The 115,343-nt window shown below is 71.3% G+C and carries 76 protein-coding genes and 5 pseudogenes (1 of these 81 cut by a window edge); 49 read left to right on the plus strand and 32 right to left on the minus strand.

Annotation, left to right across the window (positions count from 1 at the left end):
- Window positions 1-34, minus strand: partial view of a nuclear transport factor 2 family protein gene (locus ACQHII_RS44410; protein WP_427924601.1) — the 5' portion only. 326 nt of this gene lie to the left of the window's left edge; 34 of the gene's 360 nt are visible here — the first part of the coding sequence; it begins with the start codon at window positions 32-34; the stop codon falls past the left edge of the window.
- A gap of 174 nt (window positions 35-208) precedes the next feature.
- Between ACQHII_RS44410 and ACQHII_RS44415 the strand changes: the two genes are divergently transcribed.
- The 3 genes from ACQHII_RS44415 (at window position 209) to ACQHII_RS44425 (ending at window position 3,203) form a co-directional block, all read left to right on the plus strand.
- The gene (locus ACQHII_RS44415; protein ID WP_427924602.1) at window positions 209-742 is read left to right on the plus strand and encodes a winged helix-turn-helix transcriptional regulator; all 534 of its coding nucleotides are present in this window, start codon (window positions 209-211) and stop codon (window positions 740-742) included.
- A gap of 153 nt (window positions 743-895) precedes the next feature.
- A complete protein-coding gene (locus ACQHII_RS44420; RefSeq protein ID WP_427924603.1) occupies window positions 896-1,834 on the plus strand; it encodes an SCO0930 family lipoprotein in 939 nt (312 codons plus the stop codon).
- A 115-nt stretch (window positions 1,835-1,949) separates the two neighbouring features.
- Entirely contained in the window at window positions 1,950-3,203 is a 1,254-nt protein-coding gene (locus ACQHII_RS44425; protein ID WP_427924604.1) for a cytochrome P450, read from the plus strand.
- 27 nt (window positions 3,204-3,230) lie between these two features.
- On the opposite strand, the gene ACQHII_RS44430 is transcribed toward ACQHII_RS44425, so the two are convergent.
- Window positions 3,231-3,761 carry a sigma-70 family RNA polymerase sigma factor gene (locus ACQHII_RS44430; RefSeq protein ID WP_427924605.1) on the minus strand — a complete coding sequence of 177 codons (531 nt, stop codon included), beginning with the start codon at window positions 3,759-3,761 and terminating at the stop codon, window positions 3,231-3,233.
- Window positions 3,762-3,956: 195 nt separating this feature from the next.
- Here ACQHII_RS44430 and ACQHII_RS44435 point away from each other — a divergent pair, with 195 nt between their 5' ends.
- Window positions 3,957-4,694 (plus strand): hypothetical protein, encoded by a 738-nt coding sequence (locus tag ACQHII_RS44435; RefSeq protein ID WP_427924606.1) that lies wholly within the window; start codon window positions 3,957-3,959, stop codon window positions 4,692-4,694.
- 1,350 nt (window positions 4,695-6,044) lie between these two features.
- On the opposite strand, the gene ACQHII_RS44440 is transcribed toward ACQHII_RS44435, so the two are convergent.
- Complete coding sequence (locus tag ACQHII_RS44440; RefSeq protein WP_427924607.1) at window positions 6,045-7,607, minus strand: putative T7SS-secreted protein; 1,563 nt, start codon at window positions 7,605-7,607, stop codon at window positions 6,045-6,047.
- A gap of 516 nt (window positions 7,608-8,123) precedes the next feature.
- On the opposite strand from ACQHII_RS44440, the gene ACQHII_RS44445 reads away from it, so the two are divergent.
- Window positions 8,124-8,303 (plus strand): hypothetical protein, encoded by a 180-nt coding sequence (locus ACQHII_RS44445; RefSeq protein ID WP_427924608.1) that lies wholly within the window; start codon window positions 8,124-8,126, stop codon window positions 8,301-8,303.
- Between the two features lie 243 nt (window positions 8,304-8,546).
- On the opposite strand, the gene ACQHII_RS44450 is transcribed toward ACQHII_RS44445, so the two are convergent.
- Together ACQHII_RS44450 and ACQHII_RS44455 are read right to left on the minus strand one after the other, a co-directional pair.
- Window positions 8,547-9,287, minus strand: coding sequence for an SDR family oxidoreductase (locus ACQHII_RS44450; protein WP_427924609.1), 741 nt, complete (start codon window positions 9,285-9,287; stop codon window positions 8,547-8,549).
- Window positions 9,288-9,912: 625 nt separating this feature from the next.
- Window positions 9,913-10,524 carry a COG4315 family predicted lipoprotein gene (locus ACQHII_RS44455; protein ID WP_427924610.1) on the minus strand — a complete coding sequence of 204 codons (612 nt, stop codon included), beginning with the start codon at window positions 10,522-10,524 and terminating at the stop codon, window positions 9,913-9,915.
- A gap of 253 nt (window positions 10,525-10,777) precedes the next feature.
- Here ACQHII_RS44455 and ACQHII_RS44460 point away from each other — a divergent pair, with 253 nt between their 5' ends.
- Complete coding sequence (locus tag ACQHII_RS44460) at window positions 10,778-11,071, plus strand: hypothetical protein (RefSeq protein ID WP_427924611.1); 294 nt, start codon at window positions 10,778-10,780, stop codon at window positions 11,069-11,071.
- Entirely contained in the window at window positions 11,068-11,745 is a 678-nt protein-coding gene (locus ACQHII_RS44465) for a hypothetical protein (RefSeq protein WP_427924612.1), read from the plus strand. Before ACQHII_RS44460 ends, ACQHII_RS44465 begins: the two co-directional genes overlap by 4 nt.
- Window positions 11,746-11,830: 85 nt before the next feature.
- Here the strand turns inward: ACQHII_RS44465 and ACQHII_RS44470 are convergent, their stop codons facing one another.
- Both ACQHII_RS44470 and ACQHII_RS44475 read right to left on the minus strand, forming a co-directional pair.
- Window positions 11,831-16,237, minus strand: a complete 4,407-nt coding sequence (locus ACQHII_RS44470; RefSeq protein ID WP_427924613.1) for an FtsK/SpoIIIE domain-containing protein — start codon at window positions 16,235-16,237, stop codon at window positions 11,831-11,833.
- A 104-nt stretch (window positions 16,238-16,341) separates the two neighbouring features.
- Window positions 16,342-16,635 (minus strand): WXG100 family type VII secretion target, encoded by a 294-nt coding sequence (locus ACQHII_RS44475; protein WP_355908990.1) that lies wholly within the window; start codon window positions 16,633-16,635, stop codon window positions 16,342-16,344.
- Window positions 16,636-16,837: 202 nt separating this feature from the next.
- Between ACQHII_RS44475 and ACQHII_RS44480 the strand changes: the two genes are divergently transcribed.
- Both ACQHII_RS44480 and ACQHII_RS44485 read left to right on the plus strand, forming a co-directional pair.
- A complete protein-coding gene (locus ACQHII_RS44480) occupies window positions 16,838-18,280 on the plus strand; it encodes a hypothetical protein (protein WP_427924614.1) in 1,443 nt (480 codons plus the stop codon).
- A gap of 717 nt (window positions 18,281-18,997) precedes the next feature.
- Window positions 18,998-22,600, plus strand: coding sequence for an AAA family ATPase (locus ACQHII_RS44485; RefSeq protein WP_427924615.1), 3,603 nt, complete (start codon window positions 18,998-19,000; stop codon window positions 22,598-22,600).
- 17 nt (window positions 22,601-22,617) lie between these two features.
- Here the strand turns inward: ACQHII_RS44485 and ACQHII_RS44490 are convergent, their stop codons facing one another.
- On the minus strand, window positions 22,618-24,111 hold the full coding sequence (locus ACQHII_RS44490) for a ricin-type beta-trefoil lectin domain protein (RefSeq protein WP_427924616.1): 1,494 nt from the start codon (window positions 24,109-24,111) through the stop codon (window positions 22,618-22,620).
- A gap of 169 nt (window positions 24,112-24,280) precedes the next feature.
- The gene (locus tag ACQHII_RS44495) at window positions 24,281-24,913 is read right to left on the minus strand and encodes a response regulator transcription factor (RefSeq protein WP_427924617.1); all 633 of its coding nucleotides are present in this window, start codon (window positions 24,911-24,913) and stop codon (window positions 24,281-24,283) included.
- Window positions 24,914-25,163: 250 nt separating this feature from the next.
- Here ACQHII_RS44495 and eccCa point away from each other — a divergent pair, with 250 nt between their 5' ends.
- The 14 genes and pseudogenes from eccCa to ACQHII_RS44565 all read left to right on the plus strand — a co-directional run bounded on the left by eccCa (window position 25,164) and on the right by ACQHII_RS44565 (window position 57,692).
- Window positions 25,164-29,195, plus strand: a complete 4,032-nt coding sequence (eccCa, locus tag ACQHII_RS44500) for a type VII secretion protein EccCa (protein ID WP_427924618.1) — start codon at window positions 25,164-25,166, stop codon at window positions 29,193-29,195.
- Window positions 29,192-30,589 (plus strand): type VII secretion integral membrane protein EccD, encoded by a 1,398-nt coding sequence (gene eccD / locus ACQHII_RS44505; RefSeq protein ID WP_427924619.1) that lies wholly within the window; start codon window positions 29,192-29,194, stop codon window positions 30,587-30,589. The genes eccCa and eccD overlap by 4 nt, the downstream gene beginning before the upstream one ends.
- 11 nt (window positions 30,590-30,600) lie before the next feature.
- Window positions 30,601-31,941: a type VII secretion protein EccB gene (eccB, locus tag ACQHII_RS44510; protein WP_427924620.1), complete on the plus strand. Its 1,341-nt coding sequence runs from the start codon at window positions 30,601-30,603 to the stop codon at window positions 31,939-31,941.
- Between the two features lie 5 nt (window positions 31,942-31,946).
- Window positions 31,947-34,529, plus strand: a complete 2,583-nt coding sequence (locus tag ACQHII_RS44515; protein ID WP_427924621.1) for a hypothetical protein — start codon at window positions 31,947-31,949, stop codon at window positions 34,527-34,529.
- Entirely contained in the window at window positions 34,526-37,702 is a 3,177-nt protein-coding gene (locus ACQHII_RS44520) for a right-handed parallel beta-helix repeat-containing protein (RefSeq protein ID WP_427924622.1), read from the plus strand. The genes ACQHII_RS44515 and ACQHII_RS44520 overlap by 4 nt, the downstream gene beginning before the upstream one ends.
- 153 nt (window positions 37,703-37,855) lie before the next feature.
- Entirely contained in the window at window positions 37,856-38,185 is a 330-nt protein-coding gene (locus ACQHII_RS44525) for a WXG100 family type VII secretion target (RefSeq protein WP_427924623.1), read from the plus strand.
- Between the two features lie 36 nt (window positions 38,186-38,221).
- Window positions 38,222-38,512 (plus strand): WXG100 family type VII secretion target, encoded by a 291-nt coding sequence (locus ACQHII_RS44530; RefSeq protein WP_427924624.1) that lies wholly within the window; start codon window positions 38,222-38,224, stop codon window positions 38,510-38,512.
- Window position 38,513: 1 nt separating this feature from the next.
- Window positions 38,514-39,167, plus strand: a complete 654-nt coding sequence (locus tag ACQHII_RS44535; protein ID WP_427924625.1) for a hypothetical protein — start codon at window positions 38,514-38,516, stop codon at window positions 39,165-39,167.
- Between the two features lie 48 nt (window positions 39,168-39,215).
- Window positions 39,216-41,429, plus strand: coding sequence for a WXG100 family type VII secretion target (locus ACQHII_RS44540; protein WP_427924626.1), 2,214 nt, complete (start codon window positions 39,216-39,218; stop codon window positions 41,427-41,429).
- A 47-nt stretch (window positions 41,430-41,476) separates the two neighbouring features.
- Window positions 41,477-41,908, plus strand: coding sequence for a YbaB/EbfC family nucleoid-associated protein (locus tag ACQHII_RS44545; protein ID WP_427924627.1), 432 nt, complete (start codon window positions 41,477-41,479; stop codon window positions 41,906-41,908).
- Window positions 41,901-42,272, plus strand: a complete 372-nt coding sequence (locus tag ACQHII_RS44550) for a WXG100 family type VII secretion target (protein ID WP_427924628.1) — start codon at window positions 41,901-41,903, stop codon at window positions 42,270-42,272. The genes ACQHII_RS44545 and ACQHII_RS44550 overlap by 8 nt, the downstream gene beginning before the upstream one ends.
- A 22-nt stretch (window positions 42,273-42,294) precedes the next feature.
- Window positions 42,295-56,613, plus strand: a complete 14,319-nt coding sequence (locus ACQHII_RS44555) for a hypothetical protein (RefSeq protein ID WP_427924629.1) — start codon at window positions 42,295-42,297, stop codon at window positions 56,611-56,613.
- Between the two features lie 174 nt (window positions 56,614-56,787).
- A pseudogene (locus ACQHII_RS44560) lies at window positions 56,788-57,354 on the plus strand (IS5/IS1182 family transposase); the annotation flags it as partial.
- Window positions 57,351-57,692: a hypothetical protein gene (locus ACQHII_RS44565; RefSeq protein WP_427924630.1), complete on the plus strand. Its 342-nt coding sequence runs from the start codon at window positions 57,351-57,353 to the stop codon at window positions 57,690-57,692. The pseudogene ACQHII_RS44560 and the gene ACQHII_RS44565, both read left to right, overlap by 4 nt.
- Before the next feature lie 93 nt (window positions 57,693-57,785).
- On the opposite strand, the pseudogene ACQHII_RS44570 reads toward ACQHII_RS44565, so the two are convergent.
- A pseudogene (locus ACQHII_RS44570) lies at window positions 57,786-58,728 on the minus strand (DUF5655 domain-containing protein).
- Between the two features lie 500 nt (window positions 58,729-59,228).
- Between ACQHII_RS44570 and ACQHII_RS44575 the strand changes: the two are divergent.
- From ACQHII_RS44575 to ACQHII_RS44585, 3 genes and pseudogenes are all read left to right on the plus strand, one after another.
- On the plus strand, window positions 59,229-59,744 hold the full coding sequence (locus tag ACQHII_RS44575; RefSeq protein ID WP_427924631.1) for a DUF2231 domain-containing protein: 516 nt from the start codon (window positions 59,229-59,231) through the stop codon (window positions 59,742-59,744).
- A gap of 148 nt (window positions 59,745-59,892) precedes the next feature.
- Window positions 59,893-59,988 (plus strand): annotated as a pseudogene (locus tag ACQHII_RS44580) (hypothetical protein); the annotation flags it as partial.
- Window positions 59,989-60,027: 39 nt separating this feature from the next.
- The gene (locus tag ACQHII_RS44585) at window positions 60,028-60,198 is read left to right on the plus strand and encodes a hypothetical protein (RefSeq protein WP_427924632.1); all 171 of its coding nucleotides are present in this window, start codon (window positions 60,028-60,030) and stop codon (window positions 60,196-60,198) included.
- A 494-nt stretch (window positions 60,199-60,692) separates the two neighbouring features.
- Here the strand turns inward: ACQHII_RS44585 and adhE are convergent, their stop codons facing one another.
- Window positions 60,693-63,470, minus strand: coding sequence for a bifunctional acetaldehyde-CoA/alcohol dehydrogenase (gene adhE / locus ACQHII_RS44590; protein ID WP_427924633.1), 2,778 nt, complete (start codon window positions 63,468-63,470; stop codon window positions 60,693-60,695).
- Between the two features lie 406 nt (window positions 63,471-63,876).
- Here adhE and gap point away from each other — a divergent pair.
- Window positions 63,877-64,905: pseudogene (gene gap / locus ACQHII_RS44595) on the plus strand (type I glyceraldehyde-3-phosphate dehydrogenase).
- Between the two features lie 131 nt (window positions 64,906-65,036).
- Entirely contained in the window at window positions 65,037-66,551 is a 1,515-nt protein-coding gene (locus tag ACQHII_RS44600; RefSeq protein ID WP_427924634.1) for a pyridoxal phosphate-dependent decarboxylase family protein, read from the plus strand.
- A 71-nt stretch (window positions 66,552-66,622) separates the two neighbouring features.
- On the opposite strand, the gene ACQHII_RS44605 is transcribed toward ACQHII_RS44600, so the two are convergent.
- The 3 genes and pseudogenes from ACQHII_RS44605 to ACQHII_RS44615 all read right to left on the minus strand — a co-directional run.
- Window positions 66,623-66,751, minus strand: a complete 129-nt coding sequence (locus tag ACQHII_RS44605; RefSeq protein WP_427924635.1) for a hypothetical protein — start codon at window positions 66,749-66,751, stop codon at window positions 66,623-66,625.
- Between the two features lie 111 nt (window positions 66,752-66,862).
- Window positions 66,863-69,193, minus strand: a complete 2,331-nt coding sequence (locus ACQHII_RS44610; protein WP_427924636.1) for a heavy metal translocating P-type ATPase — start codon at window positions 69,191-69,193, stop codon at window positions 66,863-66,865.
- 354 nt (window positions 69,194-69,547) lie between these two features.
- Window positions 69,548-70,648: pseudogene (locus tag ACQHII_RS44615) on the minus strand (ABC transporter ATP-binding protein); the annotation flags it as partial.
- 1,152 nt (window positions 70,649-71,800) lie between these two features.
- On the opposite strand from ACQHII_RS44615, the gene ACQHII_RS44620 reads away from it, so the two are divergent.
- Entirely contained in the window at window positions 71,801-72,244 is a 444-nt protein-coding gene (locus tag ACQHII_RS44620) for a nitroreductase/quinone reductase family protein (protein WP_427924637.1), read from the plus strand.
- Window positions 72,245-72,366: 122 nt separating this feature from the next.
- Here ACQHII_RS44620 and ACQHII_RS44625 read toward each other — a convergent pair whose 3' ends face one another.
- The 5 genes from ACQHII_RS44625 to ACQHII_RS44645 form a co-directional block, all read right to left on the minus strand.
- Entirely contained in the window at window positions 72,367-73,419 is a 1,053-nt protein-coding gene (locus ACQHII_RS44625) for a class I fructose-bisphosphate aldolase (protein WP_427924638.1), read from the minus strand.
- Window positions 73,420-73,663: 244 nt separating this feature from the next.
- Window positions 73,664-73,870, minus strand: a complete 207-nt coding sequence (locus ACQHII_RS44630; RefSeq protein WP_427924639.1) for a hypothetical protein — start codon at window positions 73,868-73,870, stop codon at window positions 73,664-73,666.
- Window positions 73,871-73,953: 83 nt separating this feature from the next.
- Window positions 73,954-74,850 carry a D-alanyl-D-alanine carboxypeptidase family protein gene (locus tag ACQHII_RS44635; RefSeq protein ID WP_427924640.1) on the minus strand — a complete coding sequence of 299 codons (897 nt, stop codon included), beginning with the start codon at window positions 74,848-74,850 and terminating at the stop codon, window positions 73,954-73,956.
- A 423-nt stretch (window positions 74,851-75,273) separates the two neighbouring features.
- Window positions 75,274-75,972, minus strand: a complete 699-nt coding sequence (locus ACQHII_RS44640; RefSeq protein WP_427924641.1) for an ATP-binding cassette domain-containing protein — start codon at window positions 75,970-75,972, stop codon at window positions 75,274-75,276.
- A 2-nt stretch (window positions 75,973-75,974) separates the two neighbouring features.
- Entirely contained in the window at window positions 75,975-76,436 is a 462-nt protein-coding gene (locus ACQHII_RS44645; protein ID WP_427924642.1) for an ABC transporter permease, read from the minus strand.
- A 384-nt stretch (window positions 76,437-76,820) separates the two neighbouring features.
- Here ACQHII_RS44645 and ACQHII_RS44650 point away from each other — a divergent pair, with 384 nt between their 5' ends.
- Genes ACQHII_RS44650 through ACQHII_RS44690 form a run of 9 tightly spaced genes read left to right on the plus strand, consistent with a single transcriptional unit; the run spans window position 76,821 to window position 85,135 of the window.
- Complete coding sequence (locus tag ACQHII_RS44650; RefSeq protein ID WP_427924643.1) at window positions 76,821-77,126, plus strand: MSMEG_0570 family nitrogen starvation response protein; 306 nt, start codon at window positions 76,821-76,823, stop codon at window positions 77,124-77,126.
- Window positions 77,123-78,439, plus strand: coding sequence for an MSMEG_0569 family flavin-dependent oxidoreductase (locus ACQHII_RS44655; RefSeq protein WP_427924644.1), 1,317 nt, complete (start codon window positions 77,123-77,125; stop codon window positions 78,437-78,439). The genes ACQHII_RS44650 and ACQHII_RS44655 overlap by 4 nt, the downstream gene beginning before the upstream one ends.
- Window positions 78,440-78,455: 16 nt before the next feature.
- Window positions 78,456-79,271, plus strand: coding sequence for an amidohydrolase family protein (locus tag ACQHII_RS44660; RefSeq protein WP_427924645.1), 816 nt, complete (start codon window positions 78,456-78,458; stop codon window positions 79,269-79,271).
- A gap of 39 nt (window positions 79,272-79,310) precedes the next feature.
- Window positions 79,311-79,832: an MSMEG_0572/Sll0783 family nitrogen starvation response protein gene (locus tag ACQHII_RS44665; protein WP_019067911.1), complete on the plus strand. Its 522-nt coding sequence runs from the start codon at window positions 79,311-79,313 to the stop codon at window positions 79,830-79,832.
- A gap of 10 nt (window positions 79,833-79,842) precedes the next feature.
- A complete protein-coding gene (locus ACQHII_RS44670; RefSeq protein ID WP_427924646.1) occupies window positions 79,843-80,943 on the plus strand; it encodes an MSMEG_0568 family radical SAM protein in 1,101 nt (366 codons plus the stop codon).
- A 4-nt stretch (window positions 80,944-80,947) separates the two neighbouring features.
- On the plus strand, window positions 80,948-82,381 hold the full coding sequence (locus ACQHII_RS44675) for an MSMEG_0567/sll0787 family protein (RefSeq protein WP_427924647.1): 1,434 nt from the start codon (window positions 80,948-80,950) through the stop codon (window positions 82,379-82,381).
- The gene (locus ACQHII_RS44680; RefSeq protein ID WP_427924648.1) at window positions 82,378-83,229 is read left to right on the plus strand and encodes a carbon-nitrogen hydrolase family protein; all 852 of its coding nucleotides are present in this window, start codon (window positions 82,378-82,380) and stop codon (window positions 83,227-83,229) included. Before ACQHII_RS44675 ends, ACQHII_RS44680 begins: the two co-directional genes overlap by 4 nt.
- Window positions 83,226-84,062, plus strand: a complete 837-nt coding sequence (locus tag ACQHII_RS44685; protein ID WP_427924649.1) for a carbon-nitrogen hydrolase family protein — start codon at window positions 83,226-83,228, stop codon at window positions 84,060-84,062. Before ACQHII_RS44680 ends, ACQHII_RS44685 begins: the two co-directional genes overlap by 4 nt.
- A complete protein-coding gene (locus ACQHII_RS44690; protein WP_427924650.1) occupies window positions 84,059-85,135 on the plus strand; it encodes an MSMEG_0565 family glycosyltransferase in 1,077 nt (358 codons plus the stop codon). Before ACQHII_RS44685 ends, ACQHII_RS44690 begins: the two co-directional genes overlap by 4 nt.
- Window positions 85,136-85,144: 9 nt before the next feature.
- Here ACQHII_RS44690 and ACQHII_RS44695 read toward each other — a convergent pair whose 3' ends face one another.
- Genes ACQHII_RS44695 through ACQHII_RS44705 form a run of 3 tightly spaced genes read right to left on the minus strand, consistent with a single transcriptional unit; the run spans window position 85,145 to window position 86,983 of the window.
- Complete coding sequence (locus ACQHII_RS44695) at window positions 85,145-85,963, minus strand: thioesterase family protein (protein ID WP_427924651.1); 819 nt, start codon at window positions 85,961-85,963, stop codon at window positions 85,145-85,147.
- Window positions 85,960-86,286, minus strand: a complete 327-nt coding sequence (locus ACQHII_RS44700; RefSeq protein WP_427924652.1) for a branched-chain amino acid transporter permease — start codon at window positions 86,284-86,286, stop codon at window positions 85,960-85,962. Before ACQHII_RS44700 ends, ACQHII_RS44695 begins: the two co-directional genes overlap by 4 nt.
- Window positions 86,279-86,983 (minus strand): AzlC family ABC transporter permease, encoded by a 705-nt coding sequence (locus ACQHII_RS44705; protein WP_427924653.1) that lies wholly within the window; start codon window positions 86,981-86,983, stop codon window positions 86,279-86,281. The genes ACQHII_RS44700 and ACQHII_RS44705 overlap by 8 nt, the downstream gene beginning before the upstream one ends.
- A gap of 80 nt (window positions 86,984-87,063) precedes the next feature.
- Here ACQHII_RS44705 and ACQHII_RS44710 point away from each other — a divergent pair, with 80 nt between their 5' ends.
- From ACQHII_RS44710 to ACQHII_RS44730, 5 genes are all read left to right on the plus strand, one after another.
- Window positions 87,064-87,504 carry an Lrp/AsnC family transcriptional regulator gene (locus ACQHII_RS44710; protein ID WP_427924654.1) on the plus strand — a complete coding sequence of 147 codons (441 nt, stop codon included), beginning with the start codon at window positions 87,064-87,066 and terminating at the stop codon, window positions 87,502-87,504.
- A 164-nt stretch (window positions 87,505-87,668) separates the two neighbouring features.
- Window positions 87,669-89,150 (plus strand): hypothetical protein, encoded by a 1,482-nt coding sequence (locus ACQHII_RS44715; protein WP_427924655.1) that lies wholly within the window; start codon window positions 87,669-87,671, stop codon window positions 89,148-89,150.
- Window positions 89,147-90,100 (plus strand): lysylphosphatidylglycerol synthase transmembrane domain-containing protein, encoded by a 954-nt coding sequence (locus ACQHII_RS44720; protein WP_427924656.1) that lies wholly within the window; start codon window positions 89,147-89,149, stop codon window positions 90,098-90,100. Before ACQHII_RS44715 ends, ACQHII_RS44720 begins: the two co-directional genes overlap by 4 nt.
- A gap of 74 nt (window positions 90,101-90,174) precedes the next feature.
- Entirely contained in the window at window positions 90,175-91,029 is an 855-nt protein-coding gene (gene prcB, locus ACQHII_RS44725) for a proteasome subunit beta (protein ID WP_427924657.1), read from the plus strand.
- Between the two features lie 14 nt (window positions 91,030-91,043).
- A complete protein-coding gene (locus tag ACQHII_RS44730; RefSeq protein ID WP_427924658.1) occupies window positions 91,044-93,155 on the plus strand; it encodes a glycoside hydrolase family 36 protein in 2,112 nt (703 codons plus the stop codon).
- Window positions 93,156-93,330: 175 nt separating this feature from the next.
- Here the strand turns inward: ACQHII_RS44730 and ACQHII_RS44735 are convergent, their stop codons facing one another.
- Genes ACQHII_RS44735 through ACQHII_RS44745 form a run of 3 tightly spaced genes read right to left on the minus strand, consistent with a single transcriptional unit; the run spans window position 93,331 to window position 95,326 of the window.
- Window positions 93,331-94,050 carry a phosphatase PAP2 family protein gene (locus tag ACQHII_RS44735; protein WP_427924659.1) on the minus strand — a complete coding sequence of 240 codons (720 nt, stop codon included), beginning with the start codon at window positions 94,048-94,050 and terminating at the stop codon, window positions 93,331-93,333.
- Window positions 94,047-94,649, minus strand: coding sequence for a phosphatase PAP2 family protein (locus ACQHII_RS44740; protein ID WP_427925543.1), 603 nt, complete (start codon window positions 94,647-94,649; stop codon window positions 94,047-94,049). Before ACQHII_RS44740 ends, ACQHII_RS44735 begins: the two co-directional genes overlap by 4 nt.
- Window positions 94,649-95,326 (minus strand): DedA family protein, encoded by a 678-nt coding sequence (locus ACQHII_RS44745; RefSeq protein WP_427924660.1) that lies wholly within the window; start codon window positions 95,324-95,326, stop codon window positions 94,649-94,651. Before ACQHII_RS44745 ends, ACQHII_RS44740 begins: the two co-directional genes overlap by 1 nt.
- A gap of 219 nt (window positions 95,327-95,545) precedes the next feature.
- Between ACQHII_RS44745 and efeU the strand changes: the two genes are divergently transcribed.
- The 3 genes from efeU to ACQHII_RS44760 all read left to right on the plus strand — a co-directional run bounded on the left by efeU (window position 95,546) and on the right by ACQHII_RS44760 (window position 100,198).
- Window positions 95,546-97,579 carry an iron uptake transporter permease EfeU gene (gene efeU, locus ACQHII_RS44750; RefSeq protein ID WP_427924661.1) on the plus strand — a complete coding sequence of 678 codons (2,034 nt, stop codon included), beginning with the start codon at window positions 95,546-95,548 and terminating at the stop codon, window positions 97,577-97,579.
- A gap of 50 nt (window positions 97,580-97,629) precedes the next feature.
- Entirely contained in the window at window positions 97,630-98,901 is a 1,272-nt protein-coding gene (gene efeB / locus ACQHII_RS44755; protein WP_427924662.1) for an iron uptake transporter deferrochelatase/peroxidase subunit, read from the plus strand.
- A 133-nt stretch (window positions 98,902-99,034) separates the two neighbouring features.
- Window positions 99,035-100,198 carry a HoxN/HupN/NixA family nickel/cobalt transporter gene (locus ACQHII_RS44760; protein ID WP_427924663.1) on the plus strand — a complete coding sequence of 388 codons (1,164 nt, stop codon included), beginning with the start codon at window positions 99,035-99,037 and terminating at the stop codon, window positions 100,196-100,198.
- A 4-nt stretch (window positions 100,199-100,202) separates the two neighbouring features.
- Here the strand turns inward: ACQHII_RS44760 and ACQHII_RS44765 are convergent, their stop codons facing one another.
- The 4 genes from ACQHII_RS44765 to ACQHII_RS44780 all read right to left on the minus strand — a co-directional run bounded on the left by ACQHII_RS44765 (window position 100,203) and on the right by ACQHII_RS44780 (window position 104,559).
- On the minus strand, window positions 100,203-101,162 hold the full coding sequence (locus tag ACQHII_RS44765) for a hypothetical protein (protein ID WP_427924664.1): 960 nt from the start codon (window positions 101,160-101,162) through the stop codon (window positions 100,203-100,205).
- Between the two features lie 10 nt (window positions 101,163-101,172).
- Window positions 101,173-102,645, minus strand: coding sequence for an APC family permease (locus tag ACQHII_RS44770; RefSeq protein WP_427924665.1), 1,473 nt, complete (start codon window positions 102,643-102,645; stop codon window positions 101,173-101,175).
- Between the two features lie 223 nt (window positions 102,646-102,868).
- Window positions 102,869-104,272 carry a Si-specific NAD(P)(+) transhydrogenase gene (gene sthA, locus ACQHII_RS44775; protein WP_427924666.1) on the minus strand — a complete coding sequence of 468 codons (1,404 nt, stop codon included), beginning with the start codon at window positions 104,270-104,272 and terminating at the stop codon, window positions 102,869-102,871.
- 89 nt (window positions 104,273-104,361) lie between these two features.
- Window positions 104,362-104,559, minus strand: coding sequence for a hypothetical protein (locus tag ACQHII_RS44780; protein WP_427924667.1), 198 nt, complete (start codon window positions 104,557-104,559; stop codon window positions 104,362-104,364).
- Between the two features lie 156 nt (window positions 104,560-104,715).
- On the opposite strand from ACQHII_RS44780, the gene ACQHII_RS44785 reads away from it, so the two are divergent.
- The 3 genes from ACQHII_RS44785 (at window position 104,716) to ACQHII_RS44795 (ending at window position 108,632) form a co-directional block, all read left to right on the plus strand.
- Window positions 104,716-106,551 carry a glycoside hydrolase family 15 protein gene (locus ACQHII_RS44785; protein ID WP_427924668.1) on the plus strand — a complete coding sequence of 612 codons (1,836 nt, stop codon included), beginning with the start codon at window positions 104,716-104,718 and terminating at the stop codon, window positions 106,549-106,551.
- Between the two features lie 135 nt (window positions 106,552-106,686).
- Window positions 106,687-108,174, plus strand: a complete 1,488-nt coding sequence (locus ACQHII_RS44790) for an esterase (RefSeq protein WP_427924669.1) — start codon at window positions 106,687-106,689, stop codon at window positions 108,172-108,174.
- Window positions 108,175-108,242: 68 nt separating this feature from the next.
- On the plus strand, window positions 108,243-108,632 hold the full coding sequence (locus tag ACQHII_RS44795; protein WP_427924670.1) for a hypothetical protein: 390 nt from the start codon (window positions 108,243-108,245) through the stop codon (window positions 108,630-108,632).
- A gap of 3 nt (window positions 108,633-108,635) precedes the next feature.
- On the opposite strand, the gene ACQHII_RS44800 is transcribed toward ACQHII_RS44795, so the two are convergent.
- From ACQHII_RS44800 to ACQHII_RS44810, 3 genes are all read right to left on the minus strand, one after another.
- Complete coding sequence (locus ACQHII_RS44800) at window positions 108,636-111,362, minus strand: SpoIIE family protein phosphatase (RefSeq protein WP_427924671.1); 2,727 nt, start codon at window positions 111,360-111,362, stop codon at window positions 108,636-108,638.
- Window positions 111,363-111,438: 76 nt separating this feature from the next.
- Window positions 111,439-113,982: a SpoIIE family protein phosphatase gene (locus ACQHII_RS44805; RefSeq protein ID WP_427924672.1), complete on the minus strand. Its 2,544-nt coding sequence runs from the start codon at window positions 113,980-113,982 to the stop codon at window positions 111,439-111,441.
- 242 nt (window positions 113,983-114,224) lie between these two features.
- A complete protein-coding gene (locus ACQHII_RS44810; protein WP_427924673.1) occupies window positions 114,225-115,181 on the minus strand; it encodes an N-acetylmuramoyl-L-alanine amidase in 957 nt (318 codons plus the stop codon).
- Window positions 115,182-115,343: the final 162 nt, after the last annotated feature.

The raw sequence follows: 115,343 nt of genomic DNA on the forward strand, positions 1-115,343 counted from the left end.
CGGCGACGTCGACAGGGTCGTGGTGATCGGTCATGTCTGCCTCGCAGGTGCGTTGGATGGTGGCAGTCCGGGCGGGGCCCGCTCCCGGTGCGGCCGCAGGACGGCCATGTACGGGCGGTCCCGCCGACCGGGGCCCGATGGACACCGCCGGTGACTGCTAAAATAGAAGCAAGTGGCTTCGACTTTAGCAGTAACTCCGGAGGGTGCCATGCCGAGCAGGATCCGACTGGAGGACCGCGCGTGTCCGCTGTCGACCACGGCGCAGCACGTCGGCGAGTGGTGGACGCTGCTGATCCTCCACGACGCCTTCGACGGCTATACACGCTTCGACCAGTTCCAGCAGAGCCTGGGCATTTCCACCAGCATGCTCACCGCCCGCCTGAAGACCCTGGTCGCCGACGGCCTGCTGGAACGCCGGCCCTACCAGGCGAACCCGGTCCGCCACGAGTACGTCCTCACCGAACGGGGACATTCCCTGCGCCCCGTGATCGTCGCTCTGGCCGCCTGGGGCAACCGGCACCTCGACCCGTCGGACCGCTCCATGATCCTGGTCGACGCCGAGACCGGCCAGGAGGCCGAACCCGTCCTTGTCGACGCCCGTACCGGAAAGCGCCTCGACGACAGCGACGCCTACGTGTTCACCGCCGGACCGGCCGCCGGCGAGGCGATGCGGACCCGCTACGACGAACTGGACCGGCAGCGGCGATCACGAAGCGCCGGACCCGAGACGGGCGCGAGGTAATCGCACCGCCCCCCACCCTGGCCCGGCCCGGCCTCCGAGCCGGACCTCCTCACCGCCGAGCCCCCGGTACGTCGAACGCATCGCCATGGCTGCGCCGTGTGTATAGCGATTGCTGTCACGTCAGATGTGGCAGTACCGAGCGTGAGGACTGTCGTGACAAGGCTTGAACGAGGGTTGCGGATCGCGGCGGGGGCAGTTGCACTGTCCTTCCTTCTGTCCGCGTGCGGTTCTGCGGAGGGAACCCAGCCGAGCAAGACACAGCAGGTCAGCCTGATCCCGACCAGCCCGACCGGCGATCCCTCTTTGAACGTTCCGCAAGGGAACGTCAAGGCAGCCACTCCTACGAGTGTGTCCGTGCGGGTCGACGACGAACTCAAGTCCGTGGTGGTCGACGGGAGCGGCAAGACCGTCTACGTCTTCGACAAGGACCAGGCGACTCCGGGCAGGTCGAACTGCGTCGCGGAATGCGCCAAGACGATGCAGCCCGTTCCTGCCGACGCCGCCACCTCGGGCAAAGGCGTCGATGAGGACCTCCTGGGGTCGATCACCCGGGTGGACGGATCGAAGCAGCTGACGCTGGCGGGGAAGCCGCTCTACACCTACGCGAAGGACCAACCGGGCGACACCAAGGGGCAGGGCTACCAGAAGGCGTGGTACGCCGCGGCCGCGGACGGCGCCAGGGCAGGTGCCGGCAGGCCGGCTCTGGGCGTCCTCGACAGCCCGAAGCTCGGCAAGGTCCTCCAGGACAAGAACGGCCGCACGCTCTACCTCTTCACCAAGGACACCCCCTGGCCGATGACCACGGCCTGCGACGCCAAGTGCCTTAAGAAGTGGACACCGAGCGCCCCGGTCACCGCCGCTGACGCCGAGGCCGCCGGACTCAGCCCGAAGATCCTCTTCACCTTCACCACACCGGGCGGAACCGCGCAGGAATCGTTCAACTGCTGGCCCGCCTACACCTTCAACGGGGACAAGGAGCCCGGCGACACGAACGGCCAGGGCGTCAACGGAGTCTGGTTCGCGATCAAGGCCGACATCCCCAAGAGCGACCGGGGCAAGACAGTTCCCGCAGCCGGACGGAGCCAGTACTGACCTCCGGCACCAGCAGAGCCACACGGCCCGGAAGCCCGGTCTTCTGGGCCCGCATTTCATTCCAGCCGATTCCACCGGTGACGAAAGTCGCCGCCCAGAAGGGCAGGACCACGACATGACCTCGGCCGCCGGCCACGCTGACGCAGACCCGCAGGACTACCCCTTCGAGGGCGCCAGCGCCCTCGAACCGCCCGCCCAGTGGGCCGGGTTACGCGAGAAGTGCCCTGTGACATGGGTACGCACACCCGGCGGTGACGAGACCGCGCTGCTGACCCGCTACGAAGACGTCCGCAAGCTGTTCGCCGACCGCAGATTCCGCAGGAACCTGGCCGCGGAGGACACCGCCCGGCTGGGCGATGCCGAGGACGGCGGACTGTTCTACAACCCAGATTCCGGCGGAGAGGGGATATCGGACGCCGACTACGACCGCAACGACCGATCCGAGCACACCCGCTGGCGTGCCGTCCTCACCCGGGCCCTGACCGGGCGGCGGCTCGACGAACTGCGCCCCCGCATCGCCGCGAAGGCCGACGAGCTCATCGACGCCATGACCGCGCGCCCGGGACCCGCCGATCTGATCAGTGCCCTCGCGAGGCCACTGCCCCTGTGGGTGATCTGCGAGGCCCTCGCCATCCCGCACCAGGACCACGACCGGATTCTGCGTTGGTCGACGGTCCTGCTCAGCCTCACCCGCCACACGCAGAGCGAGATGGACCAGGCCGGAGGCGATTTCTACGAGTACATGATCGCGCACATCGAGAACCGGCGTGCCGCCCCGGGCGACGACGTCATCAGCGAACTCACCGCGATCGTCGACGCGGACGACGGACGCTTCAACGAGCCCGAACTCGCGAGCGCGGGAATCGGGTTGCTCGTCGCCGGCCACGAGACCACCTCCCAGATGATCGGCAAGATGACCGCGATGCTGCTCGCCGACCGCGAGCGCTGGCGGGAACTGCTGGCCGACCCCGGGCTCGTCCCCACCGCGGTGGAGGAAGCACTGCGCTTCGACGCCAACCACGGCTTCGCACTGCCCCGCTATCTCTCCGCCGACATGGAGTTCGGCGGCACCACCCTCACCCGCGGCTGCACCGTCATGGCCGAGATCGCCGCGGCCAACCGCGACGGGACCGTCTTCCCGCACCCGGACCGGATGGACCTGCGGCGCGCCCCCAACCCCCATCTCACCTTCGGATACGGTCCCCAGATCTGCGTGGGCCGTGAATTCGCCCGCAACGAACTGAGGACCGTTCTCACCACCCTGCTCAGGAGACTTCCGACGCTCGAACTCGCGGTACCGGCCGAGCAGTTGAAGCGCCGGTCGGGGATCCTGGTCGGCGGTCTTGAGGAGCTGCCCGTCCGCTGGTGACGGCCCGGGCCACCGGCATGAGCCGTATCAGGACCGGTAGCCCGCGTGCATCCTGCGCAGACCGCGCAGCGCGTAGTGATGGCGTGACTTCACGGTGCCCGCCGGAATGCCCAGGAGGTGCGACACCTCGTCCGCCGTACGCCCGTAGATGTAGATGAGGACGAGCGCCTCCCGGTGTTCCGGGGACAGGTCGCGCAGGAGAGAGGCCACGTCGAGGGAGAGCAGGAGGGAGTCGGTCTCGTCGCGCAGTGCCGTATCGGGAATGTCGCGCGTGAGGGCTTCCCGGCGGGCGTAGGCACTGCGCATCCGGTCGATGATCAGGTTCCTGGTCACCTTGAGCAGCCACCCCCGGACGGATCCCTCCTGGTTGAGCAGGCGGTCGGCATGGTGCCAGGCCTTGATGAACGCCTCCTGGACGACGTCCTCGGCAAGGTGATGGTCCGTCAGCATGGTCCGTGCGTAGGCGAAGAGCGCGGAATTGTGCTCTCTTACCAGGTCGTCCAACGCGCGTGATACTGAAGAGGGCGCTGTTTCGTCGGTGGCCACAAGCGGCGTCATCGTGCGAACTTCCTGCTTCCGTGCAGTACCGGCGGTCCGTTCCGCGAGGGCGAGGCCCACTGGCCCCGGACCCGTCCGGCTCTCGGTCAAGGAGCGGCGAGAGTAGACAGCCACCAGTGCCGAAAGAGTGCCGAAGGAACCGGAGTGCACATCGCTCCCCGGCGGTCGCATGTCGACGGGACGGTCTGCCGCTGTATGCGAAGGAGGTCTCGTGCCACGTGTCTGGCCTATGCAGGCGAGATCGACCCGGAGACGGTGACCGCGTCCTTCACGCAACTCGCCAAGTACCCCAGCGGTCCGGCGCGCGCACTGCTCACCGCGCTGCGCAGCATCTTCCGGGCCCTGAAGCAGGAGCGGCTGATCTTCCGCAACCCCACCGCGGGGCTGCGACTGCCCGCCGGGACACACCTGCCGCTGCCGCTGTCCAGCGACCGGCTGGCCGGCGCCCTCGACCGGCTCGACGGCCCCGCCGCCCGCCTCATCGTCGGGCTGGTCGCCATCCACGCCGTGCGCGCCGTGGAGGTCGCCCGGCTCGGGCTGACCGACGCCGACCTCGCGCACAGGACCCTCAAGGTGCGACGGGGCGAGCACATCCGCACCGTCTACCTCGACGAGCTGAGCACCGGCCTGGTGGCCGACTGGCTGCGCGAACGCCGACGGCGCTGGCCACAGGCCACCAACCCTCATCTGCTCATCACGTCCCAGACCTACCGCCACCCGGCATCCCCGCCGATCAGCTACTGCGCGCGCAGGACCGCCTTCGACCAGATCGGGCTGCTGCCCCGCCAGGTCTGGGCCGACCGCATCCTCTACGAGGCCCAGGAGACCGCCGACCCGGTGCACCTCGTCCGGCTCTTCGGCATCCACCCGGGCGTCGCGGTGAAGTACGTGCAGACCGCGCACCCGGACAAAGCCCTGCCACGCATCCGCTGACCGGCGATATCGCCCCCGTCGCCTGCTCACGGTGGAACATCTTCGGCCATGTCCTCGACCTGGTCCCTGCCCAAACCGATGCTCGCCACCCCCACGCCCGACCCCGTGCTCTACCCGGAACACGCGGCTCAACCCAAATGAGACGGCTACCGGGCGCTCCTGGGACGGTGGCCCGGCGACCGAATCCTGATCCGTTCCCGCCGAGACCGGAACCTGACGGCGCCTTTCCCGAGATCGTCGCCGCAGCCGACTCCAGTACGCCGGACGCACCACCGTCCTGAACCTGACGCTCCGCCAGTCCCTGGCCGACGAACTCCAGCCGGGCGGGGCCGCGCACCCATGGACGGGGTGAACGTTCAGTGCAGGCTGGGGGCGCGGGAGCAGCTCGCCGTACGGCTGGTCGAGCCGATTATTGTCGGGGAGGTCGCGGTTGACGTGTCGCTGGACGCCGCCGGCCGGTGGCGCCACCCTGTACGGCTGGAGCCTGTCAGAAGCGATCTGACTCCCGGTAATGTGCCGCTGTTCAGGCAGAACCCTCACCTCGGTCTACTCCCTGTCGGACGCTCTTCAGCGCGCGAAAGGGACGCCCTGCACGGGCTGGGCGGCAGGGACCAGGTATGGCCCGTGTCGCACCGGCCACGCTCTCCGCGACCTTCACCGCCTCCGTCACAGGGGCTGCTGCATACGCGGCATTGGCCCCGGCGAGTTCTGGACCCGTCGCACCCGCCTGATGGCTCGACCTGGCCTGCGGCGCAGGCGGGCTGATCGGCAGGTGCCTCAGGTAGCGGGCAAGGTCACGGAAGCCGCGCGGCGGGATCGGGAGACCAGCGGGCAGCTGGACTCCCCCGTGGCCGATCCGAGGCCGTATGCGACGGACCCGGAGGATCTTGCAGAGCAGTGGGCCGCACGGCACACGGAATGGCGGCGCGTCGCCTCCCTGATCGGCGTCCACGGCCGGCCCCTACGACCCCGGACAGGACGTCCAGGGCAGCGAGTGCGAGCGGGAACGCGACGAACGGCACACCAGGGCCGTCGCACGGCACACCGCGAGGCAGCAGAAACGCCAGGACGCACACGACGAACTATGGACCGAGGTCTGGCTGGCCGCCGATCCCAGCCGCTGGCTGCGTGCCATCGCCTCCCGCACCGGACTGCGCCCCGAATAGCTACTCGCCCAACTCGCCGACCATGTACGACTCAACGACAACGGCACCATCGTGGTCGACCCGTTCACTCCTGGGGATGCGCGCGGTTCGGAGCACTGACCAGCCACGCGCGTGGGGAGCGATAGAAGAGAAGTACGCGGTGCCATCAGAGATAGTGGCGCGGGTGAGGTTCGGAATCCGGAGATCAACTCCCCTCGACCTCTCCCCGACCCTCCCCACTTGCAGGCTCTGCGCCGCCCTGGGGTTGCGGCTGTGGCGGTTGCAACGGCTGGCCCGGCGGTCGTAGGGAACTCCGCGGCGGCCGGGGCGGCGGTGCCTGATCCGGCTGCGGATGCGGCTGCTGCAAGTGAAACAGCGGTTTTTCCTGGCTGAGGAAGAATTTTGGTTCGCCGTTGCCCAGAGCATCCTTCCGTATTTGCTCCACTGCCTCTTCCGGCGTTATCTGCTTTTCCTTCGCAATCTTCTGTACAAGTGCCTCGAAATCCGCCAGTGCTTTAGCCCGCGACTCGGCCGCTATCTGCGCGATCTCCTCAGCCGATCCCTCGGTGAAATTCGAGCCCGAAGAAGACGAGGTTTCGGTGTCTTGTGGTTTGGGGCCTCGGGTGGTGGTGCCGGGTGGGTTGCCGTTTTTGATGGGGATGCCGGGTGGTTTGCCTTTGCCTTTGCCTTTGCCGCGTCCGCCTCCCAGGACGCCGCCGATCGCTCCGCCGGCGCCGGCGCCGAAGATGGCCGCGGGGTCGAAGCCGTCCCCGCTGATGGCCTGGTTCGCCGCCTCGTCGGCCGCGGACTCGGTGAAGTCCCCGCCGGCCTTCTTGAACACGTCGCCGACCGAGTTGCCGAGCGGGCTGCCGACGGTTTTGGTGGAGCCGATCGTGGATTTGATGTTCTTGATCGATCCGGTGGTGTTCTTCGTGATGTTCGGCAGGAACCTGCTCGCCCCGCCACCGATGCCCTTCAGGAGGGATCCGCCGGGGACGAGGCTGACCAGTCCCAGGACGAACTCGCCGAGGTCGAAGTTGCCCGAGGCGATCGCGCTGATCTGCTGGATCGCGAACAGGCCGCCGGCCAGCAGGCCCCCGACCACGGGGGAGATGAGGGCGACGATCCCGACCAGGACACCGAGGAGGATCTTGAAGAACGGGAAGTCCTTGAAGAAGTCGCCGATCTTCTGGAAGACGTTCCGCTCCGGAATCGCCTCACGGGCCGCCCGGTCCAGGACGTCCTCGCACTGGCGCTGCGCGCTCTCCCGCATCTGCCGCGCCTGCTCCGCCAACCCCTTCGCCGCACTCAGCGCCGACTTGCCCGCGTCGATCTCGTTCTGCTGACGCGTGGCCGCCGCGCGTTCGTCGTCGGTCGGGGTGTCGGAGAGTTTCGTGGGGGTCTGGTTCGCCTGCGGGGCGGCATTGTTGGCCTGGTCGACCGCCCTGTCGAAGGTCTCCTGCGCCTCCCGGAGCCGGGGCGCGTAGTCCGTGTACGCCTGCGCCGCATCGTGATAGGAGGTCGCGGTCTTCCGCAGCTTGTCCGGGAGATCGTCCCCGATCTTCTTGTTCAGCGCGTCGATCGCTTCACCACGGCCACGCGAGATGTCACCATCCCGCTTCAGGACGTTGAGCGCCTTCTCCGCCGCGTCCCCGACATCGCGGTACCGGGTGATCAGCCCCTGCATCAGATCCGGATCGCCAGGCGTGGGGTCGCTGTCCATCCCGACCACTTCGAAGTCCTGCTGACTCGCATGCCGCCGCGCCATACCGATCCCCTCCCCTGAGACGTTGAGTCGCGTGCCCGTACGACGTCTTCGTTCCGGGCCCGGACGGCAAGCAAGGCCGCCTCGACACCCCGCGCCACCCGTTACACGAAACGGAACGACCGCAGAGTTCACCATCAGCCCGAGCATCTGGAGGGCACTCCGGCGCGTTGAGAAGGACGTTCAGGACAGCGAGCGGGAGCAGGAACGCGACGAACCACGCACCGAGGTCTGGCTACCCGCCGACCCCAGCCGTCCACTACGCCGGTGGGGCCTTCAAGCGGGGCGTGGCGCCTGGCGCAGTAGAAGGCACTGCGGGCTTGGTGGCCGCCCCCAGAGCCCGCGTACAAACGGTTGGGGTCGACGGCAAGGAGCGCCCCGTCAGGCTCGGAGTCTGGATCATGAATCAGAAGGGCCGCCGCGCAGGGCTCACCGTCGAGACACTCGCTGTGCTTGCCGGGCTCTGCCTCGACTGGGCGGTGTGAAGGGGGGCGGGGGGTGATGTGGAGTGCGGAGGATGTGGCGCGGGCTTCAGTCCATCGGCAGGGCACGGGACTGAGCGCGGCGCAGGTCGCGGACAAGAGCACGGAAGCCGCGCGACGAGAACAGGAGACCAGCAAACGGCTGGACTCCTCCGCGGCCCGCCTCAGGGCCATGCGCGACGAACGCGCCGGCGTATGGCGTACGGCGCGCTGGTGATCGGAATCGGCCGCCACGTGCGCGAACGGCACCCTTCCTGCTGACAGGGGTCCTGGCATGTCTGTGCCATTTTGGCTGCGAGCGACGCCGGTTTACGGGTGCGTCTGGGTGAGAGTGAGTGCGCGGATCGCTTTTTGGGCGCAACGACTGTATGCCGGCGGGCAGTTGGACGGTCGCGAGTGTTGACGCGGACTGTGGCGGTGGCCTCCGCGAGGGGCTTCGGTGGGGTGGGTGGGGTGGTTGTTATCCCTGGATGGTCGGGCGGACGTTGATCTCGCCGATCTCGACGTCGTGAGGCTGTTCGATGGCGAAGGCTACGGCGCGCGCGATGGCGGCTGGGGGGATGCCGATGGCGTTCATGTGCGTACGGATCTCGTTTTTCATGTGGGGGTCTGTCATGGAGTCGGCGAGGTCGGTGATGACGTATCCGGGTGAGATGGCTGTGGTGCGCACGACGCCGTCGGTGGATTCTTTGCGGAGACCTTCGTGGACTGCGCGTACGGCGTTCTTGGTCGCTCCGTAGACGGCCATTGCGGGGGCTGCGACCATGCCGGCGGTGGAGGCGATGGTGACCAGATGTCCCGAGCCTTGCTTGCGGAAGACGGGCAGGGCGGCGGCGACTCCGTTGAGCATGCCGCGCAGGTGGACGTCGATCATGGCCGACCAGCCGTCGGTGTCGAGGTCGGCCAGGCGGCTGAGGGGGGCGATGCCGGCGTTGTTCACCAGAACATCGATCCGGCCGTACTGGTCGATGGTGGTGGAGACCAGGCGTTGCAGGTCCTCGGGCTTGGTGACGTCGACGACGCAGGCGACAGCGCGGCCTCCCTCGTGTCGGATGTCCTGCGCTATCGCGTCGATCCGTTCACCGCGGCGCGCTGCGAGGACGACTGCGGCGTCGCGTTGTGCGAGCAGGCGGGCCGTGGCTTCGCCGATGCCGCTGCTCGCTCCGGTGATTGCGACGACCTTGTCGTGAAGAGAAAGCACTGCTGCCTCCGAGCTCGTCGACCACGTGGCCGTTCAGATTGCCCCAGACCCAGACCACGGGGGTCTTGAGCTGGTTGTGCTCCACGACGATCAGGTTGCGGTAATCCCGCCGGGTGAAGAAGGTCTTCACCTCGTCCTTCCGTCCCCGGTTCACGTGCAACGGGTAGAACTGGCGGAACCGTTCGCCGCTCCTGTGGCAGACCACGTCCGCCACGGTGACCCGTCCCCGGTTCGAGCCGCGCACCACGGGCGTCTGCCCACGCGGCGCCCACGTGTGACCCTTCGACGGACTCAGCTCCCTGTTCCGCCTCGTCCTCGAAGCAGATGAAGGCATCCCGGGCCGCCGCAGTGGCTCTACCGTCTCCCCCCACCTCACTCCGCCACCGCCCGGCACCGGCGTCGCCCCGCTCCAGTGCCCGCCTCGCCAGCACCTGCGCAGCCCAGCCGTGCCGCCGCACCCCCTGCACCGTGTCCTCCACCCCGAACCAGCGGATGACCAGCGCCACCCGGATCCGCACCAGCGTCCAGCCCTGCTCCTCGTCCCGGCCGTGCGCCAAAGCGCCCCGCTCCACCTGCCACTGCCACACGGAACGCAAAGCCACTGCGCCCACTCACGCGGTGAACGTCATCCCTTGCCGGTGACCTTCTCGCCCTTGGGGCCGACGGCGAACCACTTCCCGTCCACGCCCTGGCCGTTGAGGTCGCCGGGCTTGCTGTCGCCCGAGTAGCGGTAGATCGGCCGGCCGCCGACCGTGATCTGGATCTGCCCGTCGTCGCGGCGGATGGCGCCGACCTCTTTCGGGTCCACGCCGGCCATGTAGACCTTGCCGCCCTCCTCGACCGTGACCGGCGGCCACTTGCCGATGCAGGCGCCGGTGCAGGCCGATTTCGAGGAGGTCGCCGAGTCGTCGTCGAAGCGGTACAGCGCGGCCTGGTTGATGTTGATCAGGTGCTGTGCAGGCAGTTGGTCGCTGGTGACGGCGGAGAGCTGGACCCATCGGGGCGGGGCCTCCTGGACGGCGACGCCGACGACGGTTCCGCCGTTGCCGTGCAGGCCGGCCTGCGCTGCCGTGGAGTCGACGACCTGCAGTGCCGCGTTGCCGGCGGTCGCGGCCGGTGTCGATGCGGCGCCGTCGGTCGTGGCCGCGGTCGGCGTGGAGGATGCCGGGCTGGAGGATGCCGGCTGTGATGTGTCGCCGATCTGGATGGTCTTTCCGCAGCCCGACAGTGCGGTCACGCAGCACAGCGCGAGCGCGGGAACGACGACAGCGCGCCGGAGCACTCTGCTGCGCGTTGTGTGAGGGGGCATCGGGCCGGTGGAGAACGTCATGCCTGAAACACGAGACAGCCCCGGCCCGGAGTTCAGCGAGACGCTGACTTTCGCCCGCCGCTCCCGGAAGCGGCGCGTCGGTGAACGATCCGGGACCGCGGCCCCGTGTTTCCGATGGATGTGGACCTGTTCTCGCCGACCCTGAACAACGAGGAAGTGCATGGCATCACAAATAGTCATCCCCGGCGATGAGTTGGAGGAGGCCCGCTCGACGCTGGGTTTCGTCCACGACTTCATCGACATCGGTCATCACACGTTCGACTTCGACGCGATGTTCGGGCGGGAGCTGTCCCGGGGCTCCGCCCAGAACTTCGAGAACAAGTGGGAGGACGGGAAGAATCAGCTGAAGAAGCAGGTCAAGGATGTCCAGGACGCGATCGGGAACGTCCTGGACTCGTTCGCCAAGACCGACCAGGACGCGGTGGCGAACCTCGATGACGGGAGCGGCGGATGACACCTGCCCTCAGTTTCCAGGACGGCCACGACGGCCACGACGGCGACGCGGGCGGCACCGAGCCGCGGACCGCACCCGCGCGCGGCTTCCTGCTGGACATCCCCGACCGGTGGCAGCAGGCCGACCTCACCGGCGCCGCCATGGCCGAGGTGCGGGCGCGTGCGCTGGCCGCCGCTGCCACGCCGGGCGAACAGGCCCGTATCAACGACATGTTCCGCCAGGGCAGGGAACTGGCCCGGTCGGCCCGCCGTCACGGCGCGCTGCTGGCCGTGGGCACGGCGGACATGTATGCCGACGGGCTCTTCCTCGCGTACGGCATGGTGTTCGCGGTGAGCATGCCGGTCGGGCAGGAGCTGACGCTGCCCGTGCTGTCCACCCAGCTCGGTACCTCCACGGACGGTGCGGTGCCCGCGGACCGACTCGTCACGACGGCGCAGGTACCCCATGTGGGCACCGTCGCCCGGGTCACGGGGACGGAAACCGCCCGGATCACGGCCGACGTCGACGTGAAGCTGCTGGTCATGCACACGATGATGCCGGTGCCGGGCAGCACGCAGGAGTTCCTCGTGGTCACTCTGGCGAGTCCCAACCTGCCGTTGAAGAACGAGGTCTACGACCTGTTCGACGCCATCTCCGGCACCTTCCGCTTCGTGGAGGAGAGCGTCGCCGCCTGACAGGTGCAGGTGCGAGTGGAGGCGCCCCCCGGCCCGGGGGCGCCTCCACTCACATCAGGCGGCCGGACTCAGCCTCAGCAGCCCGTTACATGCCGGGCTCGGTCTCGGCGAAGGGCACCTGCACTCCCCGCAGGGTTCCGTCGCCCAGGTGCAGCAGCCCGCGCCCTGGTTGAGGGGCCGCGCCGACCAGTCCCCGGGTCAGCCTGACCCCGATGAGCTCGCCGTCGGCCAGCCCCTGGGGGGAGAGGAGCATGCCGCAGCGGTTGCGTTTCATCTGGCCCATCCAGCCGGCGAGGCTCAACGCCAGCGACTCGGCGTTGCCGGCGGCGAGCACGCCCCATCCCGCGCCGGCGCCGCCGCGCGCGAGGAGCGCGAGGTCGGAGTCGATCTCGGAGCCCATGAAGAGTTCCGCGTCGTCGAGGACGACGACTCCGTGCTCCTCGCCGATCTGGCCGAGTGTGCGCCGGAAGTCGTCCGAGGACACCTCGGCGTCCGTGATCACGTCCGCCACGCCCGCCCAGCCCTTCAAGGCCCGCAGCGGCGAGCGGCGGGGCGCGAGCACGAGGAGCCCGGTGCCGGCGGCGAGGAGGGACAGCGACGCGGTCAGCAGGGCGGTGCTGCGGCCGGTGCGCGGAGGCCCGCCGATGATGAACGAGGGGACGTCGGCCAGGTCGGGTCCGAGCGAGGTGAGGGTGTCGCCGCCCACAGCTATCAGCGGTCGCATCGGCCCGCCCGGTGTGTGCAGGGTGATGGCGTCGTCGTAGGAGATCCGGTCGGGGACGAGGTCCAGGCGCAGGGGGCGCCGGTGTGCGGGAACCTGCTCCTCCCGGACGGTGAGTTCGTCGCCGAGGTCGGTGAGGGCCTGTGCCTGTGCGGTGCCGGACAGGTCCTCGGCCAGGACGGCGATCTGTACGGAGCTGAGGTCCTGGACACGGATGCCGCGCCCGGGGGCGGGCGCGGTCGGGGCGGACTTGGTGGGGATGCCGACGCTGGAGTAGTCCTGGCGGTCGTTGAGCCGCAGCACGACCTTGTCCTCGGTGGTGCTGGAGAAGCGGCTTCCGCCCAGGACCCGGTCCCCCGCGAGGACGACGTGGATACCGGCGCCCGCCCCGTCGCGCAGCAGTCGTAGCAGCCGCTCCATATAGCTGCCGTTGTCGTAGGTGCCGAACTCCCGCTCGAAGACCTCGAAGCGGTCGACCATCAGGACGATGTGCGCGAGCCGTTCACCGGGTGCCTGGGCGGCGCGCAGTTCGGTCAGGTCGGCGGTGCCGCGGGTGCCCAAAATGCTTTGGCGGGCGGTGAGTTCGGAGTTCAGGCGGTCCAGGAGGCGGCCGAGGCGTTCGGTCTGGCCCCGGTCGACCACCACACCGCAGTGCGGGAGTGCGGCCAGGGCGTTGAGGGCGCCGTTGCCGCAGTCGATGCCGTACAGGTGCACGTCGTCGGCGCCATGGGCCTGTGCCAGGGCCGCGGCCAGGGTGCGCAGGGTCTGGGAGCGGCCGCTGCGGGGCGAGCCCACGATGTGCAGATGGCCCGCCCGGTCCACGTCGAACGTCAGGGCGGTGCGCGCCTGTTGGGCCGGGAGGTCCACCAGGCCGTACGTGACGGAGGGCAGCGCCGGCGCGCGGTCGGCGATGGTTTGGGGCGGGGGCGGTGGGGTCCAGGTCAGGGTGTCGGGCAGGGGCGGGAGCCAGGGGCTGGGCTGGCGTGGGGTGCCGTGGAGTTCGGCCGCGCGGGCGATGGCTGCGGCCAGGACGGCGAGGTCGGTGACGGCCTCGGTCTGGTTGGCCCCGGAGCCGCGCCGGGTGGTCGCGGGCAGGGGGCCGCCGAGGGTGTGCCAGGAGATCGGTGCCGCGCTCACCGCGACCGGGGTGTCGGCCGCCGCCTGTCCGCCGGGGCGCCGGCCGCCGACCCGGCCCGACTGGAACGGCAGCAGGGCCGAGGGGCCCAGACGGGCGTACGCGCGGCCGGGGTTGGCCGGTGAGATGTCGCCGGAGTCGGGGGCGTCGATGATGTCCCGGCTCTCGGAGGTGTCGGTGGTGCGCAGCGCGATCCGCAGGTTGGTGTTGGCGCGGATGTCCGGGGTGACGGCGCCGCCAGGGCGCTGGGTGGCGAGCACCATGTGGATGCCGAGGGAGCGGCCGCGCTGGGCGATGTTGACCAACCCGGTGATGAAGTCGGGCAGTTCGCGGACCATGGAGGCGAACTCGTCTACGACCAGGACGAGCCGGGGCAGCGGCGGCAGTACGTCACCGCCGCGCGAGCGCTTGTCGAGGTAGTCCACGACGTCCTTGGCGCCCGCCTGCGCCAACTGGGTTTCCCGGCGCCGGAGTTCGGCGCCGAGCGAGACGAGCGCGCGCTCCACCTCCGCCGTGTCGAGGTCCGTGACCAGGCCGACGGTATGAGGGAGTTCGGCGCATTCCGCGAACGCGCTGCCGCCCTTGTAGTCGACGAGGACGAACGTCATCTCGTCCGGCCGGTTGACCACCGCGAGGGTCGCCACGAGGGTCTGGAGCAGCTCCGACTTGCCGCTGCCGGTGGTGCCGGCGATGAGCGCGTGCGGGCCGTCCTGGACGAGGTCGACGGCGAAGTCCCCGTCGTAGCCGGTGCCGAGCACGGCCCGGGTGCTGCGGCCTCCGAGTGACCAGCCGGCCACGATCGCGTCCGGGGTCGGGGGTTCGATGCCCAGCAGGTCCAGCAGCCGTACGGAGGCGGGCAGTGCACTCTCGTCGTTGTCGCCGACGCCGCGCAGCGGGGCCAGCGCCCGCGCGAAGTGCTCGTACCAGAAGGGATCGGGTGAGTCGGCGCGCACGCCGTCCAGTTGCCCGCCGCCGTCCGTCCGCAGCCGGAGCGAGCGCGTGCCGGGGGTCAGGACGACGACGGCGCCGCACTCCTCCGGCAGCAACTGCTCCTCGCGGTCGACGCACAGCGTGTACACGCCGACGGACGGACCGTCCCGCAGCAGCGAGATGACCCCGGGGAGGGAGCGGGCGCGGCGAGCCTGTTCCAGTACGACGAGGATGTCGGGGTGGCCGGTCACCCCGCCGCGGGTCAGCTCCGGACCGGCCGCGATACGCGAGGCGACCAGCTGGCCGATTTCACCGACGCGGCGCGCCAGGGACTCCGCGGTGCTGCCGACGAGGGCGTACGCGTCCTCGCCCTGTGCCTGGGCGTGCGGCAGCCAGCGGGTCCAGGACCAGTCCCGCTCGCCGTCCGGACCGGCCAGGACAACGATCCGCAGGTCTCCCGGACTGTGCAGGGCGGCGGCCTGGGCCGTCACCCAGCTCGCCATCGAGGTCGCGTCCGGGCCGGCGAAGCCCGCGACCCCGGAGCGGCGCAGCGAGACGGAGACCGGCACCTGGTTCAGCCGCGGCACGGTGGTGCGCCGGTGCTCGTCCTGGGTGGGGTCGTCCACGGTCAGGGACGACGGCAGGTCGGTGGTGCCGACGCGGACGGACAGGAAGTCGGGGTCCTTCCAACGGCGTTCCCACAGCCGTTCGGAGGGCTGGGCCGCCATCTGGAGGAGGGCCGCCGGGTCGGGCAGGGAGAGGCGGAGGTTGTGCTGTTCGCCGAGGACGGCCGCGTTGATGTCGGCCTTCAGACGGCTCAGCGTCTCCTCGTACTCCTTCATCTGCTGCACGTATTTGACCATCGCCTGCTTGCGTCCGCTGAACTGGCTGGCCAGCGCGGCGATCGGGGAGAGCAGCGCGATGAAGACGAACGACCACCGATGGGTGACCAGGATGGCCACCGCGGCGCTGCCCGCCGGGAGCAGCAGGATCGGCAGCAGCGGGATCGGCCGCTTCTCCGGCTTGCTCGGCGGTGCGGGCAGCCGGAACTTCGCGCCCGCCGCCGGTGGCAGGAAGCGCGGCGGCCGGTTGAACTCCAGCCCCATCCCGTCGGGCGCCACGGTCAGCGGCGCCCTGCGCGTGGACGGGACGGTCAGCTCCAACAGGTGTGCCCCGACCTCCAGCTGACTGCCCGCCTGCCACGGCGAGGAGTCCGGCACCGGCTTGCCGTCCAGCAACACGCCCTCCCGCGCGGTCAGTTCCGCACTCCCGTCGACCCGGACCCTCACCCGGGCCGCCCGGGGCGGCGCGTCGCCGACGAGCGGGATCGGGCACTCGGGTGAGCCGCCAATGTCGTAGTCGCCCGGCACCAGACGGAACACGGTGCCCGCCCCCGGTCCCGACACCACACGGACCTCGGTCCGTCCCTCGGGAACCGGCCCGCCGGGCACGGGAGCACCCAGGCCCAGGTCCATGCCGTCGCGGATGCCCGCCTCCTGGATGGTGGCGGCGGGATCCGCCAGGGCCGGGCCGAGATAGAGCGCCGGTTCGGCGCCCACCGTCCCCTCCGCCGGCCACGTCGACGCGGCGCCGACCGACCGTGCCAGCTCCGCGGCAAACCGGCCCACCGGCACGGACGGTCCGGTCTCGACTGCGACGGTGGTCGACACCCCGTCGTCCTGCGGTTCTCGAACACTGACGGTCAATCGCACTGCTCGTCGTCTTCTCTCTGTGGAAGGGGTGGTGGGGCGCACAACCGCCAGCGGCCGTACAGGGCCCGGGCGGGACGGCGCGCCGGCCGGGGCCGGGGTCAGTTCAGGTTGTTCCCGAGCGAGCTGTCCGTCTGGTCGAACGCGTCACCGACCGACTTCACGTAGTTCCCGATGCCCTGGAGCGAGTCGTTGACCTGCTGGAAGCCCTTGGCGAACTCGTCGAAGAACGGCGAGAACTTCTGCTGGGCCGCCGGCGTGCTGTACCCGTTGGACAGCAGGCTCTGGATCTTGTTCCTGACCTCGGAGAGCTTGTCCGTGAGCTGCGAGAAGTCGTTCAGCAGGGCCTGCGACGTGCTGGCCGTCTCATCGGAGTTGACGTTGAAATTGGGCATGACAGTGCTCCTTGTGCGTGTGGGTATTGAGCCGCCGCGCCACGATCCGTGGGTTTCCGACAGGCATCGATGACTACACGGGGCCGGCCGCCCGGAAGGTTCACCCGCCGGCGGGAGAACGTGCACCGGTTCGTCGAACCTTTCCGGCGGGCTGCCCCGTGTAGTCGGCACACGCCAACGCCGCAGAACCTAGGTGGACCCCATGAGCAACAGCCCCGGATCCAGGCCCGGGAGCGGTGCACGACCGGCCGCGGTGCGCCGCCCGCACCACGCCCTCATCGCACTGCTGATCGCGTGTCTCACCGGCCTCGGTATGACCACCGCCGCGGTGGCCGCCGACGGAGACCTGGTCAAGGTGTTCGTCGTACAGGACCCCGCGCAGACCGGCGGCACCCCGGTCACACTCGGCGAGATCGCGCAAGCCACCCTCGGCGACGAGACCCGGGCCGGTGACATCTTCACCCTCAACCGCGGCCTCGCACAGAAGGACGGCGACAGCCTGAACAGCCCCGACGAGACTCTGCATCCGGGCTGGATCCTGCGGCTGCCCCAAGACGCCTCGGGCCCCGACGTACAACTCGCCAAAGACACCTCGGCCGGACAGACCACCGGCTCCGGAGACCAAGGCCAGGGCACGGCCGCGCCGGCAGGCAGCGGCTCGCCCACCGCACAGACCGCGGTGTTCGCCATCCCGCTGGCCTCCGCCATCGCGGTGGCCAGCGCGTTCCTCCTCGCCCTGGTGACAGCCGCCATCGTGAGCCGACGCGGCCTCACGTCCTGGGCCGCCGCCGTCGGCCGCACGGTGCGCCGACTCGGCGATCCGGCCCGCCGCCGACGCCGACTCGCCGTCCGGCGCTCCACCGGCCTCCGCTTCGCGACCGACGCCGACTCCGTACGACGGGCCTACGACACCCTCGCCGACTTCGCGGCCACCCCCCTGCGGGACGCCGTACCCGTCCACGCCCTGCGGGTGGACGACACCGGCGTACTGGTGTGGCTCGACACGACGCAGGCCCCCGACCCCACCTGGACCAACATCGACGGCCCGCGCTGGCAGCGCCCCGCCTCCGCCGCCGGCTGGCTGAACCGGCCCGAGGCCACCACACCGGCCGACCCGGGCGAAGCCCTCCTCGTCCGGGTCGGCACCGACGAGGACGACTGCCCGGTCTTCGTCGACCTCAGCCGCCTCGACGGCGTCCTCAGCGTCACCGGAAACGCCGCAGTGGCCCGCGACGTCGTGCAGAACCTGCTGGCCGAGGTCGCCCGCAACCGGCCCCAGACCCCCGTGACCGTACTGACCGGGGCAGACGGCTCACCACTGCCCGCCGTACCACCGGGCCTCAACCACCTCACCCGCGTCGAACCATCCACCGCGAGGGCAGACACGGCAAGGACGGACACGGCGACACCGGGCGCCGTACGCTCCCCCGCACACCGGCACCCCGTAGCCGGCCTGGTCGTGGTCGCCGGCACCCCCGGGCCGCGGGAGACCGCCGAACTGGAGGCTCTCTGCGGACCACGGGGCGCGGGATGGACGGGATTCGTGTACGGGGACGCCGCCAACGCCCACTGGCAATGGCACGCCGACGACGAAGGCTGCGTGACGGTTCCCGTTCTGCCGCTCCGCCTGACCGTGCCCGCCTGACGCGAGTACACGGCGGTCCGCCACAACAAGGTCGGGAGCCCACGCCGCGATGGCAGACCCCACAACATGCCAGTCCGTCAAAAAACGAGTGTGAGCAACGCCGGTCGGTGGCTGGAGGGCAACCATTCCTTCCTCAGCCATATGCCTTTCCGGTTCGATATCCGACAGCCGTCCTTTCGCGTCGCGCTGTGAACTCTGCGGTCCTTCCGTTTCGTGTAACGGGTGGTGCGGGGTGTCGAGGCGGCCTTGCTTGCCGTCCGGGCCCGGAACGGAGACGTCGTACGGGCAAGCGACTCAACGTCTCAGGGGAGGGAATCGGTATGGCGCGGCGGCATGCGAGTCAGCAGGATTTAGAGGTGGTGGGGATGGACAGTGAGCCCACCCCGGGGGATCCGGATCTGATGCAGGGTCTGATCACGCGGTATCGCGACGCCAGGGATGATCTCCCGGACAAGCTGCGCAAGACCGCGACCGCCTACCACGATGCGGCGCAGGTGTACACGGACTGCGCCTCGCGGCTTCGCGAAGAACAGGAGACTTTCGGCAAAGCGGTGGACCAGGCCGACAGCAGTCCGGGAAACCAAGTTGGTGTCGGCGCCCCGTCGCGGGCCGGGATGTCAGGGACGCAGGTCCTTCCGGCGGTGTCGTGGCATCGCCCCCTGACATGCGACGGAGCTCCGCCGAAGCCAAGGGGACCGCGCTGTAGATTGACGGATCATGCTCAACGTTAGGGTCCTGGGATCCATCGGCGCGGACATCGATGGTGCGCCGGTCAACCTGGGAGGTCCCCGGCAGCGAGCTGTGCTTGCCCTCCTGCTGGCCGAACGCGGCCGTGTGGTGTCCGTCGACGGACTCATCGACCGCTTGTGGCGGGGGCGGCCCCCGGAGAAGGCGGCGGCCTCCCTGCATGTCTACGTGTCGAATCTCCGTCGTGTGCTCGAACCCAGCCGGACGCCCCGCACCCCGGCCGGTGTCCTGGTCAGCGCCCCGCCCGGGTACGCCCTGCGGCTGCCCGAGGACGCGGTCGACGCCTGGCGGTTCGAGGCGGTGGTACGGCGGGCGCGTACGGCACCGCAGCCCGAGGCCCGGCGCCTGTTGGAGGAGGCCCTCGGGTGGTGGCACGGAGCGGCCTACGGCGAGTGGGCGGACGAGGAGTGGGCGACGGCCGAAGCCGCCCGGCTGGGTGAACTCCACCTGACCGCAAGGGAGATGGCGATCGCGGCGGCCCTGGCCACGGGGGCCGCGCGGGAGGCGGTGCCGGCGGCCGAGGCGCTCGTACGGGAGCATCCACTGCGGGAGGAGGGCTGGCGGCTGCTGGCCCTCGGGCTGTGGGTCAGTGGACGCCGCCCCGACGCGGTGGCCGAGTTGCGGCGGGCGGCCGGCGTGATGGCCGACGAACTCGGCCTGGGCTTCGGCGACGCCCTGGCCGAGGTGGAGGCGGCCGTGCTCGCGGGGCGGACGGAGTTCCTGCGCGCGGCGGTACCGGTGGAGTCCGCGGTGCCGGAGGCCTTGGAATCGGTTGCGGGGCCCGGGACTTGGGCATCGGAGGCGGGACAGCGTGTGCCGCTCGGGGTCCCCCGGGACACCGTGGGCGTCGTCCTGCCGGACGACGACATGTTCGTGGGCCGGGACGACGAACTGCGGGCCTTGGACGAGGTGGCGCGCGACGCCCGGCGGGGCGGCGGCCTGGTCCTGGTGACCGGGGAGGCCGGGGCCGGCAAGTCGGCGCTGCTCGGCCGGTACCAGCGGCGGTTGCGGGAACAGGGCTGGACCGTGGTGGTCGGACGCTGCCCCGAGTTCGACGGCGCCCCGTCCGCCTGGGCCTGGGTGGAAGCGCTCGGCGCGCTCGCCCGCCGGATCCCTCCCACCGACCCGGACGCGCTCGGCGCCCTGCTCCATGAGGCCGGCTACGGGGCAGCGGGAGAGAGCGGAGACGGGACCCGCGAGAGTGTGGCGGCGGGATTCCCGGGGCGGGGCGACAGAGCGTCCGTCGGGCGGTTCCGGCTGCACCGGGCGTTCAGCACCTGGCTGCGCGAGGCCGCCGCGGACGCGCCTCTCGCCGTGGTCGTGGACGATCTGCATCGGGCGGACGGTGAGACGCTGGCCCTGCTGGAAAGGGCCGCCGAACTGGTCGGATCGCCGGTGCTGGTGATCGCCGCCTACCACCCGGTCGACGCGGGGGACCGGCTGACGAAGACGCTCGCCGAACTCGCACACCGCTCTCCGTACCGGCTGGCGCTCGGCGGACTGCCGTTACCCGATGTGGACGCGCTGGTCAGGGCGGTGTGCGGAAAGCACGTCGACGCGGCGACCGTGAGCGCGCTCGCCGACCGGACCGGCGGCAACCCCTTCTACGTCCGGGAGAGCGCGCGACTGCTCGCCGGCGAGGGTGCCCTGGTGGCGGTCTCCGAGGTCCCGCAGGGTGTGCGCGACGTGCTGCGGCGTCGGCTGCGGCAGCTGCCCGAGGGAGCGCTGGCCGTCCTCCAACTGGCCTCCGTGGTGGGCCGCGAGATCGAGATCTGTGTGCTCGTCGAGGCCGCGGACCCCGTCCGGCACGACGAGCACGCCGTACTCGACGCCGTCGAGGCGGGCGTGATGGCCGGACTGCTGACCGAACCGGCGCCCGGTGTGGTCCGGTTCGCGCACGTGCTGGTCCGCGACACCCTCTACACCGATCTCGTCGGCGTGCGCCGGGCCCGTCTGCACGCCCGGCTCGCGGAGGTGCTGCGAAGGCACCGTCCGGACGACCTGGCCGCCCTCGCGCACCACTTCGCCCGGGCCGCGAGCCCGCAGACCGCGTCGCTCGCCGTCGCATACTCGCTGGGCGCCGCCGACCAGGCCGAGCGGCGCTACGCCCATGACACCGCGGTCCAACTGCTCACGCAGGCCATCGACTCCTTCGCCCTGATCCCCGCCGGCGCGGACGGTGCCATGCCGAACGGCCGCGCCGGACGGCTGGTCGCGCTGCTCGGCCGCCTGCTGCGGGCCGAGATACGGGCCGGGGCGATCGTGGCCGCACGGCACACCCGGCAGCGCGCCCTGGAGGCGGCCGAAGGCGTCGGACACGACGAACTGGTCGCGGGGGCGCTCGGTGTGTGGGGCGGGCCGGGGTCGGCCCTGAACGGGCCGCAGGGACTCGCCGACCCGGCGGCGGTCGACACGTTCGTCGACGTGCTGACGGCCCGCGCCGACCTGGACCCGGCAGTCCTCGGCATCCTGCCGCAGGCCCCCGCTGACGACCGGTGCGGGCACGCGGCAAGGGGCGCATCCGGCGTACGACTCGACGCCGTAAGTACCGAAGGCGGAACCAAGGCCACCGGGTCGCAGCCCGCGGACGGCGGCGTGGAGTCGGTGGGCGGGGAGGACGCGCTCGGCGAGGGACGGGCGGAGCGGGGTTCGGAGGTCGATCGCCGGCTGGTCGTGGCCCGGGCCGTCGGGGATCCGTTGCTGCTCTCCTGCGCGCTGACGGCGGCATCCGTCATGAAGCCGGAGGCGTTCCCGGACCGCCGCGCGTCACTGGCGTCGGAGTTGCGCGTCCTCGGATACGCGCACGACCTGCCCACCAACAGCTGGGTGCGCGAGCACACCGGTGCCATGGCGGCCGGGGCCCGCAACGACGTCGCGCGGGTCCGCCGGCACACGGGGGACGGGCGGGCGATCGCGGGACGGCACCGACTGGTGGAGGCGGAGGCGATCAACCTGTTGACCCTCGCCATGCTGGCCCACGTCGAGGGCCGCTTCGCCGAGTCCGAGGCCGGCTACGCGGAGGTACGGGAGCGGTTGCGCTACCACGGTTCGCCGTTCGGCGACTTCGTGTACGCCGTGGGGCTGACCACCGTACGGCTCGGCCGGGGCCGCCCGGCGGAGGCCGAGCCGCTGCTGCGGACCCTCCTGCCCGGATCCGGGCCCGTCGCCGAACTCGCCCTCGGCGTCGTCCTCGCCCGGCAGGGCGAGCGCGAGCGGGCCCACCTGCTCGGCCGGCGCACTTCGACCGTCGTCCCCGTCGTCCCGGACCACCTGTACGGCATCGCCCTGTCCCTCCGGGCCGAACTGGCCTTCCTGCTGGGGGACATGACCACCGCGCTGGAACTGATCCCGCTCCTGCTGCCGCTGCGCACCCAGCTGGCCGGCGCCGCCAGTGTCTCCTTCGCCACCCGCCCGTTCGCCCACTCGCTGGGCGAGTTGCACCGGCTTCTGGGCGACGAGGACGAGGCGCTACGGCAGTTCGCCTGCGCCGAGGACGTGGCGCGGAGCTGGGGTTCACGGCACCTGGTGGAGGCGGCGCGGGCCGCCTCGCTGGAGCGGCCCGCGCGGAAGTGATGTGACGGCGGCCGGGATCAGCCCAGGTGCCACTTCTGGTTGGACGTCCCGCCGCAGCTCCACAGCTGGAGCCGGGTACCGTCGGCCGTACCCTGGTCCTTGGCGTCCACGCACTTGCCGATCACGGTGTTGACCAGGTCGTGGGAGCTGTTGAGGTTGAAGCGCTGGGCCCAGCCGCCGTTGCAGGTCGCCAGCTGGATGGCCGCGCCGTCGGACTTCGAGGCGTTCGCGATGTCCAGGCACAGGCCCATGGACCGCACACTGCCGTCGGACTTGAAGACCCACTTCTGCCAGGCCTTGCCGGCACATCCCCACAGCCGCAGGGGGGAGCCGTCCACACCGGCATGGGCACTCACCTCGATGCACTTCGAGGAGCCGTAACCGACGATCTCGTCACCGGCCACGGCGGCAGCGGCGGGCTTCGGTGTCGAGGCCTTCGTCGTCGTGCCGCCGGTGCCGGCACCGCTGCCGGTGTCAGTGCCGGCGGCCTGGGCCGCCTTGGTGCCGGACGCCTTGCCGGGGTGGGCGGCATCCGCCACCGGGGACGAACTTCCCTCGGTGTGCGGGCCCTTGTCCGTGTCGGCCTTCGACCCCTTCGTACGGTGGGTCGGCCGGCCGCTGCCCGACGGGGAACCGGTCGGTCCCTCCGAAGCACCCGCCGTGAGTTGGGGGACGACGCCGTCGCCGACGGTCGCCGCCTGCGGACCGGAGTCGTCGTGGCCCGGCATGGCGATGAACGCGGCGCTGCCGATACCGAGAACCAGCAGGGCACAACCGGCGACCGCGACCCCGACGACCCGCGCGCTCCGCTCCGGCCGCGTGTCCCCGGCGCCCGCCTCGCGCTGCCCGCCGGGGTCACCCGGCCCCGTCGTCCGCGGGCGGAACAGAGAGCCCGGCGCGGTCGACACTTCCTGGGTACCGGGCTCGGCCGGAGCGGCGGCAGCCGACGCGGCCGTGGGACCGACCGACCGTGCCGTCCGGGGGCGGAACAGTCCGCCGGATGCGGCGGGTTCGGGTGCGGTGGGGGACGCCGGGGCGGGTGTCGGGCTGTCTGGCTGTGCTGCCTCTGGGCGGAACAGTCCGCCCGGCGTGGCGGGCTCGGCCGCACGGGTGGACGCCGGAGCGTGTGCGGGCGTGGGGTCAGCCGACCGTGCTGCCCGGGGGCGGAACAGCCCGCCGGACGCGGCGGGTTCGGGTGCGGTGGGGGACGCCGGGGCGGGTGCCGGCGTGGGGTCGGCCGACCGCCTCGCCCTGGGCCGGAACAACGGGCCCGGCGCGGAGGAAGTCCCGTCCGTACTCGGCGCGGGGCCGGCAGCCGTCGCGGGCGCAGGTGTGCCGTCGGGAGTGGTCTCGCCGTCCGGGGCGGAGCCGTCCTCGGAGGGGAGCGCGGCTTCCTCCGCCGACGCGTTTCCCGACTCGGACGTCGGCTCGGTCTCCCGCAGCCACGGCAGCGGCCGTTCCCAGAGGGCCGGCTCCTCCGGTGTCTCCGGCTGCCCCGTTGTGTGTTCCATCGTCTGCCTGCCTGTCTGCGTACTCGATGTTCCCCGGCGGGCGACTCTAGGGTCGCCGGTCGCGGGTACCCGCCGGGAGAAGCCGGGTTCTGCCCCGCAGGACCGGAAACTCTTCCCCTGCGGGCCGGGGGGCCGGGATGTTCGGTTCGCCCCGCACGAGCGCTGCCGACTACAGCGTCCCCGAGCGCAGCGCGTAGGCGACCGCGTGCGTGCGGTTGCGGAGGCCGAGGCGGTTCATCATGACGCTGACGATGCTCTTGATGGTGCGCTCGGAGTAGTTCAGCTTCTGGGCGATCTCCGTTGTCTCCAGCCCCTCGGCCAGTAGCCGCAGCACATCGACCTCGCGGGTCTCCAGACCGGACGCGGTCAGCCCCAGCGGCCCCAGCACGTCGCGCTGGACCGCCTTGATGTGGTCGATGAGCTGCCCCTGCACCGGCAGCGGCAGGGCCGCTCCGCCTTGGGCCACCGCGCGCACGGACTCCACGACCTTGTCGTACGTGGTGTCCTGACGCCACATCACACCGCGCAGGCCGTACCGGACCGCCCGCAGCAGGTGGGCTTCGCCGATGTGGCCGGTGATCAGCACGAGCCCCATGCCGGGACGGGTGGAGCGCTCGGTCACCGACTCCATGAGCAGCATGGTGTCCTCGGTGACGTCCGGCGTGATCAAGAGGGCCACGTCCGCGTGCCGGTGTTCCTCCTGTGGCAGTACCGTCAGATCCGGATACCTGCGCAGGCACCAGACGGCCCCCTCACCGGTGATCGGGTCACTGGCAAGGACTGCGATCGAGATCGTCCCCAACGTTTCTGCTTTCCTTCCGGGTGCGGATCATCGCCCTGGAAGGGCGGGCGACGATCGTCACCGGTCGGCCTTAAGGCCGACTTGGCGTGTACTTGGCGAAGCTGCCCCTGCGGCCAGGCTTCGCTGCCCGCGAGGGCGGACATCGGCCCGTACGACGCGGGTGCGGGCGGCCCTCTGCCTAATCTCCACGCGCGGATCCAGTCGCGGATCCCGTTGTGGGAACACCGGAAGAAGCAGAGAAGAGGGCACGTTGAGCACCGTCGTCGCCAAGCGCTCGCCGCGTGCCGAAGGCCCCCCGATGCCGGAGGGCCAGGTGGAACTCGCCGAGCCCCCGGTGCTGGGCGAACCGGCCACCGCCGACTTCGGCTCGGTGATGACGTACCTGCCGATGGGCCTGGGCGCAGGGGCCATGGCGCTGATGTTCTCGGTCGGCAGCGGTGGTACGTCCATGTACATGATGACCGGCATGATGGGCGTCGCCATGATCAGCATGACGCTGACCCAGATCGGCAGGCCCGGCGCGGAACGGCGCCGCCGGATGCGCGCCGAACGCCGGGACTACCTGCGCTACCTCGCCCAGAAGCGGGTTCAGGCCCGGCGGGCCGCCGACGACCAGCGGGCCGCACTGCTCTGGGACAACCCCGAGGCGTCCGACCTGTGGGCACTCGCGACCGGCACCCGGCTGTGGGAACGCAGGCCCGGACACGAGGACTTCGGCCGGGTCCGCATCGGTCTCGCGACCCGCCGCGCCGCGCTGGAGTTCCTGCCGCCGCAGACCAAGCCGGTGGAGGACCTGGAACCGCTGTGCGCGATCTCGCTGCGCCGGTTCACCAAGGCCCACCAGACCGTGCCCCTGCTGCCGGTGCCCGTCTCGCTCCAGCGCTTCACCAGCGTCGAGTTCACCGGCGGGACCGAGGAGGCGGTGGCTCTGGCCCGCGCGGTGCTCGGCCAGTTGGCGGTCTTCCACTCTCCTGACGAACTGCGGATCGCGGTGCTGGGCGACGAGGCCGCGCGCGCGGACTGGGACTGGCTCAAGTGGCTGCCGCACAACGCCCACCCGACCGAGGAGGACACGGCCGGAGCGGTGCGGCTGGCCGCGGGCGACCACGACGAACTCCTCGATCTGCTCGGACCCGATGTCCGCGACCGCCCCGACCACGATGTCACCTCCTCGCCCAGCGTCGCCGAACCGTTCACGGTGATCGTCTCCCAGGGCGTACAACTCCCCGCTAGCTCAAGGCTGTTGGGCGCCGGGATACGCGGGGTGGTGCTTCTCGACCTCACCGGTGCGATGACCGGCGGACCCAAGGTGCTGCGGCTCACGGTCCGCGACGGCCAGGTCGGGTTCCCCAGCGGCAGCGAGGACGTCGGCGGCCGGGCCGACCGGCTCGGTCCCGTCGAGGCCGAGCAACTGGCCCGTGCCCTCGCCCCGATGCGCACCGGCGGCGGTGTCGACCTGGTCGACCGGCCCCTGGAGTCCGACTTCGACCTGGCCACCATGCTCGGCATCCGTGACGTACACGCCTTCGACGTCGCGGCCAAGTGGCGACCGCGGCTCGCCCAGGACGCCCGCCTCAAGGTGCCGATCGGGGTCACCGAGGACGGCGAGATCGTCGAACTGGACCTGAAGGAGTCCGCTCAGGGCGGTATGGGTCCGCACGGACTGCTGATCGGCGCCACCGGCTCGGGCAAGAGCGAACTGCTGCGCACCCTCGTCACGGGCCTGGCCGCCACCCACTCCTCCGAGATCCTGAACCTCGTCCTGGTGGACTTCAAGGGGGGCGCCACCTTCCTCAACATGGAGCGGCTCCCGCACACCTCCGCCGTCATCACCAACCTCGCCGACGAACTTCCCCTCGTCGACCGCATGCGGGACTCCATCAACGGCGAGATGATCCGCCGTCAGGAACTGCTGCGGGAAGCCGGATACGCCTCGCTCTTCGAGTACGAGAAGGCGCGCGCCGCCGGGGCGAGCACGCTGGCCCCGCTGCCCTCGCTCCTGGTCATCGTCGACGAGTTCTCCGAACTCCTCGCCAGCAAGCCGGAGTTCGTGGAGCTGTTCGTCTCCATCGGGCGGCTCGGACGCAGCCTGGGTGTGCATCTGCTGCTGGCCTCACAGCGGTTGGACGAGTCCCGTATCCACCGGGTCGAGGGCCACCTGTCGTACCGGCTCGCCCTGCGCACCTTCTCCTCGATGGAGTCGCGCAGCGTCATCGGCACCTCCAGCGCCTACGAACTGCCGTCCGCCCCCGGCAACGGCTACCTCAAGGTCGACACCACCAACCTGGTCCGGTTCAAGGCCGCCTACGTCTCCGGAGCGGCGCCCGTGCCCGCCGGCCCCGAGGAGTCGGCGCACCGGACGGGCACGGCCCGTGAGGTGACCGCGTTCGCACTGGAGCGGCACGGTGTGCCGGCCGCGGACCGTGAGGCGGAGGAGGCCGCCCGGCTGGTCTCGCTCGCCGAGGAGGCCCTGCGCGACCAGGGCGCCGGCGCGGGACCCGAGGAGGACGGCGGTGAGGGCGGCGAGGACAGCCTGCTGGAGGTCTTCGTCGGGCGGCTGGAGGACAGTGGCCCGCCCGCCCGGCAGGTCTGGCTCTCCCCGCTGTCCGAGTCGCCCGGCCTGGACCAGTTGCTGCCCGGCATCGTGCCCGACCCGGACCGGGGCATGGGCGCCGCCGACCGCCGCGTCCAGGGCGCGCTGCGCGTCCCGTTGGGCATGGTGGACCGTCCGTTCGAGCAGCTGCGCGAACTGCTGATCGCCGATCTGTCGGGCGCCGACGGCCACCTCGGTCTGGTGGGCGCGCCGCAGACCGGCAAGTCCACCCTGCTGCGCACCCTGATGCTGTCGCTGGCCCTGACCCACACGCCCGCCGAAGTCCAGTTCTACTGCCTCGACTTCGGCGGCGGCGGTCTGGTCTCCACCGCCGGACTGCCGCACGTCGGCTCGGTGGCCACCCGGCTGGAACGCGACCGGGTCCTGCGTACCGTCGAGGAACTCACCCAACTCCTGGAACAGCGCGAGCAGTTGTTCACCTCCCGGGGCCTGGAGTCGATGGCCGCCTACCGGGCGCTGCGCGCGGACGGCGCGATCGACGACCCCTTCGGTGACGTGTTCCTGGTGGTCGACGGCTGGGCCACGCTCCGCCAGGACTACGAGGACCTGGAGCAGCGGATCATGGAACTCGCCGCGCGCGGCCTGTCGTTCGGGCTGCACGTGGTCGCCTCCGCGGTGCGCTGGTCCGAAGTACGGCCCCGGCTGCGGGACTTGCTCGGCACCAAGCTCGAACTGCGGCTCGGTGACTCGATGGAGTCGGAGGTCGGCTCCCGTGCGGCGGCCGGTGTCCCGCACCGGCCGGGACGCGGTCTGACCAGCTCCGGACACCACTTCCTGTCCGCGCTGCCCCGGCTCGACAGCTCCTCGCGCACCGACGACCTGACGGCCGCCACCAAGGCGGCGGTCGCAGAGATCGATACCTTCTGGACCGGCCCCCGGGCCCCCGGCGTGCGCCTGCTGCCGACCAGGCTCGACGCCCGCCGCCTGCCCGCCCCGGCCGACACCCGCGACCTGAAGTTCTGCGTGGGCTGGGACGAGCAGCGGCTCGCCCCCGTCTGGCACGACTTCGGCGCCACTCCGCACCTGCTGGTCTTCGGCGACGGCGAGACCGGCAAGACCAACGCGCTGCGGCTGGCCATCCGCGCCATCACCGCCCGCTACCGGCCCGAGGAGGCCAGGATCCTGCTGGCCGACCCCGGGCGCGGACTGCTCAAGGACGTGCCCGAGGAGTACCGGGTCGGATACGTCGTCGACAACGACGCGCTCGGCAAGCTCGCCGACAGTGCCGCCGTGTCCGTCGCCAAACGACAGCCCGGCCCGGACGTCTCCCCGGAGCAGCTGGAGAAGCGGGACTGGTGGACCGGTCCGCTGCTGTTCGTCCTCGTCGACGACTATGACCTCTTCTCCGGCGCGCCCGGCACCCCCTCACCGATGATGCCGTTGGTGCCGCTGCTCGCGCAGGGCGCCCACATCGGACTGCACATGGTCGTCGCCCGGTCCACCTCCGGCGCCATGCGGTCCGTCATGGACCCGCTGATCCGGCGGATGTGGGAGCTGGGCAACCCCGCGCTGCTGTTCTCCTACCCCAAGGAGGAGGGCAAGTTCATCGGCGAGGCCAAGCCCCGCACCCTGCCCGCGGGCCGCGCCCAGCTCGTCACCCGCCGCACCGTCCAGCTCGTCCAGACCGGCCTGGTGTCGGCGGCCCCCCTCCCCACAGGAGCACGATGACCACCGCCGTACCCCTGCCCGCCCGGATCGCCGAGGTCTGCCGCCTCACCGTGGAGGCACCGGACGGCAGGGCCGACCTCGCCGTCCCCGTCACCACCCCGGTCTCCGCCCTTCTGCCGCTGCTGCTGCGCCACACCGCCACGGGCCCCGACACCCGGGGCACCCCCTGGACACTGCAACGGCTCGGCGAGGACCCCCTCGACCCCGAGGCCACCCCCGAGAGCGCCGGGCTGCGCGACGGCGACGTCCTGCACCTGCGTCCGGCCGACGCGGCACTGCCCGCGCTGCACTTCGACGACGTCTCCGACGGCGTCGCCCACACCGTCGGCGCCGGACCCGGCCGCTGGCGCCCCGAACTCACCCGGAACCTCGGCCTCGCCCTGTCCTGCCTGGCCCTGGCCGCGCTCGCCGCCGCGCTGCTCGGTGCGGGGCCCGGCCCGCTCACCGCGGTGACCGCCGGGGCGATCGCGCTGGTGCTGGCCGCGGGCTGCGCGAGCGCCGCCCGGATGCACGCGGACCCGGGAGCCGTGCTGGTCGCCGGCGTCGGCGCGTTCGGCTTCGCCGCCCTGGCCGGGACGACCCTGCGCGAAGGCCCGTCCGGCGGATTCGCCCCCGGCACGACAGGAGTCCTCGTGGCCGCCGGGTGCGTGGTCGCCCTGGCCGGCGGACTGCTCGCACTGGGTGCCCTGCCCCTGGTCGTACCCGGCACCGTCCTGCTCACGGCGCTCGCCGCCGCGCTCGGGGCGGGCCTCGCCGAGACCGCCGGTCTGCACGGTGTCCAGGCCGCCTCGGTGGTCGCGGTGGGCCTGTTCGTCCTCGGCCATCTCGCCCCCCGGCTGGCCCTGCGGACCGCCCGACTGCGCGTGCCCCAGCTCCCGCACGACGCCGAGGAACTCCAGCTCGACATCGAGCCCGAGCCCGGCGAACGGGTGGCCGGCCGGGTCTCCGTCGCCACCGCCTGCCTCGACACGATCGGCATCGCCTCCGCGCTGGTGTGGGCGGTCGCCCTCTGGCTGCTCGCCGACCGTGAGGCCGGCTGGGCCGGCTGGCTCCTTCCCCTCTGCCTCAGCCTGGCCGTCCTGCTCCGCGCACGCGGCACCAACGGCACCCTCCAGCGGGTCCCGGCCGTGCTGGCCGGCGCCTACGGCCTGGGACTCGTCCTCATCGTCCGGGTCGCGCCCACCGGCCCGGCCGGCCGGGCCGCCGTCCTCGCGGCACTGCTGGCCGCCGCACTGCTGCTGCTCGTCGGAGCCTGGCGGCTCCCGCGGGCCCGACTGCTGCCCGTGTGGGGGCATCTCGGCGACCTGCTGGAGATCGTCACGGCGGTCGCCCTGCTGCCACTGCTGCTCCAAGTCCTGCACGCGTACGCCTACTTCCGCGGCCTCGCGGGCTAGGAGCGGCACCCATGCAGACACGACGCGATCATGTGCAGGCCTACCAGTTCGCCATGGGGCGCCTCGCCTCCGCCCTCGTCAGCGGCGACCCCGGCCGGGGCGACAGCCCCACCCGGCGGTCCGCGCTCGGCTCGGTCTTCGGCGTGGGCCTGGTGGTACTTCTGTGCGCCGGATACGGGGTGTACGGCCTGATCTCGCCCGTCGCGAAGGACGACTGGCGCAAGGAAGGGACGATCGTCCTGGAGGAGGACACCGGCAACCGCTACGTCTACGCCAACGGTGAGCTGCGCCCCGTCCGCAACTACGCCTCCGCGCTGCTCATCGCCGGGGCGAGGACCGCGCCCGAGACGGTGTCCGCCAAGTCCCTGGCCGGGGTCCCGCACGGCACCCCCGTCGGCATCCAGGGCGCGCCGGACACCGTGCCGGCCGTCTCCGCGCTGGCGACCGGGGCATGGGCGCGCTGCCTGCCGGCGCAGGGTGCGTACGGCACCGGGACCGAGGGAGCCAAGGGGACAAAGGAGAAGGACTCCTCCGACAAGGGCCAGAGCCTCGTCTTCGGAAGCTCCGCCGCCGCGCTCGCCGCGCTGCCCGCCGATCGCCAGGTGCTGCTCGACGGGCCCGGGAACACCCGGTACGTGCTGCTGGGCGGCGTCAAGTACCCGGTCCCCGGCGCCCCGACGCTGATCGCCCTCGGCCTGGACGACCAGACGGCCCTCTCCGCGACCGCCGACTGGCTCGCCGCCGTCCCCACCGGCACCGCCCTCGCCGCGCCCGTGCTGTCCGGCGCCGGGAAGACGGCCGCCGAGGTCGCCGGCCGGAGCACCGAGGTCGGCCAGGTCTTCCGCACCACCACGGGCGGCACCGAGCACTACTACGTGATGCGGTCCGACGGGCTCGCTCTCGTCAACGCCACCGAATACGCCCTGCTCGCCGCCCGCCCAGGTGCCCCGGCGGCACGCGAGGTCGGACAGGCGGACATCGCCGTCGCCCCGGCATCGGCGGAGCACGCCACGACCGGCCGGGTGCCGGACCTGACCGGCGTCCACTCGCTGGACGGCGGCACCGTCTGCATGACGGAACTCGCCGACGGCCGGGCCCGGATCACCGTCGCCACCCCCGGCACCGGCGGAGTCGTCCTGCCGGCCGACGGCGGTGTGCTGGCCGTCCCGGACGCCGGGCGGACCGAGTATCTGATCACCGAGCAGGGTCTGAAGTACCGGATCGCCGACGCCGACGCCGCGCGAGCCCTCGGATTCGGCGAGACCAAGAGCCGGCTCACGCTGCCGGCGGGCGTCCTCGCCCTCGTCCCCGACGGTCCGGTACTCAGCCGCGCCGCCGCCGCGAAGGGCTGAACCCGATGGCCCGGCTCCGCCTTCGCTCGACACCCGTGGGCGACGCCCTGCTCATCCATCCCAAGGGCCGGTACGACGACCGGGCCGCCGCGTTCGCCGCCGGGATCGCCGAGGACCCGCTCCACACCCTCGTCGTGGTGGACCTGCCGGCCGACGCCCTCGCCACGGAGTGGGAGGCGGTGGCCCGGCTGCTGTCGGGCGCCCGGTACGGCAGCCCGCGCCTGGTCTTCGGCCGGGGCAGCGGCGACGACATCCGTACCGCCTGCCGGCTCCTCGCCGAACGGCTCGAACGCGAGGTGCTCGCCCCGGACGGCGACCTCGTCCCGACCCTCACCGGCGGACTGTTCGTACCGGGCGACGACGGCGCGGCCTGGCTGCGGTTCCGGCCGGGCCGCGACCCCGAGCCGGCGGCACAGCGCTACCCCAAACCGCACTGGGAGTTCTCCGCGCCGACCCGCACCGGACCCGTCGGCGCCCACACCGTCGCCCAACCGGTGCCGGCGGGTGTGTGGCTGCGCCGCACCGACCACGACCCACTGGCCGCCCACCACCAGCGCGCGGTCGAGGCCGCCCCCACCGACCCGCACCACTTCCTGCTCGTCCTCGGCAGCCCCGGCACCCCACCGCTCTCCCTCGACGACGTGACCCGTTTCTGGAACACCGTGCTCCCCGGCGTCCGCCCCGCAGTACGTTTCGTCCTCCACGGCAGCCTCGACACCCCCGCCGGCCACGCACCGGCCCAGAGCCTCGCCGACACCCTGAACCACCCGGTCACCCTGTACGACGCCCTGCCCTACGCCGAGCCCGACCGCCGGCCCCTCCCGGCCGAGTCCACCTACCTGCCCTCCGGCTCCGTCACACCGGGCGTGGCGCCGTCGCCAGGACCAGTCCCCGACGATCCGGCCACCCCCGGCGGCGGTGCGCCCACCGCCGTACCCTCCCCGCCGCCCATCCGCACGGAGTCCGGCGCCGGCACGCCCGCTGCCGACAGCGGGGCCTCCACGACGGCGTCGCGGAACCCCTCGACACCGGACACCGTGACCCCGGTGCAGGAGGAAACAGGCGCGACGGATCCCCCCGAGGCGCTCACCACCCCCGACGACCTCGACGCCACGGACCTCTCGGAGGCGCTCACCGTCCGCAACGACGGCGCCAGTCCGCCCCCTGACGCAGAGCCCACCATTAGCGGCGCGGCAGATCTCGAAGAAGCCCCCACGATCCGAAACGACCGGCGCACCCCGCGCAACAAGACCCCGGACCCGACACCGGCACCGGTCGCGGCGTCGGACCAGGCACCCGACTCCGCCCCGCCACCTGCACTTTCGCCCTCCCCGGCACCGGCGACCGACCCTGCACGCATGCCCGACCCGGCATCCGAGCCTCCGGTGACACCTCACCCTGTCTCTACCTCGACCTCGGCCCCGACCTCAGTTCCGGCTGAGGCCCCGGTCCCTGCCTCGACTTCGGCCCCGCCTTCGATCCCACAGCCCGACTCCACCCCCGCACCGGCCCCTGCACCGGCCCCTGCACCGGCCCCTGCACCGGCCCCTGCACCGGCCCCTGCACCCACCCCTTCTCCCGCCCCCGCACAGCGCCTCGCCCCGCCCGTCGCTCCCCGGTTCCGGCTGGAGTCCGGTGCGCCCGAGCCGGAGATCTCGGAGGTCGGGGACGTCGGCGCCCCTGTGGCGGTGGATCCCCAGGTAGCGACCGCGGGGACCGGCCCGGAGCCCGGCACCACGTCCGTCGCCGGTGGTGCGGTCGGCGGGCCAGGGGTTCGGGTGCAGCCCGTGCCCCGGGCCGCGGCCTGCGCGCTGCCGCCGGAGCGGGGGATCGCGCAGGAGCGGGAGTGGCTGCGCCGGACGCTCAGCGAGCAGTACAACGCCGTGGCCGGTTCCGTCTCGCGGGTGATGTCCGAGTCACCGGGCCTGCGCGGCGGATCCCGGACGGAGGTGGCGGACGCGCTGACCGAACTGGTCGCCGTACGCCTGTACTTGTCCGGCGACAGCCGCCGGGCCGACGCGGTCGTGCGCGAGGCGACGGCCGGACCGCACGTGCCGCTGGCGCGCTGTGTGACGGCGGGACTGCGCCGGCTGCCTTCCTACCGGGGGCCTGCCCTGCTGCGTACCCGCCTCGGCGAGGCGGAGCGGGCCTGGTACCGCGAGGGCAGGCTGGCCACCGAGTGGGCGTTCTGCCATGCCCGTACGTTGTTGCACCCGGGCCCGTCCGGCAGCGGCGCGACCGACGTGTTGATCTGGTCGATGACCGCGCGGCGGACCAGTTCGCTGGACCCGGCCGTCCCCGACCGGGTGCTGTTCCTGCCCGGCACCGCCTTCAAGGTGCTGCGCACCGAGGGCTCCGTCGTGCTGATGAGAGAGCTGTCGCCGTCGGAGACCGCACACGGCGGCCGGAACGGCCAGGGCGGTCGGCGCGACGTACCGGCGAAGCTCGACGAGATCGCCGTCAAGGGACTGGAGAAGATTCTGGACGCCCTGGAGCGCACCGGCACCGATGCCGCGGCCGAGAGCGCCGACCCGCCCGGACTGATCGTGACCCCCCGTGCGGTCCGCACAGAAGGAGCCAAGCCGTGAGCAGGCAGGTCTTGCCGGTCTCCCCGGACCGACCGGGCGCCCACCGTACGATCGCCCAGGCGCTGGCCGAGGCCGCGGAGGGGGCGCTGATCACGGTCGCCCCCGGCCGGTACGAGGAGTCGCTGGTGATCGTCCGGCCCGTGACCCTGGCCGCGGAGGGCGGCGCCGGGACCGTACAGGTGCACGCGTCCGCCGGGAGCACGGTGGTCGTCGACGCGGAGGCGGTCCAGTTGTCCGGGCTCGTCCTGTCGGGCGCCGACCGCGACGCCCCGGTCCTCGACCTGCGGCGCGGGCAGTCGGCGCTGGAGGGGTGCCGGATCGAGGGCGAGGCGTGGACGGCGGTACTGGCCTGGCACGAGGGCACCCTGGCCGCCCGTGGCTGCCGGGTCACCAACCCGCACGGCGCGGGGGTGGTGGTCACCTCGCGCGGCGACAACGTACTGGCCGACACCGAGGTCACCGAGGCCGGATCCTCGGCGGTCGTGGTCGCCGAGCACGGCCGTCTCGACGTACGGGACTGCCGTCTCGACCGCCCCCGGGGCAACGGCGTCTGCGTCAACGGCAACGCCTCGGCGACCGTCGAGGACACCCTGATCACCGGCAGCGGCAAGCCCGCCGTGGCCGTCGAGCAGGAGGCGCGCGCCGCCCTGCTCCGGGTCACCGTGACGGGCAGCACCGCACTGGACGCGTATCTGACCGGCCGGGGCGAGACCACGCTCACCGACTGCGCGTTCTCCGGTTCGGGCGGGCAGTCCGTGCACATCGCCGACGGCGCCGCACCGCACCTGCGCGGCTGCGCGGTCACCGGCGCGGCCCGCAGCGGTATCCAGGTCACCGGGGGTGCCCGGCCGCGGCTGGAGGACTGCGCGATCACCGGCACTCCGGTGGGGCTGCATGTCACCGGTGCGGCGACCACCGTCACCGCCACCGGGCTCGTCGTCCGGGACGCCTGGACCACCGCCGTGCAGGCCGCCGACTCCGGTACCGCCGAACTCGAACGGCTCACCGTCACCGGCTCCTCGGGCGCCGGGGTGCGGGCCGAGGGCGGCGCCCGGGTGGCTCTGCGCGACGCCGAGATCGCGATGAGCGGCGGAGACCTGAGCAAGGGTCAGGGGACGGGCCTGGGGCTGGCCGGGTCCGCGAGCGTGTTCGTGTCCGGCTCCGTACTGCGCGAGTGCGGTGCGGTGGTCGGCGAGGACGCGGAACTGACCGCTCACGACTGCGAGTTCACCGGTTCGCCGGGAGACGCCGTGCGGGTCCTCGCGGGTGGTTCGTTCACCGCCGTCGGGTGCCGGATGACCGGCGCGCGCGGCCGTGGCGTCAACACCCACGCCGACGCCCGCACCGACCTCAGCAACTGCGCCGTCCAGGACAACAGCGGCGATCCTCCGGCCGACCGGGCAGGCGACGGGTTCGGCGGGGAAGGGGAGAGCTTCGGCGAGGACGAGGGACTCGGCGGTGACACGCCCGCGGGAGGGGACTCGGGTGGTTCCCGGGACCCGGACCCCGAGGCCGGCGGCGACATCGCCCGTTCGGGGACCGGGCCGCTGGCCGAACTGGAGGCGCTGGTCGGCCTGGAGAGCGTCAAACTGGAGGTCACCGGGCTCATCAACCTCAACAAGGTGACCAAGCGGCGCACCGAGATGGGCCTGCCGATGCCGCCGATGAGCCGCCACCTCGTCTTCGCGGGACCGCCCGGTACCGGCAAGACGACCGTGGCCCGGCTGTACGGGGCGGTGCTCGCCGAACTCGGCATCCTCAGCCAGGGCCACATCGTCGAGGTGGCCCGCGCCGACCTGGTCGCCCAGATCATCGGCGGCACCGCCATCAAGACCGCGGAGGTCGTCAACCGCGCGCTGGGCGGGGTGCTCTTCATCGACGAGGCCTACACCCTGACGAACCAGTCCCGGGGCACGGGGCCGGACTTCGGGCAGGAGGCCGTCGAGACGCTGATGAAGATGATGGAGGACCACCGCGACGAGATCGTCGTCATCGCGGCCGGCTACTCCGAGCACATGGACCGGTTCCTCGCCTCCAACCCCGGTATGGCGTCCCGCTTCGCCCGCACGGTCGAGTTCCCCAACTACTCCCCGGAGGAACTGGTCACGATCGTCCGGGGCCTGTGCGCCAAGCACTACTACGAGCTGTCCGACGACACCGTGGACGCGCTCTCCCGCTACTTCGAGACCGTCCCCAAGGGACCCACCTTCGGCAACGGCCGGGTCGCCCGCCAGGTCTTCGAGTCGATGATCGGCGCCCAGGCGTCGCGGCTGGCCATCCAACCGCCGGGCCACGACAGCGAGTTGAGTCTGCTCACCGCCGCCGACGTCACCCCGGCTCCCCAGGCGCCGACACCCCCACCGTCAGCTGCGCCCGTGGCCGGCCCCGTCCCACCGCCGGCCACCCCGGCCCCCGAGACACCCGTGCCGCCCCCTGCCCCCCGCCACTTGGCCGCCCTCAGCGGTCTCGGCCCCGTCACCGACGCACTGCTCGCCCGGCTGGACACCCTCGTCAAGCTCGGGCAGGGCACCGCGGGGCTCGCGGACGTCGTCCTGGAGGGCGCGCGGGGCAGCGGACGACGGGCCGTGGCCGCCGCGTACGGCAGGGACCTGGCGGAACTCGGCATCCTCCCGTCCGGCGCGCTCACCCGGGTGTCGCTCGCGGAGGTCCCGGCCCGGTGGGCCAAGCAGCCGCGCGCGTTCCTCGCCGACGCTTTCCGCCACGCAGCAGGCGGCCTCCTGCTGCTGGAGGCCGACCCCGCCTTCGTGTCCCGCCCGGACGCCGAACAGGACGCGGTCGTCGACGCGTTGGCCGCGGAGACGGCGGCGCGGGATCCCCACGGCGTGGTCCTGGTCCTCTCGGGCAGCGCCCCGCGCCTGAGAGAACTGCTGCGCACCCGAACCGACCTGGCCGGGGTGTTCGCCGACTACTTGCCGCTGCCCGCCTGGAGCGGCGCGGGTCTCGCCGAACTGACCCGGCGGCGGCTCACGACACTGGGCTTCGAGATGCCCGACGACGTACTCGCGGCGCTCGCCGCACAGGACCCGGCCGACGGCGCGTACGGCGCACACCGGTTGGCGGACCGGATCGCCGCCCGCGCGGGCGCCCCCGCGCTGGTCCTCGGCGACCTGGCGGGTGAACTCCCGCTGGAGGACGCGCTGGTGGTGGGCTGACGGGCCGCAGGGACAGAAAAACACGGTCGGCGGGGCAGCGCCCCCGGCTTCCGGCCCACGACGGGTACCACCCCGGGTCACCATCACCAACAGCGACCGCGATGAACCAGCCGCGGAACGACCGCGGCGAACCAGCTACGAGAGGAGACGGTCATGGCCGACCTCACATCCGTATCCACCGAGGGCATGCTGAGCGCCCAGGGCAGCTTCCAGACCGCCCTGGACGACGTCAACAGCACGTACGCCCAGATGCAGAGCCAGATCGACGAGCTGCGCCGCCACTGGAGCGGTGACGCCGCCACCACGTTCCAGGGCGCGATGGACACCTGGCTCTCCGACTTCGGCACCGTGAAGCAGCAGTTGGACCTGATGCTGCAGAAGCTCCAGGCGAACACCGGGAGTTACCACACCACGCACCAGAACACCTCGGACGCGGCGACCCAGTTGCACAAGAGCATGTCCAACCCGCTGCCCGGTTTCTGACGCCCCCCACCACCGCACACAGACGAGGAGCGAACCATGCCTACGTATACCGCCAACATGAAGCAGATCGAGTACGTGGTCGGTGAGATGGCCGCGATCAGCAGGAAGATCCAGGCGGCGCTGGCCGACCTGGACGACAGCGCCAAGGTGCACCTGAGCGAGTGGACCAGCGACGCCCGCAGCACCTACGACGTCGCCAAGGCGAAGTGGGACGCGGCCGCCGCCGACATGGTGACCCAGGCCCAGAACGCGACCAACTCCCTCGGCTACATCAACGAGTCGTACTACGCCGGCGAGCGGCGAGGCGTGAGCCTCTGGGACCAGTGACATGGCGAAGACGGACGCCGACAGCGGCAGCAACGACCCGAACGTCAACAACAACGACTACGGCAGCGGCAACGACGACAGCACCGGCTCCAGCGGGGATCACCAGTACCACGGCGGCACGGACGTTCTGCACGTCCCGGGGATCCTCGACGACCGGTACAACTTCGTACCCCCGCCGGTGCCCGGTGGCAACGGGCACAACGGGACCTCGATCAGCACACCGTCGATGGACCTGCTGGCCTCCAACGTCGACCTGCTGATCCAGCCGGTGCGCGACGCCGCCACCAAGCTGAACGACGTCGCGATCGCGCCGGGCGCCTTCTACCACGCCAACGTCATGCGGACGAAGGTCAACGGGGCGAACGCCGACGGCGGTCTCAAGAAGAGCTATGCCGACGCCCTCTCGGCCCTGGTCACCGGTCTGACGGACCTGCGCGACGGCGTGCGGTCGCTGAGCAAGCACTACACCACGACCGAGGAAGCCAACAAAATGTCGGCCCACGACCTCAGCGACGCCTTCACGACCACCTCCGGAGACTTCAACCGGATGATGACGTCCAACGGCGGCACCGGCACCACCTCCAACACCGGTACCGGCAACACCGGTACGGGCAACTCGAACGGCAACACCGACACGAACACCACGACCACCTAGGCACGGGTTCGTCGGACAACGCATCGGTGGCTCCACGGGAGGGCGACAGTGCCGGACTACAACAGCGGTGGCTTCCATCAGGGTGAAGACGGGGCGATCTTCGGCAATCCCGACGGCACCAACTCCGGAAGTGTCACGGACTACGAGAACTGGGACTGGAAGCAGATCAAGGCGGCCGTCTACGGCATGTCCTCCGGGGTCGGGACCGCGGCGAACCTGGCCCATGCCCGGTCCATCGCCAACCCGCAGTCACTGATGGACGCGGCCAATGCCTTCCTCGACATCCAGCGCATCCTGGAGGCCGTCACGAAGAGCCTGCTCGACCAGGCCAAGGCGCTCGCGGGCGACCACGGTCCCTGGGGCGGCAGCGCGGCCGACGCCTTCCTCACGATGATGACCAACTTCTCCCGCCAGGTGAAGGCCAACGCCGATGTCCTGGCCGGGGGTTCGACCGGTGACCACTCCATCCCCCATCAGCTCGCCAACAACGCGATCTCCTTCCAGAGCGCGCAGAACAAGCTCGCGGAGATCGACGTCTGGTACGCCCACCAGGCTGTCCTGATGGGCGTGACCCCGATGTCCGACGGACTGATCCCGATCAGTCACAAGCCCGAACTCGTGGCGATGATGACTGAGGACATGCGCGCCGTCCTCAAGAACCTGGCGCACTCCTACCAGGTGACGTCCGACGCGGTCGTGAACCCCACTCCGGTGACCTCGCCGACGAACAATCCGGACGGCTCGGGGAACGACGGCGACGGCGACGGTCCGGACCTGCGCACCGCGGACCTCGACGGGTCGGGCGCCGGGACCGGCGACACCGGAAGCCTGTCGGACCTGTCCGGCTACCCCGACACCGGCCTGGAGGGCGGAACCGCCACGGGCGACGGCATCGGCGACGTCGGAGACCTCGCGGGCCTGAACGCGTCCGCGGACCCGGCCGCCTACCCCGGTGACCTGTCCGGCCTCGACGACACCGGCCTTGACCCGTCCGGCCTCGACGGCACGGGACTGGGTGACCTCGGTCTCGACGGTCTCGACCCCGCGGGCATCGACACCGCGCTGAACCCCGTCTCCTTCCCCGACCTCGCAGCGCTGGGCGGTCTCGGCAGTCTGGCGGGCCTCGGCGGCAGCGGCCTGGGATCCGAGGGGGAGAGTTCCCTCGGCGGCCTGTCCAGCGCGGACCCGGCCGCCTTCGGTGACACCGGGCTCGGCGACGGCATCGCGGACGGTCTCACCGACGGGCTGGGCAGCGGTCTCACCGACGGACTGTCCACCGGCTCGCCCGCGCAGCTCGCGACGTCCTCCGGGATGCCGTACATGCCCGGGATGGGCGGTACGGGGGCCGGTGGTGCCGGGCTGACGTCCGAGCCGACGGACGCCTCGGGGCTGCTCGACGCGAGCGCTGATCCCTGGGAGGGCGAGGAGACCCCCGGCGGCGACGAGGTCGGCTCGGAGCTGGGCGCGGCGGCCGGCGGGGAGGGTCTGAGCGCGTCCGGGATGCCGTACATGCCGGGCATGGGTGGCGTGGGTGCTTCCAATGCGGGCCGGGACGGCACGAACGAACGGACCGATGCCTCCGGGCTGCTCGACCCGAGCACCGAGCCCTGGGCGAGCGACGACGAGACCGACGACGAGGCAGGCTCGCTCACCGGAGCCCCGCCCGGAGTGCCCTTCCTGCCGGGATTCGGTACGACCGGGCCCGGGACCGGCGCCGGGACGGGCCGCGCGAACGCCCGGGCCGACGAACGCACGCAGGAGGCGGCGCCGGCGGAAGAAGGCTCGGCGGAGCAGAGCGAGGCCACCGCCGAGGCACCGGTCGCGATCGGATCCGACGGGCTTCCGCTGCCCGCCGCCGTCCCGGACGCCGACAGTGCCGTAGCCCCGCAGCCGTCGGCCGATGACGGCGAGGAGGACTTCTCCGCGTGGGAGCCCGGAGCCGGCGCGGGCGCTTTCGTGCCGCTGCTGTGGGCAGTGGGCGGAGATCGCGAGCGGGAACCGGAGCACGCGGCGGGCGAGTCCGGTGAGCCGCGCAGTACGTGGCAGCCGGACCGCACCGGCGACGGGCCGGTGGCCGGAGTGAGCACCGGTGCCCTGGGTGTTGCGTTCTGCGGCGACGGTGGCCCCGAACCGGAGGAGCCCGAGGAAGAGGTCGAGGAGGAACCGGAGGAGGAGCCGGCCCCCCGGGGGATCGCCGACCTGCTGGTCCAGCCGGAGAGCACCTGGGGTGCCGTCCCCGGGGACTCCGCCGCCGCCCTCTGACCTGACCTCCCGCCCGCCGAACACCGCCTGAACGGAGACGAGTTCACATGCCCGGTCCGTACGACCAGCAGATCGAGGACCTGCTGGAGCAGTACCGCCGCCAGCGCGACGAGGCCGCCGAGACCCGGCGCCGGATCAACGAGACGACGTCGACCGTGACCGCCCCCCGGCAGACGGTGAAGATCACCGTGAGTGCCCAGGGGGAGGTCACGGCCGTCGAGTTCCCCACCGGTGCCTACCGACGCATGGCGCCCAAGGAGCTGGCCGACGTACTGCTCACCACGCTCCGGCAGGCCAGGGCCGAGGCGCTGGAGGGTGTCGCCGGAGTGCTCGCCGGTCGGTTGCCGCCCGGGGTGACCGTGCCCGACCTGCTCCAGGGCCGGGTCGACGCGGCCGCCGTCCTGCCCGAGGACCCGGCCATGCCCGACTCCGTACGCGACTACGTGGACCACGGCTTCAAGGGAGACTCCGATGACTGACGGCACCTTCTCCGTCGACACCGAACAGCTTGAACAGGCCGCACCGCAGATGCAGGAGCTGGCCGGGCGGATCAGGTCCATCGCCACGAAGCTCGAAGGCCGCCTGGAGTCCCTCGGCGCGTGCTGGGGCGACGACGAGAGCGGACGGCAGTTCCTGGAGCAGTACGCCGAGCCCAAGCAGCAGCTCAGCGCCGGCATCACCGGCGCGGGCAACGTGCTCGACAGCACGGTCGATGGCATCCGGACGATGGCCAAGGGGTTCGCGCAGACCGAGGAACAGAACGTGGAGACCCTCCGCGCCGTCACACCCGCCGCCGACTCCGTGACGACGAGCGGCTCGTCGTCGCACCACAGCCGGCGCTGAGTCCCCGCGGATGAGCGTCGAGATGCCCCCCGAGCTGGCCTGGGTCGCCCGGCTGGCGGTCGGGCAGGCCTGGCCGAAGGGCAACGAGGACCACCTGCATACCCTCGGCCAGGCGTGGAACGATGCCGCGCAGGAGCTCAAGGGCATCAGCGGGGAGCTCGGCGCGTCCGGCAACGGAGTCCTGGCGAGCGTGGGCGGGGAGGTCGCGGACCAGTTCCAGGCCTTCGTCACGCAACTGGAGTCCAGCCTGCCGGAGATGGCGGAGTCCGCGAACCAGCTGGGCAAGCTCGGCAAGAACACCGCCGTCCAGGTCGAGTACTCCAAGTACATGATCCTCGGCCAGCTCATCCTGCTGGCCGCGCAGATCGCCGAGTGGATCTTCTTCGCGCCCGAGGTCATCCCGCTCGCCATCACGGCGGCACGCGTCGCGGTGAAGATGATCCTGCGTCGGCTGCTCATCTCGATCGCGACCGGTGTCGCCCTCAACGTCGGCCTCGACGTCGCCGTCCAGACCATCCAGTTCCTCAAGGGCGACCGCACCGAGTGGTCCACCCAGAACACCCTCTCCGCCGTGGTGTCGGGTGCGATCGGCGGGGCCGTTGGCGGCGTCTTCTTCGGCGTGGGGGGCGTCTTGGCGCCCAAGTTCGCGCACTCGCTGTTCGGCAAGGGCATCCTCGGCGCGGCCACCGGCATCGGCACCGCCGGGATCATGTACGGCATCTACCACAGTGGGGAGGACGAGTTCGGCTCGTCCATCAGCGCGGGTGTGCTGGGGGCGCTGGGCGGCGGCGGAAAGCGACGGTTCGGCGGCAAGGGCGACACGGTGAATGTGGACCCCGTCCACGTGAACGTGCCGGAGGCGCTCACATTCGAGCTGCCCGGAGTGGTGCCGGCCGACAAGACGGAACTGCCCGGCACGGACACCTTCAAGGAACCGACGGACAGCACGACGACGGCCGGCACGAACGGGACCGGGCACACGAACGCTTCGGCTGCCACGACCAGACCGGCGGCCGATGCCGCCGAGACGGAGCACGGCGCCTCCCGCACCGGGAACGCGGGGTCCGTGCACGGGACGTCCCACGCCGCGTCCACTCCGGTCACCGCCGAACACGAGAACGGACTGCCCGGATTCACGACCACCGTCACCACCGCGTCGAGCACAACGGCGAGTACGACGACGTCCTCCGCCGGCTCCTCGTCCGCCACCCGCGCGGGGGCGCCCGCCACCACGCCGACCCGCGTCACGACGGGCGGCGGCAGCACGACCGGAACAGGAACCGGAACCACGGCCGCGAACGTGAGCCGCCCCACGACCACCAGCGGCTCAGGTACCACCACTGCCACCGGCTCCGCGCGTCCGTCCACGGTGAGCACGGGCACGGCGAGCACGGGCACGGCGAGCACGGGCACGGTGAACCCGAGCACCGACCGTGGCACCGGCTCCACCGGCCCGGCGTCGCCCGTCCGCGCGGAGTCCGGCACCCCGTCGGCCGCCGGAACGCGTACGCAGGCCGCCGGACCGGAAACCGCCGGGCCGACGGAGTCCACCGCCACCGTGAGCACGACGCAGCCCGAGGTCAAGGCCGGTGCCGGTGCCACCGCGCACGAGACCGCCGCCGTATCGCAGCCGGAGACCGCGGCAGCCGCCGGCCGGCCCCGCCAAGAGGCCGCCGCGCCGGTCCCGGACCCCACTCCACCCCCCGGTGGGCGCCCCGACGGATCGGCCTCGCCCCCTCGTATGAAGCTCGACCGCACGCCCCGCATCGTCGTCCGGTCCACCTTCGAGGCACGGCGGTTCCTGTACCGGGGCGAGCCGGTCACCGACCTCACGGTCAAGGTCGCCTTCCGGAACGGTGGGGGAGGGCACGACACGGACGCCGTCTGGGCCAAGGTGACGGCCGGGGTCGAGGAGTACTTCAACGCGCCGCGGTACCACCTGCCCGGACCGGACCACACTCCCGGCACCGGTGACCGGCTGCACGTCACCGCGGTCCGCGCGAAGCCCGGCGAAGAGGCGCACCTGACGGTCGATCTCGTCGACGGCGACGGGGTCATGGACCAGCGGAGATGGCGGACGGACGCACAACCCATCGAATACGCCCACGAGTTGGGCCACCAGACGCTCAACCTGCGGGACGAGTACCGTGACCAGGCTGTTCCGCACCGCCCCGATGTCAAGGGCGGTCTGATGGGCAACTTCCACGCCGACTCGCCCGACGGGCTGCGCAGGGGTGGTCTGGGCGACCGTCATCTCCAGCTGAGCGCCGCCGTCGTCGGTGACCTCCATCTCGAGAACCTGGGACTCGCGCACGACGCCGAGTGGGAGCAGGCGCGCGTCGCGGCGACGGCCCACAAACGCAGCCACACCTGGGTCGACCCGGTCTCCGAACCGTCGCGCTACAAGACGTCGGACGGTTCCGCGCAGGACATGCCGCCGGTCGTGGCCCCGCGCACCACGACCTCGGAAGATCTCGCCAGGGCGATGGACGCGGCGATCAGGGGCCGGCGGCAGTACGTCTTCGACGACAAGTCGGACTCGGACTCGGAGTCGGACTCGGACTCGGACTCGGATTGGAGCGACGCGGAAAGTGACACGCCGGCCAGGCGCGTCCCCACCGCTGTGCCGGGACCGTCCCGTTGGACGGCTCCGGCTCCCGCCCATGCCATGGCGCAGCACCACGGCGGGACGGAAACCGAGGGACAGGCCCAGGACCGCCCCGGGTCGCCCGAGACCGAGGAGCGGACAGGGCACACTGATGCTGGCGAACACCAGCCGGTCGCGGATGAAGAGGCGGTGCCCCCTCCGACGGTCCCTGTGCTGGAGTCGCTGCCGCCCGGGCCCTTCGAGGCGCACACACTGTGGGCGGACGACGGCTTCGGCCTCTTCGGTGTGGTCGTCCAAGAGCACCGGTCCGCAGGCACGATCATTACGACCCCGCTGGCGTACTCCCACGAAAGCGAGGCGGGACGTCTCCAGGCGGAGGACGAGTTCGGCTGGCCGAGGTGGAATTACCGGAACCAGGCGTACGACGCCATGCGGGCCGCGGCCGAGCACCGGCTTCACCTGATCACCGAGCGGGCGAAGGAGATCGTCCGTACGGAGGGGGTGGACGATCGGGAACGAGAGCGTGCCGTACGTCTGTTGAAGACCGAGGAGTCCCTGAAGGACGGCCATTGGCGTCCCGAGTACCGCAGCGAGTTCCTGCGCGTGCAGATGCTCATGGGGGAGAGCGACTTCCTGAGCGATTTGCCGCAGGAGCTGGTGGTGAACGAGCGTTGGGGGGAACAGACCCCGGCCGACCCGGACGTCGCGACGACGTATGCCCTGGTCTCGCCGGACAACCCGACGGGACCGATCGGCGGTTCGCTGCGCGGACCCGACGGCGTGTCGGCGCGGTTCCACGCCTGGCTGAATGAGAACGGCGGCGACAGCGACTGGCTGGCGCTCTGGGCCGTGCAGCAGTCGGCCGGCTCCAACACCGTTGAGGCGCTGCGCTTCAAGGTGATGATGAGCCACTTCCGTCCGGCGCAGCATTCCGGAGGCTTCTACATGTCCCGCCTCGACGGCCCGGGGGTGAGGCACGACAATGCCCCGTACGAGGATCACCGGGATGCCGTGCCGGTGCTGAACTACGCCCCGGGATACGTGCGGAGCATTGTGGCCCAGCACGTCTTCACCCACGAGATCCTGACCCGGGTGAAGATGCCGAACGTGGACCCGGAGAGGGGCGTCGTCCAACTCCTGCGCCTGGACTCGCGATCTGTGGTAAACGAAGCCAACGGTGATCGCACCCCGGACACTGGCGCCCGGATCGATCTGCGGCGCGCCCCCGCGGATTCGTACAGCCTGATGAAACCGTACAAGGACCAGCACGAGACCGAGGCGCTCGGGTTGGGGCCGTTCTGGGTCACCTCGCAGGAGATTCCGCTGCACCAGGTCTTCGGAACGTACCTGCAGAGCAGGGCGCCGATCGAGGGGGAACGCGATCACCCCCTCTTCCACTACGAGAGCGAGAACGAGTTCCTCGCGATGTCCGACGGCGTGGAGACCGTCTTCCACGGAACGGACACGCCCCCCGTGCTGCAGGTGGCGCGGGAGGCGTCCGATCCGCACCCCGACGAGGTGTTCCCCCGTGCCCCTGTGGCCAACGTGACCGACCGGGCGACCATCACGCCGGAGACCGGTCAACAGGCGCATTCCGGTTCGGAGTCGGCCGGTGGCTCGGGGCACGGGGACTCGGGGGTGGTGTCCCCGGACGTGGCCCGGTCGCAGTACGGGATGCCGGAGAAGAACTTCGGCAAGTTCAGGAAGCTGGCGCGGGACCAAAATCTCGTGATCGACGTCCGGCCGACCAACACGGCCGCCCCGGACTGGCTCGACCAGCAGAAGCTGCCGAAGCCCAAGGAGATCAAGGCGAAGTCCGTCAACGACCTGGACGTGCTGCTCGGCGCCAAGGGCGAACACCGCGGTCTGATCGGCTACTTCAAGCCGGTCCTGCCCGAACGCGGGAACCACGACGACAGGACCTGGGAACAGCTCGAAAGGCGGTTCAGGCAGCGCGCCGAGGAGTTCGAGGTTCTGGCGCCGGTGATGGCCGATCTCCAGGACGAGGGCCGGTTCAAGGTCGAGGACGGCCTGGTGTACGGCCGGGTCGGTGCGGACAACTGGACCGAGATCACCGGCGACCACGACGTGTTCGACATCAGCACACCAGGCGGTACCCGGCTGAAGGGGGAACGGTACGACACGGTCGTCAACACCATGATGGCCAGCGACATGGCCGTCATGCACGGCGCGCACATGGACTGGGAGCCGACGACGCCCTTCAGCAAGGGCATCTTCAGCAAGATCGTGGAGTCCCACCAGGAGGGCGGCGAACCTCTCCTGCGCTTCCGGCCGGACCTCAACGACGCCGAACTCGTCCACGCCCCGGCAGAGTTCCGCTTCAAGGGCCTGGAACCGGCGCAGCACGACGAGCCCACCTCCCGGAACGACGGCTCGCCTCTCCCGCCCACCGACATTGCCCCTCCTCGTGTGGATTCCTCCTTCCCGCCCGCCGAAGAATCCACCACGGGACAGGGCGAGCCCCCTCGGGCGCCCAGGCGCGCGGAATCCGTCACGGCCCTCGCCGAGCCGCCGCTCGTCCGCGCCGACTCGCCGGTCACGCACGCGTCGCCGAGCCCTCATGTCGAGCACCCGGTTCTTCCCACGTCGGAGTCCGGGACGACGGCCGGTGCGCGACTCGGCGAGCCCGAGGCGCTGCCCGGGACACCGCCCGTGCTGGATCCCCTCGCGGAACCCCTGGAAAAGCCCCTTGTCGAGCCCCTTTCGGAGCCACCCGCGAAGCCTCTCGTGGAACCTCTCGCAAAGCCTCCGGCGGAGCCGGTCAAGGCCGCCGAGCCGGAGCCGACGGCCGTGGAGCCGGAGGGCGACCCCTTGCCGCCGCCTCCGCCCGGCGACGACCCGCACCGGGCCGGTGACCCCGAGACCACGGACCACCCCGCGCCGCCGCCCGCGCCGCCCGGCCTGCTGGGCGGCCGTCACCAGCAGTCGCTGGCCGGTATCCGGATCACCGACGCCCCTGGCCCGGACGACCTGCGCGAGCAGGTATTGGCGACCCTGCCCGCCGCGCACCGCACCGACCGTCAGGTCGTGCAGACTCTCGACGCGGAGTTCGACCCCGCCGACTTCCGCACCTGGCACGAGCAGATGGTCAACGGCGGCCGGCGCTTCCAGCTCCGGGTGGCCGGCGACGTGCACGACGTGGTGCTCACGGCCCGGCCCGGCCCCTGGCGACTGCGCGCGGACCAGGCACCGGCCGAGGAGAAGGAGGGCAAGAGCTTCGACCGGTCCGCCGAGGCCAAGCGCGCGGCCGAGCCGAAGAAGACCGCGCTCACCACCTCGCAGGCGGGCCTCGACCTGGCCCCGACCGTGATCCTCCCGGACGGTTCGCGGGGCGACCGGCTGGGTCTGATCACCCCTTCCGTCAAGGCGGGCGGCAGCACGCACGCGACCGACACCTCGTTGAACGCGGGCGCCGAGACGGGCACGAAGATCTCGCTCACCGGCCCCACCGACACCTACGTCTCCCCGTTCCGCTACGAGTCGACCGTCACCGGCCCCGACGGCCGCCCGCTCCCGCGCCCCGCCGGTGCCCCCCTCACCGCGGACGTGACCGCGGAGATCACCCGCCCGGACCCGGCCCCCGCGGACGGCCGCGCCAACGACTGGAACGGCTGGGACAGCGACCGCCCCGACCGCGCGGAGGGCCGGCCGCTCGACATCACCGGGCTGGCCGCGCTGCACGAGGACGTCTTCCGCAACCTGCCCCGCGAGGCCCGCCCCGGCGGCACCGCGCACAACGACATCCTGGAGTTCCTGTCCCCGAAGAACGTCGTCGACGGTTTCGAGCACGCCGCCGGCTGGGGGCTGACCTCCAAACGGCTCGACCTCAGCGACGGCGGCCACGCCTGGCTCCGGCTCACCCTGGAGCCCGGGACGTCGGCACGCGAGGGCACGGTCGCCGACAAGGACACCGTCACCGGCAAGGAGACCGGCGAGCACGCCACGGGCCGCACCGACACCTCCGGCTGGGGCCTCGGCCTGAACGGCGGCGGCGCGCGGAGGTTGTGGCAGAGCGGCACGACGAAGGAGTCGTCCTGGCTGACGGTCACCGGCGGCTACTCCTACGCCTACAGCCAGGCCCATCAGGAGAAGGGCAAGCAGACCTTCTCGCTGGAGCGGAGCCTGGAGCACAAGGGCACCGGCGACCTGGTCAGCACGGCCGTACGGTTCCGGCTCGAAGTACTGCGCGAGCGGCTGTCCCCGGGCACGGACGGTCTGCACGCGGTCCGCGCGGAACCCGACGCCGCGCCCGCCCGGGACGAGGAGAACGCGCCCGCCCCACGCACCGGCACGGTCATCCGCGTCAGCCACCAGCCGTCCGCCGCCGCCGACGGCGGCCACACTCCCGCCCCGGCCGCCGACAGCCTGCGCCGACCCCTGATCGCCGCGCGCACCGCCTTCGTCGACGTCCCCGGAGCCCGGCAGCTGGAGCGGCACATCACCGAGCGGCTGCACGAGCTGGCGCCCGGCACCCTGCCGCCGCCCGAGGGCGCGGCGGCCGGACGGGTCACTCGGCAGGCCATGGAGAACCAGCGTCTGCTGCGCGAGCGCCTCTCCCGGTCCGGGCTGCGCGCCGACGGCGGACGGCTCCTCGACGGCACCTTCCGGATCACCCTGGACACCTCCCACCTGCCGGGGCTGCCCGGTCGTACGTACGAGGTGGTCGTCCGGGCCGACATCGGGGCCGGGCACCACGACGGGGCGGCGGCGGGCACCGCGAAGGACACGGTGGCCCGAGGGCACGCCACCGACAAGGCGGTGACCCGGGGCGGCAAGCACACCCTGGGGGTCAGCGGCAATCTGCGCAGGGCACTGAACCCGCCGGACACGGTACGGGCGTTCGGGAACGCCGGTGTCGACGTCTCCTACGGCCCTTCGCGGCAGACCGTCGCCTCGGGGGAGACGCAGGCCAAGCGGACGTTCCAGCACAAGGGACCGGCGGACGCGTTCAGTTACCCGGTGACGTACCGGGTGCTGGTCGCCCCGCACAGGGAGGGAAACCCGCCGGGCACCCTGCCGGCCGAACGCCCTGCCGACGGCAGGGGAGCGGACACCGTACGCGAGGTGGTCCTCGGGGCCGACGACCGGCTGCGGGTCGAGGTACGGCAGGCGGAGCGGTCGGACTCCGCACCCCGGTATCTGCGGCCCGCCCGGCTGCCGCAGTCGCACGCCGTCACACGGGTCGCCGACGAGGCCGGCTTCCAGCGGCAGGCGCGGGCCGCGCTGGAGGCGGCGTACCGGTCCCGGGAGCCCGACGTAGAACCACCGCGGGTCCCCGAACTCGACGAGGCCGTGACGGCACTGGCCGGCCGCGCGCAGCTGCCCGGTCTGGTGTCCGCCTCGCACGCCGGCTGGGCCAACACGCTCGACCGGCACGTCGACGACGGCCGGGCCCCCGACACCGTGGGCCTGTCGGTGCGCACCCGCCTGATCGACCTGCACTACGAGGAGACGCTGTCCGGAGACAGCACCCTCGACCTGGAGCTGAAGGCGAGCGGAGCCACCACCCTCGCCGACCAGACGTCGTCGTCCGTCAAGGGCAGCCTCGGACCGGACTTCGGGCTGTTCCCCGAGACCGCGGCCGGCGCGCTCACCACCTCGTTCCAGATGCGCGGCGGCGGCAAGGGCAAGGCCGGCGGCCAGTGGGACGCCGTGGACACCCTCAAGCAGCAGACCGCCACCACCCGCAAGGTCAGCCACACCGGCACCTGGCACGTCTACCGGGCCACGGCCGAGGTGAGCGTCGCCGGCCGCCTCACCGAGGCATCCGGTGCCTCCCACGTGGGCCGCCCGATCCGTCAGCAACACGACATCCACGTCCTCCTCTCCGACGAGGACGTGACCCGTCTGCAGAACGAGGCCCTCACCGACCCGGCCGCCCTGCCCCCGGAACGCCGTGCCACCCTGCTGGACCAGGGCATCTCGGGCGGTGCTCTGGTGGAGCTGCCCGGCACCGACTCCATCCTCCAGGAGATCGACCGGCAGCTGCGCGGACCGGAGGCCGGTACCGTCCCGGTCTCCTCCCTCCCCTTCGCCGACACCTACTCACCGGACACCCTCGCCGCCCGCTACGACGAACTCGTCGGCCCCGGCATCCTGGACCGGCACGTCGAGGTGACACGCGCCGGACACGTCGTCACCGAGGTGCTGGTGCGCGGGATCACCGACGGCTGGCGCGACGACGGCTCCCGCTCGGACCGCCCCCTCACCCGTGACGTCACCGTTGCCCACACCGTCAAGGGAAAGGCCGGCGCCAAGGGCACGCTCGGTGCCGAGGGCAATCTCCGGGCCTCCGTACGCCCTCCGGCGGTGCCCCACCTCAACTCGGTCTCCATCACCCCCGCCGGCGGACTCGAAGGCGGCCGGGGCAGCAGCGCCGAGTCCGGCGTGACCACCACCGTCGGCCACAAGACGTCCGGCTACGGCGACACCAACGCCCGCTTCACCGCCGGCCTGAGCTACGAGGTCACGGTCACCCGGCGCACCGAGACCGGCCGCTTCGTACACCTGCCGGAGGAGCCGCAGACCATCGGTACCTACGCCGCGACCGCCTGGGTGCCCGAGTCCCTCACCGAGAGCGCGACCGCCGCGCCCCACCCGCACCTGCCCGGCGACGACGTCCCCCGCCCCGCACCCTCCGCCGAGCACCCGTTCGACATCGAGCTCGGTCGGGTGCCCGGACCGGGTCCGGCCGAGCGCATCGGCTGGCACAACGCCCTGCGCGAGGCGCACGACCTGGTCGGCTTCGACAACGCCAAGTCCCTGCACGACACCGCCGTCCAGGTCCAGGCGACCCCACGCCCGTGGGGCGACGGACTGCTCGGACATCTGGGCTCCTACTACTCGTGGGCCCTCTCCCGGGGGGCGGGCCTGACCCGCTGGGCGGCGCGCTCCACTCTGCCCACGCACCTGACCGGCACGGTCTCCCGCTTCCTGGACACCTTCACGGCCGACCCCCGACTGGGACACGAGCACGACCTGAGCAAGGAGCAACGCCTCACGCTGGAGGAGCAGTTCGCGATCCGCCAGGTGTTCTCCGGACAGTCGCTGCCGGCCCTGTTCCACCAGCTCGACACGCCGGCCGGCGAGTACCGGGTGCCGGGGACCTCGGTCGCCCTGTCGATGGAGGCCATCGGGCCCCCGCGGGAGGTGGGCCGCCGCGAAGCGGCCGACGACGAACTCTCCGTCGCCGTCAAGGGCGAGTCCGCCACCGCCGCCACCGACACGTTCAACTGGTCCCTCTCCCCGCTCGACTTCGCGGTGCTCACCGAGGACCCGGTGGGCAGCATCCCTCTCTCCACCGGGCGCATGACCCGGGACGAGACCTTCGACGCCACCCGCCCCGTCACCCGTACGCCCGGCACACCGAGCAGACCCACCCCCAACTCGGCGCTGCCGCACGGCATTCCGGCCACGGAACCCGGCAACGCCAAGGTCACCGGTGCGGCCTCGCTGATGCGCCAGCCCGTCAGGTTCACCGTCCGCGGCCACGACGACAACGGCCCCTACGGCACCCCCCGCACCGTCACCGGCCACATCTTCCACTGGACCGCTCCCAAGGGCCCGGCCGCTTCGTCGGCTTCGGGTTTGGCGATTGCGTTCGCTTCGGGTTCGACTGGTCGTCCGGCCGCTTCGTCGGCTTCCGGTTCGGCGATTGCGTTCGCTTCGGGCTCCACTCGCCGTCCGGCGGCCGCGTCGGCTTCCGTTGACCCGTCGTCCCTCGGGCTGTCCCGCCGCCTCACGGCGTCTTCCCTCGCCGGCTCTCCGCACCGGCCTGCCGTTCCGTCCTCTCTCGGGCCGTCCCGCCGCCTCACCGCCCCCTCCTCCGGGGCCGCGCACAGCTCCGTGGCCCCGTCGCCCCTCGACACGCCTCGCCGCGCACCCGCCGCCGCTCCTCCGTCACGCCTCTCCCCAACCGGCTCCCACCCCGCCGACACCAGCTCGCCCGAGTTCGCGCCCCGCGCGCCGCGCGCCGAAGCCGTGGCAACTGCCCCGGAACCCGTACACCCCGAGCCCCGGGCTCCCGCACCCGTCTCCATCCCCGCCCACGCCGCCGCCCCTGCACACACCCGCGACATCGCCTTCCCCGCCGAGGACGTCACCGCGCCCACCCCTACCGAGACCGCCCACATCGACACGCTCGCGGCCGAGGTGGCGCAGGACGCGGTACGGCGCGCGGAGAGCGGGCTCGGGCTGCCGGCCGTCCTGGTCACCGGGCACGGCACCGCGTCCGTGTCCGGTCTGCCCCACTTCGGCAGGGCGGTCCAGGTCGGCGCCGAACGTGCCGATGGCGTCCGCGCGCTCTTCGCGCGGCGCCTCGACGCCCATCTCCGGGACCTGGGCTCCCCGTTGACGTCGGACGCGTTCACGATCACGGCCGAGTCCCGCGGCCCGGACCTACCGCACGGCACGGACCCGGCCCAGGACACTCCGGAGGCCCGCCGCCGCGCGGTCATCACGGTCACCCACCCGTCGGGTACGGACCACGCGTCACCCGTCGCCGGTGAACATCCCAGGCTCCACGCCACCGGCTCCCCGGCTCCTTCCCACGAAGCACACGAGGCGCCCCAAGCCGCCGCATCCCCCTCGGACGACCGCCCGCCCCTGCGGCCCGAACAGTGGCGCTCCCGGCGTGAGCAGGCCGCCTGGGCCGTACTGCGGACCGAGCGGTACGACCCCGCGCGCGACCCGCTCGCGGACCGCCCCGGAGCCGGACTGCTGGGCGGACGGGACGTCGTGGTCCGTGCCGCCGTCGCCCGGATCCAGGCGGCGGACGGCCGCTGGATCCGTAACCTCTCCCTGCATCTCCCGGTGCGCTTCGGCGACGGATTCGGACCCGGTGACCTGGCCGCCTACCGCGAGCGACTCCAGTCGTTGTTGGACATGCACGTGAACGACGGGCGCCGACTGCCCGGCTCGGGCGACCAGTTGCACATCGACGTGGACCTTGAGCACCGGCCGGACCACCCGGAGGCCGTGGAGATCAGCCGGGGCGACGCGCCGCAGCGCGCCTGGGACCAGTTCACGTTCCCGCTGGGCAACCACGAGGGTGTGCGGGACGACGCCCGCGCACTCCACGAACTGCTGCACTACAGCGGTCTGCCCGACCGCTACCACGACGTCACGACGCTCTTCCGCCGCCTCGAGGAGCAGTCCGACCGGAGTGGCCTCATGGCGGACATCGACAGCATCGACGTACCCGACACCTACCTTCAGGCGATCGCCGAGGTCACCGAATCCGGTCCCGTCCTGCGCGACCTGCCCTACACCGGGGAGGACGGGAAGCCGGCCGTCGCCCCACCGGGGCTGAGCGGAGACGCCGCGCGCGAGATCCTGCTCGCGGTGGATCCGGACCCGGCGGCCCCGGCCCGGCCGCCCGCCGCCGCGCCGTTCGCCGGCCGCTCCCACGCGGAGGTCGCCGAGCTGGCCCGCCAAGTCTTCGACGAGGGAACCGAGTTGACCGGCGGCGGCCGGAACTGGCGGGGCATCGGGCGGCCCGAGTTCGACCCCACCCAGTACCACGTCCGCCACGACGACGGGGAACGCGCCCAGCACGGCATGCCCTGGGACGAGGGCGCCTATGTCGTCCTGGCCCGGGCCGGCCGTGACCACATCACCCTGGAGACCCCGCACGGGGAAGTCCGGCTGACGAGTGTCGAGGACTTTGTCGCCTTGCTGGTGCACGACCCGAAGCGCCCGCCGGACGCCGACATCGTGCTGGCCGTGAGCGGCCTTCCACAGGACGCCTTCGGCCTGCCGGAGGCGGTGTTCGCCGACACGGGGAAGCGGGTCTGGTCGCCGTCGGGCGGGGAGCTCGAACTGACCCGGGTCCGAGGGGAGGCGATGGTGGAGCGGATCGAGCTGTCCGGTCGCGACCCGCATTGGGCTCCGACCGCCTCGACGGCGGGTCCCGACCACTTCGCACACCTGCGGGCGCAGCGCCTGGCCACCAACGAGTACAGGGTCTGGGCCTCCGGGGAGGAGTCCGTGCTCTTCCACCGACTGCCCGCCACCGAGCTGAAGGCCGACCCCGCCACCTCCTCGGCCGCCCCCCTGTACCTGCCCACCCAGGAACTCGGCGTGGTGCCCGTCGGGGACTTCCCCGTGATCCATGTGTCGCAGGACCACACGCTGGCCATCGACGCCGGTGGGCTCAGCCAGCACGCGTACGCCACCGAGCAGGCCGTCGACCAGGCCAACGCCAAACTGGCCGCCGCCGGCAGCAAGGTGCGGCTGAAGGCCGACCCTGAGATCGCCCTCACCTTCATGCAGGCCGACACCCTGCCCACTCCGCCGCTGCTCCAGGTCACCCCGCAGTTCCTGACCCGCTCGGGCCGCTCCGAGGAGGAGACCTGCCGGGACTTCGCACAGATGGTGTCCGGCGAGCTCGGGGCCTCGCACGTGGTGTTCCGGACGCCGGGACGGGTCTCGACCGGCCGGATCAGCGCCCTGGACACGGCCGAGGTCACCGGCACGCACCACCTCGCCGAGTCCCTGGCCGAGGTCGCCGACGGGAAGATCGCCCCGGCCACCACCGGCCCGTCCTGGGCGGCGGCCCGGATCGCCCGGGACGACCGGGGCGTCGGCGGTCAGGGCGGCGCGCCGATGCCCGGCCGGGAGTACGGCAGCGCGCTCAGTTACGAGCACGTGGACGACCCGCGCCGCGACGCCGTGACGCGGGCGGCGCGACAGAGCGGGATCAACGAGGGAGCCTGGGCCGAGGTCGGCGAGGGCTACCTGGTCCAGTCGATCAACGCGGCCGACGACAACGGAAAGCCGACCCTTGCGGTCAACTACGCCAAGCCCACGGCGAGCAACGGCTCGCACTTCGGTTACCACTTCGCGAGCGTCGTCCTGGCCAGCGAGGACGGCCAGTCCCAGCTCACCCTGGAGAACCACGCCCGGGTCGGCAGGAACAAGACGGAGATGAGTGCCGCGGTCGAGAGGAACCTGCGCAGCTCCGCGCCCCGACTGCGCGCGCTGGCCACCCGACTGCACGAGCAGGCGCGCTTCGCGGAACGGGTGGGCGCCGACCCGGCACGCCAGAAGGCCCTCAAGTCCAAGGCCCAGCTCGCCGATCTGCTGGTCACCGCGAGGGAGGCCCGCGACCGGGGCGCGTCCGCCGAGGAGCAGGACCACACGTTCCAGCGGGCCGCCAGGGCCATGCCGAACGCCGCCTCCATGATCGACGGCAAGCACCAGTGGTACTTCCGCTCATACAGCAGGCGCCCCGGGGAGTCGATGCACGAGTCCCACGCGGAACTGCTGTCCGACGACCATGTCTCGGCCGAGGCGAACCCGCTCACCCTGGTCGTCCTTCACGGCCACGCCGTGTCCGCGCCCGAGTTCCGCTACATCCCGTTCGACACGCCCGGCACCATGGCGGACAGCGCGCGCAGCAGGCTTGACTACCTGGCCGAGCACGTCGTCCGCACCGGTCTCTGGAACCTGGCCCACGGCCTGCGTCTGCCGACCGTCCGGCTGGCCGGCCAGGGCGACGGCGGCAGGCCGGATCTCCAACGCGACCTCACCATGGCCACCCGGATCCGCGAAGAACTGCGCACCCGGATCGCCGCCCTCCTCCACGAACGCGGCGCGACCACGACCGCCGACGCCTTCACGATCCACATCGCCGCCGATCTCCGCCGCGACGACCGTGGAACCCATGGCCCCCGGGTCAGCTTCGAGGTGGATCACTGGCGCAACCTCTAGGACGACGACCCCGCCCCTGGGGATCAGCGGCGCGGGCGACGGAGACGGGGACAGGCACGGGCCTGAATACCAGGCCGGACGCCTCGTTCTGTTCCAGGAAAAGGTGATGCGACCGGGAGTCACTCGTTCGACGCAACGGGACACCGCTGCGTCCTCTCCCGGAAAGCGTCCTGCGGTCGTACCTTCGCTCAACTCGCGGTCGGGTTCGGCGTCGACCTGGTCGCCGCCCACCGCTACGTCACCGAGGCCGTGAACGTCCTGGCCGTCCTCGTTCCCACCCTGCAGCAGGCCATGGCCGTTGCCGTATGCGAGGCGTTCGTGATCCTGGACGCAAGCCTGCTGCCCGTCGACCGCATCGCGGCCGACGACCCCTTCTGCTCCGGCAAGCACCGCAAACACCGCATGAACGTCCAAGCACTCACCGACCTGTTCGGGAAGCTCATCCGGGCTCCACCGGCCCTGGCGGGCGCGGTCCACGACATCAGGCAGCTCGCTCCCACGGCCTGCTCGACACCTTCAACACCGGAGCTCTCCGCCGGGAAGAAGGCCGTCTACCGCGCCCACGCGAAGATCCGCACACTCGGCGAACAGGTCATGGCCACCTCAACTCCTGGCGCCTGCTGCGGAAGCTGCGCTCCAGCACCTACCCGCATCACCGACCTCGTCACGGCCGTCCGCACCCTGGAGCCGACCGCGCAACCTGAGGAGGAAGCCTCACCGCCTCGTATACTCCTGGCGTGATTGATACGCCGAGCCTTTTCCACGTTTCGTCCGTGCTCAATCGGCAGTCGATCGCCCGGCATGGCCTGGATTGGGCCCGGATGAGCGCCGCACGGGGAATCGCCGGCAGCCGCCACCCCGAGGTGGAGGGGATCTTCGTCTGCCGGGGCGAGGAGGAAGCAGCGTTCTTCCTTCAGATCAACAACACCGGCGGGCCGGTTGATCTCTGGTCCGTGGACGGCGTCGATGAAGGGTTGCTCCGCGACAACGGCAACGGATTCGCCTACCTGCCCGGCCGCATACCGGCCGCGCGAGTCCGCCTCCTGCGGTCGGACGTTCCTCCGGAGCTTGGTTTTTGACTTCGCGCGGCGGCACGGCTGGGGGCAGACCCACGCGGAGTCTGGATGCGAGCCCGGCGAAGGCGTGGTTGCAGCGCAGGTGCGCTAACCTCCTCAGCCGCCTGGCGGCTGCGCGTCAGCTGCCGTCGCGTGCCGATGTGTCGTCGCCAAGTCGGCTGCCGAGGAGATGCGCACTTCCAAGTCACCCGTCCCGAGGTGGCCGATGCCGCGCATGTCACGAGAGAAGTTCTCCTCCAACTCGACCGTGTCCGCGTCGATTCGGGGGTGGACCAGGATGACCTCCTGCTTCGGGCGGAAGATCAGCGGGGCGAGGTTCAGCATGCGCCGGCAGGCGATGCAGTGCGGGAGCGGAGCCACTTCGACCTCACCCCAGGCGTGAGAGCTTTAACCAACTCGCCGTACAGGTCTTTCAGAGAGTCGGGAACGATGTCCGGTGCCGTCGGCGTCGACGGCTTCCTGCCTCCGTCGTCATCGGCCTCGGCCCTCTCCCGTCGCTCGCGTCGAGTCGGAGCGGGACGGGGAGTGCCCGGTGCGGATTCGACGAGCAGCAGTCCCAACAACCCACCCTCGAAGCTGCGGTAGCGAACCAGGCCGATGCGTTCGTGCGGACGCTTTACGGCGAACCGGTCGTGGTGCGAGACGTCGGCCGCCGTGCGCAGACCATCGGCAGGTTCCGCCAGTCGATCGACTCGGCAGCCTCGGTGCCCAGCTTCTCCGTGACCAGCGCCTCGAACTCGTGATGCGCCGAGTCCAGCCGCGCCATGTAGGAAACCGACTGGGACAGAACGCCGACGTCGGCCCCCTTCTTGAACTCGATCACGACCGGGATGTTGTTCTCGTCGGACCCCCAGCGTGTCGATGCGCCCCCGGTGTCACGGTCCGGTCGGGTACTCCGATGCCAGCAACCGGATGCCCAGCAGCAGCTCCATGCCCGCCTTTACCGACGCTGCAGTTCCACCTCCAGCGCTACCGTCGAGCCCCGAAGCTCGACGTCCCGGCCATCGGCGTCCCGCCGGAACAGCATCAGTTCGCTCACCAGCGTCCCCCTCTCACGATCGGCGCAAAAGGAGCAATCGGAACGCGTGCGCGGGGGTATTCCAGCCGGGGAGGAGTCATCTGTCTCGCTGCTGAATGCGGTGAGGGTCCGTCGGTCCGGCAGATCGCCGACACCGTAGGGATGAAAGGCACGTTGTGGTCGCGCATCGCCTCGAAAACCTTGAAGGGGAACGCGAGGCCCTGGTGCGCGACGGACCAGGCCGACGCATTCGCGAGCCAATGCTCTGAGAGGACGGTTCCGCTGGGGGCTCGATGCTGGGCCGGACATCTTCCGCTCAGCTTCCACCACGGCGTTCGCCCGCTGCTACCGGCTCGGCACCCCCGTACCGCAGCCGGGCCCATACCGAGACCGCCCGCCCCTGGGAGCCACGGGGGCAGCGATTCGGATGAAGCTCAGAGGTGACTGAGAAGTCCCTGTGAAAAAGTGCTGAGGCCCCGGAGCGCCCACCTTCCGGCCAACCCTCAATGGAGAAAGTCCCCATGAGCCTCACTGTCATCAATGGACTACCCGCACATGTCCTCTTCGTGCACTTCGTCATCGTGCTCGTACCCCTGAGCGCCCTGGCACTCGTAGTGTGCGCGGCATGGCCCGCAGGTGCCCGGCGGCTCGGCCTGCTGCTGCCGATCCTCGCGCTCGTCACGTTGGCCAGCGTTCCGGTGGCCACACATGCGGGGGAGTGGCTGGAACAGCACGTCGGCAGCGACCCGTTGGTGCGCAAGCACGCCGAACTCGGTGACGGTCTGCTCCCGTGGGCTCTCGGACTCTTCGTGATCTCGGTCGTCGTCTGGTGGACGACCCGCCGCTCATCACCGGCCAAGGAAGGCGTGCCGAGTGCTTCATGGGCGCCCTCGGTACTGATTCGGGGCGTGGTCGTGACCCTGTCCATCGCTGTCGCGGTCGGCGCCACTGTGGACTTGTACCGGATCGGCGACTCGGGCGCCAAGGCCGCCTGGCAAGACAACTACTCCAAGACGGTCACGCAGAACGGCGGCTGACGGGACGCGCCGGCGTGAGGACCCGGTTCCTCCGCACGCACGGTATCGACACCGCAAACCGACCTGGTAGTCCGATCAGCCGCGGTGTGCACCAACGCCGAACTGCCCGGGAGGGCCACGGCCGAGGCGAAAGGGGATCGACTCACGGATCAAGCTCATGACCACCGTGGACGAGCAGCGGTCCGAGGTCGGCGGGACAGTCCTTACGGTTCACGCCAAAGGCGCCCCCGAAGCGGTGCTCCCCAGGTGTACCCACCTCCAACATTCCGGCAGCGCACCTCCGTTGACGAACGACGACCGCGCTGTCGTGACCTGGGCCATGGACGACTACGCGGAGGCCGGGCTGCGCGTCCTGGCCGTCGCCGTCTGTCAACTGCCCACCGGGGCACCGGTCCCGGCAGTACGGGAGGAGGTCGAACGCGTGGACTGTGCCTGCTCGGCCCGGTCGCCGTGAGCGATCCTCCGCGACCCCGGGTCGCAGCCGCGACCGCCCGTGCCCATCAGGCCGGCATCGGCGACGACAAGCCGCGCATCGTCAACCACCGAACTCGACCGGCTCCCCGAACGAGAACTGGATCAACTCCTGGTGTGCTGCGGGCGAAGTGCCCTTCGCCCGCAGCACACCAGAAGCCAAACTCCGCATCGCCGACGCGTTGCGTGCCCGAGGTCGGTCATCGCCATGACCGGGGGCGGCGTCAACGACGCCCCCGTGCTGCGCAGGGAGCCGTCTGCCGGTATCTGATTCCAGTCGTCACGAGATCTCGAACGGACTGACCGGTCCTTGTGGCGGAGGTCCCCCCTCGGCGATGCCACAAGGACCGGGAGGGACATTTCGCAGTCGCCCCTCGGGTGGGAGGATTCGGCGAGCAGTCCTTGCGGGAGTGTGGACTGTTCCTCCCTGTCCCTCTCTTAGGGTCGTCGTAAGCAGGTCGCTTCGTCAGAGGCCGTTCAGCCTTGAGTCAGAGCCCGTTGGTCCCGAGCAAGGCACAAGACCTTTGGATCGGCCTCGGGTTGGACGCGGAGATCTTCACCGTGTGCTCGACGCTGCCAGCGGTCCGGGCGTTCGCCCTCGTCGCCGTAGTAGGCGGCCCGCATGAGGTGCTGCATGTCGTCGAGCATGGGCATCCTCGGGTTGGCGGGTGCGCACTGGTCCTCGTAGGCGTTCAGCGCCTGCTGGGGCAGTGCCTCCAGGAACGCGTGCTCGTCGACATCGAGGGCCTTGAAGGTCGGTTCGATGCCGACCGCGGTGCGGAGGTGTTCCACCGCCGCGGCCAGCGACTCGACGCCCTCGGCCGGGGTGGCGGCGGGCAGGCCGATGGTGCGGGCGATGTCCTGGAAGCGTTGCGGGGCGCGGTAGTTCTCGTACTTGGGCCAGCCGGTGAGCTTGGTGGGGACGGTGCCGTTGTAGCGGATGACGTGGGGCAGCAGGACGGCGTTGGTGCGGCCGTGTGCGAGGTGGAAGGTGGCACCGAGGGTGTGGGACATGGCGTGGACGATGCCGAGGAAGGCGTTGCCGAAGGCCATGCCGGCGATCGTGCCGGCGTTGTGCATCTTCTCCTGTGCGTCGGGTCGGGCGGTGCGGTCGTTGACCGCGGCTTCGATGTTGTCGAAGATCAGCCGGATCGCTTGGAGAGCGAGGCCGTCGGTGAAGTCGTTGGCGTAGACGGAGACGTACGCCTCGATGGCGTGGGTGAGGGCGTCGAAGCCGCTGTCGGCGGCCAGGGCCGGGGGCAGTTCGGTGGTCAGGAGGGGGTCGACGATGGCGACGCTGGGGGTGAGGGCGTAGTCGGCCAGCGGGTACTTCTTGCCGGTCGCAGGGTCGGAGATGACGGCGAAGGGGGTGACCTCGGCGCCGGTGCCCGACGTGGTGGGGATGCACACCAGCCGGGCGAGTTTGCCGAGGACGGGGAAGCGGAAGGCGCGCTTGCGGATGTCGGAGAACTTGTGGCGCATGTCGGCGAAGTCGATGTCCTTGCCCTCGGCCTGCTGCTCGTAGAGCAGCCACATCACCTTGGCCGCGTCCATGGGGGAGCCGCCGCCCAGGGCGATGATGGTGTCGGGGCGGAAGTCGCCCATGAGGCGGGCCCCGCGGCGGACGGAGTCGATGCTCGGCTCGGGTTCGACGTTGTCGATGACCTGGATGGTGACCGGTTCCCGGCGGCGGCGCAGCACGTGCTCGATCCGGTCGACGAAGCCGAGGCGGGTCATGGTCGCATCGGTGACGACGGTGACGCGGTGGACGTCCGGCATGGAGGCGAGGTAGCGGATGGACTGCGGCTCGAAGTAGATCTTCGGCGGGACCTTGAACCACTGGAGGTTGTTGCGGCGCGTCGAGACGCGTTTGACGTTGAGCAGCTGGGCGGCGGAGACGTTGTTGGACACCGAGGTGCTGCCCCAGGAGCCGCAGCCCAGGGTGAGCGAGGGCAGCAGGCTGTTGTAGATGCCGCCGATGGCGCCCTGCGAGGACGGCGCGTTGACGATGACGCGGACGGTCTTCATGCGCTTGCCGAACTCCTCCGCCAGCGCGGCGTCCTCGGTGTGGATGACGGAGCTGTGGCCCTGTCCGTGGAAGGCGACCATGTCGGCGGCCAGGTCGAAGCCCTGCCGCTCGGAGCCGGCGCGCAGTACGGCGAGGACGGGGCAGAGCTTCTCGCGGGTCAGCGGTTCGTCGGGTCCGACCCGGCCGGTCTCGACGAGGATGAGCGAGGTTTCGGCGGGCACGGTGAAGCCGGCCTGCTCGGCGATCCACGCCGGGCTCTGTCCGACGGCCGCCGCGTTGATCTTGGGTTCGCATCCGGCCCCCGCCTTCTGATCCAAGGGGAAGAGGAACCTCTCCAGCTTCGTCTTCTCCTCGGCGTTCGCCAGATGGGCGTGCAGGGTGGCGAACTCGGTCAGGGCGGCGTCGTAGATCTCGTCGTCGAGGATGACGGCCTGCTCGGAGGCGCAGATCATGCCGTTGTCGAACGACTTGGACAGCACCAGGTCGTTGACGGCCCGGCGCAGCTTGGCGCTCCTGTGGACGTAGGCGGGAACGTTGCCGGCGCCCACCCCAAGGGCGGGCTTTCCGGCCGAGTAGGCAGCCTTGACCATGGCGTTGCCGCCGGTCGCGAGGATCAGGGAGACGCCCGGGTGACGCATGAGCGTGCCGGTGGCCTCGACGGACGGTGTCTCGATCCACTGGACGCAGTGCTCGGGCGCGCCGGCGGCGACGGCCGCGTCGCGCACCACGCGGGCGGCCTCCGCGCTACAGCGCTGGGCGGAGGGGTGGAAGGCGAACACGACCGGGTTACGGGTCTTGAGCGCCATCAGCGCCTTGAAGATCGTGGTGGAGGTCGGATTGGTGACCGGTGTGATCGCGCACATCACGCCGACCGGTTCGGCCACCTCGATCATGTCGTCGATGTCGTCGCGGGCGATGACACCCACGGTCTTCATCGTGCCCATGCTGTGCGTGACGTGCTCGCAGGCGAACATGTTCTTGGCGGCCTTGTCCTCGAAGACCCCCCGCCCGGTCTCCTCGACCGCGAGGCGGGCCAGCGCGGTGTGCTGGTCCAGGGCGGCGACCGACGCCTTGTTCACGATGTGGTCGACCTGCTCCTGGTCGAGGCTCTCGTAGTCGGCAAGTGCCTTGAGCCCGTTCCTCACCAGCCGGTCCACGGCGATGGCGGTGCTCGACGGCGCCTCGGCGGGGACAGCGGTCGCGGTGCGGTCGTCGTGGCGGGTCATGGAAGGAGTGCCTCCAGCGTCGAGAGATGACGCCGCACGGCCGGCGGCGCGGGGTGGAGGCGGCACCGCGGGGGATCGGTACCGCCTCCACCAGCAGCGTCCCTCCGCGAAAACCTGTGGTTCCAGGTCCCGTTGGTCCCGTCGAGGGGCTGACCGGCCCCGTGCCTTCGGGCCGGGAGACCTCTCTGACACCGGATGCCGGTCGCCGGGGAAGGAAATGTGCCCGCAGACGGCGGAGAGTGGGTTGGACAGGGACTGTCCGGGAAGCCGGCCCAACTCCACGGGCGGACTGGGTCGAACGTCCCTCATCCGGTCCCCGTGCGGCCCAAGCCCATCTCCCTCTCCTGCCAGCAGGCTGGTGGCACACCTGGGACATCGCCGGGCATCCATCGGGAGGGCGAGGGACATGACCGTGCGCGTGGGCATCAACGGCTTCGGCCGGATCGGACGCAACTACCTGCGCTGCGTGCTGGAGCGCGCCGAAACGGCGGCGGGCACGCCGGTCGACGTGGTGGCGGTCAACGACATCGCCTCACCGGCGGCACTGGCCCACCTGCTCACCTAGGACTCCACCTACGGCCGCCTCGGCCGCACCGTCGAGCACGACGAGACCTCGTTCACCGTCGACGGCCACCGCATCGCCGTGAGCGCCGAACGCGACCCGGCCGCGCTTGCCTGGAGCGACCTCGGCGTGGACGTCGTCATCGAGTCCACCGGCCGCTTCCGCACCCGCGAACAGGCCGGCCTGCACCTGAGGGCGGGCGCCCGCAAGGTGCTGCTGTCCGTGCCCGGCAAGGACGTCGACGCCACGATCGTGATGGGCGTCAACGAGGGCACCTACGATCCGGACAGCCATCACGTCGTCTCCAACGCCTCGTGCACCACCAACTGCGTGGCACCCATGGTGAAGGTGCTCGACGAGCACTTCGGCATCGTCAAGGGCGTGATGACCACCATCCACGGCTACACCAACGACCAGGTCGTCCTGGACGGCCCGCACAAGGACCCGCGGCGCGGCCGCAGCGCCGCCGTCAACATCATCCCCACCAGCACCGGGGCCGCCCGTGCCGTCGGCCTGGTCCTGCCCGAACTCGCCGGCACCCTGGACGGCATCGCCGTACGGGTGCCCGTCGAGGACGGCTCGCTGACGGACCTGAGCCTGATCCTCGACCGTCCCGTGACGGCCGAGGAGGTCAACGCCGCGTTCCGGGAGGCCGCCGACGGACCTCTGAAGGGCGTGCTGCGGGTGTCCGACGCCCCGATCGTCTCCCGGGACGTCGTCGGCGATCCCGCCTCCTGCGTCCTGGACGCCCCGCTGACCCAGGCACACGGCGAACTGGTCAAGGTCTTCGGCTGGTACGACAACGAATGGGGTTACACCAACCGCCTGCTGGACCTCACCGAGTACGTCGCCGCCACGCTCCCGCGACTCTGACGGGCGAAGACTCGGGCGCGACGGCGGGGCCGTGAACGGTTCGCTCCTGGAGATCGTTACCGCCTTTCCGATGGGTCGTTGAGAGCTTGGCCGTCCGGCCGAGTCAGCCCTCAGGGAAGGTAGCGCCCCCGGTGTTGTCGCAGTTCGAGCCCTCCTTGTCGTCCCCCGGACTCCGGTCGGAGACCGGCGCCGACACCGCCCCGCTGTCCGTGCACCCGAAGGTGTTCCGGGACGAACTGGCAAGGGCGGCCGAGTGGGTGGCGGACTACCTCGAGCAGCTGCCGGAGCAGCCGGTCACGCGGCCCATGCCGGAGGCGCACAGAAGAGCCCTGGCCGCCGGTTCACTGCCCGACGACGGCCAGGACCTGGCCGGACTGCTGGACTTCGTGAGGGAGTCCGTCGCTCCCTACCCGACCGGGAACGGGCATCCGGCGTTCTTCGCCTGGATCAACTCGCCTCCGTCCCAGCCCGGGGTGATCGCGGAGCTGCTGGCCTGCGCTGTCAACGCCACCTGCGGGATGGGCGAGCACGCCCTGATGGACCTCGAACGCGGGGTGGTACGCGACCTGGCCGTGTTGGCGGGCCTTTCGGCCACCGCCGGCGGGGTGTTGACCAGCGGTGGATCGATGGCGAACCTGCTGTGCCTGGCCACCGCCCGGCAGTGGTTCCTGCAACGGCTCGGGGCCACCGACGGGCTGGCGTACGACCAGGCCCACGCACGCCTCGTCGCCTACCACAGCGACCAGGCACACATGTCGGTGGCGAAGGCCGCCGCCGTCATCGGGCTGCCCGCCTGGCGACTGCGCTCCGTGCCCACCACCTACGACCGCCGCATGGACCTGGCCGCGCTGCGCGCCGCCGTCGACCGCGACCGCGCGGCCGGGCTGCTCCCGTTCTGCGTGGTCTCCAACCTGGGCACCACCGCGAGCGGCGCCATCGACACCCCCGCGCCCATCACCGACCTGTGCCGGGAGCACGGCATGTGGCACCACGCCGACGGCGCGTGGGGCGGGCTCGGCGCGCTCCTGCCCGAACTGGCCGCCGCCTACCAGGGCATCGCCGAGCTGGACTCCCTCACCATCGACCCGCACAAGGCCCTGTCCGTTCCCGTCGGCTGCGGCGCCGCCCTGGTCACCGATCCCGAGGCGCTGCGCGCAGCCTTCGCCTTCCGCGCGTCCTACCTCGACGGCGACCAGGAATGGCCCTGGCTGTCCGAGTACACGATCGAACTCACCCGCCCCGGCACCCGCGCCCTCACACTCTGGGCCACCCTCCGCCACCTGGGCCGCTCCGGGGTCACCGCTCTCCTCACGCACTACCAGGACCTCGCCCGCCATCTCCGGAACCGCATCCATGCCCACCCCGAGCTCCAGCTGTGCACCAGCGGCCCCCTGCCGGTGGTCTGCTTCCGGCTCGCCACCCCCGAGGACGGCACCGCCTCCGCCTTCCACGCCGCGGTCGCCACCAGGCTCCAACAACGCGGCCATGCCTACCTCGCCACCGTCGAACACCGGGGTGAGACCGTCCTCCGCGCGTGCATCTGCAACCACCTCACCACCACGGCCGACCTCGACACCCTCCTCCGGGAAGTCCTCATCGCCGCAGAGGAGCTCGGTCCACTCGTGCCCGGCCGCACGGCGCGGTAGACGGTTCGAGCCGGCCGAGCACCGTCGCGGGCACGGCGTGTACCTGTTGCCCCCGGGGAACCGGCACCGCGTCACGTCCCAGCGCCGGTGCTCAGACGGCGGCGCAGGACCACGGCTGCGATGCCGATGAGCGCCGCCGCGAAGAGCGAGAGGACGACGAGGTCCCTCAGGATCCCGGTCAGGTCGCCGTTCTTGGACAAGAGAGTCCATCCCGATCCTTGTCCTGCCCTCGGGCCCGCGACAGGGACCGCACGGCCGGTGCACGGCAGACCGGCCCAGTCCGTCGCCCGGGGCCGGGTGCCCACGACGGCTCACGGGGCCAAGGAGAAGTAGTTCTCCTCCTCCTGCGTGAAGTGCAGGCGCAGCACGGTGTGCAGCCCGTAGAGGCAGGCGCGCAGGTCGCCCAGCTGTGCCGGTGTCGGTCCACCGTCGGCGGCGAGGTCGAGGTGGGTGGCGATGCGGCGGGCGAGCCGTTCGATCTCGGCATGGGCGCGGCTCATCGTGGCGGTCGCCTCGGGGCCGCCGAGCGGGGGCGCGAGCGCGGGGTAGAGCTGGTGTTCCTCGGCGTACTCGTGCGGCAGCAGCCGTTCGGTGAGCAGCCGGTGCACCTGGCGGACCGCTGTGAGCGCCTCGGGCCCGGTGCCGTCGGAGAGGCGGTCGGCGGCGTCGCGCACGGCTTCGACGACGTCCCGCAGGTCGTCGTGCTCGGCGGCGAAGCGGTGGATGAGCGCCTCGGTGGCCGGTTCGAGGACCGGCCGCGCCGCCCGGTCGACGCGCAGGGCGCGCAGCGCGTTGAGGATGACCGCGACGTCGATGCCTTCTTGGAGCAGCGCGCCCACGGCCGGCGGCAGCAGGCCGAAGGCGGCTGCCACCATGGCGGCGAGGGACATCAGCATGCCGGAGAGCGCGCTCTGCACGGCGATGCGCCGGGCACGCACCGCGATGGCGGCGACATCGGCCAGACGGTCCACCCGATCAGTGGTCAGGACGATGTCGGCGGCCTCCGAGGAGGCAGTGGAGCCGCGCGCGCCCATGGCCACCCCGACGTCGGCGGCGGCGAGCGCCGGGGCGTCGTTCACGCCGTCGCCCACCATCACGGTGACCGCACGAGCGCGCTCCGCCCGTACGGCGGCCACCTTGTCGGCGGGCGCCAGTTCGGCCCGCACGTCGTCCAGACCGAGGACGGCCGCGATCTCGTGGGCGGGTTCGGCGCGGTCCCCGGTGAGCATCACGATCCGGTCGATGCCGGCCGCCCGCAGTCGGCGCAGGGTACGAGGCGCGTCGTGGCGCAGCGGATCCCGCAGCAGGACGGCGCCCGCCAGGGTGCCGTCGACGGTGAGCCAGGCGACGGCCGCCCCGTCCAGCAGGGCACGGTTGTCGACCGAGCGTGCCCAGGGCGGCTTCTTGACGGCGGCGTCGAGACGACCGACGGTCATCCGCTGTCCCTCCACGACGCCGGAGACACCCCGGCCTGCCTCCTCGGACACGTCCCGGGGCACGGCGGTCACCAGCCCGCGCTCGCGGGCGGCCTCGACGAGTGTGTGCGCCAGGACGTGCGGGGAGTACTGGTCGAGCGAGGCGGCCAGCCGCAGCACCTCCGCCGGTCGCCGGCCCGGCGCGGCGACCACGTCGAGGACGCGCGGACGGCCACCGGTGAGGGTGCCGGTCTTGTCGAGCAGCAGGGTGCGGGCCCGACCCAGGTTCTCCAGCGCGCCGCCGTCGCGGATCACCACGCCCAGCCGGGAGGCCCGGGACAGGCCGGACACGATGGCCACGGGCGCCGCCAGCAGCAGCGGGCACGGCGTGGCCACGACCAGAACGGCCACCGCCCGTACGGCGGAACCGCTGAACAGCCAGGCCAGCCCGGCCGCGGTGAGGGCCAGCGGCAGGAACCAGGCCGCGATGCGGTCGGCCAGCCGAACCACGGGAGCGGACTCCGCTCCGGCCTGCCGGGCCAGCCGCACGATCTGCGCGTAGGCGCTGTCCTGCTCGGTCGCCGTGGCCCGCACTTCGAAGGCGCCGCCGGCGTTGACCACCCCGCTGCGCACCGGCTCGCCCGGCGCCCTCTCGACCGTCCGGGACTCTCCGGTGAGCACGGACTCGTCGAGCACGGCGGTCGCTCCCACCACGCGCCCGTCGACGGGGACGACCTCCCCTGGCCCGACGACGAGCAGGTCCTCGACACGCACCTCGGCCGACGGCACCGTGAGCACCTCGCCGCCGGTGCGGCGCCGGGCGGTGCGTGGCGCGTGTTCCAGCAGGGCGCGCAGATCGTGGGAGGCCCGGCGCTGCGCCCTGGCCTCCAGCGTGCGGCCGGTGGCGAGCATCAGCGCGATCAAGGCACCGGCCAGATACTCGCCGACCGCCAGGGTGCCGCCCAGTGCCAGCACGGCGATCAGGTCCACTCCCGCGGCACCGCGTCGCAGCGCTTCCAGCACCCAGCCCACGGCGGGTACGACGGCCGCGACGGTGCCCAGGCCCCAGCACAGCTGGGCGGAGCCGGACGCACCCATGAGCCAGAAGACGCCACCGACCGTCACGGCGGCGGCCGTCACGGCCAGGAGAACCGGCTCCAGCGCGGGCGGCAGGAGCAGTGCCGCGAAGGGGCGGAGCCGCGGTTTCGTGGGAATCAGGCGCTTCATCGAAGCCTCACTCGACAGGTCCGGGTGCTTCGGTGCCCTTCTTGCCGGGTGTCGAGACCGACGACGACAGGGCCGTTCACGGCGCACCTCCGATGCCGACGTGCCCCGAGGGGACCGCTCGGGCGCGCGCGTTCCCCCACGCCGGTTCTTCCAGGGTCGTTGCCGAACGACCACCGACGCGAGGGCCGGACGGTCCCAACCCAGGGGTCCGTCCGGCCCTTCGGTGGCTCGGCCGAAGCATCTGTCCGCGGGCTATGCGGCCGGGTGATCGGTGACCACGTCCTGTGGGCTCGGTGCCTCCGCCGAGTCCGTCCGTTCGGCGGCGCCCGCGTCCGCCCGGACCGATTCCGTGTCCGTGGCAATGCGCCGGCCGGTCATGGCCGAGAAGCAGTGCACGGCGTCGTCGCGCACCGCGACGCGGAGCTGGGCTCCCTTGCTCTGGGTGGGGCGTCCGGGAAGCCGGACGACGACCGGGACGAGGTCCTGGCCGAGCTTCGCCGTCGCGTGGAGGTAGGCGACGGCTCCGGTGTCCTCGACCGCGTCGATCACCAGATCCAGTCCCGGCGTCCCCAGGTCGTCGGAGGGGAGCACCCGGAGATGTTCGGGCCGGACGCCGAGCGTGATCCCGGTGCCGCCCTCGGCGGAGGCGGCGTTCAGCGTGGCGCGGGTCAACGGCACGGCCAGGCCGCCCAGTTGAGCCCCGTCCACGGTGAGCGGCACCGTGAAGAGGTTCATCGAGGGAGAGCCGATGAAGCCGGCGACGAACGTGTTGGCGGGGCGCGCGAAGACCTCCTTGGGCGTGCCCACCTGCTGCAGCACGCCGTCCTTCATGACGGCGAGGCGGTCACCCATGGTCATGGCCTCGACCTGGTCGTGGGTGACGTACACGGTGGTGGTGCCCAGACGGCGTTGCAGGACGGCGATCTGGGTGCGGGTCTGCACGCGCAGCTTGGCATCCAGATTCGACAGCGGTTCGTCCATCAGGAACACCTGGGGTTCACGGACGATGGCACGCCCCATCGCGACCCGCTGCCGCTGCCCACCGGAGAGGGACTTGGGCTTGCGGTCGAGGTACTCCTCCAGGTCCAGGATGGCCGCGGCCTCCTCAACCCGCTGCCTGACATGGGGTTTGGGCATGTGCGCGATCTTCAGGGCGAAGCCCATGTTGGCCGCCGTCGTCATGTGCGGGTACAGCGCGTAGTTCTGGAACACCATCGCGATGTCGCGGTCCTTGGGCGGCAGATGGGTCACATCCCGGTCGCCGATACGGATCGAACCGGCGTCGACCTCCTCAAGTCCGGCGAGCATGCGCAGGCTGGTCGACTTGCCGCAGCCGGAGGGTCCCACCAGGACCATGAACTCGCCGTCGGCTATCTCCAGATCCAGTCCGCTGACGGCCGGACGGTCCATGCCCGCGAAGCACCGGGTCGCGTTGTCGAACGTGACGGACGCCATGATCTCCTCCTCCTGGAAACGGTCTCCCCAGACCCACCCTGGAACGGGAGTCGGCGCGATGGCAGGACCCGGACGACCCCTCTCCTGAGCCGGTCGGCCCCTCGGGGACCACCGAGTGCCGCACATGGCCGGGGCTGACGGGCCGGGAAGAGGGGGACACGTTTCCGGTTTCTGATGAGGCCCGCTCGCCCCACGGGCCAGGTGAACCTGTCTGGGCCGCCGGTGCCGGCCACGGCGGCCGCCCTGTAGACAGGAGCCCGCAGGAACGGCCGCAACATGCGGCTCGGATGGCCGCAGACCCGGGCGGCGAGCGGCGGAGGACCTCTTGCCCATGGCCGTCCGGGACGCTCTGGTGTCGTGCGCCACTTCGGCCGCGAGTGTGAGTTGGTAGCCGTCCTGCGAACGACGCGGAAGGACGGGAGGCCGCCTGTCCGCGAATACTCAGGCCCTCCCACCCCACGGACCTCTTGGGAAGGTGCCCGTACGGCTGATGCGGTCGTACCGCCAACGCCAGGGGGCGCAGGGAGACACGCTCGACCTGCGTGAGGTTGCGCAGGCGCAGTCCGGGGACACGGAGCACTCACACAGAGATGAGGATGGTCCGTCACCAAGAACAACGTCCCGGATCTGTCCCACCGCCGCCCTCGACTCCGCGACCGGAGCGGCATCCACGAGCCGCTCAGCGTGACCGTTCCCCCTTTTTGGACCCGCAAGTGACTCTGCATTCGGGGTCGGCGATCAGGCTGTGAGTTGGTGAGCGAGTCGGATGAGTCGGCTGCTCCGAGCGCGCTGGGACTGGTCGGTTCAGTGGGCGTCGAGCCGGATGACATTGATCGCGGTGGCGGAGTAGCCGTGCTGGAGGCCGGTCTTGGGCAGGCTGCGATACCGAGCCCGGTGCAGGTCGGTAATGGCGAGGGCCTGACTGATCGTGTCCTCGCCCCGGCCAGGAGGGGGTGTTGGCCTACCGGGAGTGGGGCTGTTCGGTCAACGGGACAGAGGCGGCCACCGTAGAACCTGCACCGGCATCGCACCGTCCCGGTTCTGTCCGACATCCAGGCACGGCGGAGCGCCCGAGACCTACGGTGGACGACGTGGCCCGACGTCAGACAAGTCTGCGCCCTTTGTGCGGACTGAAACGGTGGATCTACCGGGGTGACGGGGCCGACGCGGTCGCCCGTCTGCGCAACGCTTTCTGGCGGTGGCACTACGGCACGGCGCGCCGAGGACCACGGAGTCGCTCTCATCGTCCGCGGCAGGGCCAGGGGCAGGATGATCGCTTTCCCGGTGGTCCCCGTGGCCGATGAGGGAAAGTGGTACGTGGTGTCGATGTTGGGCACTCACGCCAATTGGGTACGCAACGGGCACGCCTCGGGCGGCGAGGCCGTCATCCGGCACGGACGGGATCACGGCGTCACCCTCCGGGAGGTCCCGGCCTCGTCCCGCGCCCGGATCCTGCGCGCCTACCTCAACGCGGCTCCCGGCGCCCGGCCGCACACACCCGTCGACCGGACCGTGCCGCTGGAGGACTTCGAGCGGATCGCACCCGACTACCCGGGCTTCCATGTCATCGGCCTGCCCGCGCCGGAAACGGCGTGAGGACGCGCCCGGCGAACTCCCCATGCTCGATTCGGACTGTGGGTCGGTCGGCTCTTCGACATGATCGTCCTTCGGCCGTCTCGTGGACCGACGGCCGCGTGAGGTGTCCGGATGCGCTTCGGTCAGGCGATGGTGATGCTGTCGTCGAGGTAGACGTCCTGGACGGCGTGGAGGAGCTGGATGCCTTCGGTGGTGGGCCGTTGGAAGGCTTTGCGGCCGGTGATGAGGCCGGTGCCGCCGGCCCGTTTGTTGATCACCGCGGTGCGGACGGCCTGGGCGAGGTCGCCCTTGCCGGTCGAGGAGCCGCCGCTGTTGATGAGTCCGGCGCGGCCCATGTAGCAGTTGGCGACCTGCCAGCGGGTGAGGTCGATGGGGTGGTCGGTGGTGAGCCTGTCGTACACGAGCGGGTCGGTTTTGCCGAAGTCCAGTGCGCGGAAGCCGCCGTTGTTCTCGGCCTGCTTCTGCTTGACGATGTCGGCCTCGATGGTCACGCCGAGGTGGTTGGCCTGGCCGGTGAGGTCGGCCGAGAGCGCGTAGTCCACGCCGACGTGCCGGAACGCCCGGTTGCGCAGGTAGCACCACAGCACGGTGAACATGCCCAGCTCGTGGGCGCGGGCGAAGACCTCGCTGGTTTCGCGCAGTTGGCGGTCGGACTGTTCGGAGCCGAAGTAGACGGTGGCGCCGACGCCGGCCGCGCCGAGGTCGAAGCACTGCTGGACGCTGCCGAACATGACCTGGTCGTAGTGGTTGGGGTAGGTCAGCAGCTCGTTGTGGTTGAGCTTCACGATGAACGGGATGCGGTGCGCGTAGGTCCGAGATACGGCTCCGAGCGCGCCGAGTGTGCTGGCGACGGCGTTGCAGCCGCCGTCCAGGGCGAGTTCGACGATGTTCTTGGGGTCGAGGTAGCGGGGGTTGGCGGCGAACGCGGAGGCCGCGGAGTGCTCGATGCCCTGGTCGACCGGCAGGATCGACACGTACCCGGTGCCGGCGAGTCGGCCGTGGTCGAAGAGGGACTGGAGGTTGCGCAGGACGCGGGGCGAGCGGTCGGTCGAGGCCACGACACGGTCGACGAAGTCACCTCCCGGCAGCACCAGGTCTTCCCTGGGAATGCCCTGGGCGGTGTGGGTTAGCAGGTCCTTGGCGTCGTCGCCCAGCAGGGCTTGGATGTCGGTCATCGTTCCGCCTCTCCTGTCACCCGGGCACAGCGGGGTTCGTCCGGTCGCCGCGGGTTCACTCTCCACCGTGCCGCGCGGGGTGATCCCTCGGCAGGGTCCGCCCGGCCTCTCCCGGAGGGCGAACGCCCTCTTGACGACCCCTACGCGGACGGCGGGACGCCGATGGTCCGTGGGGAAGCCCGGGAGATCTCGTCGCGAGACATCTGTCAGTGACGTAGGTCCAGGCACGCCACCATCAGTTCCCTCAGCCGTTCCTTCTTTTCGAGCAGGCGGCATCCTTCGGCGCGCCAGTGGCGGCGGGTCCGAGGATGCCGCGGGGCGGCTCGCGGTGTTTCCAGTCCTCTCGGGCCAGTGCCGTGCACGCGTCCTCGACGACAGGCATCATCACGGTCGGCAGGTGGAGAGCCGCCTCCACGCCGACGGTGCGCCGGGCCTGGGCAAGGATCAGCACAGCGGCCTCCCGCCTGCGTGCGATCGGCCGCACCGGCTTGACCGCGAAAAGGTGAGGACGACGCCTGATCGAGGCAACCAGGCTCAGGCGAAGTAGGCCCTCTCGTTCACATGGAACATGTAGTCGTACCAGTGCTCCTCGATGTAGGTGTACCGCGTCGGGTCGTAGCCCCACAGCGCGTGCAAGGCGTCCGCGATCACGTCCTGGTTCGCGCGGACGTAGTTGAGGACCGCGTCGGAGACAGGCGCGTACGACCAGTGCCAGCGCTCCTCGCTGATGGCGGGAGTGGCTGTGGCCGACTCGGCCGTGTACGTCTGGAGGAAGCCGTGATGTGCGGCATTGGCGCGCAGCCAGGTGTAGTTGGCGGCCTCGGGGCCGTTGTCCGTCCAGTCCTGGGGTGTGGTGTCGAAGAAGTCCGCGTCGGAGCCCAGGTGGTGGCGCGAGACACCGGGCGCGGTGGAGGTGCGGAGGATCTCGATCTGACGTTCCTCGGAAGTCAGCGCGGCCCACACCTCGCGGTGCGACTCCTTGTCGGGGTCCCACTGGGGATCGGTGCCGAGCTGAGTGGGATATTCGGCGCGGACCTCGGGGGTGACGATGCCGAACGTGCCGGCTCCGCCCGAACCGGTGCGCAGGAACTCGTACTTGCGGTCCCATATCGTCCGCTGTGTCGCCGCGGAACGTATCCAGGAGACGACGACCGCGTCGCGTGCGGTTCCCGTGCCCGTCGACGCCGCGTCGGCCAAGGCGTTGACCTGCGTGGTCATCTCCGTGCTGATCTCGGCGGGTGCCGATCCCGTGCCGGTGATCCACGCGGCGACCGCTGCCGGGGCGGTGGAGTCGAGGATCCCGGCGATGAACTGTTGGCGGTCGGCGATGTCCTGCTGCGAGGAGTACGTCCGCGCTGTCGCGGAGGAGTTCGTGGCGGCGGCCACCCAGCCGGTCCCGGCTCCACCGACGGTGGCCGCTGCGGCGGTCATCAGTCCGAGGAAGCGCCGTCGGCTGGATGTCGCGCGGCGGTGGGCCGGAGTCGGCCTGCCGTGTGAAGCGGGCATGGTGGTCCGTCCGTGAGATCGATGTCATGAGCCGGTCGACTGCTCAAGATCGCACAGGTTGCCGGTGGAGCGACAGAGGAAATTGTCACTCAAGTGCTGCTGAGGTTAGGGGAGTTGGTGAATGCGCAGGCGCCAGGACCGGGAAGACCACGACGAGCTGCGCGAGTTGCCTCGGGCGACGGCCGCGCACGCGCATGAGGCCCGTCGGGAGTCGGCGCGCACACCTCTGGAAAGGCCCGTACCGGGCGGAGAGCGAGCTCCGCCCGGCACGTGCTTTGGCTGCGCGAACCGATCTCGGGACGTGCACACACACGTTCACCCGCGGCGGTCGGATCCGGGCCGGTCGCTTCAGGTATCGGCCTGGAGCTGGGCGAGTTCGGCCTCCGGGTCTGCCATTGCCTCGCCGTCGGCCATGAGGTCGGTGATCTGCTCGCGGGTGCGTTCGCCCTTGTGGAAGTCGTCGGCCTTCTGACCGCGGATCAGGACGGCGAAGTGGTCGCCGACCATCATGGCGTGACGCACGTTGTGGGTGACGAGGATGACCGCGACCCCCTTGGCGCGGGCCTGCATGACGATCCGCAGGACGTGCGCGGCCTCCTTGACGCCGAGGGCCGCCGTGGGCTCGTCGAGGATGAGGACGTTGGCGCCGAAGTAGACGGCCCGTGCGATGGCCAGGGCCTGGCGCTCGCCGCCGGAGAGACTGCCCACCAGGCGGCTGCCGTCCGTGACGCGGGTGATGCCGAGGGACTGCATCTCCCGTACGGCGATCTCGCCCGCCAGCTTCTTGTCGAAGAGCCTGAACGGACCGAAGCCCTTGGTGAGTTCGGCGCCCACGAAGAAGCAGCGGCCGACGCCCATGAGAGGGAAGGTACCGCCGAACTGGTGGACGGTGGCGATGCCCTGGTTGCTGGCGTCGCGCGGGCTGTCGAACTCGGTCTTCTCACCGTTGAGTTCGATGGTCCCTGTGCTGGGCTGGTGGAACCCGGAGAGGACCTTGATGAGGGTGGACTTGCCGGCGCCGGTGAGACGGAGAAGGGGTGTGGTCATGGTCAGGCCTTCTTCGCGGTGCGGGGCTTGTAGGGCAGGGCGAGGTGGCGGAAGGTGTTGTTCATCAGGACGGCGGCGAGGATGAGGATGCCGAGGATCAGGCTCGCCCAGTCGGAGTTCCAACCGGTGTGGTAGATGCCCTGGTTGACGATGGCGAAGGTCAGCGTCCCGAGGACGACGCCGATGACGGAGCCGTGTCCGCCGGTCAGCAGCACGCCTCCGACGACCACGGCGACGATGGAGTTGAAGACGAAGGACTGGCCGTTCGCGACCTGGGCGCCGTTGTGGAGGATCGTCTGGATCACACCGACGAGGGCCGCGCCGAAGCCGCCGGCCATGTAGAGCGCGATCTTGACCTTGTCGACCGGGATGCCGGTGGCTCGGGCGCTCTCCTCGTCCCCTCCGATGGCGAAGATCCAGTTGTTGTACTTCATCCCCTGGAACACCACCGTCGCAGAGCGCATGGTTCAACCACGTCGAGGTCAACGCCCATGACCATGGCGGCCACTTCATCCCCTGGGAGAACCCCGACGCCGGGGTGAACGATCTGCGCCGCACCTTCCGCGACCGCAGGCCCTGAACCGCGTCGAGGACTTTCTCCCGGCAGGCAGCCATGGCCGATTCCCCGAGGAATGCCGAGCCCCTCCCCCGGAAATCTCCTTGACCTCCCTAAACGGATGGGGATTTGCCTTTGAGGCAAATCCGTTCGCATGAGGCCCGGTTCGGTGTGAGGGTTCCGTAACTCTGCTTTGTTCCGGATGACTTGGTTCGGTAACCGGAAGTGGCTGAAGTAATGGTCACAAGCAGCGGCGGGGCGCAAGACCTCGGCGCCAGGCATGGAGGAAGTCATGCCCGAGATGTATTTCGATGTGCGCTGGCCCGATGATACGACCCAGCGCTGCTATTCTCCCTCGACGGTCGTCGAGGAGTATTTCGCGGCCGGCGACACCTATGAACTCACGGATTTCCTGGAGCGCAGTCGGACGGCGCTCGGAATCGCCGCTGAGCGGATCCGGGAGAAGTTCGGTTTCCACTGCACCGGTGCTTCCGGCCAGTTGGAGCAGATCGAGGAGACGGTGCGCGTCCGGGCCTTCCCCGCCGGCAGCAAGGTCACGGTCGAGGCGCTGCTCGACGCCAACGGGAGCCCGAGGTGAGCGTGGTGCCCCGCCTCGCCGGGGCCCATTACACCGTCGCCGTCATCGGCGGCGGCCAGGCGGGACTGTCGATCAGTCACGGTCTGCGCGAACGCGGTGTCGGGCATGTGGTGGTCGAGGCCAACCGGGTGGGACACGAGTGGCGGGAGCGCCGCTGGGACTCCTTCTGCCTCGTGACCCCCAACTGGCAGTGCAGACTGCCGGGACACCCCTACACCGGCGGCGACCCGAACGGCTTCATGGTCCGCGACGAGATCGTGCGCTACCTGGAGGAGTACGTCACCGCCTTCCAACCCCCGCTGGTGGAAGGGGTGGCCGTGACCCGGCTGCGCCACTCGGCGACCGGCGTCTTCGAAGTCACCAGCACTGCGGGGGAGTTCACCGCCGACCAGGTGGTCGTCGCAACCGGCCCCTACCACCGGCCGCGGATCCCGAGGGCCGCCGAACGGCTGCCCGCAGCCGTCGCCCAGTTCCACTCCTCCGGCTACCGCAACCCCGGCCAACTCCCGGACGGTGCCGTCCTCGTGGTGGGCACCGGCCAGTCCGGCTGCCAGATAGCCGAGGACCTCCACCTCGCCGGCCGGCAGGTACACCTGGCGGTCGGCAGCGCACCCCGGGTCGCCCGCTTCTACCGCGGCCGGGACTGCGTGGCCTGGCTGGACGAGATGGGCCACTACACCAAGAGCATCGACGGGTTCGACGACGCCGACGCCGTGCGCCTGCGGGTCAACCACTACGTCACCGGACGGGACGGCGGCCGCGACATCGACCTGCGCGCCTTCGCCCGCGACGGGATGCGGCTGTACGGCCGTCTGACCGAAGTCGGCGGTGAGCGGCTGGAGTTCGCCGACGACCTGAAGGTGAACCTCGACCACGCGGACGCTGTGGCCGAGGGCATCAAGGACGCGATCGACGCGTATATCGAGGCCAACGGTATCGAGGCTCCCGAGGAGGCCCGGTACGTACCGGTGTGGGAACCGGACGGAGAACCGGGGGAGTTGGACCTCGCGGCCGCCGGTGTCACCTCCGTCGTCTGGGCGACCGGCTTCACCCGTGACCACCGCTGGATCGAGATCCCGGTCTTCGACGGCCGCGGCTACCCGATGCACTGGCGAGGCGTCTCCAGCGTGCCCGGCCTGTACTTCCTGGGCCTGCCCTGGCAGCACTCGTGGGGTTCGGGACGCTTCGAGGCGGTGGGCAAGGACGCGGAGTTCCTGGCCGGCCACATCGACGCTTCGCGCCGTCTCGCCGACGTCTGCGGCACCCTCACCGGCGCGCCCAGCTCGCTCGCCTCCGCCCTCCCGATCGGCTGAAGGAGGTATCCCGGCCATGGTCTTCGACGCACACCGCCACATCGGCGTCCTGCCCGCGTACCCCTTCTACGGCGGCCCGCCCGTCAACCCCGACACCACCGCCCGCGCCACCGTCAAGCAGCTGATCGCCGACCTGGACGCGGAGGGCACCGAACGCGCCCTGGTCATTCCCAACTACGGCGTGCCCGACCCCGCGATCGCCTTCTCCTTCAACGAGTTGGCCATCGAGGCCGCCCAGTCCGACGACCGGATCAGGGCGGGCCTGTGGGTCTCGCCGCGCCCCGAGGACGAGCAACGCACCGTTCGTGCACTGGAGTTGGCGGGCGAGGAGGGTGTCCGCGCACTCAAGCTGAGCTTCCTGCTGGGCGGCCGACCCACCGACCCGGCCTGCCGCCCGCAGCTCGACCGGATCTTCGCCACCGCCGCGAGGCACGGCCTCGTCGTCCACGTCCACACCTCTCCCGGCGCCGCCTCCGACATCGACGAGGTCGGCCACCTCGTCGACTGGTACGCGGACCAAGTGGCCGTCCATCTAGTGCACTTCGGCGGCGGGATGAGCGGCCACATCAAGCTCGCCGGCTCCCGGTTCTTCGACTGGATCACCGCCGGCAAGCGCGTCTACACCGACCTCTCCTGGGCCATCGGCTTCACTCCCCGCTGGCTGGCCCAGGAGATCGAGCGCCGCGGCATCGGCCACGACCGGGTGCTCTTCGCCAGCGACCAGCCGTGGGGCGACTTCGCGGGCGAGTACGCCCGTCTCGCCGCGGCGACCGGGGGCGGCGCCCTGGGCGACCTGGTCTTCCGGGACACCTTCGCCGCGCTCTACGACTGACCGATCCCACCCCCCGTCCGCACCCACAAGGAGACAGCTATGTCCGAAACCGTCCAGCTCAGCGACGTCGAGCAGAAGTCCCTCGACGAGATCCCGCACCCCTCCCTGCCCGAGGGCTCCAGCATCTACGGCTCCACCAAGGTCTTCCCCGACTACCAGGCCGAGGACGGCGAGACCTACTTCACCCTCGTGCACGGCATCGCCCACGAGTCGTCCGTGTCCTTCGTCGCCGTCCTCCAGGCCACCCGCGCCCTGCGCAAGGGCTTCGAGACCGCCATCTACTTCTACGGCCCCGGCTCCCTCAACTGCCTTGCCACGCGCGGCTTCCCGACCACCGGCAACTCCGCGTTCCCCGGCGAGCACAACATCAACAACCAGCTCAAGACGTTCATCGCGGAGGGCGGCAAGGTGTTCTGCTGCCGCTTCGGCCTCTCTCTGCACGGCGCCCGTGAGGAGGACCTCATCGAGGGCGTCATCCCCACCCACCCCCTCGATGTCCAGGACGCGCTGATCCACTACGCGCGCAAGGGCGCCATCATCAACTCCACCTACCAGCTGTAAGGGGCCTGCCATGAGCGTTGGCACCGGATCGACAGCCGTGGACGTCCGCATCATGACCCGTGCCGAACTCGCCGTGCGCGGGGTCGCGTTGGACGCCCCCGTACGGCGCCCCGACGGCGCGGGACCCAGCGACGACGGCCACGTCCTCGTGGGCGGTGCCAACGCGGCCCTGCCCACCAACCCCGCTAGTCCCTACCGTGTGCGCGACGGCCGGGTCTGGCTCGGCGAGGACACTGGGACATTCGAAGACACCGGCCTCACCCTGACCGCCGTACAGCGGCCTAGGTTCTACGACCTCACGACCGCCGACGGCGTCCCCTACGAGCACATCGCCCGCCTGCACGGCGCCGACGTCCTCGCCACCACCGTCGTCCAGACCTGTATCCGCTACGCCGAGTCCGACCGCTGCCGCTTCTGCACCATCGAGGAGTCACTGCGCTCCGGCGTCACGGTCGCCGCGAAGACCCCGGCGCAGCTCGCCGAAGTCGCCGAGGCCGCCGTGCGGTTGGACGGCGTCAAGCAGATGGTGATGACGACGGGGACGACCACCGGCCCGGACCGCGGCGCCCGCGCCCTGGTCCGGTCGGTGCGCGCCGTCCTCAAGGCGGTCCCCGGACTGCCCGTCCAGGTGCAGTGCGAGCCTCCCGGCGACCTCGCCTGGATCCACGCCCTGCACGACGCCGGGGCCACCGCCATCGGCATCCACGTCGAGTCCCTCGACGACGAGGTGCGCCGGCGGTGGATGCCCGGCAAGTCGAGTGTCCCGCTGGCCGAGTACGAGGCCGCCTGGGACGAGGCGGTACGGGTCTTCGGGCCGAACCGCGTCTCCACCTACCTCCTCGTCGGACTCGGCGAGGATCCAGACGAACTCATCGCGGGGGCAGGCGAGTTGATCGACCGGGGCGTGTACCCGTTCGTCGTCCCCTTCCGACCGATGCAGGGCACGCTCGCCGCGCGCGACGGACTCACCGCACCCAGCGCCGAGTTGCTGCGCTACGTCACTGAAGGCGTCGCCGCCAAGCTGATGGCCGCCGGGATGCGCGGCGCCGACCAGAAGGCGGGGTGCGCGGCCTGCGGGGCGTGCAGCGTGCTGTCGACGGCAGGCGGGTGAGGACGTGCTCCTCGACGGATCCCCGACACCGGCGGCGACCGAGCGGCCGCAGGACATCCTGGCTCTGCTGGGCGACCGCAGCACCCTCGCGCGCGCGACCTCCTTCCACGTCGAAGAGGCCGGTGGGCAGGGCGAGTTGACCGCATACCGGCGGCTGCGCCGGGACGTCTTCGTGCACGAGCAGGAGCTCTTCCACGGCCACGACCTGGACGACCGCGACGACGATCCGCGCACGGTGGTGCTGGTCGCCAAGGACGCCGACGGCACGGTCCTCGGCGGGGTACGGCTGGGGCCGGTCGCCGACGGCCCCGACCTCGGCTGGTGGGCGGGCGGCCGGCTCGTCGTCGCGCCGAGCGCCCGTGGCCCCAGGGGCATCGGGGCCGCGCTGGTGCGAGCCGCGTGTGCCCGGGCGGAGGCGGAGGGCGTACTGCGCTTCGACGCGACCGTCCAGGCGCGCAACGAGCCGTTGTTCCGGCGGCTGGGCTGGAGATCCGTACGACCGACCGAGGTCGCGAGCACACCGCACACGCTGATGCGCTGGCCCATCGGGCGCATCGCGGCACAGACGGCGGCCACCAAGTCCGCCCTGGGCCCCCTGCTCGCCGCGCTCACCGCCCCGCCCGGCTTCGTCGGCGACGACGGCACGCCCCTCCCCGGCACCGACGTGATCGCCGCGTGCGACGCGATCGTGCCCTCCATGGTCGAGCGCGACCCGGAGTGGGCGGGCTGGTGCTCGGTCCTGGTGAACGTCAACGACCTTGCCGCGATGGGTGCTTCACCGCTCGGTCTGCTCGACGCCCTCGGCGCGAGGGACGCCGGGCACGCGGCCCGGGTGCTGGACGGACTGGCCCGCGCGGCACGGTCGTACGGCATCCCGGTCCTCGGCGGGCACACCCAACTCGGCGTCCCCGCCGCCCTGTCGGTGACCGCGCTCGGCCGTACCGCGCACCCGGTGCCGGGCGGCGGCGGACGGCCGGGACACGCCGTACGGCTGACGGCCGACCTGGGCGGCGGCTGGCGAGCGGGGTACCGGGTCCGTCAGTGGGACTCGACGACCCACCGGCGTAGCGATGAACTGTGCGTCATGACGGGCGCGGTGGCGGCCGCCCGGCCCGCCGCGGCCAAGGACGTGTCGATGGCCGGGATCGCCGGCACCCTGGGCATGCTCGCCGAGGCGAGCGGCTGCCGGGCGGTGCTCGACGTGGCCGCCGTACCGCGCCCGGACGCCGATGCGACCGTCGGCGACTGGCTGACCTGCTTCCCCGGCTGGGCCATGCTCACCGCCGACGCGCCGGGTGCCCCGCCGCTGCCCGCCGGGCCCGCCACGGGCGCCGTCTGCGGCGAACTCACGGCAGGAGAAGGTGTCGGGCTGCGCTGGCCCGACGGAGAGATCACCGAAGCGGTCACCTCCACCGTGACCGGGATGGGACCCGCATGAGCACCCTGCGCATGGCCGCCGTCGCCGCCGAGTTCGGCCGGGACCTCGAAGAGGACTTCGCGATCGCCGAAAGGCTCGTCAAGGAGGCCCGGGAACAGGACGTACGACTGCTCGCTCTCCCGGAGGCGTGCCTGGGCGGCTATCTGCTCAGCCTCGACGACGACGCCGAACTCGACGAGGGCCCGCCCGCCCTCGCCCTCGACGGCCCCGAGATCCGCCGACTGGCCGCCCTGGCCAGGGAGATGACCGTGGTCGCCGGGTACTGCGAGGCCGACGGGGACGGCCGTCGCTACAACAGCGTCGTCTGCGTCACGGGCGACGGCGTCCTCGGCAACCACCGCAAGGTCCACCAGCCGCTCAGCGAGGACGCGTCCTACGCCTCCGGGGACCGCTTCCACGCTTTCGACACCCCGGTCGGCCGGATCGGAATGATGATCTGCTACGACAAGGCGTTCCCGGAGTCGGCACGGGCGCTGGCGCTGGACGGCGCCGAGATCGGGGTGTGTGTGTCGGCGTGGCCGGGTGCGCGCACCAACGCGGCCGTCGACCTCGAACAGGACCGCTGGAAACGGCGGTTCGACCTGTTCGACCGGGCCCGTGCCCTGGAGAACCAGATCGTGTGGCTGTCGGCCAACCAGGCGGGCACCTTCGGGTCGCTACGCTTCGTCGGCAGCGCCAAGGTCGTCGACCCCGGCGGCGAGATCCTCGCCGACACGGGCGTCACGGCCGGCATCGCCGTCGCCGAACTGGACGTCGTACAGGCCCTTCGGACCGCCCGCCGGTCGATGGGGCACCTGCGCGACCGGCGGCCCGAGACCTACACGCCCGCAGGAGCAGTCAGCGCATGAGCACGATCCGGATCGCGGCCGTGGCCGCCCACTTCGGCCGCGACCTGGAGTTCGACCTGGCCCGCATCGCCAAACTGATCGACGACGCACGGGCCGCCGGGGCCGGGCTGCTCGTGCTGCCCGACGCCGCGCTCGGCGGCTACCTCGCCGACCTGCGCCACCCCGACCCCGAGGCACTGCCCCCGGCCCTCAAGCCCGACGACCCGCTGATCCTCCAAGTCGCCAGGCTGGCGGCCGAGATGGTGGTGTGCGTCGGCTACCGCGAGGACGCGGGGGACGAGCGCTTCAACGCCGCTGTCTGCGTCAGCGGCGACGGGATCCTCGGCCGGCACCGCAAGGTCCACCTCCCGGCGGGGGAAACAGCCGCCTACACTCCCGGTGACCGCTTCGACGCCTTCGACACCCCGGTCGGCCGCCTCGGCATGCTCATCGACTACGACAAGACCTTCCCGGAGTCCGCCCGTTCGCTGGCGCTGGACGGCGCGGAGATCCTCGCCTGCCTGTCCGCCTGGCCCACGTCCATCACCAACCGGGCCCCGCGCATGGCCCAGGACCGCCAGGCCAAGCTCTTCGACCTCTACGACCAGGCCCGTGCCGCCGAGAACCAGGTCGTCCTCGCCTCCTCCAACCAGACCGGTGCCATGGGCGGCATGCGCTTCCTCGGCCAGGCCAAGGTCGTCGGCCCCGGCGGCGACATCCTCGCCCGCACCTGGTCCAAGGCCGGCCTCGCGGTCGCCGAGATCGACGTCGCCGCCGAGACCGACCGGGCCCGCCGCGTCCTGCGCCACCTCGACGAACGCCGCCCCACCGCCTACCGGGAGTCCCGGACGTGAAGATCGCCCTGCTCAGCTACTCCACCAAGCCGCGCGGCGGGGTCGTCCACACCCTCGCCCTCGCGGAGGCCCTCGCGGCGCTCGGCGAGGACGTCACGGTGTGGACCCTGGGCCGGGGCGGCGACACCGGCTTCTTCCGGCCCGTCTCCCCGGCCGTACGGCTGCGCATCGTGCCGTTCCCCGACGGCCCCGCCGACGAGACGGTCGGCGGGCGGGTCCAGCGCTCCATCGCCACCCTCCGCGACGCCTTCGACGCCGCGCCGTACGACATCGTCCACGCCCAGGACTGCATCAGCGCCAACGCCGTCGGCCGCTGTGTCCGCACCGTCCACCACCTCGACCACTTCACCACCCCCGAACTCGCCGCCTGCCACGAGCGGGCCATCGTCGAACCGTACGCCCACGTGTGTGTGTCGGAGGCGGTCGCGCGGGAGCTGGCGGAGGGCTGGGGCATCGAGGCGCGGGTCATTCCCAACGGGGTCGCATACGACCGCTTCGCCGTCACCGACCCGGCGGCGCGGGCGAGTTGGCGCTCCCGTCTCGGCCCGTACGTCCTGACCGTCGGCGGCATCGAGCCCCGCAAGGGCTCCCTGGACCTGCTGGAGGCGTACGCCCTGCTGTGCGCCGAGCACCCCGGCGTACGGCTGGTGATCGCGGGCGGCGAGACCCTCTTCGACTACCGCGACTACCGCGCCCGCTGGGAGCGGCGGGCGGACGAACTCGGTGTGGAACCAGTGGTGTTGGGCCCGGTGCCCGACGACGGGCTGCCCGCCCTGGTCGCCGCCGCGAACGCGTTCGCCTTCCCCTCCCTCAAGGAAGGCTTCGGTCTCGCCGCCATGGAAGCCCTTGCGGCGGGTGTCCCCCTGGTCGTACGGGACCTGCCCGTCCTGCGCGAGGTCTTCGGCGCGGCGGCCCATTTCGCCGCCACGCCAACGCAGTTGGCCGCCGCGCTCGGTCGCACCCTCACGGTCGACGACCCGGCCGGGCGGGCCGCCGGACGGGAGCTGGCCGCCGCTCACACCTGGTCCGAGGCGGCCCGCCGCCACCTGGTCCTGTACCGCTCCCTCCGCTGACGGGACGTGTCACGCTCCCGGCAGTGGGCGGACCGTGAGGATCTGCGAGGCGTGTCCGACCGGGCCGTCGAGGTCGTGCAGAACGGTGCTGGTCAGGCCCTGACCGGAGGGGCCGAAGGTGACCTCGGTGTCCAACCCCGTCCAGGCGCCGCGTGGTTGGCGGTGGAGATGGACGGTCAGATCGACGTTGGGGAACATCCACGCGGTGGGCGGCTGCCGGACGGCGATGCCGTTGGCGGTGTCGACGAGCGCGAGATACGACGCCAGGGGGCTGGCCGGAACACCGGCGACCAGGTTGAGCGGCGTCGAGATCCACGCGGTCGTACGGCCCGGCCGCGGCGGTGCCACCGGGCGGACGTCCACGGAGGCGATGTAGCCGCCGGGCCACAGGTCGGACATGCGCCACGGGGCGAGTGACTCCGGCGGGGCGAGCCGGTCGCCGGGGCCGCCCGCGACCGCGGTGGTGTCGAGCGCGGCCAGATACCAGGCGCGGGCCCGCACCACCGGGCGGCCCGCGATCCGTACGACCGCTTCGAGGAGTTCGATGGTCCGGCCGGGGCGGAGGCTCTCCACCTCGATCTCGCACTCGTCGAGAGCGAGGCGGCCGAGGATGTCGTAGCTGATCCGGGAGAGGACCAGCCCGGTGTCCGGGCCGGCCGCCCGGTGGCGGTCGAGGGCGTGGACGACGAGCCCGCCCAGCGGACTGAAGTGCTGCTCGTCCCGGTCCCAGGCTCCGCTCGCGTGGGCCGTCGGCTTGTAGCGGTGGTCGTCGGTGGCTTCGAAGTAGCTGTCGGGGGTCAACGGACGTTTCTCCAAAGGGGTGTTCACAGGGTGTTGAGCAGGACGACGTAGACGGCCGTTCCGGCGCCGACGCTGAGGATGGTGCGACGGCCGCCGGCCAGGTGGACGCCGATGGTGACGGCGACGGCGAGCAGCGCGTACCAGGTGCCGTTCGGGTCCTTGGCCATCGTGCCGTGCAGTGCGGTCACCGCGAGGATCGCGAGGATGCCGACCGGCATCCACACCGCCAGGCGCGCGACGATCGCCGAGTCGCGCAGCCGGCCCAGCAGGGCGAAGGGGATCGCGCGCAGGGCGAGCGTGATGGTGAAGACGATCGCCAGCACGGCGACGAGGTAGGAGGTGCTAGGCATCGGCGACCTTCCGGGCCGTGGTGAGGTGGCGGGCCAGGAGCAGGCCGACGAAGAGCAGCAGCGCGGTGAACATCGCCGTACCCGGGGTGAGGACGAGGGCGACGGTCACGCTCGCGCCCGCGAGCAGCAGGGACGGCAGCTCCTCGCGGGAGCGGAACGCGTCCAGGGTGAGCACGGTGAACAGGGCGCACAGGGCGAACTCCAGGCCCTTGACCGGGGCGGGCAGGGCCGCGCCCAGGGCGACGCCGACGAGTCCGCCGCCCACCCAGTACGTCTCGCAGGCGAACTGCATGGCCAGCAGCCGGGGCGCCGAGCGCTCGTGCCCGGGCAGCGAGGCGTTGACGGCGTACACCTCGTCGATCATCGCGTAGACGGCGTACGCCTTGGCGACCGGGTGCCTGACCAGGTGCAGCGGGAACGAGAACGCGTAGAACACATGCCGGAAGTTGACCACGAACACGGTCAGTGCGACCGCGGCCAACGGTGTGACGGCGGCCGTCATGCCCACCAGCAGCAGTTCCAGGGAGCCGGCGAACGCGGCCGACGAGAGGGCGGGGGCGAGCCACCAGGACAGCCCTGCCTGCATGATCAGCAGGCCGAGGGCGATACCGAGCGGGAAGATGCCGAGACCGGCCGAGAACGAGTCACGGATTCCTTGGGAGAGCTGCGTTCGGCGGGTGAGCCTTTCTTGTTCCACGGATCCATCGTCTCGCGGAAGCCGTGACAGGTGGTTGCGAATATTGCCTAGTGATGTCCTCTCAGTGCAACATTATTGCTGTGGACGCAATTGACAAGGCAATCATTGCCGAGCTGGAGCGGGACGGGCGGCTGACCAACGTGGAGCTTGCCCTGCGGGTCGGACTGACTACCGGGCCCTGTCTGCGCCGGGTGCAACGGCTGGAGACCGACGGCGTCATCCTCGGCTACCGGGCGGTGATCGACCCGGCATCCGTGGACCGTTCCTTCGAGGTCCTGATAGACCTCAGCCTTCAATCGCAGGACGCGGAGACCGTCGAACACTTCGAGGAAGAACTGGCGCGGGCCGCGGAGGTCCTGGAACTGCGCCGGCTCTTCGGGAACCCCGACTACTTCGTGCGCGTGGCCGTCGCCGATCTCCCCGCGTACGAGACGTTCCTCAGCCGACGGGTCATGACGATCCCCGGGATCAAGAACGTCACCTCGCACTTCACGATGAAAACCCTCAAGCCGGGCCCGTAGGGGAGGGCGGCGGCGTGCGGGGCTGTCAGTCGCTTGGCTGAATTGCGGTCCGCGGCCAGGCTCCTGGCGGGATAGTTTGTCCATGTTTTCCCCGGCTCCCGCCTCCGCTCCTACAGGCTGTAGGGTGCCGGTAACCCTACAAACTGTAGGGGGGAGGGTGGTTCATGTCCGGCAGCACGTACGCCACACCCGCCGGGACCCGGCGGCCCGGGCCGCCGACCGCGTCCGGCCGCTCGGAGTACCCCCTCGCGCTGGTGGCCGCCGCCTTCACCCTGGCCCAACTGGTGCTCGTACGGCCCGGGTTGGGCCTCGGCTGGGACGAGACCGTCTACGTCAGCCAGATCAGCGCGCACGCCCCCGCCGCCTTCTTCAGCGCACCCCGCGCCCGTGGCATCTCCCTCCTGGTCGCACCCGTCACCTCCTGGTCCTCGTCCACCACCCTGCTCCGCGTCTACCTCGCCGCCCTCTCCGGCCTCGCCCTGTTCCTCGCAATCCGCACCTGGCGCACGCTGTTCCCCGTCCGTGTGCTGACCGTGGCGGGCGCCCTCTTCGCCTCCCTCTGGGTGACGCTCTTCTACGGCCCGCAGGCCATGCCCAACTACTGGGTCGCCGTGGGCGCCCTGGCCGCGGCGGGCTGCTTCCTGCGGGCCCGCGACGACCATGGCGGCCCTTCGCCCCTGTGGGGCCTGGCGGCGAGTGCGTCCCTCATGGCGTGGATGCGGCCGACCGACGCGGTGTGGGCGACCCTGCCCCTCCTCGCGCTCTGTCTCTTCGAACGCCGCTGGCGGCTGCTCGCCGTCCTGCTCGCCGGGCTCGCCTCCGGCGCCGTGGAATGGGTGGTCGAGGCATTCGTCAGCTACGGCGGCCTGGCGCAGCGGCTGCACGACGCCTCGGCGATCGAGGGCGGACTCGGCTTCCACCTCGCGGTCGTCGACCAGCTGCGCAGCCTGGGCGGACGCGCCCTGTGCCGTCCGTGCACGGGTGCCATGCCCAACCCGGCGGTCGACGTCTGGTGGCTCGTGCTGCCCGTGCTCGCCGTCGCCGGACTGGTCGTCGCGGTCCGCGCCCGGCGCACCGCGCCCACCCTCGTGCCGTTCGTCTGCGCCGCGACGGCCGCCTTTCCGTACCTCTTCATGATCGGCTACGCGGCTCCGCGCTTCCTGCTGCCCGCCTACGCGCTGGTGGCGATCCCCGTCGCGGACGCGCTGATCCAGCTGGTCACCAGGCCGACCGGAGCGTGGCGGCGGGTCGCGGTGGCCCTGCTCGCGGTGGGGCTCGCCGGGCATCTGGCGATACAACTCGCCGTCCTGGAACGCACGGTGAGCCGTACGAACGCCCAGCACCGCGACTGGTCCCGCACCGCCGCCGAACTCCACCGCCTCGGTGTGCGCAGACCCTGCCTGCTCACCGGGCAGGACGCCATTCCGGTCGCCTTCTACACGGGCTGCGCCTCCGCCTCGACCGGGGGACACAACGCCAACTCCAGCCGGACCGCCATCGACCGGACCGCCCGCCGTATGCCGGTCGCCGACATCACACCGGCCGGCAGCCGCCCGCCCGCGTACGCCCACGACTGGTCCGTCCACCACTACGGCACACTGGACATCCGTGTCGCACCCACCACCAGGACGGGCGGAGGCGCATGACGGCACCTCCCGAACTCACCGCGACGACCGGCACCCGGCGCCGACATGCCTACTGGCAGGGCGCGTTGACACTCTGCGTGCTCGTGGCCGTGCTCTGTCTGCTCCGGCGGCACTGGCCCGTGCTCGCGAACGGGGCCGGGCGGCTCGCCGTCGCCGATCAGGGGTGGCTGCTGGTGGCCGGGACGGCCGCGTTCGGGACCTGGGTGTCCTCGGCGCTCGCCCAGCAGGGCGCGGTGCCCCAACGGCTGCCCGGCGGACGGCTGGTGGCCGCGCAGTTCGCCGCGTCGGCCGCCAACCACGTGCTGCCCGCCGGGCTCGGCGCCGGTGCCGTCAACCTGCGCTTCCTGATGCGCTGCGGGCTCCCGGTCGGCCGCTCGGCCAGCGCCCTCGCAGTGAAGGCGACCGCCGGCGTGGTCGTCCGGATCGTGCTCATCGGCGTCCTCGCCACCGCCTGCCCAGGTGTGCTGCGCGTCCCGCACATCTCCTTGGGCGTGGTCGGGGTCGTGCTCGCCGTCGTCGCGTTGGCGGCCGTCCTGCTCAACTGCCCACTGTGGCCCCGGTGTCGGCGCGCTCTCGCGGCGGTGCTGGCCGACATCCGGGCCGTGCACGCCAGGCCGCAGCGGGCGGCGGCCCTGTGGGGCGGTTCGCTGGCCTTCGCCGCGCTGCACTCCCTGGTGCTGATCTGCGTCACACAGGCCGTCGAACTGCCGCTGTCCCCGGCCCGGGTGGCGCTGCTCTATCTCGCCGCGAGCAGCGCCGCCGCCCTGCTGCCCACCCCGGGCGGCATCGGCTCCCTCGACGCCGCCCTGGTCTTCGCCCTCACGGCCTCGGGAACCACGGCGTCGGCCGCCGCGTCCGTCGTCCTCGGCTATCGCCTGCTGACCGTATGGCTGCCGCTGATCCCCGGCCTGTTGGTGCTGGGGGTACTCGTCCGCCGCAAGGACCTCTGACACCGAACGGCGTTTCCCCACCCGCCGGTTCAGGTAGGAGACCAGTTGTCGACCCACGGGCTAGGGGGAGTTGCATGGCAGGGAACGAGAACGGCGGCCGGCCGGCGGAGGAGTTCTTCACTCCCGGAACCTCGTCCTTCACCGACTTCCTGGCCGCGCACCGGCCCGCGCTGCTGCCTACCCGCCGCCCCTTCCCGGACGGCGTCCGCGCGAAGGACGGCCAGTTCCCGCACGGCACCACGGTGTTGGCGCTCACCTACCGCGACGGCGTGCTGATCGCCGGCGACCGCAGGGCCACGATGGGCAACGTCATCGCACAACGCGACCTGGAGAAGGTCCACCCCGCGGACGACTGCACCGCGGTCGCCTTCGCGGGCACGGTCGGACTCGCCGTCGACATGGTGAAGCTCTACCAGGTCGAGCTGACCCACTTCGAGAAGATCGAGGGCATCCCGATGACCCTCAACGCCAAGGCCACCCGCCTCGCCGGCCTGATCCGCCAGAACCTCGGCCAGGCCATGCAGGGCCTCGCCGTAGTACCGCTGCTCGTCGGCTACGACCCCGCCGCCCCCGAGGACGCCAAGGGCCGCATCTTCACCTTCGACGTCGTCGGCGGCACCTACGAGAAGCCGGACTTCCACGCCGAGGGCTCCGGCTCCCCGTACGCCAGGGGCGCCCTGAAGAAGCTGTTCCACCGGGGCATGTCCCGGCGCGACGCGGCCCTGACCGCGCTGCAGGCCCTGTACGACGCGGCCGACGACGACTCGGCCACCGGCGGCCCCGACATCAACCGCCGTATCTTCCCCATCGTGTCGGTCATCACCGAGGACGGCTTCGAGCGTCTGCCGGAGCCCGAGACCGAGGCGCTGACCCGCGAGATGGTCGAACGGCGCCTGAGCCACCCGGACGGACCGACCGTCGCGCCCTGAGCGAAACTGTCCGGGTGGAAGCCGAGAACGCGTCGACCAGCGCCGTAGGAACAACCGAGCCGTCCCGTGTCTGGTCGCATCCGACGCTCGGGCTGCACGCCCTCGTCGATGCCGCCGGAGCGGTCCGGCTGGGAGCGCCCGGTCAGGACTGGGACAGCCTGGTGCCGCTCGTCGAGGTCACCGCGACCGGTCACGGGCGCCTGTGGTCGGGGGAGCGCTTCATCGAGACGGCCATCGGCGATCGCCTGGCCTACGACGACCACGAGACCGTACGGGACGGAAGTACGGAGCGTACGACGATCCGGCTGGCGGACCCCGTGACCGGGCTGGCCGCCGAGGTCGCCCTGGAGGCGGGCGCCGGCTTCCTGCGTGCGGGCGTACGGCTGGTCAACGAGGGCGTCGAGCCGCTCCGGTTGGAGAGCGTGACGACCCTGACCCTCGGCGGTATCTCCGACCCCGGCACGGGAGTCGACGGCCTGACCCTGCACTGGGCGGACAACAGCTGGCTCGCCGAATGCCGTTGGCGCCGGGCGCGGTTTCGTGACGAGGTCGTGGCGTTGAACCGGTCCGTGCACGGGCACGAGGGGCGCGGCTGCTTCGAGCGCTGTTCACAAGGGAGTTGGTCCACCGGACGGCACCTGCCGGTCGCCGCGCTGACCGACCGCGACGGCGGGGCCTGGCTGTGGCAGATCGAGTCCAGCGCGGGCTGGCGCTTCGAGACCGGAGAGCGCGAAGGCGCCGCCTATGTCGCCCTGTTCGGGCCCGACGACGCCCACCACCAGTGGCACCAGACCCTGACCCCCGGCGAGGAGTTCCGCACCGTCCCGGCCGTCCTCGTCCGTGCGGAGAGCGGCGGTCTGGACGCCGCCTTCGCGACCCTCACCGACTACCGCCGCGCCATCCGCCGCGACCACCCCGACCATCGCCAACTCCCGGTGATCTACAACGACTACATGAACACCCTGATGGGCGACCCCACCACCGAACGGCTCCTGCCGCTCATCGGGGCGGCGGCGAGCGCCGGTGCCGAGGTGTTCGTGATCGACGCGGGCTGGTACGACGACGACGCCCAGGGCTGGTGGGACTCAGTCGGCGCGTGGGAGGCCGCCCCCGCCCGCTTCCCGGGCGGTATCCAGGAGGTCCTGGACGCCATCAGGAAGCAAGGCATGACGCCTGGGCTGTGGCTGGAGCCCGAAGTGGTCGGCGTCCGGAGCCCGTTGGCCGACGCCCTGCCTCCGGAGGCGTTCTTCCGGCGTGGCGGGCTGCGCGTCACGGAGCATGGACGGCACCACCTGGACCTGCGGCACCCGGCCGCCCGCGCCCACCTCGACGAGGTCGTGGACCGGCTCGTCGGTGAGTGGGGCGTCGGCTATCTGAAGCTCGACTACAACATCGACATCGGGCCCGGCACGGAGCACGGCACCGAGAGCGCGGGCGCGGGACTGCTCGGCCATCACCGTGCCCACCTCGACTGGATGGCCGGTCTCCTCGACCGTCATCCCCGACTGGTCCTGGAGAACTGCGGATCGGGCGGACTGCGCATGGACTACGCCCAACTCGCCGTGGCCCAGATCCAGTCCACCAGCGACCAGCAGGACCCGCTGCGCTACCCGCCCATCGCCGCCTCGGCCGGCACCGCCGCGGCCCCCGAGCAGGCCGCCGTATGGGCCTACCCGCAGCCCGAGCAGAGCCCGGACGAGGTCGCCTTCACCCTCACCGGCGCACTGCTGGGCCGTATCCACCTCTCCGGATTCCTCGACCGCATGGACGACGAGCGGTTCGACCTCGTCCGCTCGGCGCTCTCCGTCTACAAGGACGTCCGGGCGGAGATTGGCGCCGCGCACCCGTTCTGGCCGCTGGGCCTGCCCGGCTGGGACGACGAGTGGATCGCGCAGGGGCTGCGGGGCGCGCGGTCCACCTATGTGACCGTGTGGCGGCGGGAGTCGGACGGCGCCGTGGACCGCGCGTTCGCCATTCCCCACCTGCGCGGCGCTCTTGTCGACCCCGTGGTGCTGTATCCGGCGACCGCCGACGCCGGGGTCGAATGGGACCCGGCCGAGGGGCGGCTGACGGTGTCGCTGCCCCGGGCCGGTACCGCCGTTCTCGTTCGGCTGGACGGCAGTTGACCCGCCGACCCGTCGGCAGTTGACTCGCCGACCCGGCGGCGGTCGACCCGACGATCCGGCGTGGCACGGATGACGCATTGGTGATCGTCGGGGAACGGAGTCGGCGCGCACGCCGCCGGAAAGGCGCGTTCGACCGGCAGTGCCGGGCACTGCCCCGTCCGGGGATGTCGACCAGCTACGACACAGGCCCCCGGGACACATGCTCCTCCCGGGGCGGTACGGCTCCGTGCGACGCCTCCGGCGCGTCCGCGAGCAGCCACGCCGGCAGCCACCAGGCCGCCGCGCACAGGCACACCCCGAGCCAGCCGACGGCGAACAGCCAGCCGCCGAGCACATCGGTGAACCAGTGCACGCCCAGATACACGCGGGTCAGTCCGACGAGGGCGCCCCAGCAGCCGACGGCCAGACAGAGCGCGGTCCGTCCGTGCGGGGCACGCACACCTATCGCGAGGATCACCAGCCCGGCGGTGACCGCCGCCGTGGTGGTGTGGCCGGAGGGGAACGACCAGCCAGAGGCGTGTCCGGCCCAGTCGGCCAGCGGCGGGCGGGGGCGCGCGACCCGCGTCATCACGCCGTAGCGCAGCCCCTGTCCGGCGGCGAGGCAGGCCGTGGCGAGGGCCGCGGCGAGCAGCCGCCGACGGACGGTGCGGCCGGTGAGGAGTCCGGCGAGGACGACCAGGGCGTACGGGACCACGCCCGTGCCGGTCGCCGACACACCGCGCGCGACCGCCACCGCCATGTCCGGGCGGTGGGCGACGGACCACGACAGCAGATCCTCGTCGGTGAACAGCGGAATGCCCTCGCGCCCGATCACGACCATGCTCAGCACACCCAACGCGGTCCAGGCACCCACCCCCACGCTGCCCGCCAGCTCGGCGATGTCCTTGCGGTTCATGACACCACCAGCGGTCGCAGCCGCCCGGCCGTGATCCGCCTTACCAGGGACTTCGGACGGCGCCGCACCAGAACCATCGCGCCGAACGCGAGGAGCGAGCCGACCAGGACGCCCGCCACGACGTCGTGCGGATAGTGGACCCCGACCCACACCCGGGACACCGCCATCGCGAGCGCGGCCACCGCCGCGAGCGCGCCGAGCCGGCGGGAGACGAAGAACAGGGCGACCGCAGCGGCGGCCGCGATCGTCGCGTGGTTGCTGGGGAAGGACCAGTCGCCGCGCGCCGGACACGCCTCCAGCGTGACCACCCGCAGGCTCTGGCAGGGGCGGTTCTCCCGCACCAGCGACTTCAGCAGGGTGTCGATCCCGTACGCGGCCACCACGACCAGTGGCACGGCCAGCGCCGTGAGCGCCGCCTCGGCACCCACCCGGCGCGCCCGCCACCAGCCCACGAGCATCAGCACGGCGAACACCGCGAGCCCGTACGTCGACCAGGCCGTGACCGTGTCGTCGAGCCAACCGGGCGCCTGCCGCGCCGAGTTCACCACGTCCTCGTAGGCCGAGCCGTCGATCGAGGACCCCTGGAAGGCGACGAGGATCATCCGTGCGCCTCCTCGGCCTTCGTCACCCGGGCCGCCCGGCGGGAGCGGCGGACCTCGACGGCGAGGGGGAGCAGCGACACCACCACGATCACCGCGACCATGGGCAGCAGGTACTTGTCGACGTTCGGGACCGAGGAGCCGAGCGCGTATCCGGCGAGCGTCAGTCCCAGGCTCCACACCAGACCGCCGACCACCTGCCACACGGTGAACGTCCGGACGGGCACCCCGAGCGCGCCCGCCATCGGGTTCAGGACCGTCCGCACCACGGGCACGAAGCGGGCCAGCACCACCGCCTTCGCGTGGCCGTATCTGTCGAGCAACTCCTCGGCGCGCCGGGCGCCTTCGTGCAGGCGGGTCGAGCGGCTGCGGGTGAGCAGCGCGCCGCCCGCCTTCCGGCCGAGCAGATAGCCGCACTGCGCTCCGGCGAGCGCGCCCACCGCCGCCGCGACCAGGAGCGGCGGGAGCGACAGCTTCACGGCTCGGTCCGCGCCGCCCGTGCAGAGCAGGCCCGCCGTGAACAACAGGGAGTCGCCGGGCAGGAAGAACCCGATCAGCAGCCCCGTCTCCGCGAACATCACCACGCCGACCCCCAGCACACCGAAGGCGGCCAGCAGCGACTTGGCGTCCAGCACGTTGACGGCGAGCTGGGACGCCAGGTCCAAGGGTGTGGTCATCGTCGCGAGCCCCTTCGCCGGTCGGATGTCTCGTATGACATCCATCTCTGACTACAAATCTGTAGACGGTCTACTCAACTGTAGACGATCCCAGCGCGCGAGGAGTTCCGCACTTTTGCCCGGTCGTTGCCGATTCATGACCGAGTGACTACACGCATGTAGTCATGATGGTCCGCGAAGTAAGGCATGCCTTCACTAACCCAGGAGGGGTCGCACCCAATGTGGGACGACGCGTTTCCGAGCTTTCTGATCGGGCTGCGGGAGGGGCTGGAAGCGGGACTCATCGTCTCGATCCTGGTCGCCACGCTCGTACGCGCCGACGCCAAGTCCCGCCTGCCACAGGTGTGGACGGGCGTGCTGGCCGCGATCGCCCTCGCGCTGAGCTTCGGCGCCGTGCTCACGTTCACCGCGGCCAACCTCTCCGCCACCGCCCAGGAGACGTTCGGCGGTGTCCTCAGCGTGATCGCCGTCGCGTTCGTCACCGCGATGGTCTTCTGGATGCGCCGCTCGGCCCGCACCTTCTCCGGCGAGATCAGGGAGAAGGTGACCGGCGCCCTCGGCATGGGCGCGGGCGTCCTGATGCTCACGTCGTTCCTCGCGGTGGGCCGCGAGGGCCTGGAGACGGCCCTCTTCCTGTGGACCACCGCCCGCGCGGCCGGCGAGTCCTCCGGCCCCCTGACCGGCGCCGCCATCGGCCTCGTCCTCGCGGCGGGCTTGTGCTGGGGCCTGTACCGCAGGGTCCTCAGGATCAACCTGACGAGGTTCTTCACCGCCACGGGCATCGTCCTCGTCGTCATCGCCGCCGGCGTCCTCGGCTACGGCCTGCGCGACCTCCAGGAGGGCGGCGTCCTGCCCGGCCTGACGACCTACGCCTTCGACCTCAGCGGCAGCGTCGACGCCGGCTCCTGGTACAGCACCCTCATCCAGGGCGTGTTCAACCTGATGCCCACGATGACCTGGCTCCAGGTGGTGGGCTACGTCGGCTATCTCGCCGTGGTCCTGCCGCTGTTCGTACGGGGAGTGCGCGGCGAGTCGGTCAAGACACCGGAGCCGGAACCGGCGCCCGCACCGGAGGCCGTGTCGTCCCCGCGCCGCCGTCCCGTCTGGGTGGTCCCCGTCGCCGTGGTCGCCGTACCCGCCGTCGTGGCCGGGCTCGTCGTCGCCTTCGCCCGCCCCAAGCCCGCGAGTTCCCAGACGGTCGCCGTCTCCGAGACGGAGTGCGGCAAGGGCTTCACCGCGCCCGCCACCGGACGCCAGACCTTCCAGATGCACAACACCGGCGACAAGACGTCCGAGGTGTACCTCATCGACCCCGCCTCGGGCGCGGTCTACGGCGAGGTCGAGGGCCTGGCGCCGGGCACCACCCGGGACCTGGTCGCCACCGTCGCGGGCGGCTCGTACGCCTGGCGCTGCGTCCCCACCGGGGCGAAGGCCGTCACCTCGGCCACCGTGCACGTCAGCGGCGGGGGAGGGACGGTGAAGGCGGTCGTCCCCGTTTCCGAGAACGACCTCGCCACGCCCCTCAAGGCCTACAAGGTGTACGTCGACCAGGGCCTGGCCACCCTCGAAACCCAGACCCGGCAGCTCAGCGCCGACATCGCCGGCAACCACCTCGGCAAGGCGCGCACCGACTGGCTGACCGCGCACCGCACCTACTCCTCGCTCGGTGCCGCCTACGGCACGTTCGAGGACTTCGACCAGAAGATCAACGGCCGGGCCGACGGGCTCGCCGGGGGAGTCGACGACAAGGACTTCGCGGGCTTCCACCGCATCGAGTACGGGCTGTGGCACGGCCAGTCGGCGGGCGAGCTGAAGGTGCCCGCGCAACAACTCGCCACCGCCGTCGTGGGGTTGCGCAAGGCGTTCCCCACCCAGGACTTCGACCCGGGCGACCTTCCGCTGCGGGCCCACGAAATCCTGGAGAACGCCCTCCAGTTCGAACTCACCGGCGACACCGACGAGGGCAGCGGGACCAACCTCGCGACCGTCGACAGCAACCTCGCCGGCACCCGCGAACTCCTCGCCGTACTCAGGCCGTTGCTGACCAAGGAGTCCACGACGCTGCTCCCGACCGTCGACGCCGCCGTGGCCCGGCTGCAGAAGCTGCTCGACTCGGCGCACCACGGCGGCAGTTGGACCCCCGTCGAACAACTGAGCCGGCCGGACAGGGCCCGACTCAACGGTGCCACCGGGCAGTTGCTGGAGGACTTGGCCCCGGTGCCGGACCTGCTGGAGATCAGGAAGTCCGCCTGATGAGCGCCGAGAACACGAACAGCACTGGCCGTAGTGAAGGGAACCGTCCGATGTCGACTGCCGAAACCCCGGGCTGCCCGGCCGGAGCCGGCCGCCGCTCCTTCGTCCGGACGGCGCTCGGTGCCGGGGCCGCCGGAGCGGTGCTGGCCGGCGGGGCGTTCGCGCTCGCCGAAACCGGCGGCACGGCCCAGGCGCAGGCCGCGGACACCACGAACGCGGCGAAGGTGCCCTTCCACGGCACCCACCAGGCGGGCATCCTCACCCCGGCGCCGGCCGCCGCGACCTTCGTCTCCCTCGACGTGATCGCCGACAACCGCGCCGAACTGGCCGACCTGCTGCGCACGATCACCGAACGGGCCCGCTTCCTCACCTCCGGCGGCACCCCCGCCGACCTCGGCGTGGGAGCGCCGCCCGCCGACAACGGCATCCTCGGACCGGAGGTCCCCGCCGACGCCCTCACGGTGACCGTCGGCGTGGGCGCGTCCCTCTTCGACGACCGCTACGGCCTCGCCAAGGCGAAGCCGAGCCGGCTGACCCCCATGAAGACCTTCCCGAACGACAACCTGCGCGCCGCGGAGTGCCACGGCGACCTCTCCCTCCAGGTGTGCGCCGCCCGTCAGGACACGGTGCTGCACGCGCTGCGAGACATCGCCCGGCACACCCGCGGCGGCATGCAGATCAAGTGGCGCATCGACGGCTTCCAGAACACCCCGCGCCCCACGGGCGCCCAGCGCAATCTGCTCGGCTTCAAGGACGGTATAGCCAATCCGGACGTGAAGTCCGCGCGCGAGACCGACCGGCTGATCTGGGTCGGCGACGGACAGGGCGAGCCCGCCTGGGCGAGCGGCGGCAGCTACCAGGTGATCCGGATCATCCGCATGCTCGTCGAGTTCTGGGACCGGGTCTCACTCAGCGAACAGGAGCTGATGTTCGGCCGCCGCAAGGACACCGGCGCCCCGCTGGACGGTGCCAAGGAGACGGACATCCCGCACTACGCAAAGGACCCCAAGGGCACCGCGATCCCTCTCGACGCCCACATCCGCCTCGCCAACCCGCGCACCGCGGCCACCGACACCTCGCGCATCCTGCGCCGCGGCTACAACTACGACCGGGGCATCGACACCGTAGGCAACCTCGACATGGGCCTGGTCTTCTGCTGCTACCAGCAGGACGTGAAGCGGCAGTTCGAGGCGACTCAGACCCGGCTGATCGACGAGCCCCTGGTCGACTACATCTCCCCGACGGGCGGCGGCTACTTCTACGCGCTGCCCGGCGTGCGGGACGCCAAGGACTGGCTGGGGAGGGGCCTGCTGGCAATCTGACCAGGCATTTTCCTTTCCCTTGGGCAAGACCTGCCGTGGACTTTGCCGACCGTTACTGCGAATAGGTTGCAGGTACGGGAGGATGGCACGAGGTTGCAGTTCGCGACCTCGTCCCCGGCAGAAAGACCCCTCGATGACGGCCGCTCCCGAGTCCGCTCCGACCCTCCCCGTCACGGCCGCGACCTCGCGGCCGTCGGTCTGGTACCGCGTCCGTACGTCCATGACGCGGCAGGAGTGGACCAGGGTCGGCGGGATGGCCGGCTTCATCCTGGCGCTGCACGTGATCGGCTGGTTCACGCTCGTGTGGATCGTCGCGCCGGGGCACTACAGCGTCGGCCAGAAGTCCTTCGGCATCGGCATGGGCGTCACCGCGTACACCCTCGGCATGCGGCACGCGTTCGACGCCGACCACATCGCGGCCATCGACAACACGACCCGCAAGCTGATGAGCGAGGGGAAGCGGCCCCTGTCGGTGGGCTTCTGGTTCTCGCTCGGCCACTCCAGCATCGTCTTCGGCCTCACCCTCCTGCTCTCCCTCGGCGTCAAGGCCCTGGCGGGCCCGGTCCGCGACGACAACTCCCAGCTCCACAACGTCACCGGCCTCATCGGTACGACCGTCTCGGGCACCTTCCTCTACGTCATCGCCGGCATCAACCTCGTCATCCTGGCCGGCATCTGGAAGGTGTTCCGCAAGATGCGCTCGGGCGACTTCGACGAGGCCGCACTTGAGGAGCACCTGAACAACCGCGGCTTCATGAACCGCATCCTGGGCCGCTTCATGAAGTCCATCACCAAGTCCTGGCAGATGTATCCGCTGGGCCTGCTGTTCGGTCTGGGCTTCGACACGGCGACCGAGATCGCGCTGCTGGTGCTGGCGGGCTCGGGCGCCGCGTCCGGCCTGCCCTGGTACGCGATCCTGTGCCTGCCGGTGCTGTTCGCCGCGGGCATGTCGCTGCTCGACACGATCGACGGCACGTTCATGAACTTCGCCTACGGCTGGGCCTTCTCCAAGCCGGTCCGCAAGGTTTACTACAACCTCACGATCACCGGCCTGTCCGTCGCCGTCGCCCTGATCATCGGCACGGTCGAACTCCTGGGCCTGTTCGCCGAGAAGCTCGATCTGCACGGCTTCTTCTGGGACTGGATCGCGGGCCTCGACCTCAACGTCATCGGCTTCGTCATCGTCGGCCTCTTCTTCGCGACCTGGGCCGTGGCCCTGCTGGTCTGGAAGTTCGGCCGGATCGAGGACAAGTGGACGGCGGGCCTGGCCCAGCCGGCGGAGCGGCCCGCCGAGTAGGCCGTCAGGACCGGACCCCCACATCCTTCCGCCACTTCACGATCTGCTTCTCCGCGTCCCCCGTGTACGACCAGGGCGTCGATGTCGCCCTACGCCCCATCATGCCGAGCACGGCCGCCGCCACGTCCTTCGTCCCCGCGTAACAGGCCGCGTGGGCGAGGTAGTTGAGGTCACGGAGTTCACCGGGCGCGATCGCGCCCTCCTCGCGGGCCGCGATCCAGCGCTGCCAGGTCCGGCGTACGTCGCTGACGGCGCCGTCGTGCGTCCAGTGCTGGCCGAGGCCCACGGCGGCCTGCTGGCCCAGGGCCGAGTTGAGGGCGAAGCGGTACTCCTCGACCCGCGCGTACTGCACCAGCACCGGCAGCGCGCAGCCGGGCGGTGCCACGCCCGCCGCGTCGCGGGCGAAGTCGTACATCAGGCCGTGGCTGCCGTGCCAGCGGGAGGAGTAGTAGTGGAGGACCTGGAGGTGGCCCTCGACGCTGTAGGGGTCACGCTTGTGCAACTCGTCCCACCAGCGGGCGAGTTCCTGCCGCCGTACGCCCGACGGATAGAGGCGGGCGACGGAGATCAGGGAGATCCACGGCGTGGGGTCGTCCGGGTACGTCTCCGCGGCCTGGAGGCAGGCCATGACGGCGGCGTCGATGCGGTTGCGGTCGATGGGCACGCCCCGGCCCGCCGCGATGGCCAGGTTGAAGGCCCGAGCCGTCTCCGTGGCCGCCCGCAGGGTGAGCGCGTCGCCGCTGCCGGGCTCGGCGGCGAGCCACGACTCGACCGTCGAACTGCTCGCGCAGGCCTGGGCGAGCATCCGGACGCGGTGGCCGCGGGCGAGCCAGTGCGCACCGGTGTTCCGCAGCAGGTCCCGCAGGCCCTGCCAGCGGCCGATGACGATGTCCTGCCGGGCCGAACTGAGGAGCGCGTCCCCGCAGTCGGGGTCGAAGTCGGGGGTGTAGCGGTCTCGCGCCATCGGGTGCCCCTCAGAAGTCCGTCGGAAGACCCTGGTGGACCCGGGACTGTTCGGGCACGAAGTCGTCGGGGACGTAGTCGGTCTCCACGGCGCGGGTGGCGTCGAGCCGCGCGGGCCGGTAGTAGTCGCTGCCCTGCCGCCAGTACCAGAGCATCGGGATCAGGCCCACGGCGAGGCCGCCGATGCCGATCGCGATCGCGGGAGTGCTCAGGCTGCTCAGCGACTCGACGAAGATCCAGAACATGAACAGGGCGCCGAACAGCGGCCACAGCCCGCCGAAGAGGAAGTTCCCCGCCGACCTGAACAGCATCTTGCGGTAGGCGACGACCACCGCGAGGCCCGCGAGGCCGTAGTACACGGCGATCTGCAAGCCGATCGCCGAGATCGCGTCGGCGAGGATCTCGCCCACCGAACCGAGCGCGTTGGAGGCGATGAACATCGCCAGTGCCACCCCGCCGACCACGACGATCGCCACCCAGGGCGTGTTCCAGGTGCGGTGCACCCGGCCCAGCGCGGCCGGCATCGTACGGTCGCGGCCCATCGCGAACAGCGACCGCGTGACCTGGATGAGCGTGGTCTCCAGGGTCGCGATCGTGGACAGCATCACCGACACGATCAGCAGCTTGCCGCCCCAGCCCGGCCAGATCTCGTCACCGAGCACGGCCAGCACATTGGCGTCGTTGCTCTCGATCTGCCGCGAGGACAGGATGACGTTCACCGCGATGGTGAACACCTCGAACAGCAGGAACACGATGCCGACGCCGATCAGGCCCGCGAGCCCGGTCGTACGACGGCTGTTGCGGGTCTCCTCGCTGAGGTTGCTGGTGACGTCCCAGCCCCAGTAGTAGAACGCGGCGATGAGCGCGCCCGACGCGAAGCCGGACACCCCGTCGAAGTGGCTGAAGCCCAGCCAGGACCAGTCGAAGACCTGGGCGTTGTCGGTGTGGACGACGGCGAGTGCCGCGAACAGCGCCAGGATCCCCAGCTCGACACCGGACATGATCAGCTGGGCCCGGACCGTGAGCCGGGCGCCGCCGAGCACCACGAGCAGCATGATCACGAACCAGGCGGCGCCGACGACCGTCGACAACGCCGTGTTGTCCGCGAGGCCTTCGTCGAAGAGGGACAGGGTCATCGACCCGGCGGGCAGTGACCCGGCGACCATGAAGATGGTCGCGGAGATCACCAGTGCCCAGCCGCTGATGAAGCCCAGAAAGGGATGCAGGGTGCGCCCCACCCAGGAGTAGCTGGCGCCCGCGTTCACATCGATCCGGCCCAGATAGCTGAAGGCCAGCGCGATGCCCAGCATGGGTATCGCGCAGTAGAGGAGGGCGGCCGGACTGGCCAGGCCCACCGCGCCGACCAGGACCGCGGTGGTCGCGGCGATCGAGTACGCCGGGGCGCTGCCCGCCACGGCCATCACCACGGTGTCGAACGTGCCGAGGGCGTTGGCCTGTAGCCCTCTGCCCCTGTTGTTGCTCATGGTTGCGCTGCTTTCCGTCTTGCACGACGTGCGGAGTTGCGCGGACCGGCCCCGGACCCGGAGAGGGGTGGCCTCGGGTCCCTGGCCGGTCGGAACAACGGAAGGGAATGGCGGATACCGCTTAACCGCTGCGTCGGCGGACGGTCACACCGTGTGTGGGTGTGATGATAACCGTACCGCTTGACCTTTCAAGATTGACCAGCGAGTAATCTCCTGTGAACGGTCAGTCGCCGAGTCGGTCGATCTGCCGCAGTTTGTTCGTCGCGTCCAAGGCCGCGACCTTGTAAGACTCCGCCAGCGTCGGGTAGTTGAAGACCGCGTCCACGAGATAGTCGACCGTTCCGCCGCAGCCCATCACCGACTGGCCGATGTGAATGAGCTCCGTCGCACCGGTGCCGAAACAGTGCACGCCGAGCAGGGTGCGGTCGGCGGGAGAGACCAGCAGCTTCAGCATGCCGTGCGAGTCGCCGATGATCTGGCCGCGCGCGAGTTCCCGGTAGCGGGAGATCCCGACCTCGAACGGCACGCACTCCTCGGTGAGTTGGTCCTCGGTCTTCCCGATGAAGCTGATCTCCGGAATGGTGTAGATGCCGATCGGCTGGCGGTCGTCGATGCGGTGCACCGGCTCACCGCAGGCGTGGTACGCGGCCGTACGGCCCTGTTCCATCGAGGTCGCCGCGAGCGCCGGGAAGCCGATGACGTCGCCGACGGCGTAGATGTGCGGGACCGAGGTACGGAAGTTCTCGTCGACGTCGATCCGGCCGCGCCGGTCGGCGGACAACCCGGCCTTGTCCAGGTCGAGTTCGTCGGTCAGGCCCTGCCGTCCGGCGGAGTACATCACGGCGTCGGCCGGGATCTTCTTGCCGCTCTCCAGCACTGTCAGCGTGCCGTTGGCGTGCCGCTCGACGGCGGCCACGGTCTCCCCGAAACGGAACGTCACGGCGAGGTCCCGCAGGTGGTACTTGAGCGACTCGATGACCTCCAGGTCGCAGAAGTCGAGCATGCCGGCGCGCTTCTCCACCACGGTGATCTTGCTGCCGAGCGCGGCGAACATGGAGGCGTACTCCATGCCGATGACACCGGCCCCCACGATGACCATGGACCGGGGGACCTTGGGCAGGTCCAGGACGTTGTCCGAGTCCATGATGGTCTGCCCGTCGAACTCGACGGTGTCCGGCCGCGCGGGACGCGTACCGGTGGCGATGATGATGTTCTCCGCGGTCAACAGCCGTTCGTGACCGGTGATTTCGGTCAGCGCGATGGTGTGCGGGTCGACGAAGCGTCCCGTGCCGGCGAACAGCGAGACCTGGTTGCGGGACAACTGGTTGCGGATGACGTCCACTTCGCGGCTGACTACGTGCTGCGTCCGCGCGGTGAGGTCGCCGACGGTGATGTCGTCCTTCAGGCGGTAACTCTGCCCGTACAGATCCCGCTGGGTGAGGCCGGTGAGGTAGAGCACCGCCTCGCGCAGGGTCTTGGAGGGGATGGTCCCGGTGTGGATGGAGACGCCGCCCACCATGTTCGGGCGGTCGACGACGGCGACCCGGCGGCCGAGCTTGGCCGCGGCGATGGCGGCCTTCTGGCCACCCGGTCCTGAACCGATGACAAGCATGTCGAAGTCGGGCACCTCCGGAGTCTGTCAGCCGGAGCGCCTTCTCCGAAAGGGTGAACGGGTAACCAGGTGTCGACAAGACGGTCCATCGGCAGCTGGGTGCCCTAGGGAAGCAGCTTTTCCAGCGCCGCCGCCCCCTCCGTCTTGATCTTCCGCCGGGCCCACTCCAGGCTTTCGGGCGTGACGTCCCGGCCGGCCGCCAGGACCACGTCCTCCGGGGCCACCTCGGTACCGGTACGGGTGTGCAGCAGAGCGTCCGGAGTGGCGCGGTCAGCGTTTTCATCGGGTCGCGCTGTCGACATGGGTGCCTCCTCGCCTGAGACCGGGTGAGTGCCGTGGGTCCCACTCCCACGATTCCTCGCCCGCCCCCAGTGTGCATCCGGAAGAGTGGCCGACGGAGCACGTGAACCTAAGCTTGGAAGCGGCCCGCGCGGGCCCGAACCAGGGAGGCTGCCGCGATGGTCGAGACCCCGCCCGAACAGGACACCCCCACCGGACCCGGATATCTGCCCATCGCCGAGCACGGACTGATCGGCGATCTGCGGAGCGTGGCCCTGGTGGGCACCAACGGCACGATCGACTGGTACTGCTGCCCGTCCTTCGACGCCCCCAGCGTCTTCGCCGCGATCCTGGACGCGGAGCGCGGCGGCTCCTTCGAGCTGGCCGCCGCCGTGCCCGCCCGCACCAAGCAGTTCTACTTCCCCGACACCAACGTCCTGATCACCCGGTTCTTCACCGAGGACGGCGTCGGCGAGGTCCAGGACTTCATGCCGGTGACCGGCGAGTCGGACGAGGCGGCCCGGCACCGCCTGATCCGCCGCGTGGTGTGCGTACGCGGCTCGGTCCCGTTCCGGATCAAGGTCGCACCCAGGTTCGACTACGGCGCCAGCCCGCACACCGCGCGGATGCTCGGCGACGTGGCCCTCTTCGAGTCCGCCGAGAAGTCCCTCGCGCTCACCGCCACCGTCCCCCTGGAGTGCGACGAGGTCGACGTATGGGCCGACTTCAAGCTCGACGAGGGCGAGTCCGAGGTGTTCGCCCTCGACCAGGTCGACGGCGAGGTCTCGCCCCGCAACTGCGCGCGCACGGAGGCCGAGGACGAGTTCAACACGACCGTCGCCTACTGGCGCCGTTGGCTGTCCCAGTCCCGCTACCGGGGCCGGTGGCGCGAGATGGTCCACCGCTCGGCCCTCACCCTCAAGCTGCTGACCTACGCCCCCACGGGAGCGATCGTCGCCGCCCCCACCACCAGCCTCCCCGAACAGCTCGGCGGCGAGCGCAACTGGGACTACCGCTACGTCTGGATCCGCGACGCCGCCTTCTGCGTCTACGCGATGCTGCGTCTCGGCTTCACCACCGAGGCGAAGGCGTTCATGGAGTTCGTGTCCCGCTACATCAGCCCCGGCGACGGCAACCCCTCCGGCCCGCTCCAGATCATGTACGGCATCGACGGCCGCACCGAACTCACCGAGCGCGAACTCCCGCACCTCGAGGGCCACCAGAAATCCGCCCCGGTCCGCGTGGGCAACGCCGCCGCCGACCAGCTCCAACTCGACATCTACGGCGCCCTGATCGACTCCATCTACCTCTACGACAAGTGGGCCGAGCCCATCTCCAGCGCCCAGTGGGACGACGTGTGCGCCCTGGTCGACTGGGTCTGCGTCCACTGGGACCAGCCCGACGAGGGCGTCTGGGAGACCCGCGGCGGCCGCAAGAACTTCCTCTACTCACGCCTGATGTGCTGGGTGGCGATCGAGCGCGCGATCCGCCTCGCCAACCGCCGCGGCCTGCCCGCCAACCTGCCGTACTGGGGCGGCTGCCGCGACACCATCTACCGCCGCATCATGGACCGCGGCTGGTCCGAGACCCGCCAGGCCTTCGTCCAGTACGAGGGCAGCGACGTCCTCGACGCCGCGCTGCTGATGATGCCGCTGGCGAAGTTCATCGCCCCCACCGACCCCAAGTGGCTCTCCACACTGGACGCGTTGACCGAGGAACTGGTCTCCGACTCCCTCGTCTACCGCTACAACCCGCAGGCCAGCCCCGACGGACTCCGCGGCGACGAGGGCACGTTCTCCATCTGCTCCTTCTGGTACGTCGAGGCCCTGGTCCGCGCCGGCCGCGTGGACGAGGCCCGGCTCGCCTTCGAGAAGATGCTCACCTACGCCAACCATCTCGGCCTGTACGCCGAGGAGATCGGCCGCACCGGCGAGCAACAGGGCAACTTCCCCCAGGCGTTCACCCATCTCGCCCTGATCAGCGCCGCGTTCAACCTGGACCGGGCGCTCGGCTGATCCGTCCGAGTCCGTCTGTGGTGCGCAACAATCGTCACCGAGGTGTCACAGCACGCGTTGGCACCACAACTACCGCCGTACGTCTCGTGTCGAACCCCCTGACCGCAACAAATTTGACCCACGGGGGAACACATCATGACGAACGTGTCACGCAAGAAGGTCTCCGCCGCAGTCGCGTCCGCGACCTTCCTGCTCCTGGCCGGCGCCGGCATCGTCGCCGCCCCGGCCAGCTACGCGGGCGTCCCGGGCGGCACCAGCGCCGTCGACCGCAACAGCGATTTCAACGGCGACGGCTACGACGACGTCCTGATCGGCGCGCCGGGCGGCACCGTCGACGGCAAGGAGGGCGCCGGCTACGTCACCGTCCAGTACGGCGCCCCGAACGGCATCGCCACCAACAACACGGTCCCCAAGGGCCGTACGGCCGTGATCAGCCAGTCCACGCCCGGCGTCCCCGGCACCTCGGAGACCTACGACTCCTTCGGCCAGGCGATCGCCACCGGTGACGTGGACGGCGACGGCTACGACGACGCGATCATCGGGGCGCCCGGCGAGGACGAGGGCACGGTCGAGGACGCCGGCCGCGTCACCGTCCTCTACGGCTCCAAGGCGGGCCTCGGAGCCGAGGCGAACGACTCCTTCACCTCCGCCACCCCGAAGGCCGGCGACCGGTTCGGCCAGTCCGTGGCGGCGGCCCGCTTCACCGGGGCGACCGACACCGACGAGATGGCCGTACTCGACGACAACGGCGCCCAGATCTTCACCTATCACACCGGCATCCTGCACACGATGGGCGCCCTGAACACGACCACCCACCCCGGCGGCCACCGCCTCCAGCCCGCCTACCTCACCACCGGCGACTACGACCGCAACGGCTTCGCCGACCTGGTCATCTCCGGCTACAGCCCCGACGACGACTACCAGCAGGGCTGGTCCGCCCTCTACGCGGGCGGCGAGACCTCGCTGACATACCGTCAGGACCTCAACGGCGGCCTCGGCACCGCCTCCGGCGACATCAACCACGACGGCTACGACGACCTGGTGCTCGGCCAGCTCAGCAGCGCCGACGACAGGGCCGAGGGCGACGACGGCGGCAAGATCGCTGTCTACTACGGCAGTTCGAAGGGCCCCACCGGCCCCGCGGACTGGTGGTCGCAGAACTCCCCGGGCGTGCCCGGCACTTCGGAGCACGGCGACGCCTGGGGCAACGACCTGTCCGTCGGCGACGTGGACGGCGACGGCTACGCGGACGTGGCCGTCGGCGCGCCCGGCGAGGACGTCGGCACCGTCCAGGACGCGGGCGCCGTCTGGCTGTTGCGCGGTTCGCGCGACGGCGTGACCGCGACCGGCGCCCAGTCCTTCGACCAGAACACCGCGAACATCCCCGGCACCGCCGAGGCCGATGACGCCTGGGGCGCCCAGGTCCGCCTGGCCGACACGAACCGCGACGGCCGCGCCGAACTCGTCGCCTCCGCGACGGGCGAGAACTCCGGTGACGGCTATGTGTGGTTGCTCCCGGCCGGTCCCAACGGGCTGCTCGCGGAAGGCTCTTCGCTCTACGGCGCGGCGGACCTCGGTGGTGCGGCGAAGGCGGCCCGGTTCGGGGCGGCGATCGACGAGTAGGCAGGAGGGGAGTGCGTCGGTGCCCGCAGCCGGTGCGGGCACCGCGTGCGACCTGGTTGGATGTGCGCATGTTGATGGCGATAGTGGTCCTGGTGCTGGTCGGGTTCGTCACCGACCGGGGCAGGCGGAGGGTGGGACTGCGCCGGGCCCTGCGGACCGGTAGTGGACCGCTGTGCATGCTGAAATGGCCCCAGCGGGAAGGCCGTTGGCGCCCCGGGCGGCTCTCGAAGGGCGCGGACGGTCGGCTGACGTGGACGCCCGCTCCGCGCGGAGCCGAGGTTGCCCTCCCGGCCGAACTGCGCTGTACCGGATCACGCAAGCCGTCCTGGTGGCGTGAGGCGCTGGCCGTCAACCCTTCGTCCCGGATCCTGGAGTACGAGGCGGCGGGCGAGCCGCTGCTGATCGCGGTCTTCGTGGACGATTCCGAGGCGATGGCGGAGATTCTCGGCGAAGTCTGAGGCTCACAGAGCCTGTTCGGCCCAGATGACCTTGCCCGCCGGGGTGTACCGGGTGCCCCAGCGCTCCGACAGCTGGGCCACCAGGAACAGGCCCCGGCCGCCCTCGTCCGTCATCGCCGCGTACCGCAGATGCGGCGAGGTGGTGCTGCCGTCGTAGACCTCGCAGATGAGGGTGCGGTCGCGCAACAGGCGGACGCGGACGGGGTCGTTGCCGTAGCGGATGGCGTTGGTGACCAGTTCGCTGAGGATGAGTTCGGTGGTGAACGTGAGCTCGTCCAGGCCCCAGTGGGTCAGCTGGCGGGTGACCGAGCCGCGCATGTCGGAGACGGCGGCGGGGTCGGACGGCACCTGCCATTCGGCGATCCGGTCGGCGCCCAGGGCGCGGGTACGGGCGACGATCAGGGCGATGTCGTCGCTCGGGCGTACCGACAACTCCGAGTCGAGGACGGCCCGGCAGGTGTCCTCGGGGGAGTCGCCCGCGCGGGTGAGTGCCGTGCGGAGCATCTCCAGGCCGACGTCGATGTCGCGTTCCCGGTCCTCGACGAGTCCGTCCGTGTAGAGGACCAGCCGGCTGCCCTCGTCGAGCTTCAACTCGGCGGTCTCGAAAGGGAGTCCGCCGAGGCCGAGCGGGGGTCCTGCGGGGACGTCGGGGTACTCGACGGTGCCGTCCGGGCGGATCAGCGCCGGGGGCGGATGGCCGGCGCGGGCGACGGTGCAGCGCAGCGACACCGGGTCGTAGATGGCGTAGAGGCAGGTCGCTCCGGTGACCGGGGCGCCGCTGTCCTCGGTCGTCTCGTCCTGGTCGATGCGGCCGACCAACTCGTCCAGCAGGCCGAGGAGTTCGTCCGGCGGCAGGTCCAGTGCGGAGAAGTTGAGGACCGCGGTGCGCAGCCGGCCCATGGTGGCCGCCGCGTGCAGGCCGTGGCCGACGACATCGCCCACGACCAGCGCGACCCGGGCCCCGGACAGGGGCAGGACGTCGAACCAGTCGCCGCCGACCCCGGACTTCGCCGGCAGATAGCGGTAGGCGACGTCGAGCGCGGTCTGCTCGGGCAGTCGGCGGGGCAGCAGGCTGCGCTGGAGGGTCACCGCCATGCCGTGCTCGCGGGTGTAGCGGCGGGAGTTGTCGATGGAGACGGCAGCGCGGGCGACCAGTTCCTCGGCGAGGGCCAGCTCCTCCGAGTCGAAGGGCTCGGGCTTGTCGGAGCGCCAGAAGTTGACCACCCCGAGGATCAGCGACCCGGCCCGCAACGGCACGGTGATCAGCGAGTGGATGCCGTACTCCACGACCTGCGCGGTGCGCTCCGGGTCCTGGGTGAGCCAGCCGGGGGCCTCGCCGAGCCGGGGTTCGACGACGGCGTCCCCGGTGTCGAGGCTGCGGGCCTGCGGGGCGGACTCCACGAACTGGATCTGCTTGCCCACCGGGTAGAGCGGCGCGTCGTCGCGGACCCCGCTGTACGCCGTGCGGCGCAGCTCGGTGCCGGGCTGGGGTTCCTCGCCGCTGAGGACGGCGTCGTAGAGGTCGACCGTGACGAAGTCCGCGAAGCGGGGGACGGCGAGTTCGGCGAGTTCCTCGGCGGTGCGGGTGACGTCCAGGCTGGTGCCGATGCCCACTCCGGCGTCGTAGAGCATGTTGAGGCGTTCGCGGGCGACCTCGGCGCGGCCGGAGAGGGCGCGCAGTTCGGTGGAGTCGCGCAGCGTGGTGACGCTGCCGGGCGGGCCGCCCTCCAGGTCGGTGGGGCGCTGGTTGACGGCGAGGAGGCGGCCGCCGACGCGGTGCACCTCGTCCGTCGCGACCCGTGCGGAGGCCAGCAGGGCGGTCATCTCGGCGTCGAGTCCGAGGTCGAGGACCAGGCGTCCCTCACCGTTCTCGGGGAGGTCGAGCAGCTGGCGTGCCTCGTCGTTGGCGAGCAGCAGCCGGCCCTCGCCGCTGACGATGATCACGCCCTCGCGCACGGCGTGCAGCACCGCGTCGTGGTGCTCGTACATCCGGGTCATCTCGTGCGGGCCCAGACCGTGCGTCTGGTGCTGGAGGCGTCTGCTGACCAGGGCGGTGCCGCCGGTGGCGAGGATCAGGGCCGCGCCGGCGGCGATCAGCAGGAGCGGCAGCTGCTGGTCCGCGGTGCCGCCGACGTTCGCCTTGGTCACCCCGGCCGACACCAGGCCCACGACCTTGCCGCCGGGGCCCCTGACCGGCACCACGGCCTGCACCAGCGGTCCGATGGTGCCGGTGATCTCCTCGGTGACGACGTGCCCGGCCAGCGCGGGGGCGATGTCCCCGACGAACTTCTTGCCGATGCGGTCCGGTTTGGGGTGGGTGTAGCGGATGCCGTCGGTGTTCATGACGACGATGAAGTCGACCTTGGACGTCTTGCGGGCGGCCTCGGCGCTGGGCTGGAGGATCGCCGTGGGGTCGGCGCTCTTCAGGGCGGCGACCGTGCCCGGCGCGTTGGCGAAGGTCTCGGCGACGGCCACCGACCGGTTGCGGGCCTCCTGTGTGCTGTCGTGCCGCACCTGGAGGACCTGTGCCACCACGGCCGACACGACCAGCAGCAGCACGATCACCACCTGGAGCACGAACACCTGCCCGGCGACACTGCGGCCGGCCAGACCGGTCCGCCGGTGCCGGTGTTCGCGCGCCCGACGGGCACGGTCGTACGGGCGCTGTGCGCGCAGACCGTCGGGGCGGTGGGTCGACCGGGCCCTTGGCCGACCCGTCAGGCGGACCATGAGCCCATGTCTACACTGCCCGACCTCAGGAGGCGAGGGGCGTCACACCCGGTGACAGGCCGGGCCCGAACCGGGATCAAGGGTGCCTGCCGGGCTTGGCGCGCCGGGCCGCGAGCAGCAGCGCGATGTCGTCGGGACGGTCGGCCGCGTGCCGGGCGGCCGTGGTGAGCCGGTCGGCGACACCGGCCAGGGAACGCCCGCCCGTCCGTGCGGCGGGACCGCCCGCCTTCGCGAGCGCGACCCGCAGGGCGGCGATGCCGTCGTCGATGTCGACGCCGGGCCGCTCCACGAGCCCGTCGGTGTAGAGCGCCAGGATGGAGTCGGGCTCCAGCTGGAGTTCCGTCACGGGGTACTGCGCGTGCGGGTCCACCCCGAGGACGACGCCCCCGGGAATGTCCCAGACCCGGGTACGGCCGTCCGGGGTACGGATCAGCGGCGGAGGATGCCCGGCCCTGGCGACCTGGACCAGGCCGCTCGCCGGGTCGAGACGCAGATAGCAGCAGCTCGCGAACTGGCCGGGGTCGAGGTCGATGAGCAGATGGTTGGTGCCGCTCATCACCTCGTCGGGTGGCCGGTCGCCGAGCGCGAACGCCCTTACCGCGCTGCGGAGTTGACCCATGGTGGCGGCGGCCTGGACGCCGTGCCCCTGGACGTCGCCGATCACCAGCGCCAGACCGTCGCCGGACTCGACGACGTCGTACCAGTCGCCGCCCACCTCCATGCCCTGGGTGCCCGGCAGATAGCGGCCGGCGGTCTCCACCTGCGGGTGGACCGACAGCCGGCGGGGGAGCAGTGCCTGCTGGAGGCCGCGGGCGAGGGCGGCCTCCGAGTCGTAGCGCTGGGCCTTCTCCATCGCGTGGGCGATCAGTCCGGCGAGGGCGGTCAGCACCGCGCGCTCCTCGGAGCTGAAGCTGCGGGACCGGTCGAAGCCCAGGATGGCGGAGCCGACCGGGCGCCCGGACGCGATCAGCGGCAGGAACGCGCGGGCGCCCTCCTCCGCGTCCAGCGGGATGCCCGGGTAGGCCTCCGCGAGCTGCTGCATGGAGTCGAAGAAGAGCGGGCGTCCGGTGGTGAGGGTCTCGACGCCCGGCAGCCGGGTGTCGAGCCCGACCCCGTCGAAGGGGGCGAGGAAGCCCTGCGGGAAGCCGGTCTCCCAGGCCAGGTACAGATGGCGCTCCTGGAGCAGGTAGATCGCGAGGCGTCGGCCGCCGAACGCGGGCAGCAGCTCCTTCATGACCACCGCCGAGACCTGGCGGGCGGTGACCGCCTCCGTCAGCGCGATGGCGAGCACGATCGGCCGGTACAGCGGCGCGAGCGAGGTGACGCCGTTGCCCGGGACGTCGGTCCCCTCGGGGTGCACGGGCACCAGCGGGATCGGCGGTCCGGACACCCGGGTCGACGGCGCGACCGTACAGGTCAGCTGGTCGTGGCCCGGATGGAACGCCAGCGCGAGCCAGTCGCCCTCGTACGGCTCCGGCGGCTGCGTCTGCCCCTCCGGACGCCGGACGTGGAAGTGCACCGACCCCAGCGACAGCAGCGCGCCGCGCAACTGGTCCTCGCAGCCGATCTGGTTCAGCCACGGCACGCCCTCCCACAGCGGACGCCCGAGCAGTTCCTCGCGCGGGCGGCCCAGCAGCTGGGCGGCGCGCGGATTGGCGTAGGTGACCAGCCCCAGCCGGTCCAGGCAGAACACGCCGTCCGGCAGCAGATCGGCCGCGCTGTCGGCGGCCGGGGCGGGGCCCGGGTCCAGGACGACACCGCTGACCGGGTGCCCGCCGCCGGGCGGGACGGGGCCGGTGGCAGGCGTCCACAGGTCCAGCAGCCGGACCGAGCCGTCCGCCGCCCGCACCCGCAGGGGCAGCGGCGGGGGCTTACCGGCGGCGGTCGCCCGCAGCGCCGCCACGACCTGGTACGTGTCGCCCGGGGCCAGGACGTCGGCGATGGCCTGCGCCGTGTCGGGGGACTCGCCGGGCTCGACGCCCAGCAGGGTGTGCAGGGCGCTGTCGCCGGTGACGACGGCCGTCGCCGGGTCCCACACGAAGCGGGCCATCCGGCCCTCGGGGTGGTGCGTGGCCGCCGTCCGGACACACACCGGCTCGCCGTCCCAGACGACGCACGGCCCTTCCTCGTCCTTGTGCTCGTCCTCCAGGTCCCGCAGCGCCGCGCCCAGCTCCTCGGCCAGCCGTGTCATGCGGTCCAGGCCGGCCAGCACCTCGGTGGTGTCCGCGGCGGACGGCCGCAACACGGTGAGCACGCCGTACGTCGTCGACCCGCTCATGACCGGCACGTACTGCGAGCCGAACTGGAAGGGCAGACTCGCGGCGAACTGGGGGTAGCGGCGCATGCACTCGGCGGCGTTCGGCAGGACCACCTGGACGCCGAGCCGGAAGGCGTCCGCGACGGGGAACTTGTTGTCGACGCTCAGCCGGTTCCAGGGGCGGAACAGCGGTCCGGGCAGCCCCGCGAGCACGGCGAGGCGCAGCAGTCCGGGCGTGCTCGACCGCAGGTAGACGCCCCCGGAGTGGCCGCCGGCCGCGTCGATCGCCTCCGTCGAGGCGTCGATGAGCAGCTCGGCGAGCCGTCCGGGCGTCCCCTTCTCGCGCTGGGCACTCCCAGTCATCGGGGCTCTACCTCGTCCCTGTGGCGCCGGGTGGGTGACACAGCAAGAATGCGCCAGGACGCGGCCGGGGTCACCTGGGCGGACGGGATGGGCTGCAGGGGCGGGGGTATCGCAGGCCCACTGCTGTCTGATGCAGTGATCAAGAGTGACTCAAGTGTCGGTGTCGGGTGCTGGGTACGGTCCGGTGCCGTCGGTTCGTGCCGAAGGCCCCTCGGTGCGGGTGCCGAGGGGTGTCCCGCGGGTCAGGCGACGACGTTGAACAGACCGGTGCGGTCGCCGAGCCTGCTGAGCGAGATCTTGCCGGGGATGCCGTTGGCCTCGGCGCCTGTGTAGCCGAGGTGGTGCTGCCACTTGGCATAGGCGGCGACGGTGGTCGAACCGAAGGAACCGTCGCCCGCGTACGTCTTCGCGAGATAGCCGAGCTTGACCAGGGCGGCCTCCGTGAGGTTCGTGCCCGCCATGTAGGTGACGTGGCCCTGCTTGCGGGCGGGGTCGGCCTGCGCCGCCTCGATCAGCCGGGAGAGGTCGACCCGGGGCTTGCTCGCCGTGCCGGTGGGCTTGGTCGTCTTGGACGGTGTGGAGGGCTTGGTCGTCTTGGACGGTGCTGTCTTGGTGACCGCGAGCTGCTTCTTCACGTCGGCCCGGAAGTCGTCCATGTCGAAACTGGGGTCGACCTTGCCCGGCTGGACCTCCTTGTGCCCCGCGACCGACTTCTCGGACCAGCCGTGCGCCCGGCACAGCGCCGCCGCCCACAGCACGGCCTGGTGGTACTGCGCGTCCGGGTAGGGATCCTTGCCGTTGCCCAGGTTCTCGATCTCCAGGCCGTACAGGCAGTCGTTGCCGTCGGCGTTGGCCTGGTTGTCGTTCGGGAGCTTCTTCTCGGCGCGCAGCGCGTTCAGGACGTCGAGGTCGACGGCTCCGGCGTGGTTGGCGCGCCCGTGGGCGAGCATCCAGAGCCCGTCGGTCTTGCCGAGCCAGGTGTGGCAGAGCGGGCCGGGCAGGTCCGAGCGGCCGTTGTAGCAGAGCTCTCTGTCCCCATGTCCGGCCGTGTGGTGGATCAGCACACCGATCACCGGGCCGAAGGCCTTGCCGGTGGCCGAGTCGCGGTTGTGGGTGGTCCAGCCGGAGTGTTCATGCACGGTGAGGCCTTCGGCCTTCAGCGCGTCGAGTGTCTTCGCGGCGGACAGTGGTGTGTCCATGGGGCTGGTGCCTTTCGGATCGGCGCGTCAAATAGTCAGTCAGGACAATGGAGTTGAGGCCCGAGGTGCTTCTGTGACCGGGTCCGCGACTCATGGCGTTCAGGATGGCGCAAACTAGGCCTCGCGTGGGGCCGATTCGATCTGTTGCCGTCGACCGGTGGA

It is taken from the genome of Streptomyces sp. cg40 (assembly GCF_050320165.1).
Taxonomy (GTDB): domain Bacteria; phylum Actinomycetota; class Actinomycetes; order Streptomycetales; family Streptomycetaceae; genus Streptomyces; species Streptomyces hokutonensis.

What these genes read in the sequence shown, in the direction of transcription:
- ACQHII_RS44785 (WP_427924668.1), top strand. Translation starts at nt 104,716, where the DNA reads ATGGTCGAGACCCCGCCCGAACAGGACACCCCCACCGGACCCGGATAT.
- ACQHII_RS44680 (WP_427924648.1), top strand. Translation starts at nt 82,378, where the DNA reads ATGAGCACCCTGCGCATGGCCGCCGTCGCCGCCGAGTTCGGCCGGGAC.
- ACQHII_RS44720 (WP_427924656.1), top strand. Translation starts at nt 89,147, where the DNA reads ATGACGGCACCTCCCGAACTCACCGCGACGACCGGCACCCGGCGCCGA.
- ACQHII_RS44735 (WP_427924659.1), bottom strand. Translation starts at nt 94,050, where the DNA reads ATGAACCGCAAGGACATCGCCGAGCTGGCGGGCAGCGTGGGGGTGGGT.
- prcB (WP_427924657.1), top strand. Translation starts at nt 90,175, where the DNA reads ATGGCAGGGAACGAGAACGGCGGCCGGCCGGCGGAGGAGTTCTTCACT.
- ACQHII_RS44415 (WP_427924602.1), top strand. Translation starts at nt 209, where the DNA reads ATGCCGAGCAGGATCCGACTGGAGGACCGCGCGTGTCCGCTGTCGACC.
- eccB (WP_427924620.1), top strand. Translation starts at nt 30,601, where the DNA reads ATGCAGACACGACGCGATCATGTGCAGGCCTACCAGTTCGCCATGGGG.
- ACQHII_RS44430 (WP_427924605.1), bottom strand. Translation starts at nt 3,761, where the DNA reads ATGACGCCGCTTGTGGCCACCGACGAAACAGCGCCCTCTTCAGTATCA.
- ACQHII_RS44550 (WP_427924628.1), top strand. Translation starts at nt 41,901, where the DNA reads ATGACTGACGGCACCTTCTCCGTCGACACCGAACAGCTTGAACAGGCC.
- ACQHII_RS44745 (WP_427924660.1), bottom strand. Translation starts at nt 95,326, where the DNA reads ATGACCACACCCTTGGACCTGGCGTCCCAGCTCGCCGTCAACGTGCTG.
- ACQHII_RS44665 (WP_019067911.1), top strand. Translation starts at nt 79,311, where the DNA reads ATGTCCGAAACCGTCCAGCTCAGCGACGTCGAGCAGAAGTCCCTCGAC.
- ACQHII_RS44575 (WP_427924631.1), top strand. Translation starts at nt 59,229, where the DNA reads ATGAGCCTCACTGTCATCAATGGACTACCCGCACATGTCCTCTTCGTG.
- ACQHII_RS44800 (WP_427924671.1), bottom strand. Translation starts at nt 111,362, where the DNA reads ATGGTCCGCCTGACGGGTCGGCCAAGGGCCCGGTCGACCCACCGCCCC.
- ACQHII_RS44670 (WP_427924646.1), top strand. Translation starts at nt 79,843, where the DNA reads ATGAGCGTTGGCACCGGATCGACAGCCGTGGACGTCCGCATCATGACC.
- ACQHII_RS44765 (WP_427924664.1), bottom strand. Translation starts at nt 101,162, where the DNA reads ATGGCGCGAGACCGCTACACCCCCGACTTCGACCCCGACTGCGGGGAC.
- ACQHII_RS44810 (WP_427924673.1), bottom strand. Translation starts at nt 115,181, where the DNA reads ATGGACACACCACTGTCCGCCGCGAAGACACTCGACGCGCTGAAGGCC.
- ACQHII_RS44700 (WP_427924652.1), bottom strand. Translation starts at nt 86,286, where the DNA reads ATGCCTAGCACCTCCTACCTCGTCGCCGTGCTGGCGATCGTCTTCACC.
- ACQHII_RS44435 (WP_427924606.1), top strand. Translation starts at nt 3,957, where the DNA reads ATGCGAAGGAGGTCTCGTGCCACGTGTCTGGCCTATGCAGGCGAGATC.
- ACQHII_RS44625 (WP_427924638.1), bottom strand. Translation starts at nt 73,419, where the DNA reads ATGACCGACATCCAAGCCCTGCTGGGCGACGACGCCAAGGACCTGCTA.
- efeU (WP_427924661.1), top strand. Translation starts at nt 95,546, where the DNA reads ATGTGGGACGACGCGTTTCCGAGCTTTCTGATCGGGCTGCGGGAGGGG.
- ACQHII_RS44760 (WP_427924663.1), top strand. Translation starts at nt 99,035, where the DNA reads ATGACGGCCGCTCCCGAGTCCGCTCCGACCCTCCCCGTCACGGCCGCG.
- ACQHII_RS44480 (WP_427924614.1), top strand. Translation starts at nt 16,838, where the DNA reads ATGAGCAACAGCCCCGGATCCAGGCCCGGGAGCGGTGCACGACCGGCC.
- ACQHII_RS44525 (WP_427924623.1), top strand. Translation starts at nt 37,856, where the DNA reads ATGGCCGACCTCACATCCGTATCCACCGAGGGCATGCTGAGCGCCCAG.
- ACQHII_RS44440 (WP_427924607.1), bottom strand. Translation starts at nt 7,607, where the DNA reads ATGGCGCGGCGGCATGCGAGTCAGCAGGACTTCGAAGTGGTCGGGATG.
- ACQHII_RS44535 (WP_427924625.1), top strand. Translation starts at nt 38,514, where the DNA reads ATGGCGAAGACGGACGCCGACAGCGGCAGCAACGACCCGAACGTCAAC.
- ACQHII_RS44660 (WP_427924645.1), top strand. Translation starts at nt 78,456, where the DNA reads ATGGTCTTCGACGCACACCGCCACATCGGCGTCCTGCCCGCGTACCCC.
- ACQHII_RS44555 (WP_427924629.1), top strand. Translation starts at nt 42,295, where the DNA reads ATGCCCCCCGAGCTGGCCTGGGTCGCCCGGCTGGCGGTCGGGCAGGCC.
- ACQHII_RS44770 (WP_427924665.1), bottom strand. Translation starts at nt 102,645, where the DNA reads ATGAGCAACAACAGGGGCAGAGGGCTACAGGCCAACGCCCTCGGCACG.
- ACQHII_RS44545 (WP_427924627.1), top strand. Translation starts at nt 41,477, where the DNA reads ATGCCCGGTCCGTACGACCAGCAGATCGAGGACCTGCTGGAGCAGTAC.
- ACQHII_RS44425 (WP_427924604.1), top strand. Translation starts at nt 1,950, where the DNA reads ATGACCTCGGCCGCCGGCCACGCTGACGCAGACCCGCAGGACTACCCC.
- ACQHII_RS44650 (WP_427924643.1), top strand. Translation starts at nt 76,821, where the DNA reads ATGCCCGAGATGTATTTCGATGTGCGCTGGCCCGATGATACGACCCAG.
- ACQHII_RS44465 (WP_427924612.1), top strand. Translation starts at nt 11,068, where the DNA reads ATGACACCTGCCCTCAGTTTCCAGGACGGCCACGACGGCCACGACGGC.
- ACQHII_RS44530 (WP_427924624.1), top strand. Translation starts at nt 38,222, where the DNA reads ATGCCTACGTATACCGCCAACATGAAGCAGATCGAGTACGTGGTCGGT.
- ACQHII_RS44645 (WP_427924642.1), bottom strand. Translation starts at nt 76,436, where the DNA reads ATGCGCTCTGCGACGGTGGTGTTCCAGGGGATGAAGTACAACAACTGG.
- ACQHII_RS44685 (WP_427924649.1), top strand. Translation starts at nt 83,226, where the DNA reads ATGAGCACGATCCGGATCGCGGCCGTGGCCGCCCACTTCGGCCGCGAC.
- ACQHII_RS44640 (WP_427924641.1), bottom strand. Translation starts at nt 75,972, where the DNA reads ATGACCACACCCCTTCTCCGTCTCACCGGCGCCGGCAAGTCCACCCTC.
- ACQHII_RS44490 (WP_427924616.1), bottom strand. Translation starts at nt 24,111, where the DNA reads ATGGAACACACAACGGGGCAGCCGGAGACACCGGAGGAGCCGGCCCTC.
- ACQHII_RS44790 (WP_427924669.1), top strand. Translation starts at nt 106,687, where the DNA reads ATGACGAACGTGTCACGCAAGAAGGTCTCCGCCGCAGTCGCGTCCGCG.
- eccD (WP_427924619.1), top strand. Translation starts at nt 29,192, where the DNA reads ATGACCACCGCCGTACCCCTGCCCGCCCGGATCGCCGAGGTCTGCCGC.
- ACQHII_RS44795 (WP_427924670.1), top strand. Translation starts at nt 108,243, where the DNA reads ATGTTGATGGCGATAGTGGTCCTGGTGCTGGTCGGGTTCGTCACCGAC.
- ACQHII_RS44515 (WP_427924621.1), top strand. Translation starts at nt 31,947, where the DNA reads ATGGCCCGGCTCCGCCTTCGCTCGACACCCGTGGGCGACGCCCTGCTC.
- ACQHII_RS44805 (WP_427924672.1), bottom strand. Translation starts at nt 113,982, where the DNA reads ATGACTGGGAGTGCCCAGCGCGAGAAGGGGACGCCCGGACGGCTCGCC.
- ACQHII_RS44635 (WP_427924640.1), bottom strand. Translation starts at nt 74,850, where the DNA reads ATGACCGCCGCAGCGGCCACCGTCGGTGGAGCCGGGACCGGCTGGGTG.
- ACQHII_RS44780 (WP_427924667.1), bottom strand. Translation starts at nt 104,559, where the DNA reads ATGTCGACAGCGCGACCCGATGAAAACGCTGACCGCGCCACTCCGGAC.
- ACQHII_RS44475 (WP_355908990.1), bottom strand. Translation starts at nt 16,635, where the DNA reads ATGCCCAATTTCAACGTCAACTCCGATGAGACGGCCAGCACGTCGCAG.
- ACQHII_RS44460 (WP_427924611.1), top strand. Translation starts at nt 10,778, where the DNA reads ATGGCATCACAAATAGTCATCCCCGGCGATGAGTTGGAGGAGGCCCGC.
- ACQHII_RS44715 (WP_427924655.1), top strand. Translation starts at nt 87,669, where the DNA reads ATGTCCGGCAGCACGTACGCCACACCCGCCGGGACCCGGCGGCCCGGG.
- ACQHII_RS44610 (WP_427924636.1), bottom strand. Translation starts at nt 69,193, where the DNA reads ATGAAGCGCCTGATTCCCACGAAACCGCGGCTCCGCCCCTTCGCGGCA.
- adhE (WP_427924633.1), bottom strand. Translation starts at nt 63,470, where the DNA reads ATGACCCGCCACGACGACCGCACCGCGACCGCTGTCCCCGCCGAGGCG.
- efeB (WP_427924662.1), top strand. Translation starts at nt 97,630, where the DNA reads ATGTCGACTGCCGAAACCCCGGGCTGCCCGGCCGGAGCCGGCCGCCGC.
- ACQHII_RS44485 (WP_427924615.1), top strand. Translation starts at nt 18,998, where the DNA reads ATGCTCAACGTTAGGGTCCTGGGATCCATCGGCGCGGACATCGATGGT.